Origin of the sequence: Streptomyces laurentii (assembly GCF_040635425.1) — a bacterium.
Taxonomy (GTDB): Bacteria; Actinomycetota; Actinomycetes; order Streptomycetales; family Streptomycetaceae; genus Streptomyces; species Streptomyces laurentii.
In genome coordinates, this window is the sequence record NZ_JBEYHT010000002.1 from 115,006 (window position 1) to 230,348 (window position 115,343).

Annotated in this window: 89 protein-coding genes and 4 pseudogenes (2 of these 93 only partly in view); 38 read left to right on the forward strand and 55 right to left on the reverse strand. The window is 72.7% G+C overall.

Annotated features, from left to right (window positions below; translation table 11 throughout):
* Both ABZ693_RS02010 and ABZ693_RS02015 read right to left on the reverse strand, forming a co-directional pair.
* Positions 1–633, reverse strand: the 5' portion of a protein-coding gene (locus ABZ693_RS02010; protein ID WP_359872309.1) for a TIGR02678 family protein. It extends 615 nt beyond the left edge of the window; only the first 633 of its 1,248 coding nucleotides appear in the window; its start codon is at positions 631–633; its stop codon lies beyond the left edge, outside the window.
* Positions 630–2,186, reverse strand: coding sequence for a TIGR02677 family protein (locus tag ABZ693_RS02015; RefSeq protein WP_359872498.1), 1,557 nt, complete (start codon positions 2,184–2,186; stop codon positions 630–632). Before ABZ693_RS02015 ends, ABZ693_RS02010 begins: the two co-directional genes overlap by 4 nt.
* Before the next feature lie 129 nt (positions 2,187–2,315).
* Between ABZ693_RS02015 and ABZ693_RS02020 the strand changes: the two genes are divergently transcribed.
* Positions 2,316–3,014: an ISAs1 family transposase gene (locus ABZ693_RS02020; protein WP_359872500.1), complete on the forward strand. Its 699-nt coding sequence runs from the start codon at positions 2,316–2,318 to the stop codon at positions 3,012–3,014.
* A gap of 75 nt (positions 3,015–3,089) precedes the next feature.
* Here the strand turns inward: ABZ693_RS02020 and ABZ693_RS02025 are convergent, their stop codons facing one another.
* On the reverse strand, positions 3,090–3,440 hold the full coding sequence (locus ABZ693_RS02025) for an acyl carrier protein (protein ID WP_359872311.1): 351 nt from the start codon (positions 3,438–3,440) through the stop codon (positions 3,090–3,092).
* Positions 3,441–3,685: 245 nt separating this feature from the next.
* Here ABZ693_RS02025 and ABZ693_RS02030 point away from each other — a divergent pair, with 245 nt between their 5' ends.
* From ABZ693_RS02030 to ABZ693_RS02040, 3 genes are read left to right on the forward strand one after another with little or no spacing between them, the layout of a single operon-like run.
* Positions 3,686–4,447 (forward strand): thioesterase II family protein, encoded by a 762-nt coding sequence (locus tag ABZ693_RS02030; RefSeq protein WP_359872313.1) that lies wholly within the window; start codon positions 3,686–3,688, stop codon positions 4,445–4,447.
* A 36-nt stretch (positions 4,448–4,483) separates the two neighbouring features.
* Positions 4,484–5,059, forward strand: coding sequence for a hypothetical protein (locus ABZ693_RS02035; RefSeq protein WP_359872315.1), 576 nt, complete (start codon positions 4,484–4,486; stop codon positions 5,057–5,059).
* The gene (locus ABZ693_RS02040; protein WP_359872317.1) at positions 5,059–5,775 is read left to right on the forward strand and encodes a 4'-phosphopantetheinyl transferase family protein; all 717 of its coding nucleotides are present in this window, start codon (positions 5,059–5,061) and stop codon (positions 5,773–5,775) included. Before ABZ693_RS02035 ends, ABZ693_RS02040 begins: the two co-directional genes overlap by 1 nt.
* A gap of 141 nt (positions 5,776–5,916) precedes the next feature.
* Here the strand turns inward: ABZ693_RS02040 and ABZ693_RS02045 are convergent, their stop codons facing one another.
* The 6 genes from ABZ693_RS02045 to ABZ693_RS02070 all read right to left on the reverse strand — a co-directional run bounded on the left by ABZ693_RS02045 (position 5,917) and on the right by ABZ693_RS02070 (position 22,282).
* Positions 5,917–7,161, reverse strand: coding sequence for a cytochrome P450 (locus tag ABZ693_RS02045; RefSeq protein ID WP_359872319.1), 1,245 nt, complete (start codon positions 7,159–7,161; stop codon positions 5,917–5,919).
* A 69-nt stretch (positions 7,162–7,230) separates the two neighbouring features.
* Positions 7,231–7,977 carry an SDR family NAD(P)-dependent oxidoreductase gene (locus ABZ693_RS02050; protein ID WP_359872321.1) on the reverse strand — a complete coding sequence of 249 codons (747 nt, stop codon included), beginning with the start codon at positions 7,975–7,977 and terminating at the stop codon, positions 7,231–7,233.
* Positions 7,974–8,996: a guanitoxin biosynthesis L-enduracididine beta-hydroxylase GntD gene (gntD, locus tag ABZ693_RS02055; RefSeq protein ID WP_359872323.1), complete on the reverse strand. Its 1,023-nt coding sequence runs from the start codon at positions 8,994–8,996 to the stop codon at positions 7,974–7,976. The genes ABZ693_RS02050 and gntD overlap by 4 nt, the downstream gene beginning before the upstream one ends.
* Positions 8,996–9,211 carry an MbtH family protein gene (locus tag ABZ693_RS02060; RefSeq protein ID WP_359872324.1) on the reverse strand — a complete coding sequence of 72 codons (216 nt, stop codon included), beginning with the start codon at positions 9,209–9,211 and terminating at the stop codon, positions 8,996–8,998. Before ABZ693_RS02060 ends, gntD begins: the two co-directional genes overlap by 1 nt.
* 160 nt (positions 9,212–9,371) lie before the next feature.
* Positions 9,372–15,842 carry a non-ribosomal peptide synthetase gene (locus ABZ693_RS02065; protein ID WP_359872326.1) on the reverse strand — a complete coding sequence of 2,157 codons (6,471 nt, stop codon included), beginning with the start codon at positions 15,840–15,842 and terminating at the stop codon, positions 9,372–9,374.
* Complete coding sequence (locus ABZ693_RS02070) at positions 15,839–22,282, reverse strand: non-ribosomal peptide synthetase (RefSeq protein ID WP_359872328.1); 6,444 nt, start codon at positions 22,280–22,282, stop codon at positions 15,839–15,841. Before ABZ693_RS02070 ends, ABZ693_RS02065 begins: the two co-directional genes overlap by 4 nt.
* A gap of 352 nt (positions 22,283–22,634) precedes the next feature.
* Here ABZ693_RS02070 and ABZ693_RS02075 point away from each other — a divergent pair, with 352 nt between their 5' ends.
* Entirely contained in the window at positions 22,635–24,266 is a 1,632-nt protein-coding gene (locus ABZ693_RS02075; protein WP_359872330.1) for an AMP-binding protein, read from the forward strand.
* Positions 24,267–24,327: 61 nt separating this feature from the next.
* Here ABZ693_RS02075 and ABZ693_RS02080 read toward each other — a convergent pair whose 3' ends face one another.
* Together ABZ693_RS02080 and ABZ693_RS02085 are read right to left on the reverse strand one after the other, a co-directional pair.
* On the reverse strand, positions 24,328–25,590 hold the full coding sequence (locus ABZ693_RS02080) for a beta-ketoacyl-[acyl-carrier-protein] synthase family protein (protein WP_359872332.1): 1,263 nt from the start codon (positions 25,588–25,590) through the stop codon (positions 24,328–24,330).
* A 41-nt stretch (positions 25,591–25,631) separates the two neighbouring features.
* Positions 25,632–26,681, reverse strand: coding sequence for a ferritin-like domain-containing protein (locus ABZ693_RS02085; protein WP_359872334.1), 1,050 nt, complete (start codon positions 26,679–26,681; stop codon positions 25,632–25,634).
* Between the two features lie 213 nt (positions 26,682–26,894).
* On the opposite strand from ABZ693_RS02085, the gene ABZ693_RS02090 reads away from it, so the two are divergent.
* A complete protein-coding gene (locus ABZ693_RS02090; RefSeq protein ID WP_359872336.1) occupies positions 26,895–28,619 on the forward strand; it encodes an acyl-CoA dehydrogenase family protein in 1,725 nt (574 codons plus the stop codon).
* A gap of 196 nt (positions 28,620–28,815) precedes the next feature.
* Complete coding sequence (locus ABZ693_RS02095; protein WP_359872338.1) at positions 28,816–29,793, forward strand: LuxR C-terminal-related transcriptional regulator; 978 nt, start codon at positions 28,816–28,818, stop codon at positions 29,791–29,793.
* A gap of 453 nt (positions 29,794–30,246) precedes the next feature.
* Here ABZ693_RS02095 and ABZ693_RS02100 read toward each other — a convergent pair whose 3' ends face one another.
* Positions 30,247–30,447 carry a hypothetical protein gene (locus ABZ693_RS02100; protein WP_359872340.1) on the reverse strand — a complete coding sequence of 67 codons (201 nt, stop codon included), beginning with the start codon at positions 30,445–30,447 and terminating at the stop codon, positions 30,247–30,249.
* A gap of 441 nt (positions 30,448–30,888) precedes the next feature.
* Between ABZ693_RS02100 and panD the strand changes: the two genes are divergently transcribed.
* Both panD and ABZ693_RS02110 read left to right on the forward strand, forming a co-directional pair.
* Positions 30,889–31,368 carry an aspartate 1-decarboxylase gene (panD, locus tag ABZ693_RS02105; protein ID WP_359872342.1) on the forward strand — a complete coding sequence of 160 codons (480 nt, stop codon included), beginning with the start codon at positions 30,889–30,891 and terminating at the stop codon, positions 31,366–31,368.
* Positions 31,365–32,762, forward strand: a complete 1,398-nt coding sequence (locus ABZ693_RS02110; protein WP_359872345.1) for an ATP-binding protein — start codon at positions 31,365–31,367, stop codon at positions 32,760–32,762. The genes panD and ABZ693_RS02110 overlap by 4 nt, the downstream gene beginning before the upstream one ends.
* A gap of 21 nt (positions 32,763–32,783) precedes the next feature.
* Here the strand turns inward: ABZ693_RS02110 and ABZ693_RS02115 are convergent, their stop codons facing one another.
* The 6 genes from ABZ693_RS02115 to ABZ693_RS02140 are packed head-to-tail and all read right to left on the reverse strand — an operon-like array spanning position 32,784 to position 43,252.
* A complete protein-coding gene (locus ABZ693_RS02115; RefSeq protein ID WP_359872347.1) occupies positions 32,784–34,040 on the reverse strand; it encodes a beta-ketoacyl-[acyl-carrier-protein] synthase family protein in 1,257 nt (418 codons plus the stop codon).
* Between the two features lie 43 nt (positions 34,041–34,083).
* Positions 34,084–34,290 carry an MbtH family protein gene (locus ABZ693_RS02120; RefSeq protein ID WP_359872349.1) on the reverse strand — a complete coding sequence of 69 codons (207 nt, stop codon included), beginning with the start codon at positions 34,288–34,290 and terminating at the stop codon, positions 34,084–34,086.
* Positions 34,290–40,520, reverse strand: coding sequence for a non-ribosomal peptide synthetase (locus ABZ693_RS02125; RefSeq protein WP_359872351.1), 6,231 nt, complete (start codon positions 40,518–40,520; stop codon positions 34,290–34,292). The genes ABZ693_RS02120 and ABZ693_RS02125 overlap by 1 nt, the downstream gene beginning before the upstream one ends.
* A 35-nt stretch (positions 40,521–40,555) precedes the next feature.
* Positions 40,556–40,819, reverse strand: a complete 264-nt coding sequence (locus ABZ693_RS02130) for an acyl carrier protein (RefSeq protein WP_359872353.1) — start codon at positions 40,817–40,819, stop codon at positions 40,556–40,558.
* A complete protein-coding gene (locus ABZ693_RS02135; RefSeq protein ID WP_359872355.1) occupies positions 40,816–41,598 on the reverse strand; it encodes a thioesterase II family protein in 783 nt (260 codons plus the stop codon). The genes ABZ693_RS02130 and ABZ693_RS02135 overlap by 4 nt, the downstream gene beginning before the upstream one ends.
* A 4-nt stretch (positions 41,599–41,602) precedes the next feature.
* Complete coding sequence (locus ABZ693_RS02140; protein WP_359872357.1) at positions 41,603–43,252, reverse strand: condensation domain-containing protein; 1,650 nt, start codon at positions 43,250–43,252, stop codon at positions 41,603–41,605.
* A gap of 207 nt (positions 43,253–43,459) precedes the next feature.
* On the opposite strand from ABZ693_RS02140, the gene ABZ693_RS02145 reads away from it, so the two are divergent.
* Both ABZ693_RS02145 and ABZ693_RS36140 read left to right on the forward strand, forming a co-directional pair.
* Entirely contained in the window at positions 43,460–44,776 is a 1,317-nt protein-coding gene (locus ABZ693_RS02145; RefSeq protein ID WP_359872359.1) for an MFS transporter, read from the forward strand.
* Positions 44,777–45,598: 822 nt separating this feature from the next.
* A pseudogene (locus tag ABZ693_RS36140) lies at positions 45,599–45,794 on the forward strand (ISL3 family transposase); the annotation flags it as partial.
* Between the two features lie 136 nt (positions 45,795–45,930).
* On the opposite strand, the pseudogene ABZ693_RS02150 reads toward ABZ693_RS36140, so the two are convergent.
* Positions 45,931–46,275 (reverse strand): annotated as a pseudogene (locus ABZ693_RS02150) (cation transporter); the annotation flags it as partial.
* Between ABZ693_RS02150 and ABZ693_RS02155 the strand changes: the two are divergent.
* The 6 genes and pseudogenes from ABZ693_RS02155 to ABZ693_RS02180 form a co-directional block, all read left to right on the forward strand.
* Positions 46,276–46,407: pseudogene (locus ABZ693_RS02155) on the forward strand (hypothetical protein); the annotation flags it as partial.
* An 11-nt stretch (positions 46,408–46,418) separates the two neighbouring features.
* A pseudogene (locus ABZ693_RS02160) lies at positions 46,419–47,913 on the forward strand (cryptochrome/photolyase family protein).
* A 136-nt stretch (positions 47,914–48,049) separates the two neighbouring features.
* Positions 48,050–49,192, forward strand: coding sequence for a polyprenyl synthetase family protein (locus tag ABZ693_RS02165; protein ID WP_359872361.1), 1,143 nt, complete (start codon positions 48,050–48,052; stop codon positions 49,190–49,192).
* A complete protein-coding gene (crtI, locus tag ABZ693_RS02170) occupies positions 49,189–50,760 on the forward strand; it encodes a phytoene desaturase family protein (RefSeq protein ID WP_359872363.1) in 1,572 nt (523 codons plus the stop codon). Before ABZ693_RS02165 ends, crtI begins: the two co-directional genes overlap by 4 nt.
* Positions 50,747–51,742 carry a phytoene/squalene synthase family protein gene (locus tag ABZ693_RS02175; RefSeq protein ID WP_359872365.1) on the forward strand — a complete coding sequence of 332 codons (996 nt, stop codon included), beginning with the start codon at positions 50,747–50,749 and terminating at the stop codon, positions 51,740–51,742. Before crtI ends, ABZ693_RS02175 begins: the two co-directional genes overlap by 14 nt.
* A complete protein-coding gene (locus tag ABZ693_RS02180) occupies positions 51,739–52,749 on the forward strand; it encodes a Rieske (2Fe-2S) protein (protein ID WP_359872367.1) in 1,011 nt (336 codons plus the stop codon). The genes ABZ693_RS02175 and ABZ693_RS02180 overlap by 4 nt, the downstream gene beginning before the upstream one ends.
* 11 nt (positions 52,750–52,760) lie before the next feature.
* Here the strand turns inward: ABZ693_RS02180 and ABZ693_RS02185 are convergent, their stop codons facing one another.
* The 6 genes from ABZ693_RS02185 to ABZ693_RS02210 form a co-directional block, all read right to left on the reverse strand.
* Positions 52,761–54,329, reverse strand: coding sequence for an FAD-dependent oxidoreductase (locus tag ABZ693_RS02185; RefSeq protein WP_359872369.1), 1,569 nt, complete (start codon positions 54,327–54,329; stop codon positions 52,761–52,763).
* Positions 54,326–55,072 (reverse strand): class I SAM-dependent methyltransferase, encoded by a 747-nt coding sequence (locus ABZ693_RS02190; RefSeq protein WP_359872371.1) that lies wholly within the window; start codon positions 55,070–55,072, stop codon positions 54,326–54,328. Before ABZ693_RS02190 ends, ABZ693_RS02185 begins: the two co-directional genes overlap by 4 nt.
* The gene (locus tag ABZ693_RS02195; RefSeq protein WP_359872373.1) at positions 55,069–56,283 is read right to left on the reverse strand and encodes a lycopene cyclase family protein; all 1,215 of its coding nucleotides are present in this window, start codon (positions 56,281–56,283) and stop codon (positions 55,069–55,071) included. Before ABZ693_RS02195 ends, ABZ693_RS02190 begins: the two co-directional genes overlap by 4 nt.
* Positions 56,280–56,987, reverse strand: a complete 708-nt coding sequence (locus ABZ693_RS02200) for an SDR family NAD(P)-dependent oxidoreductase (protein WP_359872375.1) — start codon at positions 56,985–56,987, stop codon at positions 56,280–56,282. The genes ABZ693_RS02195 and ABZ693_RS02200 overlap by 4 nt, the downstream gene beginning before the upstream one ends.
* An 86-nt stretch (positions 56,988–57,073) precedes the next feature.
* Positions 57,074–58,336, reverse strand: coding sequence for an NAD(P)/FAD-dependent oxidoreductase (locus tag ABZ693_RS02205; protein WP_359872377.1), 1,263 nt, complete (start codon positions 58,334–58,336; stop codon positions 57,074–57,076).
* A 223-nt stretch (positions 58,337–58,559) separates the two neighbouring features.
* Positions 58,560–59,576, reverse strand: a complete 1,017-nt coding sequence (locus tag ABZ693_RS02210) for a MerR family transcriptional regulator (protein ID WP_435842322.1) — start codon at positions 59,574–59,576, stop codon at positions 58,560–58,562.
* Between the two features lie 147 nt (positions 59,577–59,723).
* On the opposite strand from ABZ693_RS02210, the gene ABZ693_RS02215 reads away from it, so the two are divergent.
* Positions 59,724–60,332 (forward strand): RNA polymerase sigma factor, encoded by a 609-nt coding sequence (locus ABZ693_RS02215; protein WP_359872378.1) that lies wholly within the window; start codon positions 59,724–59,726, stop codon positions 60,330–60,332.
* A gap of 640 nt (positions 60,333–60,972) precedes the next feature.
* The gene (locus tag ABZ693_RS02220; protein WP_359872380.1) at positions 60,973–61,482 is read left to right on the forward strand and encodes a hypothetical protein; all 510 of its coding nucleotides are present in this window, start codon (positions 60,973–60,975) and stop codon (positions 61,480–61,482) included.
* 128 nt (positions 61,483–61,610) lie between these two features.
* Here the strand turns inward: ABZ693_RS02220 and ABZ693_RS02225 are convergent, their stop codons facing one another.
* From ABZ693_RS02225 to ABZ693_RS02240, 4 genes are all read right to left on the reverse strand, one after another.
* Positions 61,611–65,873, reverse strand: a complete 4,263-nt coding sequence (locus tag ABZ693_RS02225) for a tetratricopeptide repeat protein (protein WP_359872382.1) — start codon at positions 65,871–65,873, stop codon at positions 61,611–61,613.
* Positions 65,874–66,490: 617 nt separating this feature from the next.
* Positions 66,491–66,640 carry a hypothetical protein gene (locus tag ABZ693_RS02230; RefSeq protein WP_359872384.1) on the reverse strand — a complete coding sequence of 50 codons (150 nt, stop codon included), beginning with the start codon at positions 66,638–66,640 and terminating at the stop codon, positions 66,491–66,493.
* Positions 66,641–66,801: 161 nt separating this feature from the next.
* Positions 66,802–67,008: a helix-turn-helix domain-containing protein gene (locus ABZ693_RS02235; protein WP_359872386.1), complete on the reverse strand. Its 207-nt coding sequence runs from the start codon at positions 67,006–67,008 to the stop codon at positions 66,802–66,804.
* Positions 67,009–67,280: 272 nt separating this feature from the next.
* Positions 67,281–67,595, reverse strand: coding sequence for a helix-turn-helix domain-containing protein (locus ABZ693_RS02240; RefSeq protein WP_359872388.1), 315 nt, complete (start codon positions 67,593–67,595; stop codon positions 67,281–67,283).
* A gap of 280 nt (positions 67,596–67,875) precedes the next feature.
* Here ABZ693_RS02240 and ABZ693_RS02245 point away from each other — a divergent pair, with 280 nt between their 5' ends.
* The 4 genes from ABZ693_RS02245 (at position 67,876) to ABZ693_RS02260 (ending at position 72,626) form a co-directional block, all read left to right on the forward strand.
* Positions 67,876–69,090 carry a DUF3631 domain-containing protein gene (locus ABZ693_RS02245; protein ID WP_435842323.1) on the forward strand — a complete coding sequence of 405 codons (1,215 nt, stop codon included), beginning with the start codon at positions 67,876–67,878 and terminating at the stop codon, positions 69,088–69,090.
* Positions 69,091–69,284: 194 nt separating this feature from the next.
* Positions 69,285–70,130, forward strand: coding sequence for a DUF2637 domain-containing protein (locus ABZ693_RS02250; protein WP_359872390.1), 846 nt, complete (start codon positions 69,285–69,287; stop codon positions 70,128–70,130).
* A 608-nt stretch (positions 70,131–70,738) separates the two neighbouring features.
* Entirely contained in the window at positions 70,739–70,915 is a 177-nt protein-coding gene (gene mobC, locus ABZ693_RS02255; RefSeq protein WP_359872392.1) for a plasmid mobilization relaxosome protein MobC, read from the forward strand.
* 4 nt (positions 70,916–70,919) lie between these two features.
* Entirely contained in the window at positions 70,920–72,626 is a 1,707-nt protein-coding gene (locus tag ABZ693_RS02260) for a relaxase/mobilization nuclease domain-containing protein (RefSeq protein WP_359872394.1), read from the forward strand.
* A 73-nt stretch (positions 72,627–72,699) separates the two neighbouring features.
* Here the strand turns inward: ABZ693_RS02260 and ABZ693_RS02265 are convergent, their stop codons facing one another.
* Genes ABZ693_RS02265 through ABZ693_RS02275 form a run of 3 tightly spaced genes read right to left on the reverse strand, consistent with a single transcriptional unit; the run spans position 72,700 to position 74,764 of the window.
* Positions 72,700–73,254, reverse strand: a complete 555-nt coding sequence (locus ABZ693_RS02265) for a GNAT family N-acetyltransferase (RefSeq protein ID WP_359872396.1) — start codon at positions 73,252–73,254, stop codon at positions 72,700–72,702.
* The gene (locus ABZ693_RS02270) at positions 73,251–73,817 is read right to left on the reverse strand and encodes a peptide deformylase (protein WP_359872398.1); all 567 of its coding nucleotides are present in this window, start codon (positions 73,815–73,817) and stop codon (positions 73,251–73,253) included. The genes ABZ693_RS02265 and ABZ693_RS02270 overlap by 4 nt, the downstream gene beginning before the upstream one ends.
* Entirely contained in the window at positions 73,814–74,764 is a 951-nt protein-coding gene (locus ABZ693_RS02275; RefSeq protein ID WP_359872400.1) for a helix-turn-helix domain-containing protein, read from the reverse strand. Before ABZ693_RS02275 ends, ABZ693_RS02270 begins: the two co-directional genes overlap by 4 nt.
* Before the next feature lie 164 nt (positions 74,765–74,928).
* Between ABZ693_RS02275 and ABZ693_RS02280 the strand changes: the two genes are divergently transcribed.
* From ABZ693_RS02280 to ABZ693_RS02295, 4 genes are read left to right on the forward strand one after another with little or no spacing between them, the layout of a single operon-like run.
* Complete coding sequence (locus ABZ693_RS02280) at positions 74,929–76,089, forward strand: glycosyltransferase family protein (RefSeq protein WP_359872402.1); 1,161 nt, start codon at positions 74,929–74,931, stop codon at positions 76,087–76,089.
* Entirely contained in the window at positions 76,086–76,787 is a 702-nt protein-coding gene (locus ABZ693_RS02285) for a hypothetical protein (protein WP_359872404.1), read from the forward strand. The genes ABZ693_RS02280 and ABZ693_RS02285 overlap by 4 nt, the downstream gene beginning before the upstream one ends.
* Positions 76,784–78,025, forward strand: a complete 1,242-nt coding sequence (locus tag ABZ693_RS02290; RefSeq protein WP_359872406.1) for a glycosyltransferase family protein — start codon at positions 76,784–76,786, stop codon at positions 78,023–78,025. The genes ABZ693_RS02285 and ABZ693_RS02290 overlap by 4 nt, the downstream gene beginning before the upstream one ends.
* Positions 78,025–78,915 carry a hypothetical protein gene (locus ABZ693_RS02295; RefSeq protein WP_359872408.1) on the forward strand — a complete coding sequence of 297 codons (891 nt, stop codon included), beginning with the start codon at positions 78,025–78,027 and terminating at the stop codon, positions 78,913–78,915. Before ABZ693_RS02290 ends, ABZ693_RS02295 begins: the two co-directional genes overlap by 1 nt.
* On the opposite strand, the gene ABZ693_RS02300 is transcribed toward ABZ693_RS02295, so the two are convergent.
* The gene (locus ABZ693_RS02300) at positions 78,873–79,376 is read right to left on the reverse strand and encodes a P-loop nucleotide/nucleoside kinase family protein (protein ID WP_359872410.1); all 504 of its coding nucleotides are present in this window, start codon (positions 79,374–79,376) and stop codon (positions 78,873–78,875) included. The genes ABZ693_RS02295 and ABZ693_RS02300 overlap by 43 nt on opposite strands.
* A gap of 99 nt (positions 79,377–79,475) precedes the next feature.
* Here ABZ693_RS02300 and ABZ693_RS02305 point away from each other — a divergent pair, with 99 nt between their 5' ends.
* Both ABZ693_RS02305 and ABZ693_RS02310 read left to right on the forward strand, forming a co-directional pair.
* Positions 79,476–80,393 carry an FkbM family methyltransferase gene (locus ABZ693_RS02305; RefSeq protein ID WP_359872412.1) on the forward strand — a complete coding sequence of 306 codons (918 nt, stop codon included), beginning with the start codon at positions 79,476–79,478 and terminating at the stop codon, positions 80,391–80,393.
* A 108-nt stretch (positions 80,394–80,501) separates the two neighbouring features.
* Positions 80,502–80,975: an NUDIX domain-containing protein gene (locus ABZ693_RS02310; RefSeq protein WP_359872414.1), complete on the forward strand. Its 474-nt coding sequence runs from the start codon at positions 80,502–80,504 to the stop codon at positions 80,973–80,975.
* 257 nt (positions 80,976–81,232) lie between these two features.
* On the opposite strand, the gene ABZ693_RS02315 is transcribed toward ABZ693_RS02310, so the two are convergent.
* Positions 81,233–82,561, reverse strand: coding sequence for a class I SAM-dependent RNA methyltransferase (locus ABZ693_RS02315; protein WP_359872416.1), 1,329 nt, complete (start codon positions 82,559–82,561; stop codon positions 81,233–81,235).
* Positions 82,562–82,628: 67 nt separating this feature from the next.
* Positions 82,629–84,680: an APC family permease gene (locus ABZ693_RS02320; protein WP_359872418.1), complete on the reverse strand. Its 2,052-nt coding sequence runs from the start codon at positions 84,678–84,680 to the stop codon at positions 82,629–82,631.
* 235 nt (positions 84,681–84,915) lie between these two features.
* Between ABZ693_RS02320 and ABZ693_RS02325 the strand changes: the two genes are divergently transcribed.
* Together ABZ693_RS02325 and ABZ693_RS02330 are read left to right on the forward strand one after the other, a co-directional pair.
* Positions 84,916–85,584: a potassium channel family protein gene (locus ABZ693_RS02325; RefSeq protein ID WP_359872420.1), complete on the forward strand. Its 669-nt coding sequence runs from the start codon at positions 84,916–84,918 to the stop codon at positions 85,582–85,584.
* The gene (locus tag ABZ693_RS02330; RefSeq protein WP_359872422.1) at positions 85,584–86,261 is read left to right on the forward strand and encodes a potassium channel family protein; all 678 of its coding nucleotides are present in this window, start codon (positions 85,584–85,586) and stop codon (positions 86,259–86,261) included. Before ABZ693_RS02325 ends, ABZ693_RS02330 begins: the two co-directional genes overlap by 1 nt.
* A gap of 102 nt (positions 86,262–86,363) precedes the next feature.
* Here the strand turns inward: ABZ693_RS02330 and ABZ693_RS02335 are convergent, their stop codons facing one another.
* The 8 genes from ABZ693_RS02335 to ABZ693_RS02370 form a co-directional block, all read right to left on the reverse strand.
* Complete coding sequence (locus tag ABZ693_RS02335; protein ID WP_435842324.1) at positions 86,364–87,197, reverse strand: DUF3159 domain-containing protein; 834 nt, start codon at positions 87,195–87,197, stop codon at positions 86,364–86,366.
* 3 nt (positions 87,198–87,200) lie between these two features.
* Positions 87,201–87,599, reverse strand: coding sequence for an OB-fold nucleic acid binding domain-containing protein (locus ABZ693_RS02340; protein ID WP_359872424.1), 399 nt, complete (start codon positions 87,597–87,599; stop codon positions 87,201–87,203).
* 46 nt (positions 87,600–87,645) lie between these two features.
* The gene (locus tag ABZ693_RS02345) at positions 87,646–88,332 is read right to left on the reverse strand and encodes a response regulator (protein WP_359872426.1); all 687 of its coding nucleotides are present in this window, start codon (positions 88,330–88,332) and stop codon (positions 87,646–87,648) included.
* 184 nt (positions 88,333–88,516) lie between these two features.
* Positions 88,517–91,108, reverse strand: a complete 2,592-nt coding sequence (locus ABZ693_RS02350) for a DUF4118 domain-containing protein (protein WP_359872428.1) — start codon at positions 91,106–91,108, stop codon at positions 88,517–88,519.
* A gap of 121 nt (positions 91,109–91,229) precedes the next feature.
* Positions 91,230–91,922 carry an ABC transporter ATP-binding protein gene (locus ABZ693_RS02355; protein WP_381674092.1) on the reverse strand — a complete coding sequence of 231 codons (693 nt, stop codon included), beginning with the start codon at positions 91,920–91,922 and terminating at the stop codon, positions 91,230–91,232.
* A 221-nt stretch (positions 91,923–92,143) separates the two neighbouring features.
* Positions 92,144–92,923: a DUF3710 domain-containing protein gene (locus ABZ693_RS02360; RefSeq protein ID WP_359872432.1), complete on the reverse strand. Its 780-nt coding sequence runs from the start codon at positions 92,921–92,923 to the stop codon at positions 92,144–92,146.
* A 1-nt stretch (position 92,924) separates the two neighbouring features.
* A complete protein-coding gene (dut, locus tag ABZ693_RS02365; protein ID WP_359872434.1) occupies positions 92,925–93,437 on the reverse strand; it encodes a dUTP diphosphatase in 513 nt (170 codons plus the stop codon).
* Positions 93,437–94,021: a PaaI family thioesterase gene (locus ABZ693_RS02370; protein ID WP_359872436.1), complete on the reverse strand. Its 585-nt coding sequence runs from the start codon at positions 94,019–94,021 to the stop codon at positions 93,437–93,439. Before ABZ693_RS02370 ends, dut begins: the two co-directional genes overlap by 1 nt.
* A 58-nt stretch (positions 94,022–94,079) precedes the next feature.
* On the opposite strand from ABZ693_RS02370, the gene ABZ693_RS02375 reads away from it, so the two are divergent.
* Positions 94,080–94,595 carry a DUF3093 domain-containing protein gene (locus tag ABZ693_RS02375; RefSeq protein ID WP_359872438.1) on the forward strand — a complete coding sequence of 172 codons (516 nt, stop codon included), beginning with the start codon at positions 94,080–94,082 and terminating at the stop codon, positions 94,593–94,595.
* An 89-nt stretch (positions 94,596–94,684) separates the two neighbouring features.
* Here the strand turns inward: ABZ693_RS02375 and ABZ693_RS02380 are convergent, their stop codons facing one another.
* From ABZ693_RS02380 to ABZ693_RS02395, 4 genes are all read right to left on the reverse strand, one after another.
* Positions 94,685–95,680 carry a hypothetical protein gene (locus tag ABZ693_RS02380; RefSeq protein WP_359872440.1) on the reverse strand — a complete coding sequence of 332 codons (996 nt, stop codon included), beginning with the start codon at positions 95,678–95,680 and terminating at the stop codon, positions 94,685–94,687.
* Between the two features lie 291 nt (positions 95,681–95,971).
* Positions 95,972–96,268, reverse strand: coding sequence for a DUF4193 domain-containing protein (locus tag ABZ693_RS02385; protein ID WP_003955561.1), 297 nt, complete (start codon positions 96,266–96,268; stop codon positions 95,972–95,974).
* Between the two features lie 396 nt (positions 96,269–96,664).
* A complete protein-coding gene (locus ABZ693_RS02390) occupies positions 96,665–97,897 on the reverse strand; it encodes a sensor histidine kinase (RefSeq protein ID WP_359872442.1) in 1,233 nt (410 codons plus the stop codon).
* Between the two features lie 4 nt (positions 97,898–97,901).
* On the reverse strand, positions 97,902–98,555 hold the full coding sequence (locus ABZ693_RS02395) for a response regulator transcription factor (protein WP_359872444.1): 654 nt from the start codon (positions 98,553–98,555) through the stop codon (positions 97,902–97,904).
* Positions 98,556–98,973: 418 nt separating this feature from the next.
* On the opposite strand from ABZ693_RS02395, the gene ABZ693_RS02400 reads away from it, so the two are divergent.
* A complete protein-coding gene (locus ABZ693_RS02400; RefSeq protein WP_359872446.1) occupies positions 98,974–99,147 on the forward strand; it encodes a hypothetical protein in 174 nt (57 codons plus the stop codon).
* A 161-nt stretch (positions 99,148–99,308) separates the two neighbouring features.
* Here ABZ693_RS02400 and ABZ693_RS02405 read toward each other — a convergent pair whose 3' ends face one another.
* Positions 99,309–100,109: an inositol monophosphatase family protein gene (locus ABZ693_RS02405; protein WP_359872448.1), complete on the reverse strand. Its 801-nt coding sequence runs from the start codon at positions 100,107–100,109 to the stop codon at positions 99,309–99,311.
* 123 nt (positions 100,110–100,232) lie between these two features.
* Positions 100,233–101,360 (reverse strand): ferrochelatase, encoded by a 1,128-nt coding sequence (locus ABZ693_RS02410; RefSeq protein ID WP_359872450.1) that lies wholly within the window; start codon positions 101,358–101,360, stop codon positions 100,233–100,235.
* 220 nt (positions 101,361–101,580) lie between these two features.
* On the opposite strand from ABZ693_RS02410, the gene ABZ693_RS02415 reads away from it, so the two are divergent.
* Both ABZ693_RS02415 and ABZ693_RS02420 read left to right on the forward strand, forming a co-directional pair.
* On the forward strand, positions 101,581–102,855 hold the full coding sequence (locus ABZ693_RS02415) for an MFS transporter (RefSeq protein ID WP_359872452.1): 1,275 nt from the start codon (positions 101,581–101,583) through the stop codon (positions 102,853–102,855).
* Positions 102,788–104,134 carry a D-arabinono-1,4-lactone oxidase gene (locus tag ABZ693_RS02420; protein WP_359872454.1) on the forward strand — a complete coding sequence of 449 codons (1,347 nt, stop codon included), beginning with the start codon at positions 102,788–102,790 and terminating at the stop codon, positions 104,132–104,134. The genes ABZ693_RS02415 and ABZ693_RS02420 overlap by 68 nt, the downstream gene beginning before the upstream one ends.
* A 7-nt stretch (positions 104,135–104,141) precedes the next feature.
* On the opposite strand, the gene ABZ693_RS02425 is transcribed toward ABZ693_RS02420, so the two are convergent.
* Entirely contained in the window at positions 104,142–105,113 is a 972-nt protein-coding gene (locus ABZ693_RS02425; protein WP_359872456.1) for a hypothetical protein, read from the reverse strand.
* Positions 105,114–105,535: 422 nt separating this feature from the next.
* Between ABZ693_RS02425 and sepH the strand changes: the two genes are divergently transcribed.
* A complete protein-coding gene (gene sepH / locus ABZ693_RS02430; protein WP_359872458.1) occupies positions 105,536–106,591 on the forward strand; it encodes a septation protein SepH in 1,056 nt (351 codons plus the stop codon).
* 139 nt (positions 106,592–106,730) lie between these two features.
* On the opposite strand, the gene ABZ693_RS02435 is transcribed toward sepH, so the two are convergent.
* The gene (locus tag ABZ693_RS02435) at positions 106,731–107,558 is read right to left on the reverse strand and encodes a sulfurtransferase (RefSeq protein ID WP_359872460.1); all 828 of its coding nucleotides are present in this window, start codon (positions 107,556–107,558) and stop codon (positions 106,731–106,733) included.
* A gap of 256 nt (positions 107,559–107,814) precedes the next feature.
* Here ABZ693_RS02435 and ABZ693_RS02440 point away from each other — a divergent pair, with 256 nt between their 5' ends.
* The gene (locus ABZ693_RS02440) at positions 107,815–108,600 is read left to right on the forward strand and encodes a VOC family protein (protein ID WP_359872462.1); all 786 of its coding nucleotides are present in this window, start codon (positions 107,815–107,817) and stop codon (positions 108,598–108,600) included.
* Between the two features lie 15 nt (positions 108,601–108,615).
* Here ABZ693_RS02440 and ABZ693_RS02445 read toward each other — a convergent pair whose 3' ends face one another.
* The 4 genes from ABZ693_RS02445 to ABZ693_RS02460 all read right to left on the reverse strand — a co-directional run bounded on the left by ABZ693_RS02445 (position 108,616) and on the right by ABZ693_RS02460 (position 115,082).
* Complete coding sequence (locus ABZ693_RS02445; RefSeq protein WP_359872464.1) at positions 108,616–109,932, reverse strand: polysialyltransferase family glycosyltransferase; 1,317 nt, start codon at positions 109,930–109,932, stop codon at positions 108,616–108,618.
* A gap of 3 nt (positions 109,933–109,935) precedes the next feature.
* Positions 109,936–110,901, reverse strand: a complete 966-nt coding sequence (locus tag ABZ693_RS02450) for a glycosyltransferase family 2 protein (protein ID WP_359872466.1) — start codon at positions 110,899–110,901, stop codon at positions 109,936–109,938.
* A gap of 91 nt (positions 110,902–110,992) precedes the next feature.
* A complete protein-coding gene (locus tag ABZ693_RS02455; protein ID WP_359872468.1) occupies positions 110,993–113,689 on the reverse strand; it encodes a YfhO family protein in 2,697 nt (898 codons plus the stop codon).
* A 187-nt stretch (positions 113,690–113,876) separates the two neighbouring features.
* Positions 113,877–115,082 (reverse strand): MFS transporter, encoded by a 1,206-nt coding sequence (locus ABZ693_RS02460; RefSeq protein WP_359872470.1) that lies wholly within the window; start codon positions 115,080–115,082, stop codon positions 113,877–113,879.
* Positions 115,083–115,177: 95 nt separating this feature from the next.
* On the opposite strand from ABZ693_RS02460, the gene ABZ693_RS02465 reads away from it, so the two are divergent.
* Positions 115,178–115,343 carry the beginning of a LysR family transcriptional regulator gene (locus ABZ693_RS02465; RefSeq protein ID WP_359872472.1) on the forward strand. Its footprint extends 755 nt past the window's final position, so the window shows 166 of its 921 coding nt (coding positions 1–166); it begins with the start codon at positions 115,178–115,180; its stop codon lies beyond the right edge, outside the window.

Below are 115,343 nucleotides of genomic sequence, written 5' to 3' on the forward strand. Positions count from 1 at the left end.
GTCCAGGGTGGCGGCCCGGATGGTGGACGGGCCGCGTCGGGTCGCGAGCAGCCCGGCGAGCACCCGCCGTTCGACGTCGTACAGGACGTCTCCGGCGCCGCTGACGTACGCCTCTTCGTCGCCGGCGACGCGCCGCAGCACTCCGAGGCCGAGCAGGAGGCGTACGACGGCGGCGAGGTCGAGGCGCTCGTCGCGGCGGTCAAGGGTGAACTGGATGCCCGTCGCGGCCAGCTGCGGATCAGCGGCGTCGAGGACGACCTGGTCGGCGAGGCGGCCGAGCGCGATCTGCGCCTCGCCGCGTTCGAGGGCGGCGAGGGCGAGGCAGAGCAGGACGTACCGGCGGCGGGTGAAGGGGGCGGCGCTGCGCGTGGCCTCGCGGGCGGGGTGGGTGGCATCGGCGAGGTGGGCCGGGATCTTGCCCAGCCGGGCGGTCTCGGCGTCGACCTGGAGAGACCAGCCGGTGTTGCGGTCGAACCACTCGCGCAGGTCGGAGGCGTGCCGCCGGACGAGACGGAACTCGTCGGCGTACGCGCCACCGGCGAGCAGCAGAGGCTGCTTCAGCAGAGCGCGGGCGGCCTTGCGCAGTTCTGCGGCGTGCTGCCCGTCCAGCACTTCGGCGAGCGGAGTACTCACAGTCCGTCGTCTCCTTCCGCCAGATCGATGATCTCGATGGTGTGGTCAGGGCCTCGGAAGATGCCGCCCGGAGTGAGGACCTCCGCCGCGGATCCATCGGCCAAGGCGGTGAGTCGGATCTCCATGGACCCGTCGTTGCTGGTGGCCACCGTGTGCGTCATACCGGGCCGCCAGGTGGCCAGGGCGTCCCCGAGGAGCTGGAGGAAGAGCCGGAAGCTGACGGGGTCGAGCTCCCCGAGCCCGGACAGCCGGGTGACGCCGTCGGTGACGAGCCGGGCCCGCGCGGCCGCGATCTCCGCGGCCTGCTTGACGGCCACCTCGGCGAGCCTGCGGCGCGCTTCCTGCCGGTCCTCCACCTTGCGGGGCTTGCCGCGCCGCTCGTAGCTGCCGGTGCGGCGCAGCTGCGGGCTGATGCGCAGCGGCTCGGCGTCGGCCCATGGTGTGGACGCGGGATCGGGGCGCGCGGCACGGGCGGCCAGGGTCTCGGCGTCCACCGTGAGGTGCCGGGCCGGGTACAGCCCGAAGGCGGTGCGCCACAGCCGGTGCCGGGACTCGTCGTCGGGGGCCTCGGCGAACCAGCGGGCGAGCGTACGGAAGTCGGCGGACCGGTCGGAACGCCCTGCCCGCCGCTCGTTCAGCGACCGTACGACGGCCAGCAGCTGGGGTACGGCCCCGAGCGCGCGGCCGCGCAGCAGCCGGGCCTGCGATTCCCGGCCGTCCCGGCTGAGGAACCAGGCCGCCAGCCCGGCCCACCGGCCGGCCCACCGCTCGTAGGCGGCCTGCTCGGCGTACGTGGCCTCCTGCGGCGTGGCGTCGGCGGCCTCGCGGGCGGCAGCGGCGCGCAGCAGGAGGTCGATCCTCCCGCCCTCCTCCAGCTCCAGGATCAGCCGGGCGATGCGGCCGCCGAGGGTGATGAGGTCCTGGATGAACCGTTCCAGGTACTGGATGAGCTGGTCCTTGTAGGCGAGGAAGACCTCCTCCCCCACGTCGTGGAGGTCGATGGTCCGCTGCAGGGACCCCATGAAGGCCCGCGCGTTGTCGGCGAGCGCCCCAAACCGACTGGCGAGCCCGTCCAGCGCGAGATGCGTCTTGGCCGGATCCGGTGCCTCCTCGGCCGCCAGCACGAGGAGGGCGCGGAGCTGGGTGACGATGTCGTGCAGCGCGACGGCCTGGAGCGCACCCCGACGCCCGAGCGCCTCGTCGTAGGCGGACAGGGCCTCCTCGGCCGCCTCACCCTCCCGGGTGAGCTGGTAGATGTAACGCTTGCGGTAGAAGTCCTCGACGGCCGTGACCCGCCCGGTGTCCGGGTCGGCGCGCAGGTTCCCCCACTCGACCAGCTTGTCCAGGGCTCCGACGACCCCCTCCAACTCACCGGGCCGTACGGCGGCGGGCAGCGCGGCGTACACGTCCTCGGGCCGCAGGTGTACGGCGAACCGCTCCTTGGCCACGAGGAAGGCGCGCATCACCGAGCGGTAGAGCAGCACGTTCGGGGCGGTGAGATGCGCGAAGGGCCCGTACCCGTCCGGCGGGCCTGCCGGGCGCGGAGAAGTCATGTCCATCGCATGCCATCCTCCCGGACCGTTCTCCGTGATCGGCAGGGACTTAAGTACTTGACCGATTCGCACCGCTCTTGATCATGCCTGCCCTGCACGCACTTCCGGCCGCTGCCGGCGCCGCTGGACCTGGCCGGCGCCGTCGTCACCTTCGACGCCCTGCACTCGGTCAGGGCGAACATCTCATGGCTGGTCGAGTCCAAGAAGGCCCACTACATCGCCGTGATCAAGACCAACCAGCCGACCGCTTACAGCCGGCTCGCGGCCCTGCCATGGCGGGACATTCCGGTCCGGCACACCGCCTCCACCTCCGCGCACGGCAGGCGGGAGTCCCGCTCGATCAAGACCTGCGCCATCGCGGACCAACTTGGCGGGACCGCCTTCCCTCACGCTCGTCCGGCCATCCGTGTCCACCGCCGCCGCAAGCCCACCGGCGAACGCGAGACCCGTGAGAGCGTCTACGCCGTCACCAGTCTCGACGCCCACCAGACCGGCCCGGCCGACCTGGCCGCCGGGATCCGCGGGCACTGGGGAGTGGAGAACTCCTCGCGCCACATCAGGGACGTCACCTTCGGCGAGGACGCCTCCACCGTTCACACCGGGACCGCACCTCGCGCCATGGCGACCCTCCGCAACCTGGCCATCGGCGTGCTGAGAACCCTCGGAGCCGACAACATCGCCAAGACCACCCGGGCGATCCGCGATGAACCCGGACGAGCGCTCCCCATCCTGGGCATCAAGATTGAGCGCCCCTCGGCGCATGACGTGGGCCCGGGCGCGCGGAGCCCGCGCGAGGTCGCGGGGTACACGAAGCCGAACACGGACTGATCCCCGGCGAAGCCGCATGCCGCGTGCGGGGGACAACACGGCATGCGGCCGTTCCGGGGGGGGTGGCGGAGCGCCTTACGCGGCCTGGGGCGCCCACTCGACGCCGTAGCGGGCGAAGATCAGCTGGATGTCGTCGTCGTTCGGCAGGTGCCCGGCGCCGCCTTCCAGTTCGGCGGCGATGAGCCCGGTGACGTCGCCGACGCTCTCCAGCGACATCGCCTTCTCCGGCGGGAGCGGGTCGAGCCCGAACAGGTCCTCCAAGGTGAAGGCGAGTTCGGCCAGGGCCAGCGAGTGGTAGCCCAGCTCGGAGATGAGGCGCTGCTCGGGCCGGCTGTCCTCGTTCTTCTGGGGGGCGACGAGCAGCACGAGCCTGCTCACCAGCTCCTCCACCGAGCCGGAGTCGATCACGGTGCTGCTGTCAGTCATGGGACTTCTCCACGTTCGGGTGCCGTGCCGGACACCGGTACGGATACGCCGGGCCCATGTTCCGGGTAGTGATCACCCGGACTCCAGGCAACAACTCCGGCAAGGGCGCGGCAACTCCGTACGGAATCCTGACTTCCGGTGGACGGCCCAGTTGCCTGCCGTGTGCCGGTGTCGTCGCCTGGAGAGGGCGTATGGGCCGCTGCCACAATGCTGTCCGATCGAGACGGACAGCAGAGGTGGACCAGATGAGTGTGACGGCACGGCCGCAGGACGAACGCTGGGTCTCCGGCCGGCTCGCCGTCGGCACCGCGCACACCCGGCTGATCTGCGTACCGCAGGCGGGCGCGGGCGCCGGGGCGTTCGCGGGGTGGCGGCGGCACATCCCGCCGGGCATCGAGCTGGCCCCCGTGGAGCTGCCGGGCCGGGGCACGCGGCAGGACGAGCCGATGCCGGACGACTTCGACGAGCTGGCCGAACGGCTGCTGGCCGGACTTGAGCCCGAATTCACCATGCCGTACGCCCTGTTCGGGCACAGCTTCGGCGGGGCGCTGGTCTACGAGCTGAGCCGCCGGATCGCGGCGCGGGGGCTGCCCGCCCCGGTCGCCACCCTCGTCTCCGGCTTCCGGGCCCCGCACACCCCGCCCCCGGCGACCATGTCCCTGGCATCCGACGAGGAGCTGCTCGACTGGCTGCTCCGCAACGGCGGGCTGCCCGAAGAGCTCCTCGCATTCCCGGAGTTCCTGGCCCAGATCATGCGCCCCATGCGCACCGACCTCCGGTTCGCGGAGAGCTATCTGCTCGCCGGGCCGGACGTGCTGCCCGGCCCGTTGCACGTGTTCGGCGGCGCCCACGACGAGGTGACGCGCGCCGACGGGCTGCCCGAGTGGCGGCACTGCGCCGGGGCCGCCTTCTCGCTCACGCTGCTGCCCGGCGGTCACCACTTCCCCCACACCGACCCCGCCACGATGGTCGCCGCCCTGACGGACGCCCTCGCTCGCACCGCGTAACCCGTATCTCACCCCCCAACTCCCAAGGGAACGCCCATGCTCAGCCTGCTGGCCCTCAGCTCCGTCGCCCCCACCGCGCAGCTCGCGGCGTTCCATGCCGACGGGAGCGGCGACTTCGCCGTGGTGTTCAACACCGTTCTCGTCGTGGGGATCACGGTGGGGGTGCTGATCACCCAGTTCACTGCGCGGGAGGTGCGGCCCCGGATGTACATCTGGTGCGCGCTGCTCGTGGCGCGGGGCTGTGTGCCGCCGGGCCCGAGCGAGGCGACGACGGGCGGGATCGGCTTCCTGGTGCTCGCGCTCGCCATCTCGGTGGTGTTCGGCGCGCTGCGCGCCCGGTCGATGCCGATGTGGCGGACCACCGCGGGCAAGGTGATCCGCAAGGGCGGCATGGGCACGATGTGGCTGTGGCTGGCGACGATCGCGGCGCGGCTCGTGGTGGGCGCGATCGCCCATGTGACGACCGGTGAACCGATCAACGTCAACGCGCTGTGGCTGGGCATGGGTGTGACGCTGCTCGTCCAGCAGTACTTCCTGGGCCTGCGGGCGAAGGACTCCGCCCTGCCGGTACGGGAGTCGGCCGCCCCGGCCGCCGGTCTCCGGACCTCGTAGTGACGACCGCCGGGCTGCTGCCCGCCGGGGTGATCCTGGTCGAGTCCTTCGGTGACACCGGGGACGCGGCCGGGATCCGCCTTTTTCCGGAGGAGGAGGCGCTGATCGCGGACGTGGTCGAGGAACGGCGGCGCGAGTTCACGACCGTACGGGGCTGCGCCCGCGAGGCCATGCGGCAGCTGGGCCGGGAGCCCGCGCCGCTGGTACGGAAGGGATGGGACGGGCCGACGTGGCCGGAGGGCCTGGTGGGCAGTCTGACGCACTGCGTGGGCTACCGGGCCGCCGCCGTCGCTCCGGCCGGGGCGTTCCGGGCGGTCGGGATCGACGCGGAGCCGGACGCGCCGCTGCCGCACGGGGTGGCCGGGCGGGTGCTCGGCGCCGGGGAGCGGGAGGCCGTCGCGGAGCTGGAGCGGGCCGGGATGCCGGTGGCGTGGGACCGGCTGGTGTTCTGCGTGAAGGAGGCCGTGTACAAGGCGTGGCATCCGCTGACCGGGCTGCCGCTGGGGTTCCTGGACGCGGAGGTGTCCCTGTCGGCGGACGGCACGTTCACCGCGCGGGTGCCGGGCGGGCCGCCGTTCCCGGAGCTGCTGCGGGGGGCCTGGGCGGCCGGGCGCGGGCTGCTGCGGGTGGGCCTCGCCGTGCCGGCCCCGGTACCGGACGGCGGTACGGGGCCGGGGGCGAAGGCTGTTCAGGCGGAGGTCAGGGCGGCGGGCTGAGAGCCTGTCGGGTGGCCTTGGGCCGGAGAGCGGACGCGGCATGGTGCGTGCGATTCCAAGGCGCCGGGATGCCCTTGTAGCGGAGCTACCAGGGTATTTCGGCAACGCCGGAAGCGTGCGTGCCAGGGCGTGGCCGCCCGATCAGAGGTCATCCGACAGGCTCTGAGGCGTCAGGGTGACGGGGAGGCTCGCGAGGCCGTTGAGGAAGTTCGAGTAGACCCGGCTCTCCTCGCCGGTGACCGCCAGCTCGGAGGCGTACTCGCGCAGGCCCTCGACCACGGCGGAGAGTTCGGCCCGGGCCAGGTAGGCGCCGATGCAGAAGTGCGCCCCGTGGGCGAAGCTCAGGTGCTTGTTCGGGGTGCGGGCCAGGTCGAAGCGGTAGGGGTCGGGGAAGACCGTCTCGTCGAAGTTGGCGGAGGCGTTCCAGACGGTGACTACGTCGCCCTCCTCGATGAACTGCCCGCCGAGGAAGGTGTCCTGGGTGGCGGTGCGGCCGCTGTGCAGGGCGGGCGTGGTCCAGCGCAGGATCTCCTCGACGGCCTGGGCCACCGGGACCTCGTCCGCGCACAGCGCCCGCCACTGCTCCGGGTGGTCGACCAGGGCGCGGAAGCCGCCGATCATGGCGAGCCGGGTGGTCTCGTGGCCGCCCATGATGATGCTGTAGCAGTTGAAGATGATCTCCTCGTGGGTCAGCGGGCGCCCGTCGACCTCCTTGCTGACGAGCAGGCTGACCACGTCGTCGTACGGCTTCTCGCGCCGTGACTGGGCCAGTTCGGAGAAGTAGAGCAGCAGGTCGTTGCGGGAGGACCAGGTGCCCTCCTGGGTGGGGGCGCCGTCGGTGGAGGAGAGCGCCGAGGAGGTCAGCTCGATGATCAGGCCGCGGTCCTTCGGCGGGACGCCGAGCAGGTCGCAGATGGCGGCGAGCGGGATGTGCGCGGCGACGTCGGTCGCGAAGTCGCAGCTGCCGCGCTCCACGGCCTGCCGGATCAGCTCGCGCGTCGAGCGCCGCACGCTGTCCACGACGACGTCCAGCGAGCGCGGTGAGAATGGCTTGCTGAGCACGCCCCGGAGCGCGGAGTGCGGGCGGCCGTCGGTGACGGCGAGCATCCGGCCCGCGGCGGAGTCCCCGCCGTGCAGGAGGGTGTCGAGCACGTTGCCGCGCTCGGAGGTGAAGGTGCGGCTGTCCTTGTAGACGGCGGCGACGTCCTCGTATCGGGTCAGCACCCAGAAGCCGTCGGTCTGTCCGGCCGGCGGGTGCCAGTGCACCGGGGACTCGGTCCGCAGGTGGCTCCACAGCTCGCGCAGGTCGTACGTGGCGTGCAGCCGGGGATCGGACAGGTCGGCCGTGTCGAGGTGCGCCGGGTCGAACACGGGGCGCTCGGTCATGATCGTTCCATTTCTGCGGTCGTGGTCGTGGGGCGCCGGGGGCGCCGGACGTGAGGGTCCGGCGCGTGGCTATCCGGTGTGGCCCGGGAAGAAGGCGGTCGTCGCGCCCGCGGTCTCGCCGCCGTCCACGACGAGTTCCTGGCCGGTGATGAACCGGGCCCCGTCGGACGCCAGATAGTGGAAGGCGGCGGCGATCTCCTCCGGCAGGGCGTGCCGCCGCGCCGGGATACGGGCGTTGACCTCGTCCAGCATGGCCGGGGTGTACTCCGCCTCCTGCATCGGTGTGAGCACCGCCCCCGGGGTGACGCACGCGGTCCGGACGACCGGGCTCAGCTCCATGGCGAAGGTCTGGCAGAGCGAGGCGACCCCGGCCTTGGAGGCGTTGTAGTCCGCGTAGAGCGGGTAACCGCGCGAGCCGTTGACGGACGCGGTGGCGAGCAGCACGCCGTGGCCCTGGCGGACCATATGCCCGGCGGCGTGCCGCCACAGCGCCAGGACGCCCATGAGGTTGACGTCGAGGGTCCTGCGCGCCTCGGCCTCGGTGAGTTCGAGGACGCCGTGGCGGATGCTGATCCCGGCGTTGGCGATGACCACGTCGAGCCGACCGGTGGACTCACGCACGGCGGCGACGGCCTCGCCCACCGCGTCCCAGTCGGCCACGTCCACGTCGATCCACCGGACGCCGGGGACCTCGCCGTCCGGCTTCGCCACGTCCAGGTTGACGACGTGGTCGCCGTCCAGCGCGAAGCGGGCGGCGACGGCGCGGCCGATGCCGCTGGACGCGCCGGAGACGACGACCGTACGGCCCCCGGTCACAGGATCACCCGGTGGCTGTCGGTGGTGGACGTGTTCAGACCGCGCCGCAGGTTGCGGCTGACCAGCTGCTTCTTCAGCCAGCGGTCGGTGCCGTCGTAGCGGGCCCGGAACGAGCGGCGGCCGTGCGCGGCCAGGTAGTTGTCCACGACGAGCAGGGAGCCCTGCTCCACGACCACGTCCTGCTGGACCCGCTCCAGCTCCTCCATGAGCCGGTCCAGGGCGGCGACGGCCCGGGGGTCGTCGTCCACGCAGCGCATGAAGGGCCGGTCGATGCGCAGGTACGGGCTGAGCCGGTCGCCGAGCAGGACGGCGCTGGGTACCGGCCGCTCCAGCATCCGGCGGGCCTCGGCGAGCGCTGGGTGGTCCGGGTCCCACGCCTCCAGCTGCCGGATGTGCTCGGTGTCGGGCAGGATGTGAAAGCTCTCGGAGGCGAGGATGTCGCGGTCCTCGTCGGAGAGCCGGATGTCGCGGACGGAGGCGACGATGGTCGGCACCCGGTCGTGGTTGCGCAGGCCGAGCAGCATCAGGTAGTCGCAGCGCTGCGGGTGGAAGCCGTCCTCGGTGTGGAACTCCAGGAGCGATTCGCTGCCGTAGCCGCTCTGGTTCTCCTCGTCGCCCGCGATCGGCAGGACGTTCTGCACGAGCCGCCCCTGCTGGAGGGTGGCCCAGGCGAAGGGCTCGCCGAGCACCATCCCGCACAGGGCGAGGGCCAATTCCTGGTCGAGGGCGTTCTTTATGGTGATCGCCTCGCTCCAGTGCGCGGGGGTCGCGCCCAGGGCCTCGTCGTCCACGGAGAAGCCGTGGACCAGGCAGGCGGCGGACTGCTCGGTGCGCCGGAAGTCCTCCAGGAAGGCGCGCAGCCCGGCCGGCAGGACCTCGACGGCCTGCCAGGAGTGGTCGTAGAAGTCGGGGAACGACGGGTCGCCCGCGCTGTCGCGCAGTGAGGTGAGCCCTTCCCCGAGCTCGGCGGCCTCGCGGCCGGTGAGGGTGTACGCGGCGACGCTCTCCAGGACGGTCATCAGGCGCTCCCCTCGGAGGCGGCGACCAGGCTCTTGGGGCGCATGTCGGTCCAGTTGGCCTCGATGTACGCGAGCGCGGAAGCCCGGTCGGAGTCGCCCAGCGCGGTCGTCCAGCCGGCCGGGACCTCGGCGAAGGACGGCCACAGCGAGTGCTGCCCCTCGTCGTTGACAAGGACCATGAAGGTCCCCTCCTCGTGGTCGAACGGATTCGCCATCGTCGTGTCCTCTCTCTGGTCGGCCGGGGCCGGTCGGGTCCGGTCCTGTTGCGGCCCCATCGGCCGCGGGTGGTGCCGCCCTCGGACCCGGCCGAGCAGGGTCCCTGCCGGGTCGTCGTCGGGCGTGGTCCCCGGCGCGCACGGGCGCGCCGGGGAGGTCTCAGGCGGAGTCGTCGTCCCACTCCGCGGTGAACTCGTCCAGCTCGTCCTGGTCCAGGGCGACCAAGGGCTCGTCGGGGGCGGCGGCGGGCTGCCTGGCCTCGGAGTCGAGCTGCTTCGCCAGCGCGGCCAGACCGGCCACGGTGCGGCCGGCGAACACATCGCGCGGGGCGATCTCGTACCCGGCCCTGCGCGCCCGGGTGACGAGCTGGATGGACGTGATGGAGTCGCCGCCCAGGTCGAAGAAGCTGCTGTCCGCGCCCGCCCGGTCGACCTGGAGCACTTCCTGGAAGAGCGCGCAGAACAGCTCCTCCGCCTCGCCGCGCGGGGCGCGCCCGGTCGCGGCGGCGCTGAAGTCCGGGGCGGGCAGGGCGTTCCGGTCGAGCTTGCCGCTCGGGGTGACCGGCCAGGCGTCCAGCTCGACCACGGCGGCCGGGACCATGTAGTCCGGCAGCACCGCGCCGACCCGCTCCCGCAGGGCCGCCGGGCTGACCCGCTCCCCCGGTGCGGCGACGACATAGCCGACGAGGCGCCGGATGCCGGGGGTGTCCTCGCGGGCGACGACGACGGACCGCTCCACGGAGGCGTCGGCGGTGAGCGCGGCCTCGACCTCGCCGGGCTCGATGCGGAAGCCGCGGACCTTGACCTGCTCGTCGCTGCGGCCCAGGTACTCCAGCTGCCCGTCGGCGGTCCACCGGGCGAGGTCGCCGGTGCGGTACATCCGGGTGCCGGGGGCGCCGTACGGGTCGGCGACGAAGCGCTGCGCGGTGAGCGCGGCGCGGCCGAGGTAGCCGCGGGCGAGCCCGACACCGGCGATGTGCAGTTCGCCGGGGACCCCGGGCGGGACCGGGCGCAGCGTCTCGTCCAGCACGTAGACGCGGCTGCCGGCGACCGGGCGGCCCATGGGCGGGGCGGTGCGCCCGGCCAGGGGTGCGCTCATGGTGGCCATGACGGTGGACTCGGTCGGCCCGTACGCGTTGACCATGCGGCGTCCGGCGGACCAGCGGGCCACCAGGTCGGGCGCGCACGCCTCGCCGCCGACGACGAGTGTGACGCCCTCGGGCAGCCCGCCCTCGGGCACCACGGCCAGCGAGGACGGCGGCAGCAGCAGGCAGTTCACCCCGTACCGGGCGACGGTGTCCACGAGCGGCTGCCCCGGCAGGAGTTCACCGGCCGGCACGACGACCGCGCAGGACCCCGTGAGCAGTGCGGTGCACAGCTCCCACACGGAGGCGTCGAAGCTGGGCGAGGCGTAGAGCAGCACCTTGCCGAGCGGCTTCACGCCGAGCCCTTCGGCCTGGGCGGCCGTCATCGAGGCGAGGCCGCCGTGCGTGACGAGGACGCCCTTCGGGGTGCCGGTGGAGCCCGAGGTGTAGATGACGTACGCGGCGGACGCCGGGCGTAGCGGGCCCGTCCGGTCGGCGTCGGTGAGGTCGGCGTCGGAGGTGGATTCGGGGACCGTCAGTTCGTCCACGTACAGCCGGGTGGGTCCGTCCTCCTGGGCGGGCAGGCCCTCGGCGGCCTCGCGGGTGGTGAGGACGAGGTGCGGGGCGGCGTCGCGGAGCATGAACGCGATCCGGTCCGCCGGGTAGCTGACGTCGAGCGGCAGGTAGGCGGCGCCCGCCTTGAGCGCGGCGACGATCGACACCACGGAGTCCGTCGAGCGCGGCATGGCGACGACGACCAGGCGTTCGGGTCCGGCGCCGTGGGAGACGAGGACGCGGGCCAGGCGGTTGGCGCGGGCGTCGAGTTCGGCGTACGAGAGGGTGCCCCCCGGTCCGGTGACGGCGGGTGCGTCCGGGCGGGCGGCGACCTGCCGGGCGAACAGCTCGGGGAAGGTGGCCGGGGTCGCGGCCCGGGCGTCGGCTTCCCGGTTGGGCTCGGCGACCAGGCGGTCGAGCTCGGGTGCGGAGAGCAGGCCGATGCGACCCGTCGGCAGGTCCGGGGTGGCGACGAGGGCGTCCAGGACGCGGCCCACCACGGCGAGCAGCCGGTCCGCCTCGTCGTGCGTGAACAGGTCTCCCCGGTAGTTCAGTTCGAGGCTCAGACACTCGCCGGGGACCACGACCAGGCTGAGCGGGTAGTGGGTCGCGCCGGGCGCCGCGGTGTCGTCCACGGAGATCCGGAGGCCGGGCACCTGCTCCTGGACGGCGGCCCGGTCGACCGGGGTGTTCTCGAACCCGAGGACGGTGTCGAAGAGTTCGCCGTGGCCGGCGCTCTGCTGCACGGCCGCCAGGGAGACGTGGTGCGCCTCACCGAGGGCGGCCTGCTCGTCCTGGAGCCGGGCCAGGACGCCGGAGAGGGGCTGCCCGGGCTCCCAGCGCACCCGGACCGCGATGGTGTTCATCAGCATGCCGACGACGGACTCGGCGCCGGGCAGCTGCGGGGCGCGCCCGGCGACGGTGGCGCCGAAGACGACGTCGCGGCGGCCGGTGAGGCGGCCGAGGGCGACCGCCCAGGCGTACTGGAGGACGGTGTTCAGGGTCAGCCCGTGGGCGCGGGCGGCGGCCGTGAGCGCACGGGTCTCGTCGGCGCCGAGGCGGTGCGCGACGAGGTCCGGGACGACGGCGGCGGCCGCGTCGGCGCCGGGGGCGACCAGGGTCGGCCCGTCGAGCCCGGCCAGCGCGTCCTTCCACAGCTGTTCGCCCGTACCGTCCAGGGAGGCGAGCCAGCCGAGGTGGTGGCGGTACGGGGTGACGGCCGGCAGGGACGCGGAGGCGCCGCCGTTCGCGTACAGCTCGAAGAGGTCGCGGAACATCAGGGGCAGCGACCAGCCGTCGAGCAGGATGTGATGGTGCGTCAGGAGGAAGAGGTGGCGGTCGTCGGCGAGCTTGACCAGGGTGACCCGCACCAGCGGCGGTTCGGCCAGGTCGAAGCGACGGACCCGGTCCTCGGCGAGCAGGGCGGCGACCCGGTCGCGCTGGGTCTCCTCGTCGAGCCCGGTGAGGTCGAGGTCCGTCCACGGCAGGGCGACGGCGGCGGGCACCACCTGCACGGCGGCCCCGCCGGCCGGGCGGACGAACGCGGCGCGCAGATTGTCGTGCCGGGCGAGCAGCGCCTCGCAGGCGGTGCGCAGCACGCCCGGGGCCAGCTCCCCGGCGAGTTGCAGGGGGCGCTGGGTGTTGTAGACGTCGACGCCGTCCTCGGCGAGCAGGGCGTGGAAGTGCATGCCCTGCTGGAGCGGGGTCAGCGGCAGGACGTCCAGGTGCCCGGGGTAGTCCCGCTCCAGCTCCGCCCGCTCCTCGGCGCCGAGGGTGACCAGCGGCCCCTCCGGTGGCACGAACGAGGGCTCGGCCTCGGCGGTCGCGGTGGCGGTGGTGGCCAGCGCGGCGACGGTGCGGTGGGTGAAGACGTCCTTCGGGGTGAGCACGAGCCCCGCCTTGCGCAACCGGGAGACCAGCTGGAGGGAGAGGATCGAGTCGCCGCCCAGGTCGAAGAAGCTGTCGTCGGCACCGACGCGTTCGACGTGCAGCACCTCGGCGAACAGCTCGCACAGCAACCGTTCCCGGTCGTCCTTCGGCGCCCGGCCGCCGGCCGTGCCCGCGAACTCCGGGGCGGGCAGGGCGCGCCGGTCCAGCTTGCCGTTGATCGTGAGCGGCAGCTCGGGCATCGTGACGACTGCGGCGGGCACCATGTGCGCGGGCAGCGCCCCGGCGAGCCGGCCGGGCAGCCCGGCGATGTCGGCGGAGGCGTCGGCGGGCACCACATAGGCGACGAGGCGCTTGACACCCGGCTGGTCCTCGCGGGCCACGACGGCCGCCCGGGCCACGGCCGGGTCGGCGGCGCAGACCGCCTCGATCTCGCCGGGCTCGACGCGGAAGCCGCGGATCTTGACCTGGTCGTCGGCGCGCCCGGCGAACACCATCGTGCCGTCGGGCAGCCGGCGGCCGAGGTCGCCGGTGCGGTACATGCGGGCGCCGGGCCCGCCGAAGGGGTCGGCGACGAAGCGTTCGGCGGAGAGCCCGGGGCGGCCGAGGTAGCCGCGGGCGAGCCCGGCCCCGGCGATGTACAGCTCGCCGTCGGTACCGGCGGGGACCAGGCGCAGCCGGTCGTCCAGAAGGTAGACGCGGGTGTTGTGCGCGGGGCGGCCGATGGCGGGGCGCTCGCTGTCGCCGGTGCGGCAGAGCATCGCGTCGACGGTGCACTCGGCGGGGCCGTACAGGTTGTAGCCGTTCAGGCCCTCGGTGGCGCGCAGTTCGTCCCACAGGTCGTCGCCGACGGCCTCGCCGCCGAGCGCGAGAGTGGTCGGGCGGTGACTCCCGGCGGCGAGGAGCCCGGCCGCGAGGAGGGTGCGGGCGAAGCTGGGCGTGGTGTCGAGGACGTCAATGCGCCGCTCGGTGACGTACGCGGTCAGCGCGTGCGGGTCCTTGCGGGTCTCGTCGTCCACCAGGTGCAGTTCGTGGCCGCCGGTCATCCACAGGAGCTGGCTCCAGGAGGCGTCGAAGACCAGCGCGTTGGTGAGCGCGACGCGCATCCGACGGCCGCCCGCCGCCTCGGACTCCGGCGCGAAGAACCGGTCCCGGTGGCTGTGGAACATGTTCACCAGGGCGCGGTGCTCGACCGCGACGGCCTTGGGCGTGCCGGTGGAGCCCGAGGTCGAGATGGTGTACGCGAGGTGCGCGGGGAGCAGCGGGGCGGTGCGGTCGGCGTCCGTGAGGTCGGCGTCGGAGGGCGCCCCGGCACCGCCGTCGAGCCGGTCGGCGAGGGCGTCGAGCGAGAGCCGGTCCGGCCCCCCGTCCGGGAGCCCGGCCGCGACGACGTCCGTGGTCACCAGGAGGACCGGATCGGTGTCGGCGAGCAGCGCGGTGATCCGGGCGGCCGGGTACTCGGGGTCGATCGGCAGGTAGGCGGCCCCGGCCTTGAGCACGGCGAGGATCGCCACCACGGTGTCGGCGGTGCGGGGCAGCGCGAGCGCGACGAGGGTGTCGGGTCCGGCGCCCCGGGCGGCGAGGAGCCGGGCGAGCCGGTTGGCGCGGGCGTTGAGGGCGCCGAAGGTGAGGGCCTGCCCGCCGCCGACGAGGGCGGTCGCTTCGGGGGTGGCCCGCACCTGCGCCTCGAAGACGTCGGGGAGCGTGGCGTCGGGGACCTCGCGGGCGGTGTCGTTCCAGGTGTAGAGGGTGCGGCGGCGCTCCTCCTCGGTGAGGAGGTCGACGCGACCGGCCGGGGTGTCCGGGGCGGAGACGAAGCCTTCGAGGAGCAGCCGGAGCCGGCCGAGGAGCGCGGTCGCCACCCCGGTGTCGAAGAGGTCCTGGCGGTGGTTGAGTTCGAGGCGCAGTTCGTCGCCCGGGTAGACGGCGAGGCTGAGCGGGTAGTGGGTGCCCTCGTGGGCGTCGTGGCCGGTGGCCTCCACGATGGAGATGGCCATGCCGGGGATCGCCTTGGACGCGGCGAGCGGGTCGATCGGGAAGCTCTCGAACGCGACGGTGGTGTCGAAGAGTTCGGTGTGCCCGGTGGTCCGGTGGATGTCGGCGAGGCCCAGGTAGTGGTAGCCGCCGAGGCGGGCCTGCTGGTCCTGGAGCCGGGCCAGCATCGCGGACAGCGGCTCGACCGGGTCGATGCGCAGCCGGGCGGGCACGGTGTTGATGAGCAGGCCGACCATGTGGTCGACGCCGGGGATCTGTGGCGGGCGGCCCGCGACGGTGGCCCCGAACACGATGTCGTCGCGCCCGGTGAGGGAGGCGAGGAGCAGCGCCCAGGCGCCCTGGACGACGGTGTTGAGGGTCAGTCCGCGCTGCCGCCCGGCCGTGCTGAGCGCGGCGGTCAGTTCGGCCGGCAGGTCCGCGATGACGCGCTGCTGGCGTCCCGGGGTGCCCGCGGCGGCCGCCGGGGCGACCAGCGTCGGTTCGGCGAGCCCCTCCAGCGCCTCGGCCCAGGCGCGTTCGGCATCGGCCCGGTCCTGGGCGCCGAGCCAGCCCAGGTAGTCGCTGAACGGGGCGACCGCCTCCAGGTCGGGCAGGCCGGCGTCGCCCCGGGCGCGCCGGTAGAGGCGGAAGACGTCGCGCAGCACGATGGGCAGGGACCAGCCGTCGACCAGGATGTGGTGGTTGGTGATGACCAGGACGTGGCGTTCGGCGCCGAGGCGGACGAGGGTGAAGCGGACGAGCGGGGGCCGGGCCAGATCGAAGCGGCGTTCGCGGTCGGCGGCGAGGAGCCGGGTGAGCCGGGCCCGCTGCTCGGACTCGCCGAAGCCGCTGAGGTCGCTCTCCTCCCAGGGCACCTCGACGGCACGGGCCACGGCCTGGACGGCCTGTCCCGATCGGCGTTGCAGGAAGCCCGCGCGCAGACCGGAGTGGCGTTCCAGGAGTTGCCCGCAGGCGCGCTTCATGGCGTGCGCGTCCAGGGCCCCGGCCAGCTCCAGGGGCGTCTGCATGTTGTAGAAGTCGACGCCCTCGGTGTCGTAGAGAGCGTGGAAGAGCATGCCCTCCTGCAAGGGGGACAGCGGCAGCACCGCTTCCAGTGAGGTCTGCTTCACTTCGAGTTCTCCCATTGGGCTTCGAGCTCTTCGAGCTCGTCCAGGTCGAGCGGGACGAGGGGCTGCTGGGCGGGGGTCCAGTCGCCCTCGCCCGCCGCGACGTCCTTGGCGTGGGGGGCGAGCGCGGCGACGGTCTTGTGCGTGAACACGTCGCGCGGGGTGAGGTCGAGCCCTTCGGTGCGGGCGCGGCCGGCCAGCCGGATCGACATGATCGAGTCGCCGCCGAGGCCGAAGAAGTCGTCGTCGATCGAGACGCGTTCCAGGCCGAGCACTTCGGCGTACAGGCCGCAGAGCAAGGTCTCGCGGGCGTCGCGCGGTTCGCGTCCGGCGGGGGCCGCCGAGAACTCCGGTACGGGCAGGGCCTTGCGGTCCAGCTTTCCGTTCGGGGTGAGCGGCAGGGCGGCGACCTCCATCAGGACGGACGGCACCATGTAGCCGGGCAGCGAGGCGGCGAGGTGTTCCCGGAGCGCGTCCGCGTCGAAGGAACCCGCGGCGGGGACGGCGTACGCGACGATGCGCGGGGCGCCCGCCCGGTCCTCCCGGACGATGGCCGCGGCGCGGGCCACCGAGGGGTCCGCGGTGAGCACGGTCTCGATCTCGCCGAGCTCGATGCGGTGGCCCCGGATCTTCGTCTGGTGGTCGGCGCGGCCCAGGTATTCCAGCTCCCCGTCGGCCCGGCGGCGGCCGAGGTCGCCGGTGCGGTACATCCGGGTGCCGGGCGCGCCGTACGGGTCGGCGACGAATCGTTCGGCGGTGAGCCCGGGCCGGCCCGCGTAGCCGAGGGTGACGCCGCGCCCCGCGATGCAGATTTCGCCGCTCACCCCCGGGGGCACCGGCCGCAGCCGGGCGTCGAGCACGTACACCCGCAAGTTGGAGGCGGGGCGGCCGACGGGCACGGCGGCGGGTTCGGCGCCCGCGATCGCCAGGTGGCTCGTGGAGTAGACGGACACCTCGGTCGGCCCGTACAGATTGTGCAGGGCGGCCCCGCTCACGGCGCGGAACCGTTCCACCAGGCCCGAGGTCATGGCCTCGCCGCCGCAGAACACCCGCCGCAGCCCGTCGCAGCGGTCCGCGCCCGGCTCCTGGACGAAGACTTCGAGGGTGGACGGGACGAACTGGGCGACGGTGACCTTCTCCCGGCGGATCAGGTCGGGGAGGTAGCCGGGCCGGGTGTGCCCGTCCGGCTCGGCGATCACGACGGCGGCGCCGGTGATCAGCGGCCAGAAGATCTCCCACACCGAGGGGTCGAAGCTCATCGAGGTGCGCTGGAGGACCCGGTCGCCGGGGCCGAGCGGGAACGCGTCCTGCATCCAGTGCAGGTAGTTGGCGACCCCGGCGTGCGCCACGACGATGCCCTTCGGGCGGCCGGTGGAGCCGGAGGTGTGGATGACGTAGGCCGGGTGCAGCGGCAGCGGGCGGTCCGGGGCGGGGCCGTCGGCGGCCGGGGCGCCCGAGACCAGCGCCGCGTAGTTCGCCGGGTCGATGACGAGGACCGGGTCGGCGTCGCTGAGCATGTTGCGGACCCGCTCCGCCGGGTACTCCGGATCGATCGGCAGGTAGGCGGCCCCGGCGCGGTGCACGGCGTGCAGGGCGACGATCAGCTCGACCGAGCGGGGCAGGCTCACCCCGACGACCCGGCCGGGCCCCGCCCCCTTCGCGACGAGCGCGGCGGCGAGGCGGCCGGCCCGTGCGTCGAGTCCGGCGTACGTGACGGTCTCGGCACCGCAGACGACGGCGACCGCGTCCGGGGTGCGGGCAGCCTGGGCCGCGAACAGCTCGGGCAGGGTGGCGTCCGGGAAGGCGCGGACCGGGCCCTCGCCCGCCGTGAGCGCCGCGGCCGTCTCCTCGACGGTGAGCAGGGAGATCCCGGCGACCGGCCGGTCCGGGTCGGCGGCGAACGCCGCGAGGGCGAGCCGGAGCCGGGTGAGGACGGCGTTCGCCTCGGCCTCGCCATACAGGTCGGCCCGGTAGGTGAGTTCCAGGCGCATCCGGTTGCCGGGGGCGGCGATCAGGCTGAGCGGGTAGTGCGTGGCGCCGGTGGCGTCGGACTCCTCGACGCTGATCCGCAGCCCCGGGACGGCCCGGCCGATGGACGCGCGGTCCACCGGGGCGTTCTCGAAGACCGTGCTGGTGTCGAAGAGTTCGGGCATCCCGGTCAGCCGCTGGAGCGCGGCCAGGCCGAGGTGGTGGTGCCCAGTCAGCGCGGCCTGCTCCGACTGCACGGTGGCGAGGAGCGCGGCGAACGGCTGCGCGGGGTCGACGCGGACCCGGACCGGGACGGTGTTCATCAGCATCCCGACCATCTCCTCGACGCCCGGGAGCAGGGGCGGCCGGCCGGAGACGGTGGTGCCGAACACGACGTCGTCGCGGCCGGTGAGCAGCGCGAGGAGCAGCGCCCAGGCACCCTGGACGACGGTGCTGGTGGTCAGGCCCCGGGTGCGGGCGGCCGCGTTCACCGCCCGGGTCAGCTCCTCGTCCAGCTCGGTGACGGCGAGGGCCGGGGTGCCGGTGGCGGCCTGGGCGCCGGGGGCGACGAGCGTCGGCTCGTCCAGGCCCGCGAGCGCGGTGCGCCAGGCGTCCTCGGAGGCCGTACGGTCCTGGGCGGCGAGCCACGCGAGGTGGTCGGAGACCGGGACGGCGGACGGCAGTGCGGACCCGGCTCCGCCGTCCGCGTACAGCAGGAACAGGTCCCGCAGCACCAGCGGCAACGACCATCCGTCGTACAGGATGTGATGGTTCGTCAGGACGAGCAGGTGCTCGTCCGGGGCGGTGCGCACGAGGCCGAAGCGGATCAGCGGCGGCGCGTCCATCCGGAAGCGGCGGGCCTTGTCCGAGGCGAGCAGCCCGCTCAGCGCGGCGGCGCGCTCCGGCTCGGCCAGGTCCGCGAGGTCGTGGAACGCCCAGTCCGGTTCGAGGCCGCCGCAGATCACCTGCACGGGCACCCCGGACCCGGCGCGGTCGAACGCGGCGCGCAGCGCGGGATGCCGGTCGAGTACGCCCCGGCAGGCGCGGCGCAGCGCCTCGGCGTCGAGCGGCCCGGCGAGCCCGAAGACCTTCTGCACGTTGTACGGGTCGGGACCGGCGTCCGCGTCGCCTTCGCGGAGGGCGGCGCCGGAGTAGAAGGCGTGGAAGAGCATGCCCTCCTGGAGTGGGGCGAGCGGGAGCAGCGCCTCCGCGTTCCGCCCGGCCCAGCGGGCGCGCAGGGCCGCGGCCTCCTCGGGGCTCACGGGTTCGGGGATCGGCGGGGCGTCGGCCCGCTCGTCGCCGGGGGCGTCGATGCCCGCCGCGTGGGCGGCCATGGCCGCGACCGTGCGGTGCGTGAAGACGTCCTGCGGGGTGAGGCCGATCCCGGCGCGGGCGGCGCGGGTGACGAACTGGACGGCCACGATCGAGTCGCCGCCCAGGTCGAAGAAGTTGTCGTCGATGCCGACGGCGGTGGCGCCGAGGAGTTCGCCGATCAGCTCGCACAGCAGCCGCTCGCGCTCGTCGCGCGGGGCGCGGCTCTCGGCGGCGCCGGTGAACTCCGGTGCGGGCAAGGCATTCCGGTCCAGCTTGCCGCTGGGGGTGAGGGGCAGCGCGTCGAGCACCACGACGGCGGCGGGCACCATGTATTCGGGCAGCCCGGCGGCGGCCAGCTCCCGCAGCGCGGCGGGCTCGGGCATCGCGTCCGGGCCCGGCACCACGTAGGCGACGAGGCGGCGCACGCCGGGGGCGTCCTCGCGGACGACGACCGTGGCGTGCCCGACGGCCGGGTCGGCCGCGAGGACCGCCTCGATCTCACCGGGCTCGATGCGGAAGCCGCGCACCTTGACCTGGTCGTCGCCGCGCCCCAGGTATTCCAGCTCGCCGTCGGACGTCCAGCGCGCGAGGTCGCCGGAGCGGTACATGCGGGCGCCGGGCTCGCCGTACGGGTCGGCGACGAACCGCCCGGCGGACAGGCCGGGGCGGCTCAGGTAGCCCCGCGCCAGGCCGGAGCCCGCGATGTAGACCTCGCCGGCCACGCCCGCCGGGACCGGGCGCAGCGCCTCGTCCAGGACGCGCACCCGGGTGCGGTGCACGGGGCGGCCCATGCGGGGCACGGTGCGCCCGGCGAGCGGGTCGCTCATGGTGGTGATGACGGTGGACTCGGTGGGCCCGTAGGCGTTGACCATGCGGCGGCCGGGCGACCAGCGCTCCACGAGGTCGGGCGGGCACGCCTCGGCGCCGACGACCAGCGTGACGCCCGGCGGGATCGAGCCCTCGGCCATCACGGACAGCGCGGAGGGCGCGAGCAGCAGGCAGCTGACGCCGGTCTCGGCGATCAGGGCGGCCAGGGCGGGCCCCGGCTGGAGGCGTTCGGCCGGGGCGACAACCGCGCAGCCGCCGGTGAGGAGCGCGGTGCACAGCTCCCACACCGAGGCGTCGAAGCTGGGCGAGGCGAACATCAGGACGCGCTCGCCGGGCCGCAGCGCGAGCCGGTCGGCCTGGGTGGAGGCGAGGGCGGCGATCCCGGTGTGCGGAACCAGCACGCCCTTGGGACGCCCGGTGGACCCGGAGGTGTAGATGACGTACGCGGTGTGACCGGGGCGCAGGGGCGCGGTCCGGTCCGCGTCGGTGAGGTCGCTGTCGTCGGAGTGCGGCGCCAGGGACGCCTCGTCCAGGACGAGCTCGTCCAGGAAGAGGCCGCCGACGAACAGCTCGTCCAGGAACAGCTGCTCGGGGAGGCCGGCGAGGCCGTCGAGCCGGGCGGCGGCCGCGCGGGTGGTGAGCATCAGGGCGGGGCGCGCGTCGTCCAGCATGTACGCGATGCGCTCGGCCGGGTACGACACGTCGACCGGAAGGTGCGCGGCGCCCGCCTTGAGGACCGCCAGGACGGCGACGACCGCGTCCGGTGAGCGGTCCATGGCGACGGCGACCCGGGTGTCGGGACCGGCGCCCATGCGGGCGAGGAGGCGGGCGAGGCGGTTGGCGCGGGCGTTGAGCCGTTCGTACGAGAGCGTGGTCTCCCCCGCCCGTACGGCGTCGGCGTGCGGGGTGGCCCGGACCTGCCGCTCGAACAGCTCGGGGAAGGTGGTCCCGGCGTCCGGCCGGCCGGTGTCGTTCCACTCCACGAGGACGCGTTCGTGCTCGTCGGGGCCGAGGAGCGGGAGGCGGCCGATCGGGAGGTCGGCGGGGGCGGTGGCCAGCGCGGTGAGGTAGCGCAGGAAGCGGTCCTGGTGGGCGGCGAGTTCGTCCTCGGTGTAGCGGTCGGCGGGGGCCTCGAAGTCGATGGCGGCGCCCTGTCCGGTGCTCTGGGAGCGGACACTGATGTTGAGGTCGGGGACCGGGCCGCCCTGGAGGGTGCGGGCGTAGGTGGGGTGGCCGTCGAAGAGCAGGTCGCCGCTGCCCGGGATGATGTTGACCTGCACCCCGAAGAGGTGACCGCCGCTGCCGACGAGCTTCAGGTCGCGCCGCAGGTCGTCGTACGGGTAGTTCTGGTGCTCCAGGAGCTCGGCCAGCCGGGACGCGACTTGGCGCAGCAGCTGGGAGCGGGTGGTGGCCGGGTCGACGGTGAGCCGCAGCGGGAGCTGGTTGGCCATCATCCCGGGGTTGTTGCGGGCGATGTCGGTGCGCCGGGCCGCGACCGGGACGCCGATGGTGAGGTCGCGCTGCCCGGTCATGCCGTGCAGATACGCGGCGACCGCGGCAAGCACCGGGACCGTCCAGGTGGTCCGGGCCTCGCGGCCGGCGGTCCGGAGGGCGGCCAGCGCGGATTCGGGCAGCTCGGCGGTGCGGGTGGGCAGCACCTCTCCGGCCCGGCCCGGCACCGTGCGGTCGGACAGGGTCGCGGTCTCCGGCTGCACCGCGAACCGGGCGAGCCAGTAGGCGCGGTCGCGCGCGAAGCGGTCGGACGCCCGGTAGGCGGCCTCTTCGGCGACCAGCTCGGCGAGGGTGTTCAGCGGGGCGCCCGCGGGCTCCTCACCGGCCGCCTCGGCGGCGTACAGCTCGGCGACCCGGCGCGTGAAGAGCACGCTGCCGAAGCCGTCGATGAGGATGTGGTGGCAGCGCTTGTACCAGATGAAGTGCGCCTCCCCGAGCTTCAGCAGCACCTCGTTGAACAGCGGGTCGCGGACGAGGTCCAGGGCGGTGTGCCGGTCCTCGGCCATCCAGCGCAGTGCCTCGGCGTGCGGGTCGGGCCGGTCCGAGAGGTCGATCTCCCGCAGCAGTTCGCCGGCCTGCGCGACGGCCGTCTGGTACGGGCCCTGCGGGCCCTCGCCGAAGGTGACGTCGAAGGTGCCGCTCTCGACCTCGGCCCTGCGGACCGCGCGCCGGAGGAGACCGGCGTCCACCGGACCCCGGATCTCCAGGTAGTCGGCCAGGTTGAACGTCGAGGTGGGCGAGGCGAGCCGGTGCGCGAACCAGACCCCGCGCTGGGCGGCGGTCAGCGGAAACGGGGTGCCTTCGGTGACGAGCGGAGTCATCGGACGACGACCACCTTCCCGGCGCGTTCCAGCGCGCCTCGGTCTGGTGCCCTGGGCCGGATCGCGGGGTGTTCAGCGCGGTCCGCAGGGCGGGACGTCCGGCGGTCGTGGGGCGCCGGGGTGACGGCGGGCGCGGCCGCCCCGGGACGTGCGGGGCGGCGACGGCAGGGTGTCGACAGGCCGGCGCCGTGGCATCGATGCTCGCCGAACGCATGTGCGGTCACCAGGAAAGCAACCGGCAACCGGCGTCGCCGGCTGCCGGGGCGAGTTACCGGATTCTTGCCTGGAAGGGGCCCGCCGCCGCTCGGCATGATGCGCAGCAATGCCCGCAGAGGCTGAGAGGACCACTGCTTTGACCCGTCCCGAGAGCTATCCCGACCGCGCCCTGCTGGAGTGGCTGACCGACGCGCCGGCCGACCGCGGGCTCTACTTCGCCGGACCCCGTGACAGCTGGGACTTCCACTCCTACCGGTCGCTCGCCCGGCTGACCCTCACCACCGCCGCCGCGCTGCGCGCGCACGGGGTGCGCCACAACGACGTGGTGGTCGTGGTGCAGCGTTCCAGCCCCGGTTTCGCGGCCAGCCTGTTCGGCGCGCTCGCGGCCGGAGCGACGCCGTCCTCGATCGCGCCGCCGTTCGCGTTCCAGCGGAGCGAGGACTACCAGCGCCACGTCGACCACCTCTTCCGCACGGCGGCCCCGGCCCTCACCATCTGCGACGAGGACTCCTTCGAGGCGGTCAGCAAGACGTGCGCCGGGCTCGGCATCCGCCGGCCGGTGCTCTTCGATGAGCTGGTGCGCGACGTGGAACCGGCCGCCGCCCCGTACCCGCTGCCGGACCACGCGCTGCTCCAGTTCACCTCCGGGTCCAGCGGCTTCTCGCGCGGGGTGCGGGTCGCGTCCGACGCGCTGCGCGCCAACATCACCGCGATGCGGCGCCGGCTGCGGTGGCGGCCCGAGGACGCCGGCATCAGCTGGATGCCCGTGCACCACGACTTCGGCCTCACCGGCTGCCTGATCAACATGGTGGTCACCGGGTGCGACGGCTGGCTGATGCAGCCCGAGCACTTCCTGCGCGACCCGGTCCGCTATCTGCGCTGCATCAGCGAGAACCGGATCGGCCTGACCGCGATGCCCAACTTCGGCCTGGCGTACATCCTGCGCCGGGTCCGCCCGGCCGCCCTGGAGGGCCTGGACTTCAGCGCCCTGCAATCGGTCAGCCTGGGCGCCGAGCGCATCGACCCGGCCGCCCTGGAGGCGATCGAGGCGCTGCTCGGCCCGTACGGCTTCCGGCGCGGCGTCTTCACCCCGGCGTACGGGGGCGCGGAGGCGACTCTCGGGGTGACCGGCCTGGCCCCGCACGAGGGCTGGACGGCCTCCGCCCCGGACAGCGAGGACGGGCGGCCCGGCACGGCCCGCATCGTGGGCTGCGGGCGCCCGATGGAGGGTGTCACGGTGTCCGTGCTGGACGCGGACGACCGGCCCGTGCCGGACGGCACCGTGGGCGAGATCGTCGTCGGCGGGACGTCGGTGCGCGGCAACAGCTATGTGGGCGAAGCGGGTTCGGCGTCCGGCACCAGCCTGGCGTCGGGCGTGCTGCGCTCGGGCGACGCCGGATTCCTGCGCGAAGGCCAGCTGTTCGTGCTGGGCCGCCTCGGCGACGGCATCAAGATGAACGGCAAGATGGTCTTCGCGGAGAACCTGGAGGGCCGACTGCACGAGCTGGGCGTCCCTGAGCGCCGGGCGGCGGTCCTGCTGGGCTTCCGCGACGGCGTCGCGACGGCCGCCGTGGTCATGGAGGGCGCGAAGCCGGAGTGGGACGCGGTCGCCCGGGAGGTCGTCACGGAGTCGCTGCCCGACGCGGAGCTGCTGCTCGTCCACGTCCGCCGCAGCGGCCTGGCGGTCACGTCGAGCGGCAAGCCGCGCCGACGGCTGATGTGGAAGCAGCTGTGCGACGGCACGCTCGCGGACACGGCGGCGGTCTGACCCGTACGCACGCACACGAAGAGGGGCCGGTCGCCGACCGGCCCCTCTTCTGTTTCAAGAACTACGAGCGGAACGCCAGCACCACGTTGTGGCCGCCGAAGCCCGCCGCGTTGGACAGGGCCGCGAGGTCACCGGCCGGCAGCGCGCGGGGCACGATGCGCACCACGTCCAGCGTGATGGCGTCGTCCTGGTCGGCCAGGTTCGCGACGGGCGGGGCCGTGCGGTCGCGCAGGGACAGCACCGCGGCGAGCGCGCCCAGCGCCCCGGAGCCGCCGATCAGGTGCCCGGCGGCCGACTTGACGGCGGAGACGGCGTAACCGGACTCCCCCAGCACATGGTTGAGCGCCCGGCTCTCCGCGATGTCGCCCTGCGGGGTCGACGTGGCGTGGGCGCTGACGTGCTTCACGTCCGCCGGGGTCAGCCCGGCGTCCGCGAGCGCCTTGCGCAGGGCGCTCGCCAAGCCGAGACCGTCCGGTTCGGGCCGCACCATGTGGTGGGCGTCCGCGCTCACCCCGGCCCCCGCCAGCACGCAGTGGACGCGGGCGCCCCGGGCGCGGGCGTGCTCGGCGGACTCCAGGACGAGGACGGCGGCGCCCTCGCCGAGGACGAACCCGTCGCGCTGCTTGTCGTAGGGGCGGGAGGCGCCCGCCGGGTCGTCGTTGCGCCGGGACACCGCGTGCATCGAGGCGAAGGCGGTGAGCGTCAGCGGGCCGATGACGGCCTCGCTGCCGCCGACCGCGACCACATCGGCCCGGCCGAGGCGGATCATGTCCAGGCCCGCCGCGACCGCCTCCGCCCCGGCCGCGCAGGCCCCCGCCGGAGAGAGGGCGGCGGCCCGGGCGTTGAGCGCGAGGCTGACCGCCCCGGCGGCGCCGTTCACCATGACCATGGGCACGGTGTACGGGGAGATGGCGCGCTCCCGTCCGGTGCGCAGCTGTTCCTGGGCGCGCAGGAGGGCGCCGACGCCCCCGATGCCGCTGCCCATGACGACGCCGACGCGCTCGGCGGGCGGCTGCCCGTGGTCACCGGCCGGGCCGCGGAAACCGGCGTCCCGCCAAGCCTCCTCGGCGGCGACGAGCGCGAACCGGGCGGCCCGGTCGAGCCGGCGCGCCCGCGTCCGGTCCAGGACGGTGTCGGGTTCGACGGCGGCCCGGGCGGCGATGCGGACGGGCAGCGCTTCGGCCCAGGGCTCGGTGAGGGCGCGGGCGGCGGACCGGCCCGCGACGATGCCCTCCCAGGTGGCGGGGGCGTCGCCGCCCAACGGGGTGGTGGCGCCGAGGCCGGTGACGACGACCTCGGGCAGGCGCGTACGGGCGACGGACATCGCCGGCCCTCTCCTTCCGATTCGGGGTGCGGGGCGCGGGCCTACGCGGCGGTGCGCAGCGCCTCGGGCCGGGCCAGGTTCTCGGCGAGGAACAGGTCGCGCAGCTTCGGGGTGAGCAGACCGAGTTGCCGCAGGACGTGGATCACCTGCTGGAACAGCAGCTGCCGGTATCCGAACATCATCGGGTCGGTACGGGCGAAGGTCAGGCCCCGTTCGATGTCGAGGTCCATCTTCTCCCAGACCTCGCGCAGCAGGAACCGGCGGGACATCAGGTGGACGGCCTCCAGCAGGAACGCCTCGCGCTCGTCGCGCTCCCGGGTCGTCATGTCGTTGTAGAGGCCGGTGAGCGAGACCACGCCGAAGCCGATGTGCCGGGCCTCGTCCTTGGCGATCATCCGGGTGATCGAGGTGATCAGCGGGTCGCCGAAGCCGCTGCTGGCGAGCCGGGTCGCGGCCAGGGCGAGCCCTTCCACGATGACCTGCATGCCGAGGTAGACGACGTCCCAGCGGGACTCGGCGAGCAGGTCGCGCAGCAGGGCCTTGAGGCCGGGGTTGATCGGGTAGGAGACGCCGATCTTCTCGTCGATGTACCGGGCGAACGCCTCGACGTGCCGGGCCTCGTCGGCGACCTGGGAGGCCGCGTACACCTTCGCCTCCAGGTCGGGAACGGTCTCCACCAGCCGGGCCGTGGTGACGAGGGCGCCCTGTTCGCCGTGCAGGAACTGGCTGACCATCCACGCCTGGTACTCCCAGCGGAAGCTGTTGAGCAGTTCGCGGGGGACGGGGCTGGTCTCGGAGACGGCGAACGAGGCGAGGCCGGCGCTCTGGCCGTCGGAGAGGGGTGCGCCGAAGCGGACGTCGTAGCTCCAGTCGATGTCCGTGTCGGCGTCCCACTGGTTCTGCTTGTTGCGCTGGTACAGCTTCCAGATGCGGCTGTCGCGCCCGTCGTAGTCCCAGGTGAGACAGGCGCGGATGGAGGCGTCGACCTCCATCAGGTCCTCGCGGGCCCGGTCGAGGGTGAAGAGCGCCGAGTCGGCGGAGCCGTCCTCGGCGCGCGGAGGGGCCGAGCCCTCAACGGAAACGTCGGTCATCGGGAACGCGATCCTTTCATCCACCGTGGCCCGTCGGCCCCGGCCCACACCCTCGCCCGCCCGGGCGCACCCGGCCAGGAAGGCCCTGGGCAATTTGCGGGCAGCAACAGCTGCCGGTCGGTTGCCTGGTGGCCCGCGCGCCCGCGCGCCGAGCATGGGTGCACCCGCCCCCGAAACCCGTGGGCACACCTCCGACCCTCATGGAGCTGTTCGATGACGCTGGAGCACGCCCGGCCCACCCTCGACATCGTCGCCTCCCTCGAACAGCTCCTCGGCGACCCGGTCGACGGCGAAGGTCCCTTCTCGTTCGCCGCGATCGTCCCGGCCGAGGAGCGCGACGAACTGCCCGTCGGCGCGAAGAAGCTGTTGTCGGACTGGGGGTTCGCCGACTTCCTGGTCCCCGAGGGCGACGGCGGACGGCTGCGGAACCTGGAGTCGGCCCTCCTGCTGACCCGCACCCTGGCCCGGCGCAACCTCACCTTCTCCGTGCTGTTCGGCTCGACCCTGCTGGGCGCCACGCCCGTGTGGCTGTGGGGCACCGACGAGCAGCGCGCCTCGGTGGCCGCGGGGCTGGCCGCCGGGGCCATGGCCTGCTTCGGCATCTCGGAGCGCGACCACGGCAGCGACCTCGCGGCGAGCGGCACGACGGCCGTCTCGGACGGCGACGAGATCGTACTCAACGGCGAGAAGTGGCCGGTCGGCAACGCGACCAGGTCGCGGTTCGTCAGCGTCCTCGCCCAGCACGACGGGCGCGGGCTCTCCCTGTTCCTGGTGGACAAGGAGCGGCTGGCGGACGGGGCGTGGACGAACACCCCGTTCGTGAAGGGCGCCGGTCTGCGCGGCCACGACCTGAGCGGGATCACGTTCCACGACGCGCGCGTCCCCCGCTCGGCGCTGGTCGGCCGGCCGTACCGGGGGCTCGCCTCGGTGCTGAAGACCCTCCAGATCACCCGGACCGCCATCGGCGCGATGTCGCTGGGCACCATGGACTCGGCGCTGCGGATCGGGATGCGGTACGCGAATGAGCGGGTGCTGTACGGGTCACCGGTCAAGGAGATCCCCGTGGTGCGGGAGCACCTGGTCGGCGCCCATCTGGATCTCCTGATCGCCGAGTGCGTGGCGCTGCCCGTGGCGCGGGCCCTGTCGGTGGTGCCGTCGCGGATGAGCCTGTGGTCCTCGGTCGTGAAGTACCTGGTCCCGGTGATGGGCGAAGAGGTGCTCGACCACATGGGCAAGGTGCTGGGGGGGCGCGGCTACCTGCGCGAGGGCGTCGCCTCGGGGGCCTTGCAGAAGCTGCGCCGCGACCACGCCATCACGACGGTCTTCGAGGGCACGACACACGTCAATCTGCACAGCATCGCCACGCAGCTGCCGACGGTCGCCGCCGTCGCGGACCGGCCGGTCGAGGACGGCCGCGAGGTGCTGCGCGCCCTGTTCGACTGGTCGCGCGAGGCGCCGGTGTGGTCCCCGTCCGGCGACGCGCTCCAGCTCACCAACGCCGCCCAGGACGAGATCACCCGGGGCTGGACGGAGGCCGTCGAGGAGGCGGCCGCCGTCGCGAAGGAGCGCCTGGACGAGGGGTCGGCGGCCGGACTCTCCCTCGTACTGGCGGAGCTGACGGCACACCGGGAGGCCCTGTACGCCGAGGTGACCGGGGCGGGCCGGACCCCGGACTCGGTGGCGGCGTCCCGCGCGGCGGCCCGGCACTGTGTGCTGCACGCGGCGGCGTCCTGCCTGTACGCGTGGCTGTACGGGGGTGACCGGGAGGGAAGCGCGGTGCGCGGCGACGGGTGGCTGATCCTGGCGCTCCAGCGCCTCGTACAGCGTCTTGAGCCCGGCCGGCTGCTGGACGGGCGACACCAGGACGAGTTTGTGAGTTGCATGGAGAGCGCGTTGGCGAAAGGTGAGGACTTTTCACTTTTCCCTACTGTCTCTTGACCATATTTTGACCGGCACTAGGCCTATGTGTCGTCAAAAGGGTAGGACACAACGTATAAACACACCTACATCCAAACCTTCACCAGAGCTACACTCCTGCGGGGCGAGGGGTCGAAGGACGGGGGCCCCATAGGGGTGCGCGCCTGTTGCCTCACCTCTCGGTATGCGTTGCAGGGGAACAACAATGTTGAGCAGATTGGGCTTCGAATCCCATGAAGAGGATGTGTACCGGCTCATCCTCGAGAACCACGGGCTGCGGCCGAGCGATGTGCGGCAGCGGCTGAACCTGACCGAGGAGCAGGTGCGGCGAGCGGTCGACCAGCTGATCGACCGCAAGCTCCTGGCCGTCCCGCACCATGACGAGCTGCGGCCCGTGGACCCGAACCTGAGCCTGTACTCCCTGTTGAGCGACCAGCTCACCGAACTGCACGACCGGCAGAAGGAGTACGAGCGCACCCGGGCGGACATTCGCGCGATGCTGGCGGAGTTCGGGCATCTGTACCCGTCGTGTTCGCAGCCGGACGCGGAGCGCCTGATCGGCATGGACTGCGTGCAGGAGCGCATGCAGGATCTGGCGGACGCGGCCCGGCAGGAGTGCATGACGTTCAATCCGGGCGGCGGCCAGTCGGCCGCGAGCCTGGCCGCCAGCAAGCCGCTCGACAGCGACGTCATCGGGCGCGGGGTGCGGATGCGCACGGTCTACCTGGACAGCGTGCGCAACGACGCGACGACCGTGGAGTACGCCGGCTGGCTGACCGGCATCGGCGGCCAGGTCCGGACCGTGCCGGTGCTGCCGATACGGATGGCGGTGATCGATCGCACGGTGGCGATCCTGCCCATGGACCCGGACCACACCCGCAGGGGGGCCGTCCAGATCAACTCGCCCGGCGTGGTGAAGGCGCTCGTGGAGCTCTTCGAACGGGTGTGGGCGGACGCGGTCCCGCTCGGCGACGCGCGCGACCGCTGCGAGGAACTGGACGAGCACGGACTCGCCCGGCGCGAACAGGAGTTGCTGCGGCTCCTCGCCCAGGGGCTCACCGACGGGGCCGCGAGCAAGAGCCTCGGCGTCTCGCTGCGTACGGTGCGCAGGATGACGGCCGACCTGAGCGAACGCCTCAACGCCCGGAGCCGGTTCGAGGCCGGTCTCCGGGCGGGGCAGCGCGGCTGGCTCTGAGCCAGGCCCCAGGGCCTTTCTTTTGGATCTTACTGGGCTCGCGCGCCCCGGCACGCGCGCTCGCCGCGTTGTCGTCAGTCGCCAACGCGTCCGCATACTGGATGTATGCGGACGTTCCGACAACGCGGCGAGGTGCCGTAGCTGTCGTCGCGCGCCCGCCAGGGATGACGGGACAGCCCTTAGGGCCTTTCTTTTGGATCTTACTGGGCTCGCGTGCCCCAGCACGCGCGCTCGCCGCGTTGTCGTCGGTCACCAACGCTCCGCGTTGTCTCCCTCCTCCGCCTTGCGATCACCCGCACCGGACCCCGCTCCCTGATCCAGCCTGACCCAAAAGAAAGGCCCTAGTCGACCCCGGCGGCAACCGTGCAGAGCGGCGCCGAGTCCCCGTCGAGGTTGCCGTCGGGCAGCTCCACGTCGAGACCGAGGTCCAGGTCCAGGCCATCCGGCACGGAGTCAGTCCCAGTTCAGGTTTTCGGACACCAGGTCCCAGTCCAGGTCCCCTTCCAGGGGCGCGCCCGCGGCCTCGCAGCGCAGGAAGACCCCGGCGTCCGCGGGACCGGGGCCGGTGTCGGCCTGGGCGGTCGCGCCCAGGGAAGCGAATGAGAAAGCAACCGCGGCGGTCGCGAAGCCCAGAATTCGACCAGCACTACTCATGTCTTTGCCCCCCAATTGTCACCCCCGCCCGCCCGGTGGTCTTGGAACCAGGTGCCAGCGGGTAACTCTGCTCTGTCCATGATCCATTCTGGGCGAAGAGGCGGCGGCGGGAAAGGTGTCCCGGTGGCAGGAAAGGACCAGCGGCAGCCTCATGCCACCTCGACTTCCAGGCCGAACGTCGCCGTAGATGGCGAGGGGCGTGGCGGGCCGGCGGCCCGGACCCGCGCCCCGTCGTTGGCACGGTGCTGCCACCGGGAAAATGCTGCCACCAATACCCCCTTCCGCGCGCGTTTTCGCATGAGCAGAATCCACCCGGCGGGGGTCACTTCCATCATGCACGGACGCCCCCCCACCCGATACGCGAACGCCAACATCTGGCTGGATTCCCTCCATCTCTCATTCGCTTCACCGGAATCCGGTCCGCTTCGAAGGAACTTCCCGATGCGCCGCACCATGCTCACGTCCAAGATCCACCGGGCGACGGTCACCGAGGCCGACCTGAACCACGTCGGCTCGCTCACCCTGGACCCTGTCCTCATGGAGGCGGCGGACCTGCTGGTCGGCGAGCAGGTGGCCATCGTGGACGTCAACAACGGCTCGCGCCTGGAGACGTACATCATCGAGGGCGAGCGCGGCTCGGGTGTCGTCCGCATCAACGGCGCCGCGGCGCGGCTGGTCACCCCGGGCGACATCGTCGTCATCATCGCCTACGAGTCGGTGGAGGAGGGCGAGATCGGCAAGCGGGAGCCGCGCGTCGTCTTCGTGGACGAGGCCGACCGCATCGCCCACGTCGGCAGCGACCCCGCCTCGTGGCCAGGTAACACCGGACGCTCCCGCGCCCCTTGTCCGCTCCCGGGCGGACAGGGGCGGGGCGTCACACCGCCACGGCCACGAGAAGCAATCAGGGGATCCGGAACATGATCGAGGCCATCGAACAGCCCATGTCCGCGACGCCGGACGTCCGCCGGCTGCGCCATCTGCTCGCCGAGCGAAGGCAGGCGCGCGGCTGGACCCAGGAGGAGCTGGCGGAGCGCTCCGGGGTCAGCGTGCGTACCATCCGCAACATCGAGACGGGCTCCAACAAGCGGCCCCGCCGCGCCTCCGTCGACCTCCTGCTGGGCGCCTTCGGGACCTCGCTCGCCGAACTCGCCGGCGCCGAGGGCCTCCACCCCGGCCACGAGGTCACCCCGCTCTTCCTGCCCCTCCAGCACGACGCCTCCGGGCACTGGCCACACCCGGTCGACCCGGACCGCTGGCGCGGCCCCCGCCCGCTCACCGAGGCCATGGCCGGGCGCGACGACGACCTGCGCCATGTCCTGCGCACCATGCGCCGGGGCAGGCTGCTCGTCCTCACCGGACCCGGCGGCGTCGGCAAGACCCGGCTCGCCCTGACCGCCGCCGCCCGCCTCCAGGAACGCTTCCGCAACGGCGTCGGCGTGGTCGAACTCGGCCCCTGCACACCCGAATCGGCGGACCCGGCCGCGGCGCGGGACGAGGTACACCGGGCCGTGGACGCGGTCCTGGCGGACGCGGTCGCCCGCGAACCGGGCCGGGAGCTGGACCTGCTGCTCGTCGTGGACACCGCGGAACACGTCGTCGCGACGGTCTCCCGGCTGGTCCTGCGGCTCGTCGTGACGCATCCCGGACTGCGGGTGCTGATCAGCTCACGGCGGCCGCTGGCCGTGCTGTCGGCCGACGTCTGGGAGGTGTCCCCGCTTCCGGCGGGCGAACCGTGCGCGGACGGGGCGGCCGACGGCTCCACGGAGGACGGGGCAGCCCTGCCGGCCGCCGTCGAGCTGTTCCTGCGCCGCGCCAGGTCCACCGTGCCCACGCTCGACCTGGACAGCCGCCTGCCCCAGGTGGCCGAGCTGTGCCGGCGCCTGGACGGGCTGCCGCGCGCGATCGAGGCGGCCGCGCACTGCATCCGGACCGTGTCGCTGGAGTCCCTGCTGTACAGCGGTCCCGCGCTGTACATGTTCGACCGGTTCGACCTGTCGGCGGTCTCGCACCACAGGACCCTCGCGGACAGCGTGCGCTGGAGCTACGACCTGCTCACCGCCGAACAGCGGGACCTGCTGCACCACTTGGCCCGGTCCTTCGACTCGTTCACCGTCGAGGACGTGGTGAGCGACCATCCGGCGGGCGCGTGGACGGCGGGCAGCGTCGTCTGCGGCCTGGCCGAGCTCGCCGACGCCTCCCTGATCCGCGTGCACCGCGGCACCCTCTACGGCTACCGGGTCTACGGCTGGATCAAGGCATACATCGACTACATCGACACGCTCGACCAGGACTCCGGCCGCACGCTCGGCGCCTGACGGTCCCGCCGCCCCCTCCCCTCACCCCGCCCGCAGGGCCAGCGCCACCTGGTGGCCGCCGAAGCCCGACGCGTTGCTCAGCACGGCCGCGGGTCCGGCGGGCAGGGGGCGGGGGGCCGCGCGGACCACGTCCAGCTCGATGGTCTCGTCCAGCTCCTCGATGTTGACGGTGGCCGGAGCCACCCGGTCCCGCAGCGCGAGCACCGCCGCCACCGCGGACAACGCCCCGGCGGCGCCCAGCAGATGTCCCGTCATCGACTTGATCGCCGACACCGGGACCCCGCCCGGCCCGAACAGCGCGCCGATCGCCCGGCTCTCGATCATGTCGCCGCCCGGGGTCGAGGTGGCGTGCGCCCCGACCTGGACCACGTCGGCGGCGGTCAGGCCGCCGTCCGCGAGGGCCCGCTCCATTGCCCGGGCCAGGGACTTCCCTGTGGGCTCGGGCCGGGCCATGTGGTGGGCGTCCGCGCTCATCCCGGCCCCGGCGACCTCGCAGTAGATCCTGGCGCCCCGGGCCCGCGCGTGCTCGGCCCGTTCCAGGATCAGCACCGCGGCCCCCTCCCCCATGACGAACCCGTCCCGCCCCGTGTCGAAGGGGCGCGAGGCCCGCTCCGGGGCCTCGTTGCGCCGGGACAGCGCGGTCATGTTCGCGAACCCGGCCATCGCCAGCGGTTGGATCGCCGCGTCGCTGCCGCCGACCGCGACCACATCGGCGCGGCCCAGCCGGATCAGGTCGAGCCCGGCCGCCACGGCCTCGGCACCCGCCGCGCACGCGGTGGCCGGGGCCTGCGCGCAGGCCCGGGCGCCGATGACCATGCTGGCCTGGGCAGCCGGGCTGTTGGCCATCAGCATCGGGACCGCGATCGGGGAGACCCGCCGGGGCCCGCCGGTCCGCAGCACCTCCTCGCCCGCGAGGGCCGTGCCGAGCCCGCCAAACGCGGTGCCGACGACCGCCGCCGTCCGGTCGGCGTCGGGGCCGCCGTCCTTCCCGGCCGGGGCGGAGAACCCGGCGTCCGCCCACGCCTCGCGGAGCGCGACGACGGCGAACTGCCCGGCCCGGTCCATCCGCCGTGCCTCGATCCGGTCCAGCACGGACGACGGCTCCACGGCGGCCCGGGCGGCGATCCGCACCGGGAGGTCCTTGGCCCAGCGCTCGGTGAGCGCGACCGCGCCACCGCGCCCGGCGAGCAGCGCCTCCCAGGTGGCCGGGGCGGTGCCGCCGAGCGGGGTGGTGGCTCCGAGGCCGGTGACCACGACGTCGTGCAGGGTGCGGGACAAGGACTCGTTCTCCTCAGCGGCGTACGAAGAAGGGGATGGGGTGTTACGCGGTGGCGTCGATGAGGCTCTTGGGCCGCATGTCGGTCCAGCCGGCCTCGATGTACGCGAGCGCGGACGCCCGGTCGGACTCCCCGTGCGCCACGGTCCAGCCCGCCGGGACCTCCGCGAAGGACGGCCACAGCGAGTGCTGCCCCTCGTCGTTGACCAGGACCACGAAGGTCCCCTCCTCGTCGTCGAACGGATTCGCCATCACTGACTTCCTTCCTGGTTTTCCTGTATGGGTACGAGCACGGCGGCCAGGGCAGCCGGAGTGCGGTGGCGGTGGATCTGTACGAGGTCGGGCTCGACGCCCAGCGCCGCCCGGGCGCGCCCGGCGAGCCGGAGCGCCCGCAGCGAGTCGCCGCCCGCGTCGAAGAAGTCCTCGTCGGCGCCGTGGTGTTCGCGCCCGAGCACCGAGGCGAACAGCGCGCACAGCGCCTCCGTCCGCGCCGAGGGCCCAGCAGCGGGCGCGGGCCGCGCGTCCGGCACGGCTCGCACGGCCGGCACGGGCAGCGCGTCCCCGGGCAGCGCCCCCGTCGGGGTCTCCGGGTCCGTGGCGAAGGCGGTGAGCAGCGCGGTGAGCCGGTCGAGCACGGCGGCGGCCTGTCCGGCGTCCACCAGCTCGGCGCGGTGGCTGACCTCCAGGTACATCCGGTCTCCGGGAACGGCCATCAGCTTGAGCGGGTAGTGGTAGGCGTCCCGGCCGTAGAAGTCGGCGACGCGCAGCCCCGCACCCGGCACGGCGGGCAGGGCGGCTGCCCTCGGGTAGTTCTCGAAGACGATCGACGTGTCGTACAGCGGCCCCGCGCCCACCAGGCGCTGTATGCCGGCCGGTCCGAGGTGGTGATGGTCCGCCAGTTCGGCCTGCGCGGCCTGTACGCGTACGAGCAGGGCGCGCAGCGGTTCGGCGGGGTCGGCCGCCTCGACGCGGACCGGCACGGTGTTGATGTACAGCCCCACCATGTCCTCGATGCCGGGCAGTTCCGGCGGCCGGACGGAGACGGTCGCGCCGAACACCACGTCCCGGCGCCCGGTCAGCTCGGCGAGGAGCAGCCCCCAGACGCCCTGGACCACGGTGTTCAAGGTCACCCCGGCCGTGCGGGCGGCGGCGGTGAGCGCGGCCGTGAGGTCCTGCGGGAGCTCGGCGGTGATCCGCTCGGGGAGTGTCGTGAGGGTTCCGGTGTCGTGGCCGGGGGCGATCAGGGAGGGCCCGGGCAGGCCCTTGAGCGCGGTGCGCCACGCCTCGCGGGCGGCCTCGCGGTCCCGGCCCGCCAGCCAGGCGGCGTACTCCCGGGCGGGGACGGGCCGGGGCAGCGCGGCGGGGTCGCCGCCGCTCAGGTACAGCGTGAACAGGTCGCGCAGCAGCACCGAGGTGGACCAGCCGTCGGTCAGGATGTGGTGGCTGGTGAAGACCAGGGCGTACCGGTCCGCCCCCGTCCTGAGCAGTGTGAAGCGCAGCAGCGGCGGTCGGTCCATGGCGAACCGGGCCCGCCGGTCGCGGGCGAGGAAGGCGTCCAGGCGGGGGCGCGGCGACGAACCGTCCGGGCGGGTCAGGTCCAGCTCGGCCCACGGGACTTCGACGCGCGCGGCGACGGCCTGGACGGGTTCGCCGGAGTCCAGGAGCAGGAAGCCGGTGCGCAGGACCTCGTGCCGGTCGGTGAGGGCCTGGCAGGCGCGGCGCAGGGCGCCGGTGTCGAGGGCGCCTTCGAGTTCCGCGACGAGCTGGACGTGGTAGACGTCGGCGGCCCCGCTGTCGTACCGGGCGTGGTGCAGCAGCCCTTCCTGGAGCGGCGTCGCGGGCAGCAGCCCGGCGGGCGGGCCCGCGGGCCACGTGGCCTCCAGGGCTTCCAGCTCGTCCTGCCCGATGTCCACCAGCGGCACGTCGGAGGGGGTGAGTCCGCCCGCTCCGGGCCGCGCGGTGTGGGCGACGAGGTCGCGCAGGGCGGCGAACCACGCCTCGCCGAGCTCCGCCGCGTCCGCCTCGGTGAGCAGGGCGCCGGGCCAGGACCAGGTCGCGGTGAGGCGGGGCCCGTCGGGCAGGTCGTGGGTGGCGGCGTTGACCTCGATGACGTGCGGCATGGGCAGCCCGTCGTCGGTCCCGGACACCACGGCGTCCGCCTCGGCCGCGATGTCCCACACGCCTTCGCCGGGTCCGGAGATCCTGCCGAGGTAGTTGAAGCCGATCTGCGGGGCCGGGTGGGTGGCGAGGGCACCGGCCGTGTCCGGGTTGAGGTGGCGCAGCAGCCCGTAGCCGATGCCGTTGCCGGGGATCGCCCGCAGTTGCTCCTTGACCCGCTTCACGGCCCGGTTCAGGTCGCCGGTCCCGGGGTCCACGCGCACGGGGTAGAGGCTGGTGAACCATCCCGCGGTACGCGACAGGTCGAGGCCGTCCGCGATCTCCTCGCGGCCGTGCCCCTCCAGGTCCACGAGCACCCCGCCCGCGCCGCCCGTCCCGCGCGCCCGGCGCCAGGATTCGACGGCCAGGGCGAGGGCGGTGAGCAGGATGTCGTTGACCCCGGTCCGGAAGGCGGCGGGCACGCCGGTCAGCAGCGGTTCGGTGTACGCGGCCGGCAGGGTCATGGTGAGCGAACGGGCGGTCCCGTACACATCCCGCGCGGGGTCGAGCGGGCGCGCGGCGAGCATCGGGTCACCGCCGGACAGGATCTCCTCCCAGAGCGACAGCCGGTCGGTGTGCCAGGGGTCGCGGGCCGCCATGTGCAGCCGCTCGGACCAGGTGCGGAAGGACGTGTGCACGGGGTCGAGTCCGGCCGTACCGCCGCCGTCGGCGGCGCCCTCCCACGCCCGGTGCAGGTCGGGGAGCAGAACGCGCCAGGAGACGCCGTCCACGGCGAGGTGGTGCACGGTGAGCAGGAGGAGGCCGTCGGCACCGGGGCCCGCGTCGAACCAGACCGCCTCGGCCATGCGGCGCGCGGCCGGGTCGAGCCGGTCGCGGGCGGCGGCGGACTCCTCGGCGACGGCCGCCCGCAGCGCGTCCGGGCCGAGGCCGCTGATGTCGCGGCGGCGCACCAGGTCCTCGGCGCGCACCGTGCCGGGCGCGGCGATGTCGAGGGCCCAGTCCCGGCCGTCCGGTCCAGTGGCGAGGCGGCGCATGCGGAGCGCGTCGTGCCGGTCCAGGACCCGCTGGACCGCCCGGGCCAGCCGGCCGGTCGTACCGAGGTGCGGGACGCGGACCAGGACCGACTGGTGGAAGCCGTCCGAGGGCCCGCCGCGCTCGCGGAGCCAGTGCATGACCGGGGTGGGTTTAAGCGGTCCGACGCCCGCGTCCGGGTGCTCGGCCGGGCGGTCGGCGGCCGTCCGGGCGACCCGGGCGAGAGCGGCGACCGTCCGGTGCGTGAACACGTCTTTCGGGGTGATCACCAGGCCCGACTTGCGTGCCCGGGCGACCAGTTGGATGGAGACGATCGAGTCGCCGCCGAGGTCGAAGAAGCTGTCGTCCACGCCCGGCCCCGCCACGCCCAGCACCTCGGCGAACAGCGCGCACAGGGTCTCCTCCGCGTGCCCCGAGGGCGCCCGCCCGCCGGAGCCGGCCGCGGCGGCCGGGGCGGGCAGCGCGCGGCGGTCCAGCTTCCCGTTCGGCGTCAGCGGCAGCCGGTCCAGCCAGACGACGGCCCCGGGCACCATGTACTCGGGCAGGGCCCCGGCGGCGTGCTCGGTGAGCGCGGCCGTACGACGCCCGGCGTCCGGGGTCCCCGCGGCCACCACGTACGCCACCAGGCGCTTCACGCCCGGCTGGTCCTCCCGGACCACGGTCGCGACCTGGGCCACGGACGCGTGCGCTGCCAGGACGGTGTCGATCTCGCCGAGCTCGACGCGCAGGCCCCGGATCTTGACCTGGTCGTCGCTGCGGCCCAGGTATTCGAGGACCCCGTCGGCCGTCCAGCGCACCACGTCACCGGTGCGGTACATGCGGGCGCCGGGCTCCCCGTACGGGTCGGCGACGAAGCGCTCGGCGGTGAGGACGGGCCGGTGCGCGTAGCCGTGGGCCAGCTGCGCGCCCGCGAGGTACAGCTCGCCGGGGACGCCGGGCGGGACGGGCAGCAGCGCCTTGTCGAGCACCAGCAGGCGAGTGTTCCACACCGGCCGGCCGATGGGCACGGACCCGGCCCCGGCGACCGGGCGGCACTGCCAGAACGTGACGTCGACGGCGGCCTCGGTCGGCCCGTACAGGTTGTGCAGCTCGGCCCCCTCCGACCCGAGCAGGTCCAGGAAGCGGTTCTGGGTGGCCACGGGCAGCGCCTCGCCGCTGGAGAAGACGCGCCGCAGCCCGGTGCAGTGCGCGGCGGCCGGTTCCTGGAGGAACACCTGGAGCATCGAGGGGACGAAGTGCGCGACGGAGACGTTCTCGCGCCGGACCAGCTCCGCCAGGTAGGCCGGGTCCTTGTGGCCGTCCGGGCGCGCCACGACCAGGGTGGCGCCGGTGTGCAGCGGCCAGAAGAACTCCCAGACCGAGACGTCGAACCCGCACGGGGTCTTCTGGAGCACCCGGTCCCCGGGCCCGATCGGATAGCGGTCCTGCATCCAGCGCAGCCGGTTGACCACGGCGGCGTGCGGCACCATGACGCCCTTGGGCCGCCCGGTCGACCCGGACGTGAAGATGACGTAGGCCGCGCTCGCCCCCTGCGGCCCTTCCGGCGCCCCGGAGACGTCCTCCACCGGCTCCCCCGGCGCGTCCAGCAGCAGCCGGGGCGCGTCCGTCTCCGGCAGCGCGGCGGCCGTCGCGGTCTCGGTGAGCAGCAGCGCGGGAGCGGCGTCCTCCAGGAGCCACCCGATCCGCTCGGCGGGCAGGTCCGGGTCGACCGGCACATAGGCGGCGCCCGCCGCCTGCACCGCGTGCAGGGCGACGACCAGGGCGGCCGACCTCGGCAGCGCGACGGCCACGGTGTCGCCGTGCCGGACCCCGTGCCCGCGCAGCCGTGCGGCCAGGGCGCGGACCAGATCGGCGGTCTCGGCGTACGTCAGGGTGGCGTCCTCGGCGACCAGGGCGACGGCGTCGGGCGTACGGGCCGCCTGCTCGGCGAACATCCGGGGCAGGGTGGTGGACGCGACCGGGTGCGCGGTGTCGTTCCAGGTGTCCAGCACTCGGTGCGCCTCATCCGGGGTGAGCAGCGCGACGCGCCCCACCGGGGTGTCCGGCGCGGTGAGCCAGGTCTCCAGGAGGTGGCGGACGCGGGCGGCGACGCTCTCCGCGTCGGCCCGCTCGTACAGGTCCTGCCGGTAGTTGACCTCCAGCCGCAGCCGCCTGCCGGGGACGGCCATCAGGCTGAGCGGGTAGTGCGTGGACCCGGCCGACCCGTCGCCCTCGACGGCGGTCAGCCGCAGCCCGCCGACCGGGGCGCGCACGTCGTCCCACTTCATCGGGGCGTTCCCGAACGCCACGGAGGTGTCGAAGAGTTCGCCGAGCCCGGCCCGCCGCTGCACATCGGCGAGGCCCACGTGGTGGTGCGGTTCCAGCGCCGACTGCTCCCGCTGGATGCGGGCGGCCAGTGCGCCCAGCGCCTCGCGCGGGTCGAGCCGCACCCGGACCGGGGCGGCGTTGATGAGCAGGCCGACGATGTCCTCCACGTCGTCCAGCCCGGCCGGGCGGCCGGACACGGTCTGCCCGAAGACCACGTCCCAGCGCCCGGTCAGCCCGCCGAGGACCAGCGACCAGGCGGCCAGCACCACGGAGTTCAGGGTGAGCCCGGCCGCGCGGGCGGCGGCGGTGAGCGCCCCGGTGGCCTCCTCGGTCAGCTCGGCTGCGGCCATGCGGGGCATCGCGGCGCCCCCGGCCGCGTCGGCGCCGGGCGCGACGAGGGTGGGCTCCCCGAGCCCGGCCAGCGTCTCGGCCCACGCGTCCTCGGACGCGGCCCGGTCCTGCCCGGCGAGCCAGGAGAGATAGCGGGCGAAGGGGACCGGGGGCGGCAGCGCCCCGCCGTCGCCCCCGGCCGCGTACAGCACCAGCAGGTCGCGCAGCACGATCTGGAACGACCATGCGTCCAGCAGGATGTGATGGTACGTCAGGATCATGACGTGCTCGTCGTCGGCGAGCCGGGCCAGGGTGAAGCGGATCAGTGGCGGGCGGCCCATGTCGAAGCCCCGGGCCCGGTCGTCGGTCCGGTAGCGGGCGAGCCGGTCCTGCTGCTCGTCCGCCGGGAGCGCGCTCAGGTCGAGGTCCGTCCACGGCGCCGCGGCCCGCCGTCGTACCAGCTGAACGGGCTCGCCTGTCTTCCGCTGCTGGAAGCCCGCCCGCAGCACCGGATGCCGCTCCAGGAGCGCCCCGCACGCGGCCCGCAGCCGGTCCGCGTCGAGCGCGCCGCCCAGCCCGAAGGCGACCTGGATGGTGTAGACGTCGACGCCCTCCTCGTCGTACAGGGCGTGGAAGAGCATCCCTTCCTGCAACGGCGACAGGGGCAGGGCCGCTTCGAGGGGCGACGGCTTCACGTGGAGCCTCCGGCAGGAGAGGGCGGGCGGGATGGTCAGGCGACGGAGCGCGCCGGCTTGGCGGCCACGAACGCGGTGATCGCGTCGACGGAGCAGAAGTGCACTTCGTCCAGCTCGTCGGTGCCGACCTGGACGCCGAAGGCGCGCTCCACGTAGGTCACGAGCTGGATCGTGAACAGCGAGTTGGCGAGGCCCGCGCCGAAGATGTTGAGGTCGTCGGCGACGGGCGTCGCCAGCTCCTCGGTCAGATAGGCCCTCACCTGGGTACGGATGGCTTCGGTCTGCTCGGTCGTGGTCACCGTGGCGGTCCTTCCTGTGATGGATGTACGGATACCGGCAGGACGCCGGCCAGTGCGGCGACGGTCGCCGCCGGTTCGGACTGCGGGAAGCCGTGTCCGCCGGGCAGCAGCGTCGTGGTGTGCTCTCCGGCCGCGCAGGCGCGCCACTCCTCGATCAGGGCGGGCGGTGCGAGCGTGTCGTCCACCCCACCGAACGCGTGGAGCGGGCAGCCGACCCGTACCGGCCCGGCCGTCACGATCCGCTCGGCCAGAGCCAGGTCGGCGCGGACCGTACGGAACACGTACGCGGCGTACGCGCCGTGCCGCAGCAGCTCCGGCGGCAGCCCGCCGATCCGGGTCAGCCAGGCGGCCAGGCCCTGATCGTCGTACTCGGCGACCGAAGCCCCGGGTGGGGTGTGCGGCGCCCGCGACCCGGACACGACGAGCGCGGCCGGTGCGGGAACACCCTCCCGGGCGGCCCGGACGGTCACCGCGTGGGCCAGCAGCGCGCCCAGGCTGTGACCGAACAGGACGTACGGCACGTCGAGTTCGGGGCGCAGCCCGTCGAGCAGCAGGCGCGTCACGGTGTCCGGGTCCGGCGGCAGCGGTTCGGCGGTCCGGGGGCCCCGGCCGGGCAGGGTCACGGTGGCGATCTCCACGCCGGGCGGCAGATGGGGCCGCCAGGCGGTGAACGCGGCGGGCCCCGCACCCGACTGCGGCAGGCAGATCACCCGCGTACGCGGCCGGTCCACGGCGCCGATCCGGCTGCCGATCCACGGGTTGTCCCTGGACGTCGTCATCGGATCAGGCCAGGTATCCGCTGAGCCGGTCGAGCATGGCCTCGGCGAGCCGGGTACAGAAGGCGCCGGAGGTCCGGTCCGGGTGGTAGCCGATCACCAGCCGTCCGTGCGTCCCGGCGGCGGGCCAGACCTCGGCGTGCACCTCGCCGGAGACACCGGGGTAGCGTGGCCGGAAGAACTGCGACGGCAGCCCCTTCAGGGCCAGTTCGCCGAGTCCGTTGTCCTGGAGCACGAACATCGTCTGGAACATCCGGTTGCGGTCCGTGGACTCCGTCTTCAGCTGGAGCCCGGCGATCTCGGAGATCGACAGGTCCTGCGCGGAGAACGCCTCCGCGACGGCCCCGGCGGTGGCGGCGATCGACGCGGCGGGCGAGGCGTCCGGGTCCGTCCTGGGCCGCAGCGGCAGGATGTCGATGAGGCATCCCGCGGCCCGGCTGAGGACGCTGTTCCCGCGCCGGTTGACGGGCGTGCCGACGCCGAAGTCGTGCTCGCCGATGAGCTCCGCCATGCCCTGCCCGTACGCGCTCAGATACACGGCGAACGGGCTGACCCCGTGGCGCTGCGCGAGCCCCCGCACCCCGTCGGCGAGCCCGGCGGGCAGCGGCAGGTCGATCATCCGGCAGGGTGTCCCGCGCGGCGCCTCCGCACCGCCCGGGTATTCCAGCGGGGTCATGCCGTTGATCGTGCGCCGCCAGTACTCGCGCTGGGCGTCGAGATCCACGTACGGCAGATGCGCCTCCAGCGCCTCGGCCACCTCGCGCGGACCGGGGGCGGGCTCCAGGCCGGGCGTCCGGCCCTCGGCGTACGCGTTGTAGGCGGCCGACAGGTCGTGCGCCAGGACCTCGGACGAGCCGCCGTCGAACGCCACGTGGTGGACGGCGTACCCGAAGAGGGTGACGTGCGCCTGGCGCACCGCCACGAAGACCGGCCGCCACACGTCGCCGCGCACCAGCCGGAAGGGCTTGGCCAGTTCGCGCGCCAGCACGTCCTTCGCCTCCTCCTCGGTGTCCGCGAGGAACGCGCCGAGTGGCGGGGCGGGCAGGTCGGCGGGGCGGACGTACGGCTGCTCCTGGAAGAGGTATTCGGCGCTGAGGTAACGGTGCCTGCGGTGCAGGTACTCCACGGCGGCGGCCAGTGCGGCCCGGTCCGGGCGGCCCTCGATGCGCCAGCAGCGCACCGAGTGCAGCGACAGGTCGTCGGGCTTGAAGACGTGCTTCATGAACATGAAGGTCTGCGTCGGCGAGAGCGGGGCCCGCGTGTCGTCACCGGCCTCCGTGCCCTCGCCGGGTGCCGCGTGCGGCCGCCCGTCCGTGGCGTGGATCCACTCCGCGAGCCCGGCGGCGGTCCGCTGCCGGTAGATCTGCGAGATCGGCACCGGCCGCCCCAGCGCGTCGCCGAGCCGTGCGCAGATGCGGCCGATCTCCAGCGAGGTCACGCCGAGCGCGGTCAGCCCGGTGTCCCACGGCACGTCGTCGGCCGGCAGCCCGGTGACCACGGCGAGCGCGGCGGCGACGGCCGCCCGGATCTCGGGCAGCCCCCGCCCCGCCACGTCCCCGCCCCGCTCCGGACGGCCGGGGTCACCGGCCGCCACCCCCTCCGCTGCGACGGCCGCCGCGAGCGGGACGACGGCGTGGGGGCCTGTGCTGGCGGGCATGGCGGGTCTCCTCTGTACGTCTGTCGGGGGGCGGGTCCCCGGCGATCCTGCCAACGCCCGGGAACGCTTTCCAGGCAGGAACCCGGCAACTGACGGCACGCGTCCAACGGCCCTGTACTGCCGGTTCGTTGCCTGGCCGGCGGTGTTTCCCACCGGCAGCATCGAATGGGACCAGTGCGCGAAACCCACCGAGAGGAACCTGCGGGCATGCGACGTGACGGTACGGAGACGGGGCCGCCCCAGGACGATCCGCCCGTCGGCCCCCGGGTCTCGCTGTGGCGCAACAGGGACTACGTCGGCTGGTGGGCGGGGCACGGCCTCTCCGCGCTCGGCACCAGCGTCTCGAACATCGCCTTCCCGCTGCTGATCCTGTACGCCACCGGATCGGTCGCCCGGGCCGGGGTGATCACCGCCGCCACGATGGTCGGCACCCTCGCGACCACGCTCCTCGGCGGCGCCCTCGCCGACCGCGTCTCCCGCCGCCTCACCCTGATCATCGGCCCCCTGGTGCAGGCGGCGGCGCTCGGCGCGGTCGCGTACGCGGTCCACCGCGGCGACGCGGCGGTGTGGCTGCTCTCCGCGCTGGCCTGCGTGGCCGGTGCCGCGTCCGGTATCACCTCGGGATCGACGATCCCCTCGCTGCGCCGGATCGTGCCGAAGGAGCAGATCGGGGAGGCCACCGCCCGCTCGATGGGCCGGGACATGGCGGCCCGCGTCATCGGCGCCCCGCTGGGCGGGCTGCTGTTCTCGGCGGCGCGCTGGGCGCCCTTCCTGGCGGACGCGGTGTCCTTCCTCTTCGCGTCCCTGGGCGCCGCGCTCATCCGCCGCCCGCTCGGCCCGGACCGGGAACCGGGGGCGGAGCGCCCCGGCATCGGCCGGGACGTGATGGCCGGTTACCGCTTCGTCCGCGACCACGCCTATCTGCGGTTCACGGTGATCTGGATGGCGCTGCTCAACGCGGTGGCCCAGGGCTTCTTCCTGCTGCTGATCGCCCTCGTGAAGCACCGCGGCGGCGACCCGCAGACCATCGGCTTCGTCAACGCGACGGCCCTGGTCGGCGGGGTCGTCGGCGCGGTGATCGGCCCGCTTCTGCTGGCCCGGATCCGCGCCCGGACCGCCCTGCTGGTTTCCGCCTGGGTCTTCGTGGAGTCCTTCGCCGTGGTCGCGCTGGTCCCCGAGCCCTGGCAGATCGGCGCGGTGCTCCTGGTGGCGACGGCCGCAATGGTCCCGCTGAACGTGATCCTGGAGTCGTACGAGGTCCGGCTCGTCCCCGACGAGTACAGCGGCCGGGTCTCCGCCGTGAGCCGCTTCGGCATGCAGGCCCTGCAATGGACGGGCCCGCTGGGCGCCGGTTTCCTGGGCGACCGGTTCGGGGTGCAGGGCGCGGTGCTGTTCCTGATGGTGCTGATGGCCGCGCTGGCAGTCGCCCTGCACCTGACCCGCTCCCTGCGGGTGCTGGACAGGCCGGTGGACGCGGTGGAGGAACTGCCGGTGCCGGGAGCACGGGAGGGGGCGGGGGTCTGAGGCGGCGGGCGTCCGGGGCGGGCCTCAGCCCCGGTCGAGCGCCCAGCTCTGAAGAGCGTACGGGCGCCCCTTCTCCTCGCCCTCGATGAGCGGTACGCCGAGAAGCCGGAAGCCGTTCGCGGTGGCAACGGCGACGCCGGCCGCGTTCTCCGCCTCCAGCGCGCCAGGCCACTCTGCGGCAGCTGTATCTGGCCCTACAGATGACGGTGACACCGTCAGCCGCCCTTGGCGACACCCGGCTCGCGGAGCTTCAACGCGAGGCCGCCGCCGCATCGAGTGGCGCGAGTACAGCAGCCCACACGACATGGTCGGCCGGATGCTGGGTCCCACCCTCCCCGACGATGTCGAGCAGCCTTGGATCGCCCCTGTGGGCCAGCCCCTCAGCGACCACACCTTGTACTTCCACCACCTCGGCGGCCCCGTCACGCCGCCCTGACATCGACATCGGCGGCACGCAGCGGATCCCTGACGCCCCATCAGAGCGAGCGTCGAATGAGCGTCACGAGCGTCATTTCAGCGTCAAGATATCGCCCATAACGCCCTCACCGCCCATCAAGCCCACCCACAAACCCCAGGTCAGGCGTCCTTCTTCACCGGCTCCAGGATCGCCACGCACTCCACGTGGTGCGTCATCGGAAAGATGTCGGCATGAGTGATCTCCAGGAAAGCGCAGGTCAGAGACCCTTTTGGGGCTGCTCACCCTGCGCGCGGGCACCCGGAGCGTCGCACGAGCGTCACGGCCGACAGTCGAAGAACCTCTGCGACAAGGCTGACCGGGGTTCGCTCCCGCAGCACCCGCTGGGCCACCGCTACCACGCCCCCGCCGAACTCCTCACCCTCCCCGCTGTCGACAACGGCGCCAAGCACACCCAACAGATCGCAGCTGTCCGCACCGGTGGCCCTGCCCACCTACATGCCTTGCGAACGGTCTCGAACTCGGCCGTTCCGCCGTCGACGCCGGCCTCACCCTCCCGCACCACAATGGCCGCGGGAAGACGTCGGCACCCGCGCCAAAAGGACGCGGTGACCAGCGAGTCCCGCTCGCCGACGTCGTCGGGGCTGACGTCCGTCCGCGTGTATGTGTCCATCCGCGGGCCGTCATCTTCGACATGGTCGCCGTCGGCTCCCGGGGCTTGGCCCGCGACGAGCCGGTGGAGTGCCATGCACAGCAGGGTCTGCTGGGAGTCGGCGACCGCGCTGGCGGAGCCGAGTTCACGCCCGGCACGTCGCTGGGCGGCGGACAGGAACGGCATCGCCGCCAGGGAGAGGGCGGCGATGACGATACCGGGGACGGGCTCAGCCCCGCCGGTGCCGGTCAGCGCGCGGACGGCGTCAACGGTGACGTAGGCGGCGAGCGCGAAGAAGGAGACAGCGATGATCCGCAGGGTGGTCTTCTCCCTCTGCTCGCGCACGGCGTGGTCGCGGGCGGAGAACTGCCAGGCGACCGCGGCCGCGGAGGAAACCTCGATGACCGAGTCCAGACCGAAGCCGATCAAAGCGTGGACGGTAAGAAGGTGCGCGAGCCCTGGCGCCTCCCGGCGGAAGAACGCGAGGTTCTCGACTACCCGGACCCGCTCATCGACCTCGCCGACGGGCTCGCGCGCTTCAAGCACGCCCGCGGCCGCGACTGAGGAGACACGTCGTGCACTGGCCCTTCGGCGACCAGCTCGGCCCCCACTTCCTCACCCCGGGCGAAGAGGGACCCGGTCTCGACACTCCCCTGCTCATGATCGAGGCGCGCTCCGTCTTCCGCAGGCGTCGCTTCCACCGGGCCAAGGCCCACCTCGTGCTGTCCGCGATGCGCCACCGCGCGGCGGAACTGGGCGACCGCGTCACGTACGTACGGGCAGACACCTACCGGGAGGGGCTGGACCGAGCGACGCGTGGGCGTCCGTTCGGCGTCCACCACCCGACCTCGCACGCGGCCCTCCGCCTCGTGCGGTCCCTCGACCAGGTGGCGGTGGGCCCTGCGCGCGGGTTTCTGGTGCCGATGCCCGACTTCACCGCCTGGACGGACGGACACGACGGCAAGCGCCTGCGGCAGGAGGACTTCTACCGCTGGGTCCGTCGCGGCCACGACCTGCTCATGGACGGCGAGCAGCCCGCGGCAGGACGGTGGAACCTCGATCACGACAACCGGGAACCCCCACCCCGCGAGACCACTTCCCTCCAGGTCGGCCGCCCTTACCGGCCCCGCGAGGACGACATCGACGACGAAGTCCGTCACGACCTCGACCGGTGGGAGCGCGACGGGGACGTCTCCTTCGTCGGACGGGACGGGCCACGCCTGTTCCCCGCGACCCGGGCGGAGGCGCGACGGGCGCTGCGGCGCTTCGTCGAGCACCGGCTCGCCACGTTCGGACCGTACGAGGACGCCATGCTCGCCGCCGACCCCGTCACGAGCCACAGCCTGCTCTCCTCGTCTGTGAACCTCGGCCTTCGACCCCGCCGAGTGCGTCGAGCAGGCCGAGCAGGCGTGGCGCGAGGGCCGGGCGCCGCTGAACAGCGTGGAGGGCTTCGTGCATCAGGTTGCCGGCTGGTGCGAGTACGTCTGGCAGCTGTACTGGTACTTCGGCGAGGACTACCGGCGCTCCAACGAGCTTCAGCACACCGCCCCGCTGCCCGACTGGTGGAAAGACCTGGACGCGGACGCCGTCCGGGCCAACTGCCTGCGCACCGTCCTGACCCAGGTGCGCGACACGGGCTGGACGCACCACATCCCCCGGCTGATGATCCTCGACAGGCACGCACTCCAGCGCGGCTGGGACCCCGCCGCCGTCACGGAGTGGTTCCACCCCCGCTTCGTGGACGGCTACGACTGGGTCATGCTCCCCAACGTCGTCGGCATGTCCCAGTACGCCGACGGCGGCCGGATGACGACCAAGCCCTACGCGTCGGGCGGCACCTACGTGAACCGCATGAGCGACCTGTGCGCCCCGTGCGTCTACCGGCCGGGCGACCGCACCGGCGAGCACGCGTGCCCGTGCACCGCCGGCTACTGGGCCTTCCTCGACCGGCACCAGGACCTGCTGGCCGGCAACCAGCGCGTCGCCCGGCCGGTGCGGCAGTCGGACCGGCTCACCGACCTCGCAGACATATGCGAACAGGAACGCGCGCGGGGCGACGCACCACCATGAGATCCCGCCCGTTGCGCCGCTGAGGTGAGTTCGGTCGGCGTCGGGTGCCGAACGGGCAAGGAATCAGTGCATCCGTAACAGGGCACCCGGCGGAAACAGTGCCGTGCGGATAACCAAGAGTGAGAAGGGGTTGCGCATGCCTGGACTGCCGCCGATGGTGGCCCCACCGGCCGAACTCGTCGACGACCCTCTCACCGCGATCGACGCAGCGGACGCCGTCGGCACAGTCCTCGAGCAGGTACTCGACGAACGACTGCGTCACTCCCGTACCGTCGACGCCGTCTTCGCCCGGGAGCTGGCCGACCACCTCGCCACGCTGGCCGTGCGGGGAGGCAAACGGCTGCGCACCGCGTTCGCCTACTGCGGCTGGCGCGCCGCGGGTGGCTCGGGAGACGCCACAGCCGTCCTGCGCGCGGGAGCCGCCCTCGAACTGCTCCAGGCATGCGCCCTCGTACACGACGACGTGATGGACGGATCCGCACAGCGACGAGGCGCACCGGCCCTGCACGTACACTTCGCGCGCGTTCACCGGGCGATGGGCATGCACGGCCAAGCGGAGCCGTTCGGCACGTCGGCCGCCGTGCTCGCCGGTGACCTGGCGCTGGCGTGGGCGGACGACCTGCTGACGGAGACGGCACTCGGCACGCCGCACGGCTCACGCCTGCACGAGGAGTGGCGGGCGATGCGCACCGAGATGGTCGCCGGACAGTACCGCGACCTGCACGCCCAGGCCGCCCGGTCCTCCGGTGTCGACGAGGCGCTGACCATCGCCACCCTGAAGAGCGCCCTGTACACCGTCGCCCGACCGCTCACGCTGGGCGCTTCGCTGGCCGACGCCGACGAACACGTACTGGACGCGCTGCGGGCGGCCGGCCGGTGCGCCGGGCTGGCCTTCCAGCTCCGTGACGACCTCCTCGGCGCCTTCGGCGACCCGGCGCTGACCGGCAAGTCGGCCTACGACGACCTGCGCTCCCGCAAGCTCACCTACCTCCTCGCCGTCGCCGTCCGGCTCGCCGACGCCGCCGGTGATCACCAGGCTGCCACGGCGCTGGCTCCGGACGCGGACCCGAAGTCCGAGAAGGCCGTACGGCAGGTGCGGTCCGCGCTGCAGCGCACCGGCGCCCGGGACCTGGTGGAGGCGAAGATCGAGGAGCTGACCAACATGAGCCTTGCGCACTTCGAGCGCGCCGGTGCACGCCCTGCCGTGCGGCACGAGTTCGCCGCGCTGGTCTCGCGCGCGACGGGTGTGGCCCAGCGCCGTGCCGAGGAGGTCGCGTGAAGAGGGTGCCGGGGCCGACCGACCATGTCGTCGTGGTGGGTGCCGGGCTGTCCGGGCTGGCCTGTGCCCTGCACCTGCTGGGTGCGGGCCGCCGGGTCACCGTCGTCGAACGGGACGCCGGTCCCGGCGGCCGGGCCGGCCGGGTGCGACTGGGCGGCTACGAGTTGGACACTGGCCCCACGGTGCTGACCATGCCGCACCTGGCCGACGAGGCGTTCGCCGCCGTCGGGGACAGCCTTTACCGCCGCGTCGGGCTGACGGCTCTGGACCCGGCCTACCGGGCGTGCTTCGCGGACGGTTCCTCGCTCGACGTGCACACCGACGGCGAGGCGATGGAGGCGGAGGTACGGCGCTTCGCCGGACCGGCGCAGGCGGCCGGATACCGCGACCTGCGGCAGTGGCTGGAACGTCTGTACCGGGTCCAGATGCGCCGTTTCATCGACACGAACTTCGACTCGCCCTTCCAACTGCTGCACCCGGATCTGGCCCGGCTGGTGGCGCTGGGCGGTTTCGGACGGCTGGACGGCCGCATCGGCCGCTTCCTCTCCGACGAGCGCCTGCGCCGGGTCTTCTCCTTCCAGGCGCTGTACGCCGGGGTGGCCCCGGCCCGAGCACTCGCGGCCTACGCCGTGATCGCTTACATGGACACCGTGGCCGGCGTCTGGTTCCCCAAGGGCGGAATGCACGCACTCCCCCGCGCCATGGCCGACGCGGCGGCGGAAGCCGGTGCCGATCTGCGCTGGACTGCCGAAGTACGCACGCTGGAGCGCTCCGCGGACCGAGTACGGGCCGTCCACCTGGCCTCCGGCGAGCGCATCCCCTGCGACGCGGTGGTGCTCACGTGCGAACTGCCCGCCGCCTACGGGCTGCTGGGGCGGGCGCCCCGGCGGCCGGCGCGGCTGCGTCACTCACCGTCCGCCGTGATCCTGCACGCGGGAACCGACCGCACCTGGCCGCACCTCGCTCACCACACCATCTCCTTCGGCGCCGCGTGGCAGCGCACCTTCGACGAGCTGACCCGCACGGGCGAGCTGATGAGCGACCCCTCTCTGCTCATCACCCGCCCCACCGCACACGATCCCGCCCTGGCACCGCCGGGACGCCACCTCCACTACGTCCTCGCCCCCTGTCCGAACACAGCGGTCGGTCCCACAGCCGCCGCGTGGCGGGGCCTCGGCCCGCGCTACCGCGACCGCCTGGTGGGTGAACTGGAGCGCCGGGGCCTGGACGGGTTCGCGGACAGCATCCAGGAAGAGCTTCTGGTGACGCCGCTCGACTGGGCGAGGCAGGGCCACGCCGCCGGCAGCCCCTTCTCCGTCTCCCACACCTTCGCCCAGACCGGACCGTTCCGCCCGCGCAACCTCGTACGGGGGCTGGACAACGTGGTGCTCGGCGGCTGCGGTACCACTCCGGGCGTCGGCGTACCGACCGTACTCATCAGCGGCAAACTCGCCGCCACGCGCGTCACCGGCGGCACCGGTACCCGGCCCGCACGGACGGCGCCGTCCTCGACCGCGACCGACGCATCCTCCGTCCCGGCCCCGGCAGGTGCTGATGACCCGTCGTGAACTGGACGCCGCCGGGATCACCGATCCCGCACTGCGCGCCGCCTACACCCAGTGCCGACGGCTCAACGCCCGCCACGGCAGGACCTACTTCCTGGCCACCCGCCTGCTGCCCCTCGAACGCCGCTCCGCCGTGCACGCCCTGTACGGCTTCGCCCGCTGGGCGGACGACATCGTGGACGACCACGACCGCCATCGCGCGCCCGAGGAGCGCGACCGGCTGCTGCGACGCCTGGAGAGCGACCTGACCGACGGGCTGCGCGCCGGAGCGGGCGACGAACCGGTGGTCCGGGCCGTCGCGGACACAGCCGACCGCTACGACATCGGTCATGCCCTCTTCGCCGACTTCCTGTCCTCGATGCGTGCCGACCTGACCGTCACCCACTACCCCACCTACGCCGATCTGCAGGGGTACGTGCACGGTTCGGCGGCGGTGATCGGCCTGCAGATGCTGCCGGTCCTCGGTACGGTCACGGCCCGGGAGGAGGCGGCACCGCACGCGGCGGCGCTCGGTGTGGCGTTCCAGCTCACCAACTTCCTGCGCGACGTGGGTGAGGATCTCGACCGGGGCCGCGTCTACCTGCCCGGCGATCTGCTGGCCGCGCACGGTGTGGACAGACCCCTGCTGGAGTGGAGCCGGCGCACCGGGCGGCGCGATTCTCGGATCCGCGCCGCTCTGGTCGCGGCGGAGGCCATGACGCGGGGCGTGTACCGGACGGCGGAGCCGGGCATCGCGATGCTCGATCCGCGGGTGCGTCCCTGTATCCGTGCCGCGTTCACCCTCTACGGCGGGATTCTCGACGCGATCGCCGAGCAGGACTACACCGTGCTGCATCGCCGTGCGGTGGTGTCGCGTCGGCGTCGGGCGGCAACGGCCGCGGCCGGTGCGCTGCGCGTGGCCGGTGCCCGGTGGCTCACTCGCGCCGCGCACCGAGCGGCCCCGGCGGGTGGTCCGGCAGTCGAGTGGAAGGGGCCGGTGCGGTGAGTAGTCGAAGGGACGGCAAGCGCTGGTCGCCGCCGTTGCGGCGGCGGAGGTCCGGCCCGGACTGGGCGGCGCAGACACCGACTTGGCGCCAGGCGCGGCCGGCGCTCGTCGCCGACGCACTCGAGCGGGCGTCCGCCCGTCCGTCCGGCAACTGGTTCGTGGTCGGTGCCTCCCGGAACGTGCGCGCGGACGATCGCCCGTACGGCCGGACGGTCGGTGGTGTGGAGGTCGTGCTGTGGCGCTCGGAGGACGGCGAGCCCCATGCCGGTTCGGGCGTCTGCCCGCACCTGGGCGCTCCCCTGCGCGACAGCCGGGTGGTGTGCGGCACGCTGGTCTGCCACTGGCACGGGCTCGCCCTGGACGGTTCTCCGTCCGCCGGCTGGCAGCCGTTTCCCGTGCACGACGACGGCGTACTCGTCTGGGTGCGGCTGGACGCGGTGGGTGGCGAGGAGCCCACCGAGCGGCCTGTCGTGCCCGCTCGACCGGCGAGGGGCCGTGGGGTGGACGCGGTGTTCACGGCGGTAGGACGGTGCGAACCGCAGGACGTGGTGGCCAACCGGCTAGATCCGTGGCACGGTTCGTGGTTCCACCCGTACTCGTTCGTCGACCTGTCGGTGGCGCGGGAGCCGCGGGGGGACAAGGACGACGCCTTCGTCGTCGATGTCTCCTTCCGGGTGGCCGGGCGGCTCGTGGTTCCGGTACGGGCCGAGTTCACGGCGCCGGAGCCGCGCACGGTCGTCATGCGCATCACCGACGGCGAGGGCGCCACGTCCGTGGTCGAGACACACGCGACGCCGCTGACCGGGCCCGACCACGAGCGTCCGCGCACCGCCGTGGTCGAGGCGGTCGTCGCCGCGTCGGACCGGCCCGGCTTCGCCCTGGCGCGGGCCGCCGCCCCCGTACTGCGCCCGCTGATGCGCCGTACGGCCGGCCGCCTGTGGCGCGACGACCTGGCCTACGCCGAACGGCGCTGGACGCTGCGCAGCACCGGACGGTTCCCCGGCTGACCGGGCACCGGTCAGCGAGACGAGTGGCGCCCTGCGACGGCTCCGAGCGCCCGGAGCAAGGGTGAACGGCCCGCCCGGGGTACCGTCCACAGGACCTGGCCGCGCACCCCCCGGTCGGCGAGCAGGGCGTTCGCGGCCAGGAAGCCCGTGGTGGCGGCCCGTTCCATGAGGGCGACGGGCAGGTTGCAGCGGATTCCGTCGCCGGCCAGGGTCAGCCACGGATGAGGGGTGCGCACGGTGGGTCGCCGGCGGTGGGAGCCGGCCTCGAAGAGCGGGCAGTCCGAGCGCCACTCGTGCCGGGCGTCGATGATGCGCGCCTCGCGGATCTCCGGGTACACCTGGTGCAGCCGGTCGACGAGCATGTCCTGCACCTCCTTCGGTTCGGCCGCCGGGTCCACGGCGTAGGCGTGCAGTTCTACGACCGAGCCCCCGGTCCGTGCGGCCCAGCGAGCGGCCTCGCCCTCGTACCGCTCCAGGACGCTGATGTTGTCGAGCCCGCCGTAGCCGCTGGTGCCGAGGAATCCGGGCCGGTCGGCGCGGACCGGCCGGTCGAGCCAGAGCCGGGAGACGAGGAACGGCGGTGCGGTGCGCAGGGCCGCGATGTCCTCGCACCAGTCGGACGTGCCCAGGCCGGGTGACGCGCCGACGATCCGGCGCAGGCTCCCGGGGTCGAGGGCGAGCACCACGGCTTGGTGGCGCCCGGCGCCGGTGTCGGTGTGCACGTGCGCCCCACCGTCGCCGAGGGGGAGCACGCCGTGGACGGGGGTGCCGGTGCGGATGTCCACCCCGAGGCGCTGGAGGTAGTCGCCAAGCGGGTCCCAGAGCGCCTGGGGGAAGGGTTCGCCCGGTACGTCGAAGAGCAGTCCCTCGGCCGATCCGAGGAAGTAGATGTGGAACATCAGCAGCAGTTCGGCGGCGGACAGTTCGCACGGGTCGGCGAAGAAGCTGCGTGAAAACACCTCGAACGCCAGGTGGTGCGCAGCTTCCGGGAAACTCACGCTGTCCAGGAAGCCGGTTGCGGTGACCTCGTCGAAGCGTTCGTACACCTCGGGCACCCGCACGTCGAGCAGAGGCAGTGCCGCCCGGGCGTCCATGGCGGCGAGGTCCCGCCAGCCGAAGCTCGGGCTGAGGGCGACGAAGCCGAGCGCGCTGAAAGGCGGCGTTCTCGGAACTCGGGCGAAGCTGTCGGTCAGGCCGCCACTGTGCCGCAGGGGGTAGTCGGGCAGCGGCGTGAGCCGCGAAAGGGCAGGGTCGGTACGACGGAGGAGCCCGCGCAGGTTGTAGTACTGGCGGAAGAAGGCGTGGAACCCGCGGGTCATGGTCACGGAGGAGCCGTCCGCCAGCCTGGCGGGCCAACCGGAGAGCCGGCCGCCCAGTGCATCCTCTTCCTCGTACAGGGTCACGCGGGCACCCCGCTCGGCCAGCAGGGTGGCCGCGGCGAGACCGGCGATCCCGCCACCGACCACCGCGACGGACGGCTCGACCCCACGCTGGAACCGGTCCCTGCCGGGTGGCGGCGCCAGAACCTCGGCCTTGCGGTCGCGGCCTCGTCGGGCGGCAGCGGTACGGCGGGCCGTCACCGGACTCGCTCCCTTGCCGTGGTCGGGCGTGCCGGGCTCGGGCCGTTGCGGGCGAGGAAGGTGTGCACGATGCCCGTCTGCCATCCGGCGACCGGGGCGACGCGCACTCCGGTCAAGCCGGCTCGCATCAGCCGGTCGGCGAAGGCGGGGGCGGTGTCGAAGGCGATGACGCTGTGCCAGAGGTGGCGGTACAGGGCCCGGTCGCCGGTGAGCGTGCCCGCCGGGATGACGACGCCGTGGCACACCGCCGTCCACAACGCCCGGTGCAGCCGCCGGCCGCTCAGGGTGTACTCGTGGGCGCTGATACGTCCGCCCGGCCGCAGCAGGCTCCGGACGCTGCCCAGGACCGCGTCCGGGTCGGTGACGTTGCGGAACAAGTGGGCGGCGAAGACCGCGTCGAAGGGGCCCTCGCCGGCCGTCGTGACCTCCTCGGCGGTCAGGTGCAGGAACCGCACGCGTGCGGGCCACGGCTTGGCCTGGGCGCGGCGCAGCATGCCCGCCGACGCGTCCACAGCCGTGATCCGGGCCCGGGGCGCGGCACTGAGCAGGGCCCGGGTGGAGGCGCCGGTACCGCAGCCGAGGTCGAGAACGTGCAGTCCGGCGCCGTCGTCAGGGAGCCGGAGCCGGCGGGCCGAGCGCAGGAGGTCGGTGTGGTGGCCGGGGTTGAGAGAGGTGAGGCTGTCGTAGGTGCAGGCGGCGTGGTCGAAGGCGCGGGCCAGGTCGTGCTCGCGCAGGAGGCTCATCGGTGATTGTCTCCGGTTCTTGCGAAGGGCTGGGAGCGTCGGGGCACAAAGGGCAGTTCGGCGGCCGTACGAAGCATCGGCAGGACAGGGGTGCGCAGCCCGATGCCCCACTCCTCCCGCAGGGAGGTGGCGCCGTCGAGGAAGCGCAACAGGCGCTCCGCCGGGATCCGGCGGAACAGGTCAGTGAAGAATCGCGGGCCGTCGATGCGCCCGGTGTCCAGGGCACGCAGCAGGACCGCGTCCATGGCCGACGCCCTCCGCCCGTGGGGTGCGGGGATGGTGGTGCGCCCGTCGCGCAGGGCGGCGGCGATGGCTCTGCTCTGTCGCTGCACCGCCGCGAAGGTGTAGCCAGTGGCCGCACGAGTGGCGCCCCCCGCGGTTCCGACACGGAAGTGGGCGGGACCGGCCCGTCGCGGAAAGCGGGCGTCGGTCATGGGAATGATCCCCTGCTCCGCCCGTTCCACGGAGAGCGCGCCGAGCCCGAGGACGTCTCGGCAGTAGTGACCGAGAGCCGATTCGTACGCCTCGGTGGTCAGCGCGTTGCCGGAGAACTCGGTGTATTCCACGAGCGCCCGGTCCGGCGCCAGCGGCAGGACGTAGCCGAAGGCGAGTCCGTGCGCCGGCTGAGGAACCCGGAAGTCCATCAAATCCGCGACCGAGGGGTCGAACCGGTCAGTGTCGGTACGTACGAACCAGCCGCGGAAGTGCTGCAGCAACCGCGTGCGCGCCGGCGGCAGGACAGGCAGCGGCCGCGAGTCGAACACCCGCCGGGCGCGCAGCGTCAGGGACCAGCCCCCGGGCAGCGTGCACCGGACCTCCGCGCCTCCGGGCACACCGCGCACCGATTCCACCGTCGCGCGCAGGAGACGCCCGCCGTCCGAGCGGGCCAGGCGGCCGTGGACCAGCCGCTCGAAGTCGGCGGAGCGCACCATGCGGTAGGTAAACGGGGCAGGTCCGACAACGACCGGCCGGCGGTCGGCGCCGTGCAGACGCAGCACGGACCAGGACGCGCTGACCGCCTCTTCCAGGCCGTCGACGCCCGCGTCCCAGTAGCACCAGGTCCGTTCCGCGGGGCGGAGCGGACCGTCCGGCGGCTCGACCACGGTCACAGTGGCGGCGCCCTTCTCCGTCAGCCGGTGGGCGAGGCTGAGACCGGCCGCACCACCACCGATGACGATCACGTCGGAGTCCTTGGCGGGGCGGGGTGTCACCGGGCTCGCCGTTCGACGACGGGGCTTTTGTCGGGGCCCGAGCGCAGCAGCTCGGCGCCGACCTCCAGCGCGTCCGCGACGGCGCCGGCGACGTGACGCGGGTCGCCGCCCTCCGGCAGGGGTGGGGCGGTGCCCGCCACGGGGCGAGTCGCGAAGCCTGTGTCGAGATGACCCGGCCGGATCTCCAGTACCGCGACACCGGCGCTCCGTGCTTCGCGGCGGACGGCGTCCAGCCATGCGGCGAGCGCGGCTTTGGAGACGCTGTAGTCGGCCATTCGGGGCTGCGGGCGCTCGGCCACCACGCCGGTGACGGCGGCGATCGCCGAACCGCGTCGCAGGATGCCGAGCGCGGCGCGGAAGAACGCGGCGGGCGCGAGGTGGTTGACCGCCATCAGGTGCTCCGCGACCTCGTCACCGATCTCCTCGGCAGCACCGAAGGCCACCGACCCGAACGCGACGACGACGTCCAGCCCTTGGAGGGCTGCCGCCGCTTCGTGCACGGCCAGAGCGCACGACCCGGGATCGTGGGCGTCGAAGCCGGCGGTCGGGGCACTGGGATACGCCCGCGCGGTGTGGGCCAGGCGGCCGCGGTCGCGTCCGGCGAGGGCCACGCGGGCGCCCCGGTCGGCCAGTTCGGCGGTGATCGCACCGCCCAGCGCTCCCGTGGCACCGGCCACCAGGACACGGGCACCGCTCAGTTCCACGCTTCACCCCTCGATACGGCCAACGGGTTCATCCGATCGTCACTGCTTCGCGTCCAGGGCTGTCCGCGGATGCGGCCGGACACCGTTCACACCCCGGCGTCACCTCCTTGCCCCCGGTCGGCGACCACCTCGCGCGCGGCGCGCGCCCCCGACGCCATGGCGCCCTGCACCGATCCGGTCGCCCGGTGGTCCCCGCACACGTACCTGCCTGGGCGAAGGCGGGTGGTGCGGCTCAGCGGCCAGGGGGGAAGCATCGCGGGCAGCGCACCCTCGACCGTGCAGGCGGCGACCTGCTGCCAGCCGCTCGTGTCGGTACCGTACAGCTCGGCCAGACGGCATAGCACCGCCTGTGCCCTGCCGGGGAGGTCGGTTCCCAGTACGGAAGTGGAGATCAGCGCAGTGCCGCGGGGCGCGTACGTGGGAGCGACCTCGCTGAGTACGCAGGTGTTCAGGATCGCTCCGGTGCTGTCCACCATCAGGGTCGGTTCGGCCATCGGTGTCCTGCCGATGGCGTGGTAGTAGGTGGTGACGGTGCGTGTGTCCGGCACGGTCAGGTCCGGCAGCAGGCGGGTGGCGGTCGCCGGGTCCGTCGCCACCACGACCGTCCGGGCCGGCACCTCGCTCCCGTCCTCCAGCAGCACTCCGGTGTCGGTGACCTCGGCGACGGGGGTGCCGAGCCGCAGCACGCCGCCGGGCAGGCCGTCGGCGAGTTGGGCCGGGACGGCGCCGATGCCCTGTGCCGGCAGGCACAGAGACCCTCGGACCATGCTCCGCCAGACCAGGTGGAAGAAGCGTGCGGAGGTCTCCAGCCGGTCCTCCAGGAAGACGCCGGACAGCAACGGCCGCAGGATGTCGGCGACCGCGGCGTCCGACACTCCCGCCCGGGCCAGGGCCGCCGAGGTGGAGCCGTCTTCGCGCCGTCTGGCGGCGGAAGCGGGCAGAACGGCGTCCCGCACGGTGAGAGCCGCCAGCGCGGCCAGGTCGCGCGGCGAGACACCCCGCCCCGTCAGCAGAGCCCCCGCCGCACTGGGCTCCCTCGTCGGGTCGGCGAGGCGGACCGGCCCCTTCGACGTATGCGCGACGACGCCCGCGGTGAACGGCCGCAGCCGCAGGCTCCTCAGATCCATGCGCCGCTTCACCTGCGGATACGAGGTGTTGAACACCTGGAAACCACGATCCAGCAGGAACCCGTCCCGCCGGTCCGTGCGCATACGCCCGCCCACGCCTTCGGACGCCTCCAGCAGAATCACCCGCCATCCCGCACGGCACAGGTCCAGCGCGCACACCAGGCCGGACAGGCCCGCACCGACGACGACCACGTCCGGTGCCCGGCGATGTTCCTCGCACATGCTTCTCCTCGGTCGATGTCGTACCCGTGGCACCCGCACATCAGGGCCGTCCGCTCGGCCCCTTCCTCGGCCGATACCCCTGAACCAGCGGGCACAGACCCGTGCCGGAACGTGGCGCGAAAGCAACGCTCGCCCGTGGACGAACGACGCGGCCGCGACCACTGGTCCAGCGGACCACGTTCCCCGGCCGCTGCCCAGGCGCCACGACCAAGACGGCAACACGTCACCAGGAGGCCGACGACTCCAGAGCGGCGACCGCCTCGGCGAGTCCCGACGGACGCGCCAGACCCGCCACCGCCTGCCCCGCCCAGCCGGGTCCCAGCGTCAGCACGACCGGCCTGCGACGGGCACCGCGCACTCCCCACTCCATGACTGCGACGTGCTGAGCCAACGGCCGGCTGGCGGTGGTACGGGACTGCGCCCACAGCCCGACCGCGGCCGGCCCGGTCCTGCGCACGGCCGCGACGAGCGACTCGACGGGCAGGGCACCGCCGAACATACGCACCGGAACGCCGCGCTCCGTCAACGCCGCGGCCAGCACTTCCAACGGCAGGGTGTGGTTCTCCCCCGGGACGCAGGCGAGCACCGTGGTGGCGCCGGCACGGGCGGCGACCGTGTGGGGCGTGGCGCGCCGCAGCGCGCCGGAGACGTGCCAGGACAGGAAGTGCTCGACCTCGACGTACTTCTCGCCCGACGTCTCCCACTTGCGGCCGACCGCCTGGAGCGTCGGCACGATCACCTCGGTCCAAGCGGCGACCAGTCCGTGCTCGGTGATCGCGGTGAGCAGCAGTTCGTCGAGCGCGGCGGCGTCGAGGCGCAGGGCGGCCCTGGCGATTCCCCTGCACTCCTGACGTACGTCACCGAGCCGCAGGCCGCTCCCCGCCCGGCTGCGGGCCTGAGCCGAAGCCCGCTGTGGCCCGGCGGTCCGTCGAGGCCGGGCCGCCACCGGTGATTCCCCGCTTCGCGCGAGCCGTGCGGCCTCGGCCGGGGGCAGCCCTGTCGCCGTCAACGCGCACATCCGCTCCAGCCGCGCCACGTCCCTGGCGGTCCAGCGCCGGTGCCGGCCGCCCGTGTGCGCGTCGGGCCCGAGGCCGTACCGGCGGTCCCACGTGCGGACCGTGGTGGGCGCCACCCCCAGGCGCCGGGCCACCTCACCGGTGGTCAGTCCGCCGTCCGGCGGACCACCCTCGCCGTACCGGCCGTCGTGGTCCTCACCGTTTTCCTCATCAGGCTCACTCACGCCTCCACTGTACGACGCACAAACGACGCACGTTGCTTGCGTCGTTTCCGCGTCCCACACTGCAAGCACGCGCACGGCGGACCGGCGGACTTGCCGTCCGGACACGCTCTTTCGTCCCCGGACGGCGCACGGCAGGAGGAACGTGCCATGAACACGACCGCGCGACCGAGTACCGCTCTGGTCCCGCCCGCGGCGGAGACGCGGCACGAGGAGGACCTCGCCCGCGGCCTCGTCGCCGCTGACGAGGAGGTGTTCGCGGCCATCTACCGGCGCTGGGGACCACTCGTCCACACCATGGCCTCCCGGTCCCTCGGCGACGCTGACGAGGCCGAAGACGTGACTCAGCAGGTCTTCATCGGCGCCTGGGGCGGGCGGCACGGCTTCCGCCCGGAGCGGGGCGCACTCGGTGCCTGGCTGGTCGGCATCGCACGCCGCAAGATCATTGACGCGCTGGCCGCCAGGACGAGGCGTCTGGCCCTCGTCGACTCGGCCGCCCACGAAGCCACGCCCACCCGGTTCGTCCAGGAGATACCGGGCGAGGTGCTCGACCGCGTGTTGCTGGTCGAGGCCCTGTCCCGGTTGCCGCACGCTCAGCGCGAGGTGCTCTGCATGGCCTTCTACGAGGACCTGACGCAGGTCCAGATCGCTCAACGCACCGGTGTGCCCCTGGGGACGGTGAAAAGTCACGCCCGCCGCGGCCTGCACCGGCTGCGTCTGGCCGTCGACCTCGGCGACGCGCACGGAACGGGCATCTGACCGAGCCGAAGAAGCGACGGCGCGGGGGCCGGGAAGCGCCCGCGGATACGACCCTGCTTGCCGAGCCGGCCACTGCTCATGCACCAAGCACACAACCACTGGTGTAGTGGGTCCAGCAGCTGCGCTGACGAGGCAGTTTGGGCAGCACTGAAGCACCTGACACCCCATCAGAAAGAGCGTCAAAATGAGCGTCACGAGCGTCATTTCAGCGTCAAGATATCGCCCGTATCGCCCACACCGCACATAATGCGTACGCACAAAACCGCAGGTCAGGAGCCCTTCGCGGCCGGTTCGAGGATGGCGACGCACTCCACGTGATGCGTCATCGGGAACACGTGCGGCTCCAAGCCACTAAAGAAAGTGCAGGTCAGGCGGTATACCGCGCGCTGTACGGGTGTCACCTCGGGCCTTGAGCGTCAAATGAGCGTCACGGGCGTCTGTCCGAACCGCCCCAGACCAGAGAGCCGACGTCGCCACAGCGAAGTCATGCAAGACGGCGGCTTGAGCGATGAGCGTCAGCCAGCTATCCCGCTCACCGACGTCGGACTGCACCCTTCTCGTCGTCCTCGATAACTTTGAGCAGGTACACGGATGACTCGTGAGAGGTGTCCTGCGACCTCCGGCCACGAATGGGGCGAACATGCTGTTTGAAGAACTGACGGCACTAGCGGCAGAAGGTGGACAGGCACTGGTCCGATCAGTGGGTACCGGATTCTGGCCCGTGACGCAGCGCCGTACCGCAGAGTTGGTCGGGCGCGGTGACGCCGAGCGTGTGAGGGCGGAGCTCGTGCGGCTCGATCGCACCGCGCAGGCCCTGTCGCGCCCACTATCAGGCGATGCTGCTGCGGAGCGGGCGCGACAGGAAGGGCTGTGGGCCGGACGGTTCGAAGCCCTTCTGGACCACCTCTACGGGGCCGAACAGTCGGGTGCAGCAGCAGAGCTGCGCGCACTCCTCGAATTCCTCTCTACCTCCGTCGGTGACACAGTCACCAACACCGGCAATGCGACAGCCCGTGACGGCGGCAGCGCGATCACCGGAATCCGGAACGCAGGCGGTAACCGTCCCGGCGCATCGAAGGTCGCGCACACTGGAGACGCGGAAGCCTCCGGCCCCGGCTCCAGAGCTGTCACCGGGATCGCCAACGAATAGGCCGATCCCGGAACGGCCAGACGCCTCGTGGATACGTTGCACACACCGCAGAACCCGACGATCGACATCGCAAACTCGCAGCGGTCCCCGACGGCATGGACAGGGCGAATCATGGCTGGGTGGTCACATCACCCTCCAGCGCTCGCCGACACCGTCTTCCCCTCCCGCCCACTGCAGCAGTGCTTGAACTTCCGCCCGCGCCGCATCATGCATGGGCACGGCGCATTCCTCCGTGGTCGCACCACCGTTAACGGCACGGCTGCGCCAACAGCCTGCCCAAGGAGGATGGCCTGATTGAGGTACGTGGGGTCGTCCGCCACCATGCCTGGAAGGTTCCGACCAGCAATGACGATCAGCGAGCCATGGTGGGCACGCTCGTACCAATGAGGAAGGAAGTTGAGTGGCAGCCCTCCCACGAGGTCGCCGTAGGGGCTGCCGAGGGTGATTCTGTTGTCGACCAGGCGAGCCTGAAGATCCCGGTCGGAGACGGATGGTAGGTCGCGGAGGTCGAGGGGCTTGCCACCATTATCGGTGTGCAGGGTGCGCAGGTCAGTGAAGCCCGACTCCAGGAAGAGCCGGAGGGCGACGTCCTCGATTCGGCGGCTGTCGTCGAGAGCTCCCCATCCGCCGTGGCAGTCGAGGACGATGCCGGCGCGGTCGCCGCCGAAGAGAATACATTCGGCGTCGAAGCGATCCGGGGAGCGATCGGGGGCCGGTCCGGCGAGTTCGATCACGTCGGAGAGGTGGCAGTGGGAGTGCGCAAGCCGGAGCATCGGGTGCTGGACGTCCGGATGGCAGAGGTAGAGGAGTTCGGCCTCGCCGGATTCGTCAATGATCAGATTGCAGACAGTGCAGTACTGCCTGGAGGTGGCGTACCGAAGCATGAGTGACTCTAGGTCGAATGCGGCCAGCGCCTGCTGCACGGTGTCGGAGATCTGCACACGGCGCAACCGGGGCAGGGCAGCGGACGGCACCGCAGCGTCGCCTTCGCGACCATCTCTTAGGGCGCGAGCGCGAAGTGATTCGAGGATGAGCTGGTCGACCGGGCTGCCGCCTACGAGCTCCTCGGGGCTGGGCAAGGTGCCGTCCGGGTCTGTCTCCTGGTGGAGTGCGCCCAAGAAGACCAGGGTCTCGCCCGCCTCGGGCCAGTTGCCGAGCGCCTGGTGAAGCATGAATGCCTGCCGGGCGCAGGAACGCGCGGCCTCCGACGCGTGGAGGGCCTTCTCGGCGCGGGCCAGGTTGAACAGACAAGTGGCTCGCAACGGGCCGTCGCCGAGACGTTCGCTGATCTGCAGGGCCGTGCGAAAGGACGCCGCTGCGGTGAGGTGGTCGCCAACCTCGGCGTGGCAGGCGCCGAGGTTGGTATGCAGGGATGTCAGCACGCTGTCCATGCCGAGTTTTTCGGCGAGCGGAATGTTCTTAGTCATCAAGGCAACGGCTTCATCCCGGTTGCCGGTCTCCAGCATGCAGGTCGCAGCCTGCGCGCGGGCTGAGAGGAGGACGTGCAGATCTTTGTGCTCGGCAGCGACTTGCGCAGTCTGTTCGTACTGGTCAGCTGCTTCGTTCCATCGCCCAGCCCGCGCGTGGATGTTGGCCAGTGCCATCCTGCAGTGCAGGACGCCATCGAAGTCGTCGTGCCGCTCGCAGTCGTTGAGTGCCGTGGTGATCGCGGACAGGGCTTCGGCGTGCAGGCCGCGTCGCGAGTGGAGGACAGCCAGCGCGCGCGTCGCCCGGGCCCGGGTGCGAGGGGAAGCGGCGTCGCTGAAGTCGGAGACTACGGACCGCAGCATGCGGGCGCCATCCCGCCACTGCCCTGCGACGACCAGGGCTTCGCCCAGCGCCGCCCGCACCTGGGCGAGCGCCCGACTCTCGTCAGTGGCGGCAAGAGACTGCTCCGCTTCCGTTAGCAGGCGGACGGCGTCTCCGATCCGCCCCCGGTGCCACAGCAACTGGGCTCGTTTCCGCAGGACATCTGCTTGAAGAACCGGGCTGCCGGACTCCTGGGCCATGTCCGACGCGACCTTGAACTGCGACTCCGCCGTGTCGTGGTGCCCAATGCCGCCGCTGTACGAGGCGAGATAGGTCAGGGCGCGCGCCGCATGCTGATGGTCGCCGATTCCGATGGCGAGCTCGGCGCACTGCGTTAGGTAGGTCGCGGCTTGGTCGAGGTCAGCGCGATGCGCGGCATCCTCACCGAGCCGGAACAACACCCGAACCTGGCCCTGTACGTCACCCGTCTCCTGATGGATGGACAGGGCTGCCTCAAGCGGCCCGACCGGAGCAGACGCCGGCCGGGCGTCGGCCGGAACCGCCGCAAGGTCCATCAGCGCCTGCGCCTCCCATTCCCGGCTGCCGATGACTCGTGCCCGCTCGATGTCTCGGACGGACTCCTCCGCCGCCTCTACCTCGCGGCCCGTGCTGCTGAGCAGTTTGGAGATCGACCGCGTAGCAAGCATCTCACCGAAGCCACTGCTCCGACTCAGGTCCCGACTGTTGCGCAGGTAGTTCTCGGCCCGACGGATCTGCCCGACTGCAAGGTACGCCTGGCCAAGATTGCCTAGGGCAAGCGCTAGTGCCTGATGATGCCCGGTGGTCCTCCAGTAGTGCAGTCCGTTTCGCAGGTACTCGATGGCGTCACGAGGTCGGCCCAGGTTGATCAGTAGTGTCCCCAGACCGAGCTGTGCCATGAAAAGATGCTCTGCTTCGTTGGCCGCGCGCCCCGTTTCAGCGCAGCGGTGGAATAGATCAGCGGCATCCTGGCTCTCGCCGAGGTGTGCGGCGACGACGGCCCGGTTGTACAGCGCGGTGGCCGTCCAGTCAGGGTGTCCAGTCAGCTCCCCGGCCTCCTGTACGCACTGGTAGACGCGGTCCAGCTCCTTCCAGTGACTGGCAACCCGCAAGTGGTCGGTGAGTGCGAAGGCGAGAAGCAATAGGTGGTCCCAGGCCTCGTACTGCCGGGCCGTCTCAACTAGAGCGACAGCGCCGGGACGGTCCGCTTCCAGCGACCGCAGCGCTGCGGGACTGCTCTCGGCAGGGACGGTCGCCTTCTCGTCCAGAAAACCGATCGCGTCGGTAGACGACCGCACGCGGACGGCCGTGACAAGACAGGCATGACGAACAACATCCGCCCGTTGCGTCCTCGGCCACGATGCGGACGTCAGTCGGGCGAAGCGGTGCTGAATCTCGTGCATCACGAATCGGTCGTCGTCGATCTGCTCGATCAGGCTGAGCTCGACCAGCGAGTCGAGAAGCGTGGCCATGTCTGTGAGATCGTCGTCGCTGATCTCGTCCAGCGGAGGCTGTGCGATGCCTGCTGCGACAACATCAATGGTGAACGACATGTGCGGCAGGACGCCGAGCGCGGAGAAGACTTGTGCCTGATCGCGGTCGAGCGCGTCGAAGCTCTGCTGAAGCACAGGCCGCAACGCGGTCTGGCCAGCGACCAGGGCCTTAACGCTGCGGTCGGGGTTAGTGATCTCGGACAGGTAGCGGTCTGCATTCACACGGGGCCGCCGGGCCAAATGCGCCGCGGCGATGTGCAGGGCGAGCGGGTGACCGGCGCATGCTGCGGACAGCACGGCCGTCTGCTCGTCGGTCAGCCGGCCGGGGCCGGCAACCGACCGTACGAGTTCCTCGCTGGGCGCGGCTGGCAGCGGGCCGAGGTCGATGAGGCGGACCAGGCCGCTAAGCCCGCTGAGCTTGAGACGGCTGGTCCCCACCAGCGCGAACGGGCCGTCGATAGAGACGATCTCAAGGAGCGCCTCTTCCGAGATGACGTCGTCGACGAGCAGTAGGACGCGCTTGTTGGCGAGCGTCGTCCGCAGCAGCGCCAGCTGCTGATCACGGCGGTCCGGCAGGGGAGGCTCGGACGGAAAGAGCGCGTGGAGTATCGATGCCACAAGGTCCGTGGAGCCGGTCGACAGCGCGAGATTGATGTGAAACTGGCCGTCCGGATACCGCTCCGCAGCCAGTCGGGACATACGCAGGGCGACGTCGCTCTTCCCAATTCCAGGAGCGCCAGTCACCACGACTGCCGCCCGTCCGCCGACGTCTGCGCGCCGCAGCACCTCAAGACCGGCTGAGATCTCCGACTCACGCCCGAACAGGTGCGGGCGCCGTTCGCCGGGCAACACGGAGTCCTGAACCGAGCGAGTCCGACGGGGCGACAACGTCACACGGACGTCGCCCGCCACATACCCAGAGATTGCCACCCCGCCGTGCGAGGCATACGCCGCTCCCGTTGCCATGACCGAAACGGAGCTGGGCTGGCCGGACGCTGTCGCCGCGTTGGCCCCAGAGATCGCGGTGCCACCGTTCGTCGCACGGGCGTCGCCACTGTCCCGTACCTCAGCGCCCGGCCCGAATTCGCCAGACTTGCTCTTGTCCTCCATCAACCCGCTCCCGGAGACTAGCTGTAGTCGATCCCAGTACCGGCGCTGCTGCCGGCCCCGTCTGCTTTGGCAGCACCAGTCCGCTCCACCCGGGTCAATCCTGTACGCACCCCGCCGGGCCTACGGATCCCGGTGTGCGCAGCCCCACCACCAGATGCCTTCGCTTGGCCAGTATCCGTGGCGGAATCCCCATACCCGGACTGCACCCACGCCCACAGCAGCGCTGCAACCCCTGTACCTGCCTGCAATGACGCTCCGACCAGCTCCCCGCTCCCCGGGCCGTTCAGCAACCACACCATCGGCGTCGCCGCAACGCAGGCCACCCCAATCACGATCAGCGTAATCTTCCACGGCCGTGTCACGCCGTCCCACCTACCTTCCTAGCCAGCCTTTCCGCAGGTATAGCAAGGACGCTCACGCCGTTGCTACGGATTCCGACGGTCTGCAGGAAATTGAGCGATCGACGTGCGATGCCGTCCAAACTCAGGTAGGCGCCTGTGGCGAGAACCTCATGTCAGCCATCAGAGCACGGAGGGGGCCCGGCCGAGGTCGGCCAGGGGTCGCGAGCCGGTCAGTCGGAAACGAAGGCCGCCTGCAATGGCCTTCGCTCGCATGCCTCAATGGTGGTTCTTGATGCTGGAGGCGTCACCGCGCAGGGTGTGCGGCTCGACTACACGAGCCTGCCACCAGCGGGCGTGCCACGCGTGGAACGCCATCTCGCCGGCCCGCGGGTCCCGTACGGTTCCGCGGGCGAACCGGGTCTCCATGTCGGTGCCCCAGGCGCGGGCCTGCGCCTTGAGGGGAAACGATTCGCTGTAGCGGTCTCCCGCCCGGTTGCGGACAGTCGCCTGCCACTTGCCGGACTTCAGTTTCCGGAGGTACGTAGTTCACTCCTGCCTCTATCGCGGGTTGACGGACTCCGATCTGGTCAGCGTCGGGGGACGGGCGGGGTGACCGCCCTGCTGCTGATGAAGTCGTCCAGTCCGGCGGCCGGGACGCGGACACGGGAGCGTCCGGGACCCGTGCGCAGATCGACGACGGGTAGCTCGCCGGCGGCAATGAAGCGGTAGACGGTGCGGCGATCGACATCCAGGGCGGCAGCGACGGCGGGTATGGAAAGCAGCCTCGGGGCCAAGACGGGTCCATTTCATGAGAAGGCGGAGGAGGAGTTGACGATTCGCGCCGGGAGTGAACCCCGGTCAGATCGGAAAGGGCGGCGAGAGAGCCTCCTTCACTGGCTGCTCCAAGCGGAAACTCCTACGTGAGAGCGCGAGACGTAATCCTTACCTCGCGGGCGCAGCGGAGTTTCCCGGATCGACATGTCGGCGACTCACTCACGGCACCTCTCGTATCTTTTGGGCAGACTTCTGGCATGGGCCGGAATATCGGGCGTTCCGGGAGCAGTAATCATCCGGAGAATCCCCGGTTTCGGAAACCGGGGATCGTCGGGTATGTTGCGCCCGCTTCCGCCTCTCCTGCGGGAGCGAGGAGTGCGTGGGGAGGGATTCCGAGGGCGGCGGCAATGGCGACGAGGTCGTCGATGTCGCAGCGGCGGACGGTGCGTTCGATGCGGGAGAGCGCGGTGAAGGTCATGGGCCGGCCGCGTCCGGTGACGCGGGCGGCGAGCCGGCGCTGGGAGTAGCCGCGGGCGGTACGGGTGCGTTCGATGGTGTGGGCGGTGGCTTGTCCGGCGGGTCCGATTTCGAGTGGGCGTGGCGGCATGGGTGGTGTTGTAGCTTGCGCGCCGGCTACTGGGGAAGGGTTTTCCTGTCTGCTGTGAGCGATGCGCCGAGGGGACGCCGAATTTCCGGATGATTTCGGCGACCGGGATTCCGGGGCTACTGTTTCGAGGCCTGCCCCAGACGACTTGTGAAGGTGTTCAGAGCCAACGCTGGACTTCGTGCGACGGGTGTGGCTGTGTTGTCCACGCAGCCCGGCCTCGCCGGAATTCTCTGCCCCCGTGATGGTCGACGGATTCGACCGCCAGTAAAGGAGCCGCCCCTTGGAATCCCCCACCTCGATAACTGGCCACGACGGCGCACAGCAGTCGCCGTGGCCGCCGGTCGCCGTCCCTGGTCAGTCGGCCACCGCGCCCGCGCCCGTCGCGGACCCCGAGGGCGAGGAGGTCCTCGACCAGCTCCGGGACACCATCCGGCGCTACGTCGTGATGCCGAGCGAAGAGGCCCTGACCGCGACCACGCTGTGGGCGGCGGCGACCCATCTGCAGACGGTGTGGCAGCACGCGCCGCGTCTGGCGGTGGTCGGACCGGCGAAGCGGTGCGGGAAGTCGCGGCTCCTGGAGGTCCTGATCGAGGCCGTCCACGAACCGCTGATCACGGTCAACGCGTCCGCCGCGGCGATCTTCCGGTCGATCGGCGAGGCCGACCCGCCCACGCTCCTCGTCGACGAGGTCGACACCATCTTCGGCAGCGCGAAGGTCGCGGAGAAGAACGAGGAGATGCGCGGCCTGCTCAACGCCGGCCACCAGCGCAACCGGCCCACCCTGCGCGTCACCGGCCCCAACCACGAGGTGGTCAAGTTCCCCACCTTCGCCATGGCCGCCCTCGCCGGCATCGGCGACCTGCCCGACACGATCATGGACCGGTCGGTCGTCATCCGGATGCTCCGCCGTGCCGAGACCGAGAAGGTCAGTGCCTGGCGCTACGGACGCGACGACCTGGCGGTACGCGAACTCCGCACCCGGCTGGCGGCCTGGCTGGCCTCCGTACGCGAAAAGGCCCTCGCCCTGGAACCGAAACTGCCGGTCGAGGACCGCGCCGCCGACACCTGGGCACCGCTGATCAGCGTCGCCGACCTCGCGGGCGGACACTGGCCCGTCCTGGCCCGCACCGCATGCACCGCCATGACCGACTACGAATCCGGACGCGACGAGGACGGCGGACTGAAGATCCGCATCCTCGCCGACATCCGACGCGCCTTCGCCTCCGAAGGCGACCCGCCGATGATCCGCACCGGCCGCCTCCTGGAGACCCTCAACGCCGACCCCGAGGCACCCTGGGCCGAGCACAGCCCCAACGGACTCACCCCGCGCGGCCTGCAGATCCTGCTCCAGGACTACGGCATCAAGTCGGCCAACCGCCGCTTCCCCGGCAACCACCAGGCCAAGGGCTTCACCCGCGCCCAGTTCACCGACGCCTGGACCCGCTACTGCCCACCCGAGGCAGCCGCCACCCTCCCCATCGAGCCCGGCGCCTGACCCTCCACGACTCGTCCCACTCGTCCCCGCGCAGGTCAGCACGGGGACGAGTCACCGGCCCGCAACGAGTCGACTCGACATCACCGCCCCACCCGTACCTGCCCTGACCAGCGGCGGGACGAGTGGGACGAGTCAACGCACCCCACAGCCGCCCACACCAAATGGCGCCCCACCCCATTCCTGGAGCACACCGTTTGACCGCGCCCACACCCGCCCACCGCACCGCCGACCGATACACCCTCCTCGCCGCCAGCGCGGTGATCCTCGCCCTGACCACCGCCGGATTCTGGCTGTCCTACGCCCACCTCGCCGAGATCGCCGGACAGCACGGCCTCGGCAACTCCCCCGCCCGCCAGTGGGCCTGGCCCGCCACCCTCGACGCCTTCATCGTCGCCGGTGAACTCCTCACGCTCCGCGCGAGCCTGCGCCGCGAGCCGGACGGCTGGGCAGTCGCCCTCACCGCCGGCGGATCCCTCGGCTCCATCGCCCTCAACGTCGCCGGCGTCACCGGCACGCGTGATCCGGCCGACGTCCCCCTCCTCGACTATGTCGTCGCCGCCGTCCCTCCGGCCGCCGCCCTCCTCGCCTTCGGCGTCCTCATGCGCCAGATCCACCAGCACCTCGCCCGACCCGACCGAGGAGACGAACCGGAGCGGCGGCGCGATGCGGCGGGCCCCTCGCCCGCCAACGACGGACATCCCCTGGACAGCGATACGCCTCGCTCCCACCCGGTCCCCGCCGAGACCGGTCCGGAACCGGCCTCCGCTCACGAGCCCCCTCGTGTCGACGGGCCGCCCGCGCAAGAAGGCCCACGGCCGTCGCCCACGCGCAAGGTCGGTCGTCCGGCGACCGGAGACCTGACCGCGTTCCTCCCGATCGTCGAGCGGATAGAGGGACCAGCGACCCGGTCGACCATCCGAAACGTCCTCCGCGAGGCCGGTCACACCATCAGCAACGAGCGGTTGACCGAACTCAAGGCGCTCCTCACGGACCAAGCGGCCAGCGCCCCGTCCGCCTCACCTATGGCCGCTGACCGGTAATCACCGCAGCTCAACGCCGCTTCGGCCGGACCGGTCCGGCTGTCCGGCCGACCGTCCATATCTCCGGCCGGTCCCACCCATGCCCCCAGCGGATGCGCAGCGGCTCTCAGCCGCGAACGCGGACCGTCCTTCTGTCACACCCTCATCCACCAGGAGCCCCGTCCGTGACATCCACCCCGCAGCACTCCCGCGATCCTTCGACGATGCCGCTGATGCCGATCGAATCTGCTTCCCCGATCAGGAAGGGCACCCTCCCTGACCTCGGCGCAGCAAGTTGTCGGGTAAGGAGTCCTTACCCGGCCTCCGCCCGAGGGGAGGCGGAGGCATCCGGCGCCGAGGGGGCGCCGGGGGCGGCCGGCCTGGGGGAGCCGGCTCGGGGAGAAGCCGCGCAGCCGCCGACGCCTCGCCGCCGTCTGCGTGAACCCGCGCTGCGTGAGAAGCGCGTCCACCCGCGCTACAGCGACGACGAGTTCGCCCTCCTCGCGAATGCCGCCCGACTCAGCCGCATGTAGGTCGGCGGCTATGTCGCCGAGACCTCGCTCGCCGCCGCCCGTTCCGACGACCCCACCGCCGCGGTCGCCGACTACCGCGCCGCGGTCAAGGCGCTGATGGCCGCCAACGGACAGCTCGCCAAGATCGGCAGCAATCTGAACCAGCTCACCCGCCACCTCAACCAGGACGGCCCCTGGCCCGGGCCCGGGATCGTGATGCGGCTGCTGCACCATGTCGAGGCGTCGATCGCCGACGTGGACACGGCCGTCGCCCAAACGGCCTCCGGGCGGTGACCGCGTGATACCGAAGATCATCCTGGGCAAGGGCGCCCGCGCCACCCGCCGCCTCATCGGCTACCTCTACGGACCGGGCCGCGCCAACGAGCACACCGACCCGCACCTGGTGGCGTCATGGAACGGCTTCGCCCCCGACCCCGGCCGCAGCCCTCACCGCAGCCCGAAGTCCGTCGAGGACCAGCTCGCCGCACAGCTCGACCAGCCCGTGAAAATGCTCGGTGACAAGGCCCCGGCGACCACCGTGTGGCACTGCCCGGTCCGGGCCGCGCCCGAGGACCCGATCCTGACTGACGCCCAGTGGGCGGACATCGCCCGACGGATCGTGGCCGCTGCCGGCATCGCTCCCGAGGGCGACGAGGAAGCCTGCCGCTGGGTGGCCGTCCGCCACGCCGACGACCACATCCACATCGCCGCCACCCTCGTACGCCAGGACGGCCGCCGCCCGCACCGCGACCACGACATCCGCGCCGTCCAGCGTGAAGCCCGCACGATCGAAGTCGACCTCGGCCTGCGCCGGCTCAACGCCGGTGACGGCACCGCCGCCAAACGCCCCACCAGCAAGGAGCACTTCAAGGCCAAGCGCCAGGCCCGAAGCGTCACGACCCGAGAGATCCTGCGCATGCGGGTCCGCCAGGCGGTGGCCGCCGCCTCCAGCGAGACCGAGTTCTTCGCCCTGCTGGAAGCGACCGGCGTGAACGTGCGTCCCAAAACCGGACCGTCAGGCGACATCCTCGGCTTCAGCGTCGCTCTTCCCGGCGACGTCAACAAGCACGGCGAGCCGGTCTGGTTCTCCGGCTCCACCCTCGCCGGCGACCTCTCCCTGCCCAAGATCCGCCACCGCCTCACCACCACCAGCCCCGAGCACATCACCGCGCGGCCGGCCGACCCCTGGCACCAGGCCACCGCCGCCACCGAACGCATCCCCGACCACCTCACCCGCAGCAACGACCACATCGCCCAGGGCCAGCTCGTCGCCCTCGGCGGAGTCCTCGACCTGCTGCCACTCACCGCACCGGCCGCGGTGAGGGCCGAACTCGAACGGGCCGCCGCACTCTTCGAACGCGCCACCCGCTCACGCATCACCGCCGACCTCGACAGTGCCCGCGCCCTGCGCGGCAGCATCCAGACAATCCTGCGTACCCCCACGGCAAGGGGCGACGGGGCCGGGCTGGCCATGCTCCTTGACGCCGCCCTCATCGCGGTGGCGTTCGCACGACACTGGCACCGCACGCGCCGGCACGCCCAGCAGGAAGCGGCTGCCGAACAGGCCCTCGTCCACCTCCAGACCGCGTACGCGCAGATCGCCGTCCCGGCCTTGGACGACCTCGCCCGCCGCGCCCCCGGCATCCCGACCAAGCACCGCTACGCCCGTCACCTCCAGCAGACCGTCCCCGAGCACACCGAACGCATCCTCCGGGACCCGGCCTGGGATGCCCTCGCCACCGTCCTCGCCGACGCGGAAGCAGCCGGCCACAACCCGACCACACTCCTCGACCAGGCGCTCCGCCAACGCACCCTCGACGACGCCCGCAACCCCGCCCGCACCCTGACCTGGCGCATCCACCGCCTCGGCCAACGCCGCGCACCCAGCCCCCATACCCAGGCGGCCATGGCCCGCAGCACCACGCGCCGCCCCATCGCCCCGGCCAACCTCACGGCAAGCGCGCCGGACCTCGCCCCGCAGTCGGCCAGATCCCGGCGAAGGTGATCTTCCCTGCACCGGGATGCCGGGAGAACGCCTACCTCACAGGTCGCGTTCTCCCGGGCGGGCTCGGCTGCGCTCACGAACCGATGCCGTCAAGCGGCTCCCACTCGTGCTCCAGGATCGAGTAGATGATCGAGTCGCGCCACGCTCCATGGACGAAGACGTGGTCGCGGATCCGGCCGTCCTCGGTCATGCCCGCTCGCAGCAGGGTCCGCGCAGACGCTTCATTGAGTGGTGAGCGGGCCGCCCATATGCGGTGAAGGCCGAGCGTGCGGAAGCCCAGCGCACACAGCAGGTGGACGGTCTCCGTACCCAGGCCCTTGCCCCACGCGCCGGGGTGCAGGGCGAAGCCGATGGTGGCCGCCTGCTGCGGTTCGGTCGCCAGACGGGCGTAGCCGATCAGCCGGGGGTCGCCGAGCCGGGTGACGGCGAGGCCGTACTCGGTCCTGGGGTCGTCCGTGGCCGAGGCGAGGGAGCGGTCGACGATCGCCTGGACCTGTTCACGGGTACGGGGCTCGAAGCTGAGGTGCCGGGTGGCCTCGGGGTCGCCGTAGATGGCCAGGAGGTCGGCGGTGTCCCCGGGCTCGATTTCACGCAGGGCCAGACCGGGGCCGGTCAGGTGGACTGTCACTGCTCGTAAGCCCACGCGCTGCCTGTCTGGCGGTACTGCTCGACGGGGATGGGGGCGACGCCGACCCGCATCCGCGCGGTGTAAAGCAGGCCGTCCAAGTGGTCGATCTCGTGGTGGATCAGCCGGGCGAGTCCGCGTTCGTAGGTGGTGGTCACCACCTGTCCGTCCAGGGTCGTGGTCTCCACCGTGATCCGAAGGGGCCGGGGGACCAGGCCGCGAACGTCGAAGAACGACAGGCAGCCTTCGTACTGCTCATCCGCCTCGCTGGAGCGGTCGGTGATGCGGGGGTTCAGCAGCACGATCGCAGGGGCGTCGCCGGGAGGCTGAACCACGGCGGCGGCCCTGCCGATCCCGATCTGAGGCGCCGCGAGGCCCATGCCCTTGGCGAACGGGTGGACCTGCCCGATCCGCTCCATTGCCGTGAACATCTGCTCGACGGCCTGCCCGGCCGCCTCGCGCTCGGCCGGCAGGTCGAAGGCGCGGGCAGGTTCGGCGAGGACCGGAGCCCCGTCCTGCACGACGCCGAGGTCCCGCATCTGCTCGCTGGGCCGCGCCTGGTTCACGTGAACTCCCCTTGATTCATGTCCCGTTCGGTTCGGCCTCGGAACCGCCATTCCAGACGGTACCGGGCGTGGAGTGCGGGTGTGGAGGTGCTCCAGGAGAAGATCCGCATTCCGTCCTCCTCGCGCTGTATCGGGGCCGTCCGCAGCGGTACGGCCTCGGCGGTCATGGAGGTTTCGGTGCCCCACACGGCGGGGTCGAGGGCGGTGGGGAAGGCGAGTTCGACCGTCAGGTGCTCGGTGGGCAGGCGGACGGCGCGCTGGAACCAGCGGCCCCACTTCTCGTGGCCCACCGAGTAGGCGTACTCGATCCAGACCGACTCGCCGGGGTAGAGGGGGAAGCGGCCCTCGCTGTTCTCGAACGCCAGCCACACCTCCTTGAAGGCGTCGCGGTCGTGCTTGGTCTGCCAGTTCATCGCCTCGCCGCGGCAGGTCGCGGTCAGGGCGAGTTCGTCCCAGGTCAACGGGTGTTCGCGGTAGTGGGCGTTGGAGCGTTCGGGCTCGCCGGGGTAGCGGTCGACGCTGATACGGATCAGGTAGCGGCTGATCGGTTCGCTGCCGGTGTTCCGCAGCAGGCGGCGCATCGTGAGCCGGTAGTGGCTGCCGTCGTAGTCCAGGCGGGCCGCGTCGTGTTCGACGACGATCGCCGAGCCGGTCGCGTACGGCTGTTCGGCCCTGCGGGGAGTCGGCGTCGGTGTCGCCGGGGCGGTGCGGGCCTTGGCCGCCTCGTAGTCCAGCCATCGCTTCCAGATGGCCTTGCCCGCGTTCAGGGACTCCTCCGCGCGCAGCGCGAAGTCCTCCGTCGGCTTGTGTCGGCCCGACTCGACATGGCTGACGTAGGACGGGTCGAAGCCCATCCGTCTGGCTAACTCCCGTTTGGCGAGGCCGCGTACCTCGCGCCAGTGGGCCACATCCGCCGCGAACGCCTCGGCCGCTTGCTCGACCGTCAAGGCATCGTCCCGCGCGTCCATCAAAGCCCCCGCCCTGGCTGCCGGATGAGATGAATGAACCGTGAGTGATCTCGATTCACCATTCTGTCACGGTCGCGGTCGCCGGTTTCCTTCCTCCACCGGGCCGGGTCGATTCCCGGCCCCGAAGAAGGAGGGTCACAGCGATGCGCGTGCTGTATCTGCTCAATGTCTCCAACTCCAGTCAGCTGGCCGCTGATTCCGGCTTCACCTTCGCCGATCTGCTCGCCCCGGCCCTGACCGACGCCGGGGCGGAGGTGACCGTGGCCTCCCCCGTCCCGGTCGGCGACCCCCGCGTGCACTTCGCGCTCACCACCTCGCCGTCCACCAAGTACCGGGCCCGCTTCGAGCCCGGTATGGACGCCCTGGTCGCCCTGTTCCGCGAGCGGCGGCCGGAGGTGGTGGTGGCCAACCAGGTCGAGGCCGCTCCCGCGATCCGGGCCGCGCTTCTGGAAGCCGGGGTGGACGCGCTGGTCGCGGGCTACTGCCACTACCTGCCGTTCTCCTTCACCGACGCCGACGACGGCAACCTGGAGCTGGACCCGGCGATGGACGACGGCGGCCTCGGCCGGAGCGTGCTGCTGGCGTTCGCCGCCGGCCTCGCGGCCTGTGACCGCGTCCTGGTCCACTCCTCCACCGCCGCCTCCTGGACCACGGCGGCAGCCGCCCGCTCCGGCGTCGACCTCGGCGACAAGCTGCACATCGTCCCCGCCCCCAGGGACGTACGGCTGGTACGCGACCCGGCCGACATCACCCCGCCCGAGGGCCGGGCCACCGGCATCTACAACCACCGCCTGTACGCGCACTACGGCACCGCCCGCTTCACCGGGCTCGCCCGCCGGCTCGTCGCCGACGCCCCGGTGCGACTCACGGTGATGGACCTGTTCGGCACCCGCAGTCCCGAACGCGTCCGCCTCGACCCCAGCCCCGAGCGGCACCTGGAAGAGCTCGCGACCACCGACGGCGTCGCCATCGCCTCCGACCGGGGCGACCGCGTCCGCTACCGCGACCTGCTGGCCGGCGCCCACTTCGGCATCGCCCCCTTCCGGCCCGGCTGCCCCTGGTCCATGTCGGTGATCGACTGCCAGGCCATGGGCCTGCCCGTGATCGGCCCGCGCACCGGCTGGCTGGCCGAGCACATCGACACCGAGCTGCTGTTCGACACCGACGAGCAGGCCGTCCGGATCGCCACGCGCCTCGCCACGGACCCCGAGTTCTACCTCCTGCACGCCAAGCGCGCCCACGCCTCCACCACCGACCTCGCGCCCGCCACGGTGGCCGCCCGCTACCTGGAGGCGATCCGATGACCGGCTTCGACGCGGTCCAGCTGTCATACGACGAACCTCGGGCGGCGACCCTGCACACCCGGCTCGAACGCGCGCTGGACCGGAGGGTCAAACGGCTGCACGGGGTCCACGGGATGCGCCGGGCCTACCAGCTCACCGCCGAACTCGTGGACACCGAGATGTTCTTCCTCGCCGACGGCGACTTCGAGATCGACCTGCGGTTCGACGCCACCGTGGAGCCGCTCGCCGACGGGGTGGCGATGCGGGTGTGGCAGGCGGTCAATCCGGTCAACGGCCTGACCTACGGCTATGGCGGCCTCAAGCTGATCCGCCGTACGACCCTGCGGGAGATGGGCGAGGCCGTCGACATCCTCGCCGCCCTGCCCGGCCGCGTGGAGTTCTGCCCGCGCCCGGCCGGGGTGACCCGGTTCAACCAGAGCCCGTACCTGGCGTGGAAAGCAGGCTTTCGCGAGTGCGCGATGCTCGCGCACGGCAGCGAGTACGGCATGAACGACCAGAGCGCACAGGCCCGGATCAACGCGTGGACGGCAAGCAGCGGCGGCAAGTTCGCCGCGCAGGCCGCAGCCGGCGCCCGCGACGGCATCGCCTTCGCACGCGAGGCAGCCCGCAGTCCGGAAGAGTTCGAGCTGCTCAACGACCCGGTCCGGCTGCGCGCCCACCACGCCCGCCTGTACCCGTTCGAGGCGGTCACCTCGTGACCGGCTCCCCGCTCGTCCTGATCGAGCCGTACGCGCACCAGGGCGGCGGACACCATCAGCGCACGCTGACCGCGCTCGCCGCCGCGCGACCGAAGAGCCTGGTCGTAGCCCCTGCCGGGATGGGCGAGGACCTGGGCCCGCTGGCGCGGTCCGGGGCCCGGCTCGCTGCCGGGCCGGCCGGGCCGGCGGCGAGCCTCCTGCTGGCCGCCGCGCGGGCGGCGGAGCGTGTCTCGGCCGCCGGTCAGCGTGCGTTCGCTTCCCGGAGCTGGCCGCGGGGAGTGCGCAGGTTCCCGCACCAGGTCACGCTCCTCGCCCGGTGTCTGACCGAGGCCGCGTGTCTTCGCACCGCGCGCCGTCTCGCCCCGCGTGCGGCGGCCGTGGTGATCCTCAGCGCGAGCGAGGCCCTGCACGGTGCCGCTGCCCTGCTCGGCGGGGTGCCACACCTGCGATTCGTCCACGAGGTGGTCACCACCGAGGACCGTCCGGTGCGGTGGCTGGGCCGACTCGCTCGCCGCGGCGAGAAGCGGGTGACCGTGCTGTGCCCGACCGCCGACGTCCGCGACCAGGTCGCAGCGCGCTTTCCCCGCCTGCGCGGTGAGGTGCGGCCGTTCGCGGTCGACGACGGACGACGACTGGCCGACGCCGAGCGCGACAGTGCCCGCGCCGCCTTCACCATCCCGACCGACGCGAGGGCGGTGTGCCTGGTCGGCGGCTGGTGGCCGTACAAGGACATCGCCACCGTGGACGCGGCCCTCGCCCGCCTCACCAGCCCGCTGCATGTTCTGGTGTGCGGCACCCCGCTGGACAACGCCGTCCTCGACCGCTGGCACCGGCTGCCCCACGTCCGCCTTCACACGGTGCCCGGCCCTGTGGCCGACGAGGTTCTGCGGCTCGTCTACGCCGCCGCCGACGCGGCCCTCGTCGCCCGCAAGCCCGGGGTGGGCAAGGAGTCGGGGCTGGTCATGGACGCCGTACGACTCGGGGTCCCGCTGATCGTCTCCGCACACGACCACGAGCTGTCCGCCCGGCTGACCGGTCAGCCGTGGGCCCGGCTCTTCCCGGCCGAAGCCCCGGACGCCCTCGCCGAATCGCTGGACAAGCTCACGGCCGAGGCACCCGCCCGACCGGGACCGACGGCGCCCGCAGTCCTGGACATGCACCCGGCGCCCGAGCAGGCCGCCTTCCTCACCGACACCTACACCCGCCTCTGCCGCCCCCTGGCCAAGGAGCGCTGCTGATGTTCGTCCCTCCCGCCCTGGTCGCGGTCATCGGCCCGGTCGAGCCGGCCCTGCTGGCCGCTTGGACCGCTCACTACCGCCGGATCGGCATCGAGCGGTTCCACCTCGCCTTCCACTTCCCCGACCACGTCCCGGACGCCTGGCGGCACCAGCTGATCGCGACCTGCCGCGACCTCGGCATCGCCCCCGGCCAGATCAGCACCGGCCCCTGGCACGAGCACACCAACACCCAGCTCCGCGACTCCGTGCGGAAGCAGGCCGGGACCGGCTGGCACCTGCTCGCCGACTCCGACGAGTTCCAGACCTACCCCGCTCCGCTCGCCGACGTGCTCGCTCAGGCCGAGGACACCGGGCGGAAGGTGGTCGGCGGGCTGATGCTCGACCGCGTCACGAACGACGGCCGCCTGGCCATGTGGCGCCCGGAAACCGGCCTCGACCGGGCCTTCCCACTCGGCGGACACCTCACCCGGCGCCTCCTCCAGGGTGACCCGCGCAAGATCGTCCTCGCCCACTCCTCGGTGACTGTCGCGTCCGGCAACCACCGGGCGCCGGGCCACAAGCCCGACCCGAACGCGCTCGCGTGCGTGCACCACTTCAAGTGGCGCGCCGGCGTCCTGGACGACCTGCGCCGACGGGTCGAGCGGTTCGCCTCCGGCGAGTGGGCCGAGCACACCCCGGCCGTCCGCAGCGAGTCATCCCGCCTGCTCCAGCACATCGACCGCCACCACGGCCGGATCGACGTCTCCGACCCCCGCCTGGCCTTCCGCCGCGTCACCCTTGACCGACTGCCGGACGGCTGGGCCGCCGAAGCCGCCCAGCTCGCCACCACCTGGCGGCCCCCGGCACCTCAGAACCAGCCGGGTTCCACGATCTCTTCGCCCTCGCCCTGAGGCACCTCGAAGCGGGCGAAGAAGTCGTCCAGGGCCTCCGGGGTCACGAGCAGCGCGTTCGCGTCTCCGCGCGCGTTGCGCTCCGCCAGCCTGCGCAGCAGCTCGTCGCGCTCCACCGGGAAGTACAGCAGCCGCCACCGGCCGCCGGCGGCCTGGACCAGTTCCTTCATCTTCCCGCGGTCCTTGCGCGGCCACAGCCCGTGGTCCCAGACCACGTCCCGGCCCTCCGCGACCAGCTCGGCAAGCCGCTGGTGCAGCTCGGCGATGACCGGAGTCTCCTTCTCGAAGTACGTGTTCTCCGGGTAGTCGACGCCGTACCGGCCGTGCCGCTCGTAGACGACCTCGTCCACCGAAAGGCGCACCGCCCCCTGGGGCTCCAGCACCCGCTGGGCGTAGGTCGTCTTCCCCGAGCCGGTGAGCCCGACCAGCAGGTACACCACCGCAGCGTCGCTCACAGCCACGACCAACTCCCTTCAGCACCACCAGCGTTCTCTCGCCAGTCTGTCACCACCGGCCGGCCCAGGACCGTGTTCCCGGGCCGCCGTACGAAGGAGTCGCCCATGTCCGCCTCCGCCCTCGCCCGCGCACTACGGGCCTACGTCCGCCACGCCCCCGGCACCCTCGGCAAGGCCCGGCTCGTCGGCCACTTCCTCGACGAGCACCTGCGCACCCACCCCCTCCACACCACCTCCCGGCTGCGTACCGGCGACACGGTCACCGTCACCACCAGCGACGTCATCCAGCGCTACCAGTACCTGTTCGGCGAGTGGGAGCCGAACCTGAGCACCTTCCTCCGCGACCGGCTCCGCCCCGGGGACACGTTCATCGACGTCGGAGCCCACCGCGGCGCGTTCACCCTCCTGGCCTCCCGCGCCGTCGGCCCCCACGGCCGCGTCGTCGCCATCGAGCCCCACCCCCGCTTCCACGACGACCTGACCACCTCCGCCACCACCAACCGCCGCACCAACATCCGGGCCATCCGCTCCGCCGCCTCCGACACCCACGGCACCCTGACCCTCTACCTGGAGGACCCGGCCAACCTCGGGCACACCACCGCCATCCGTCCCCGCCACGTCCACGAGACCGTGGAGGTGCCCACCGCGCCCCTGGCCGACCTGATCAGCCGGGCCGAACTCGCCGCCGCCCGGGTCATCAAGATCGACGTCGAAGGCGCCGAAGCAGCCGCGATCCGCGGACTCCTGCCCGCGCTCCCGCACCTGCGCGACGACGCGGAAATCGTCGTGGAAGTCACCCCGAGGCTCCTGGCCAAGCAGGGTGAGAGCGCCGCCGGCATCCTCGACACCCTGCGCGCACACGGCTTCCACGCGTACACGCTCGCCAACGACTACGCCCCGGCCACCTACCCCCGGGCCATGCGCCGGCCGCAGCCGCCCGTTCGGTGCACCGAGACCCCGAGGGACATGACGGACCTGGTCTTCTCCCGCGCCGACGCCGACCGCCTCACGGCCGGGCGCTGAACACCGTCCCCGCATTCCGGGCGGCAGGTCCGGTCGAACCCCGAGCCTGCCGCCCGGACCACCGACCGGCACCACCTTCCGGCACGTCCCCACGGATTGGGCACCGCGATGAACAACAGCGTGATGAACAGCCGCAACGCCGTCTGCGTGATCGTCCACGACAAGGACAGCGACACGATCGCCGCCGTGCACTACGCCGCCCCCAACTGGTCCCCGCAGCCGGCCTGGACCCTCCCCGGCGGCAAGGCCGAACCCGTCGAAGCCCTCGACGAGGCCGCCGCCCGCGAACTCAAGGAGGAGACCGGCCTGCTCGTCGACCCGGCCGACCTCGCCCTCGTCCACGTCGTCCACGTCGAACAGGGCTGGGACCAGGCCGGCCAGCTCATCGTCTTCGTCTTCGCCACCGACACCTGGACCGGCGAACTGACCAACACCGAGCCGGACAAGCACCTGGCGGCCCGCTGGGTCGCCGCGAACCACCTGCCCGAGCCGGCGTTCCCGACCACCGTGCAGGCCCTGGCGGCGTACCGGGGCGGAGGGCTCTCATTCTCCCGCTACGGCGGGCCGGTCACCGCGGGGTGACGAGCGAGCACCACGGCGACGGCGGAAACGGCAGCCGCCGGCGGGGATCAGTACCCCACCGGCGGCAAAACCTCATGAACACGCAAATACTCGGCGGCTCCGTCACGCCGACCCGACATCGACATCGGCGGCACACAACGGATCCCTGACGCCTCATCAGAACGAGCGTCAAATGAGCGTCACGAGCGTCATTTCAGCGTCAAGACATCGCCCATAACGCCCGCGCCGCCCATCAAGCCCACCCATAAAACCGCAGGTCAGGCGTCCTTCTTCACCGGCTCCAGGATCGCCACACACTCCACGTGGTGCGTCATCGGGAAGAGGTCGAAGGCGCGGAGCGTGCGGACGCGGTAGCCGTTCGTGCGGAAGTAGCCGAGGTCGCGGGCCAGGGCCGCCGGGTCGCAGGCCACGTAGGCGATGCGGCGGGCGCCGAGGCCGGCGAGGTGCTGGACCGTCTGCTTGCCGGCGCCGGCGCGCGGGGGGTCGAGGACGATCAGGTCGACGTCCGTGATGCCGGTGCGCGGCAGGACCGACTCGACCTTGCCCTGCTCGATGCGGACGCGCGGGTAGTCGGCCAGGTTGTGGCGGGCGTCCTCCACCGCGCGCTTGCCCGACTCGATGCCGAGGACCGCGCCCGCGTCGCCCAGGCGGTCGGCGAGGGCGCCCGCGAAGAGGCCGACGCCGCAGTAGAGGTCGAGGGCCATCTCGCCCTTGCGCGGCAGGAGGCCCTGCATGACGGCGCGGACGAGGGTGTCGGCGGCCTTCGGGTGGACCTGCCAGAAGCCGCCGCTGCCGACGCGGTAGGTGCGGTCGTCGGAGCGCTCGCGCACGAAGGGGCGGCCGTGGACGCGGTGGACGCCGCCGTCCTTCTCGTCGACGCGCATGACCGAGACGGGCTTGTCGAGCTCGACGATCGGCAGCCGGGCGCCGGGGCGCGGGGTCAGGATGACCTGGCGGTCCTGCGAGCCCGTCGCGGCGATGGCCTCGATCGACGCCATGCCCTCCCAGCCGCGGCTCTCGATGCCGAGTTCCGTGACGCCCGGGGCGGCGATCATGCAGTGGTCGATCACCTCGACGTCGTGCGAGCGGTGCTTGCGCAGGCCCGCGTGGCCCTCGGCGTCGACCGCGTACTGGACGCGGGTGCGCCACTGCGGGACCTCGCCGGCCGGCAGCTTGTCGCCTTCGGCCGGGACGACGGTGCCGTCCCAGCCGGCCTCCTCCGGGGAGAGGCCCGCGAGCCGCTGCAGCTGCTCGGCGATGACCTCGCCCTTGAGCCGGCGCTGGGCGCCCGGCTTGGCGTGCTGCCAGTCGCAGCCGCCGCACTTGCCGGGGCCGGCGAAGGGGCACGGCGCCGCGATGCGGTCCTTCGACGCGTCGAGGATCTCGACGGCGTCGGCGCGCAGGAAGCGGGAGGTCTCCTCGCCCTCGGTCACGCGGGCACGGACGCGCTCGCCCGGCAGCGCGTGGCGGACGAAGAGGACCCGGCCCTCCTCGGTGCGGGCGATGCAGTGACCGCCGTGGGCCACGGGGCCGACCTCGACCTCGTACTCCTCCCCGACCAACGACGCAACAGGGGTGTTCTGCATGACCAGGGGCTCCAGAAGGAAGGGGAGGAAGAGAAGTGGGCCGCCGTTTGCACGGCAGCCCACCAGTCTAGTTGTTCTTCCCTGCCGTTTCCCGCCGGCCCTTCTCCACCGGGCCGCGGCGCACCGAGCCCGGCGCGTTCCATTCCTGGCGCCTGCGGGCCCGCTTCCGCGCGGCCTCGGAGGACTGGAGCTGGTACGGCACGGAGGTCACCATCACGCCCGGCGTGAACAGCAGCCGCCCCTTGAGGCGCAGCGCGCTCTGGTTGTGCAGCAGGTGCTCGTACCAGTGGCCGACCACGTACTCCGGGATGTAGACGGCGACGGCGTCGCGCGGGCTCTGCTGGCGCAGGTTCTTGACGTACTCGACGACCGGCCGGGTGATCTCGCGGTACGGCGAGTCGAGGATCTTGAGCGGGACGTTGATGCCGCGCCGCTCCCACTCGGCCTTCAGTTCCTTGGTGTCGGCCGGGTCGACGTTGACGGTGAGCGCCTCCAGCTCGCTCGCGTGCATGAGCTTGGCGTACGCGAGGGCCCGCAGGGTGGGCTTGTGGAGCTTGGAGACGAGGACGATGGAACGGACCCGGGAGGGGCGTACGTACTCGTCGGGGCGTTCCTCGGCCGCCGCGATCTCCTGGCCCACCGAGTCGTAGTGGCGGCGGATCGCGGTCATCGTCACGTAGAAGATGACCATGCCGAGCAGCGCGACCCAGGCACCGTGGGTGAACTTGGTGGCGAGGACGACGACCAGGACGAGGCCGGTGAAGAAGGCGCCGAACGCGTTGATCGCGCGGGAGCGCTTCATGTGGCGGCGCTTGGCCGGGTCGCGTTCGGCGGCCAGGTGGCGGTTCCAGTGCCGGACCATGCCGATCTGGCTCAGCGTGAAGGAGACGAAGACGCCGACGATGTAGAGCTGGATCAGGCGGGTGGAGTCCGCGCCGTAGATCCAGACGAGGAGCGCGGCGGCGCCGGCGAGCAGCACGATGCCGTTGGAGAAGGCGAGGCGGTCGCCGCGGGTGTGCAGCTGGCGCGGCAGGTAGCGGTCCTGGGCGAGGATCGAGCCGAGGAGCGGGAAGCCGTTGTACGCCGTGTTGGCGGCCAGGAAGAGGACCAGCGCGGTGGCGGCGGCGAGCAGGATGAAGAAGAACGTTCCGTCACCGAAGACGGCGGCGGCGACCTGCGAGATGACCGGGTCCTGGACGTAGCCCTCGCCGACCGGGACACCGTTCTTCAACAGGTCGTGGGCCGGGTTCTCGGCCATCCGGACCTTGGTGGCCATGGCCAGGAAGATGATGCCGCAGAACATGGTGACGGCGAGGCCGCCCATGAGCGCGAGCGTGCTGGCGGCGTTCTTCGACTTCGGCTTGCGGAAGGCCGGCACACCGTTGGAGATGGCCTCGACGCCGGTGAGCGCCGCACAGCCGGAGGAGAAGGCCCGCAGCAGCAGGAAGACCATCGCGAATCCGGCGAGTCCGCCCTGTTCGGGCTTGATCTCGAAGTCGGCGGTGGGCGCGCGCATGGTGTCGCCGAGGACGACGCCGCGGAAGGCGCCCCAGAGGATCATCACGAAGACGCCGAAGACGAAGACGTACGTCGGGATGGCGAAGAGGCTGCCGGACTCCTTGACGCCCCGGAGGTTCATCAGGGTCAGCAGCACGATGACCACGACCGCCGAGATCGTCTTGTGTTCGACGATGAACGGCACGGCGGAACCGAGGTTCTCGATGCCGGAGGAGATCGACACGGCGACGGTCAGGACGTAGTCGACGAGCAGGGCGCTCGCCACGGTCAGTCCGGCCTTCGGGCCGAGGTTGGTGGTGGCGACCTCGTAGTCGCCGCCGCCGCTCGGGTACGCGTGCACGTTCTGCCGGTACGAGGCGACGACCGTGAACATCAGGACCACGACCGCCAACGCGATCCACGGGCTGAAGTGGTAGGCCGACAGACCCGCGACGGACAGGACGAGGAGCACCTCGCCGGGCGCGTACGCCACCGAGGAAAGCGGGTCGGAGGCGAAGACGGGTAGGGCGATCCGCTTGGGGAGCAGGGTCTCCCCGAGCTTGTCGCTGCGCAGGGCCCGCCCGATCAGGATCCGTTTGGGCACGTCGGTCAGTTTGGACACAACAGAGGATCGTAAGCGTTCGAAATGAGCCCCGGCGACCATTGCCGCCGATCCGCACGGAATCTCCCATGGCCACCCCGTGGATGAGGTCCCCTCCGACCCGCACGCTTAAGCTCGGACCGGACAGCACGCGTGCGCGTGGTCCGCCACAGCCCGGGCGATTCGGGACGAGAAAGTTGTGAACAGGGTGTTTTCGCAGGTCAGCAGGACGATCAGGAGTGCGGGGTAAGGGGACGTGCACATCGTCATCATGGGCTGCGGGCGAGTGGGAGCCGCTCTCGCGCAGACCCTGGAGCAGCAGGGGCACACGGTCGCGGTCGTCGACCAGGACCCGACGGCTTTCCGCCGTCTGGGCTCGGGATTCGGCGGGCGCCGGGTCACCGGTGTGGGCTTCGACCAGGACACGCTCCGCGAGGCGGGCATCGAGGAGGCCGGCGCCTTCGCCGCCGTGAGCAGCGGCGACAACTCCAACATCATTGCGGCGCGGGTCGCCCGTGAGATGTTCGGCATCGAGAACGTGGCCGCCCGGATCTACGACCCGCGGCGCGCCGAGGTCTACCAGCGGCTGGGCATCCCCACCGTGGCGACCGTGCGCTGGACGGCCGACCAGATGCTGCGCCGGCTGCTGCCGTCGGGCGCCGAGCCGCTGTGGCGCGACCCGAGCGGCGGTGTGCAGCTCGCCGAGGTGCACACCTCGCCGTCGTGGATCGGTCACAAGATCAGCCGGCTCCAGGAGGAGACCGGGGTGCGCGTGGCATTTCTCACCCGGGTGGGCGAGGCGATTCTGCCGACCTCGCAGACGGTGCTGCAGGAGGGCGACCTCGTGCACGTGATGATGCGGACGGACGAGATCGACACGGTCGAGGCGGCCTTCGCCGAGGGTCCCGAGGAGGGTGGTCACTGATGCGTGTCGCCATTGCCGGCGCCGGCGCGGTGGGCCGTTCCATCGCGGGCGAGCTCCTGGAGAACGGGCACGAGGTCCTGCTCATCGACAAGGCGCCGACCGCCATCTCGGTGGAGCGGGTGCCGCAGGCGGAGTGGCTGCTGGCCGACGCCTGCGAGATCACCTCGCTGGACGAGGCCGCGCTGCAGCGCTGCAACGTCGTGATCGCGGCCACCGGTGACGACAAGGTGAACCTGGTCGTCTCGCTGCTCGCCAAGACCGAGTACGGGGTGCCCCGGGTGGTCGCCCGGGTGAACAACCCGAAGAACGAGTGGCTGTTCAACGAGGCGTGGGGCGTGGACGTCGCCGTCTCGACGCCGCGCCTGATGTCGGCCCTGGTGGAGGAGGCGGTGAGCGTCGGCGACCTGGTCCGGCTGCTGCGCTTCAGCCACGGCGACGCCAACCTGGTGGAGCTGACGCTGCCGCCCGAGTCGGCGGTCACCGGGACCCAGGTGGGCGATGTGGCCTGGCCGCAGGACACCTCCCTGGTCACCATCATCCGCGGCTCGCGGGTCCTCACCCCGAGCCCGGAGGAGACCCTGGAGGCGGGCGACGAGCTGCTGTTCGTGGCCGCGCAGGCGCGCGAGGAGCAGCTGGAGGATCTGCTGTCGGTCCGCCGGACGGACGAGAGCGCGTAGCGGCGGCCGGACGGGCACGCGTACGGAAACGGAAGGGGCCGGGAACCTGTGACAGGTTCCCGGCCCCTTCTCCGTACGGCACCGCGTCCGTACGCCTACGTCTTACGCCTCGGTACGGCCCCGAGCCTCGGCACCGGCCTCGGCCTCGGCCCGCTTCCGGGCGGCCTCCGCCTCCTCCTGGGCCTTCTCCTCGGCCTCCATCTCGGCGAACACGTCGATCGGCGGCGGCGCCTTCGCGAGGAACAGCCAGGTCAGATAGACCGCGAGCAGGAACGGCGGGATCTTCAGGGCGACCAGCACCCAGCCGAGCTGGGCGGTGTCGGCCCACCAGTACAGCGGGAAGAGGATCGCGCACTTCGCGAGCAGGATCAGACCCCAGGCCCAGCTGGCCTTCGCGTACGCCTTCTTGCGCCCCGGGTTGCGGGTGCGCCAGGAGAGGTTCTCCTTGAAGACCGGGCCGAGGATCAGGCCGATCAGCGGCACGCCGGCGATGGTCGTGACGATGTACGCGAGCGCGAGGCCGAGCGTGTAGAGCATGCCCGGCAGGTAGAAGTCCTTGGCGTTGCCGGTCATCATCGCGAAGACGACACCGAACGCGACGCCGAAGACGCCGCTGAAGGCGTGCTTGACGGTGTCGCGGCGGATCAGCCGGACGAGCACCAGGACCAGCGAGACCGCGAGGGCGGCGATGGCCGAGGAGTGCAGGTTCTTGTTGATCGTGTAGATCGTGACGAAGAGCAGGCCCGGCAGGACCGTCTCCACCATCCCGCGCACGCCGCCGAACGCCTCGAACAGGGCGGCCTCGGTCACCGCCTTGTCGGTCACCGCCTGGTCGGTCGTGCCCTGTCCGCCCGGGCCGCCGTCCTTGGTCCGGGCGTGCCTGCCCGGTCCCGCGGGGGACGGCTGGTCGGCGGTCGGCTTGTCGACTGACGTCACCGGCTACTCCTGTCCGAGCGGTCGCAGCTCGTATCGGGGGTTGAAGAGGACGCGCCGGCCGTGGCTCATGGAGATCCGGCCGGAGGCGATCAGCTTGCGGCCCGGTTCGATGCCCACGATGGACCGGCGGCCCAGCCAGACGACGTCCAGCGGTGCCGTGCCGTCGAACAGCTCGGCCTCCAGCGCGGGCACCCCCGCCCGAGGCCGCAGGGTGACCGTGCGCAACGTACCAGTCACCTTGACGATCGCGCGGTCGGAACAGTCGGAGATGCGTGTGCACCCCGACGCCGCCGCGTCCTCCTGGAGTTCCTCGGACTCCAGTTCCTCCTGCGAGGTGGAAAGGCGGTCGAGCATACGACGGAAGCGCCCGGTGGGCTTCTCGGTACGCGGTGCAGCACTCATACAGAAAGCGTACCGGCCCCCGCCGGGGCGGGGGCCGGGGCCGGGCTCAGTGTTCGAAGCGGTACCCCATGCCCGGTTCGGTGACGAAGTGCCGCGGGTGCGAGGGGTCGCGCTCCAGCTTCCGCCGCAGCTGCGCCATGTACACGCGCAGGTAGTTGGTCTCGGTGCCGTACGAGGGGCCCCAGACCTCCTGGAGCAGCTGCTTCTGGCTGACCAGCCGGCCGCTGTTGCGGACCAGGACTTCGAGCAGGTGCCACTCGGTGGGGGTGAGCCGGACGTCCTTGCCGTCGCGCTGGACCTTCTTGGCGGCCAGGTCGACGGTGAAACCGCCGGTCTCGACGACCACGGCGCCGTCCTCGGGGCCGCCGACCGGCTCGGCCCGGCGGACCGCGGCGCGCAGCCGGGCCAGCAGCTCGTCCATGCCGAACGGCTTGGTGACGTAGTCGTCGGCGCCCGCGTCCAGGGCCTCGACCTTCTCGTCGGAGGTCTGCCGGGCGGACAGCACGAGGATCGGCACGCGGGTCCAGCCGCGCAGCCCCTTGATGACGTCGACGCCGTCCATGTCGGGCAGGCCGAGGTCGAGGACGACGACATCGGGGTGGCGCTCGGCGGCGAGCCGGAGGGCGGTGGCGCCGTCGGGCGCCGCGTCGACCTCGTACTTCCGTGCCTTGAGGTTGATCACCAGGGCGCGGACGATCTGAGGCTCGTCGTCGACCACGAGGACCCGGGTCATGGAGGGCCTTCCTGTTCGGGGTTCAGGGGGCGGAGGGGCGGGAGCGGGGGGCGGGAGCGGGGGGGGCGGGAGCGGGGGGCGGGAGCGGGGGGGGCGGGAGCGGGGGGCGGGAGCGGGGGGCGGAGATCCAGGACTACGGGGACGGTGTCACGGAGTCACGCGTCGTACGGACGCGGGGCCCGGGTCACGTGAGGGTGCGCGCGGACGTCGGGCGCTCGGCCGCCGCTCCGGGCGGGGGCGGCGCGGGGCTCTGCGGCGCGGTCCGCAGGGTGAGGACCATGGTGAGGCCGCCGCCCGGGGTGTCCTCGGCGTTCAGGGTGCCGCCCATGGCCTCGACGAAGCCGCGGGCGACCGGGAGCCCGAGGCCGACGCCGGAGCCGCGCGGGGCGTCGCCGAAGCGCTGGAAGGGCTCGAAGATGCCGTCCTTGCCCTCGTCGGGGACGCCGGGGCCGCGGTCGGTCACCCGCAGTTCGAGGCGTTCGCCGAGCACGCTGGCGGCGACGAGGACGGGGACGCCCTCGGGGCTGTACTTGACGGCGTTCTCGACGATGTTGGCGACGGACCGCTCCAGGAGGCCGCGGTCGACGGCGACCATGGGCAGGGTCTCGGGGATGTCGAGTTCGACGCTGCCGTCGGGGACGCCGCCGAGGGCCATCGGCACGACCTCGTCGAGGTCGGTGGGGCGGATCAGCGGGGTGACGGTGCCGGTCTGGAGCCGGGACATGTCGAGCAGGTTGCCCACAAGGTGGTCGAGCCGGTCCGCGCCCTCCTCGATGCCTTCGAGGAGGACGGCCTTGTCCTCCTCGGACCACTCGACGTCGTCGGAGCGCAGCGAGGTGACCGAGGCCTTGATGCCGGCGAGCGGGGTGCGCAGGTCGTGGCTGACGGCGGCGAGCAGCGAGGTGCGGATCTTGTTGCCCTCGGCGAGCTTGCGGGCCTCCTCGGCCTCGTCGACGAGCCGCTGGCGGTCGAGGAAGACGGCGGCCTGGGCGGCGAAGGCGCCGAGGACGCGGCGGTCCTCGGCGGGCAGCACCCGGCCGCTCAGGGCGAGCGCGAGATGGTCGCCGACGGGCATGTCCACGTCGGCGTCCTCGGGACGTTCGACCGGGTGGGCGCCGACACTGGCGGCGCAGGTCCACGGTTCGAGGTCGCCGGAGCGTTCCAGGAGGGCGACGGACTCCATGGAGAAGGTCTCCCGGACCCGTTCGAGCAGCGCCTCCAGACCGGTCTCGCCCTCGGGCTGGGCCGCGGGGATCCCGAGGCGCAGCACGCTGCCCGCCAGATAGGACAGGACCTCGGCCTCGGCGCGCAGCCGGGCGGCCTGGTGCGTGCGGCGGGCGGCCAGGTCGACGACGGAGGCCACCGACATGCCGACGCCGAAGAAGACGGCGATGGCGACGATGTTCTTGGGGTCGGCGACGGTCAGCCGGTGCAGCGGCGGGGTGAAGAACCAGTTGAGCAGGACCGAGCCGAAGGCCGCCGCCGCGAGGGCCGGCAGGAAGCCGCCGAGGAGGGCGGAGGCGACGGTCAGGGCGAGGAAGAGCAGCATGTCGTTGGCGAGACCGAGGTCCGCGTCGACATGGGTGAGCAGCAGGCTGAGCAGGATGGGGCCGGCGACGCCGACCACCCAGCCCCACAGGATCCGGGCGCGGCCGAGCCGGGCGCCGCGGGCGACGGGCAGGCCGCGGCCCTTGGCGGCCTCCTCGTGGGTGACGATGTGGACGTCGAGGTCGGGGCCGGAGTCGCGGGCGACGGTCTGGCCGACGCCGGGGCCGAAGATGTACTGCCAGGAGCGGCGGCGGCTGGAGCCGAGGACGATCTGGGTGGCGTTGACGCCGCGGGCGAACTCCAGGAGCGCGGACGGCACATCGTCGCCTATGACGTGGTGGAACGTTCCGCCGAGGTCTTCGACGAGGGTCCGCTGGTCGGCCAGCTCCTTGGGGGACGCGGAGGTCAGGCCGTCGCTGCGGGAGATGTAGACGGCGAGCACCTCGCCGCCCGCGCCCTTCTCGGCGAGGCGGGTGGCGCGGCGTATGAGCGTGCGGCCCTCGGGGCCGCCGGTGAGGCCGACGACGATCCGCTCACGGGCCTGCCAGGTGGAGCGGATGTTGTGCTCGCCGCGGTACTGGCGCAGGTACTCGTCGACCCGGTCGGCCGTCCAGAGCAGCGCCAGCTCGCGCAGGGCGGTCAGGTTGCCCGGGCGGAAGTAGTTGGACAGGGCCGCGTCGACCTTGTCGGGCTTGTAGATGTTGCCGTGCGCCATGCGCCGCCGCAGGGCCTGCGGCGACATGTCGACCAGCTCGATCTGGTCGGCGCGGCGGACGATCTCGTCCGGGACGGTCTCCTGCTGCCGTACGCCCGTGATCGACTCGACGACGTCGCCCAGCGACTCCAGGTGCTGGATGTTGACCGTCGCTATGACGTCGATGCCGGCCGCGAGCAGCTCCTCCACGTCCTGCCAGCGCTTGGGGTTGCGCGAGCCGGGCACGTTGGTGTGTGCCAGCTCGTCGACCAGCGCGACGGCCGGATGGCGGGCCAGGACGGCGTCGATGTCCATCTCGGGGAAGCTGGTCCCCCGGTACGCGATCTCCCGGCGCGGCACCGTCTCCAGACCGTGCAGCATGACCTCGGTACGGGGCCGGTCGTGGTGCTCGACGAACGCGACCACGCAGTCCGTGCCGCGCTCCACGCGCCGGTGCCCCTCGGAGAGCATCGCGTACGTCTTGCCGACGCCGGGTGCCGCCCCCAGGTAGATCCGTAGCTTGCCGCGTCCCATGGCTTGACCTTACGTCCAGCCAAACGGACATTCCGCACGGGTGTGCCCGGCCGGGGCCGTCTTGACGTGATCCTGACGCACGGCCACGCCGGGCTCCGGCCGGGGGAAGGTACGCGGGCGGTCAGTGCTCGATGATCTCTCCGTCGCTCAGTTCGAGGACGCGGTCGGCGAGGCCGAGGAGCTGGGCGTCGTGGGTGGCGACCAGGGCCGTGCAGCCCTCGCTGCGGACCACGGCCCGCAGCAGTTCCATGACGGCGAGACCGGTCTCGGCGTCGAGCTGGCCGGTCGGCTCGTCGGCGATCAGCAGCGCGGGCCGGTTGGCGAGGGCGCGGGCGATGGCGACGCGCTGCTGCTGGCCGCCGGACAGTTCCCCGGGGCGCTGGGACGTGTGGTCGGCGAGCCCCACCAGGGCGAGCAGCAGGGCGACCCGCTCCTCCCGCTCCTTGGGGTCGGCGCGGCTCAGCCGCAGCGGCACGCCGACGTTCTCGGCGGCGGACAGGATCGGTATCAGGCCGAAGGACTGGAAGATGAATCCGATCCGGTCGCGGCGCAGCTCCAGGAGCCCTTCCTCGCCGAGTCCGGCGAGGTCGACGCCGTCGATGACGATGCGGCCCTGGTCGGCGCTGTCGAGCCCGCCGACGAGGTTGAGCAGGGTGGTCTTGCCGGAGCCCGAGCGCCCCTTGAGGGCTACCAGCTCGCCGCGCGGGATGTCGAAGGAGACTCCGCGCAGGGCGTGTACGGCGGCCTCGCCCGTCCCGTACGAGCGGTGCAGGTTCTCCACCCGGACCATCGGCGCCTCCGCCGGGTCCTCCATGACGGCCGCGCCCGTGCGCGCGTTGCTCTCGGTCACCGTGATACCCCCTGGTTCGAACGTGTGCGCCGCCAGTATGGGCCGAGGTCGGCGGCCGGTGCCAGGGCTGTGGAAAACCCGATGGGCCGCTCCCGTCCCACCCGTACGGACGTACGGGCAGGCGGAGGCGGCCCATCAAGCCTTGTCCGACGGTCGACCGGGCGGATCCGCCCAGGTCAGCGCGGTCAGCGGATCTCGGAGATCTCCGGTCCGCGCTGGAGCTGGCCCATGCCGCCGGAGAACCGGGAGCCGGCCTGCTCCTCCTGCTGCACGCCGTCCGGCACCATCTGCGCGTCGTTCGGCAGCTTGAGGACGATCGGGTCGCGCGGGGCCATCGGGCCGTCGCCGCGGACGACCACGGTGTCGCGGACGATCTGCTCCAGCAGACCCGCGGCCTCGGGCTGCACCGCGCCCTGGCCGGAGATCACTCCGCGCAGGAACCAGCGGGGGCCGTCGACGCCGACGAAGCGCACCCGCTGCACGCCCCGGTTGCCGTCGGGCAGCTGCACGGGCACCTGGGCCCGCAGCTCCCAGCCCAACGGGCCCTCGAGCTCCTCGATGGCGCCACCCTGCTGGGTGATGCCCTCGGCGATCTCGTCGCGGACCTCGCCCCAGATGCCTTCCTTCTTGGGCGCGGCGAACGCCTGGAGCTGTACGGCGCTGTCGCGCAGCACGACGGTGGCCGCGACGATCGCGTCGCCCGCCACCTCCACACGCAGCTCCATGCCCTCCACGCCCGGCACGAAGATGCCGCCGAGGTCGACGCGGCCTTCCTCCGGCTTGCCGACCTCGGAGATGTCCCAGGGACCGTCGGGCCGCGGGGCCGGCGGAAGGTTCACCCGGCGGGTCCCCTTACCGGCTTCGCCCGCGTCGTCCGAGTCGACCGAGTCGACGGAATCGACGACCTGCTCGGCCTCGCCCGCCGCGTCCTCGGCGGCACCGCTCTTCTTGCGACGTCCGAACACGTCACTGTCCTTCCCGGTCGGATACGACCGAAGCGTATCGATTCCCACCCGTGGTGCCGTCCACGGCGGCATGACCGCCGGTGGACCCGAAGCCCCCCTCGGCCCGCGCGGAGCCGGGAAGTTCCGCCACCTCGTGGAAGCGCACCTTCTCGACCTGCTGGACGACGAGCTGGGCAATCCGGTCGAACCGTTCGAACCGCACGGTCTCGCGCGGATCGAGATTGACCACGATCACCTTGATCTCTCCACGGTACCCGGCATCGACCGTCCCTGGGGCATTCACGAGGGCCAGACCGCAGCGAGCGGCCAGGCCGGAGCGCGGATGCACGAAGGCGGCGTAGCCGTCGGGCAGGGCGAGGGAGATCCCGGTGGGCAGGACGGCCCGTTCCCCGGGGGCGAGCTCGGCGGCCTCGGTGGTCACGAGGTCGGCGCCGGCGTCGCCCGGATGCCCGTAGGACGGGATCGGCACCTCCGGGTCGAGGCGGCGGAGGAGTACGTCGACGGGAGGGCGCATCAGGGGTTCACCTCGAAGGCGCGAGCGCGCCGGACCTGGTCGGGGTCGGACATGGCCGCCCGGATCTCCTCCGGGCGTCCGTTGTCGATGAAGTGGTCGACCTTGACCTCGACGAAGAGGCCGTCCGCGCGGACGGCGACGGGGCCGTCGGGCCCGCCGATCCGGCCGACGGCGGTCGAGTAGATCTTGCGGCCGTGTACGGCGGTGACCTCGGCCGCGAGGTGGAGCACCGTGCCGACCGGGACGGGCCGCGCGAAGTCGGTCTCCAGGCGTCCGGTCACGGCGATGACCCGCAGCAGCCAGTTCAGGGAGCCGAGGGTCTCGTCGAGCGCGGTGGCGAGCACGCCGCCGTGCGCGAGGCCGGGGGCGCCCTGGTGGTCCGGGGTCACGGTGAACTCCGCGGTGACGTTCACGCCCTCGCCCGCGCGCGCCTCCAGATGCAGCCCGTGGGGCTGCCCGCCGCCGCACCCGAAGCAGTGCTCGTAGTGCGAACCGATGATCTCGCCGGGGGCGGGTGCGTCGGGGTGGCGTACCGGCGGTATGGCCTCGGCCGGCGGCGTCAGGGCGGGGGAAGTTCCAGTCACAGGCGCAGACCTTACCCGCGAGGTGGGGCGCGGGTCGCGCCGTGCCAAGCTTGGACGTATGCAGCAGCCTTCCGCATCGTCCTCCGGACAGCCCTCCGCTCAGCCCGCGGCACAGCCTGCGGCACCGGCCTACGACGAGCGGCTCACCGCTCCCGGTTCGTGGTGGGTGATCGTGTTCCTGTTCGGCCTGTCCGGCGGTCTGATCATGCTCCCGCTCGGCACGGTCCCGATGCTCGGCGGTCTGATCGTCGCGGCGGCGCTCGCGGCGTCGATGGTCTCCTCGTACGGCTCGGCCCGGATCCGCGTCGTGGCGGGTTCGCTGGTGGCCGGGGACGCCCGGATCCCGGTCGCGGCGCTCGGTACGCCCGAGGTGCTGGACGCCGAGGAGGCGCGGGCCTGGCGCACCCACCGGGCCGACCTGCGGGCCTTCATGGTGATGCGCGGCTACGTGCCGCGGGCGGTGCGGGTCGAGGTGACGGACCCGTCGGACCCCACGCCGTACGTCTACCTGTCCAGCCGCGACCCGGAGGCGCTGGCGGCGGCCCTGGAGGCGGCCCGCGGCGACGCCGCGTAGCCCGGAGCACCACAAGGAGCCGTCACGGGGGCCGTACGCCCGCGTGGCGGCTCGACGGTCTCAGGGGCTCGGGGACGGGGCTCGGGGACTCAGAAGTCCTCGATGTCGAAGTCGATCGCCTCGGGAAGCTCCGGGCGCTTCGACTGTTCCAGGGGCGGCAGCGCCGCGAGGCGGTCCCAGGGCACCTGCCGTTCGCGCAGGTCCTTGCGGATGCGGGCGGCGAGCTTCCTGGTGTCGCGCCGGTTCATGACGGCGCCGACGGCCGCGCCCACCAGGAACGGGGTGAGGTTCGGGACGTTGCGCACCGTCCGCCGCATGATCTGCTGGCGCAGTTCGCGCTTGAGCTGGCCGCCGAAGGCCGCGTTGACGGTGGTCAGACTGGTGGCCAGATTGCCGGGGTCGAGTCCGCGCTCCTCCGACCAGGAGGTCAGGTACGCGGTCGAGCGCTGGGTGAGCGTGCCGGGCGGCCGTACGCCGTAGAGCTCGTGCAGCTCGGCGATGAGCTTCAGCTCGATGGCGGCGACGCCGGTGATCTCGGTGGCGAGCTCGGCGGGCAGCGCGGGCGGTACGGGCAGCATGGCGGCGGCTCCGACGCCGGCGCCCACGGTGGCGCTGGCCCTGGCCGCGCCGTTGACGAGCTTGTCGGCGATCTGCTCGGGCCCGAGGCCGGGGAACTGCCGGCGCAGGGTCTGCAGGTCCCGTACGGGAACGCGCGGGGCTATGTCGATGACGCGGTCCGCGAGATAGCCGAGGCCCGCCTTGGCGCCCTGGCCGCCACGCTGGACGCCGCGCCGTACGGCCTCGATGCGGGCGCTGTCGATCCTGAGGCGGTCGAGCCGGACGCGCGCGGGGTTGGCCACCCGCTTGCGTGCGTCGCTGGTGACCCGCTGGAGGACGCCTCGCTTGCGGGCGTCGCCGGAGCGGTCGCCCTCGTCACGCTCCGCGCCGTCACGATCCGCGCTGTCACTGGGGGGGCCGTCGCGGTCGGGGCCTGGAACGTCACGCTCGGGGGCCTCGCCCCGCGGACCGGTGTCCTGGGGGTCGGCGCCCTGGGGGGCGTCTCCGTCGGGAGTGCTCCGGAACAAGGTCCGGGGAAGCTTACGGAGGGTGTTCCGGGCGGCACCGCCGCGCCGGCCCTCCTCCGGGTCGGGCCGACGAGCGGCCCCGTGCGGCGCGTCCGCTGCTTCGAGCGAGGCCTGATGGCCTCGCCCGTCGTCACGTGCGCCAGGTGCGGGCAGGTGGGCGGAGTGCTCGGCCGAGGAATCGTCGTGGACGTCCTTGGCCGGGCCTGAGCCGCCCTGGTACGCCTCCGGCCTCCCGGGGAGCCGGAGCCGTCGCTTCCGAGACGGTGTGTCGCCTGCCACGGCGGTCAGCCCTCAGTCGCAGTCGCGGCAGATCGGCTGGCCGTTCTTCTCCCGCGCCAGCTGGCTGCGGTGGTGCACGAGGAAGCAGCTCATGCAGGTGAACTCGTCGGCCTGCTTGGGCAGGACCCGGACGGCCAGTTCCTCGTTCGAGAGGTCTGCGCCCGGGAGCTCCAGGCCCTCTGCGGCCTCGAACTCGTCGACGTCGACGGTCGAGGTCGACTTGTCGTTCCGGCGGGCCTTCAGTTCTTCAAGGCTGTCCGAGTCGACGTCGTCGTCGGTCTTGCGTGGGGTGTCGTAATCCGTTGCCATGTCGCTCTCCCCCTCTGGGTGGTTGCGGTGTCTCCAGCGCACGTAACGCGTGAGAGGCCGGACTTGTGCCCGACCCGAGGCGGAGATTTTGCCTCACATCAAGGTCTGTTACTCAATCGACACCCAATCCGCCCCCTCACGAGTGAGCGGCTTTGGGTGGCGAACCGGACCGTACACGGTCCTTCGACCCTCCTTCACGGGTGCCACCCCGTGTACTTCCCGCCATTCAGGCCCTTGAAAACCCGGACTTTTCCGGGCTTTTCGGGGGAATTCTCGATCACGGAGAGTGGAGGGCCGGACACTCATTCCTGTGATCGATCACACAGGACCACCTCAGGAATGAGAACCGGAAATTCCGCGCAAGGCGAACAAATCCGTTCGGCTCGCACAGTGTAGTCAGATCGGAAGTGTGACGCGCATCACGAGCCCGCCCCCTTCCCTGGGCTCCGCGATGATACGGCCGCCGTGGGCGCGCGCGACGGATCGCGCGATCGACAGCCCGAGACCGACGCCCTTGTCGCTGCCCGTGCGCTCCTGCCGGAGCCGCCGGAATGGCTCGAAAATGTTGTCGATCTCGTACGCGGGGACCACGGGCCCGGTGTTCGTCACCACCAGCTCGGCCTGGCCGTTCGAGGTGTCCGTGGCGACCTCCACCCAGCCGTCCTCCGGCACGTTGTACCGGACGGCGTTCTGCACCAGGTTCAGGGCGATCCGCTCCAGCAGGACGCCGTTGCCCTGGACCACCGCCGGAGCCCGCTCGCCCCGGATCTCCACGCCCTTGGCCTCCGCCTCGGCGTGCGTCTGGTCGACCGCCCGCGAGGCGACCTCGGCGAGGTCCACCGGCTTGCGCTCGACGATCTCGTTGTCGCTGCGGGCCAGCAGCAGCAGGCCCTCGACCAGCTGCTCGCTGCGCTCGTTGGTGGCGAGCAGGGTCTTGCCGAGCTGCTGGAGCTCCACCGGCGCCGCCGGATCGGAGAGCTGGACCTCCAGGAGCGTGCGGTTGATCGCGAGCGGGGTGCGCAGCTCGTGCGAGGCGTTCGCGACGAAGCGCTGCTGGGCGGTGAAGGCGCGCTCCAGCCGTTCCAGCATCTCGTCGAAGGTGTCGGCCAGCTCCTTGAGCTCGTCGTCCGGGCCGTCCAGCTCGATCCGCCGGGACAGGTCGGAGCCGGCCACCTGGCGGGCGGTACGGGTGATCCGGCCCAGCGGGGAGAGCACCCGGCCGGCCATCGCGTACCCGAAGGCGAAGGCGATGATGCTGAGGCCGAGCAGCGCGAACAGGGAGCGCCGCAGCAGGTCGTCCAGGGCCAGGTCGCTCTGGTGCCGCAGACACATGCTCACGGCGTTGTTGAGCTGCTCGCCGGTGGAGTTGTCCGGCAGCCGGCACGAGTCGTTGGTCGCCGTGACGGTGCCGCTGACCACCTTGAAGGGCAGTTCGATGGCATCGCGCAGGGCCTGCGCGGTGAACAGGTAGATGATCGCCAGCAGCAGGATGCCGGCGATCAGGAACATCCCGCCGTACAGCAGGGTGAGCCTTATCCGGATCGTCGGACGCAGCAGCGGGCGGACCGGGTCCCGGGGGTCCCAGGTCGGCTTCGGGGGCGCGTGCAGGGGCGCCGGGGACTGGGCCATCGGATCAGATCCGGTATCCCGAGCCGGGGACGGTGACGATGACCGGGGGCTCGCCCAGCTTGCGGCGCAGGGTCATCACGGTGACCCGGACGACGTTGGTGAACGGGTCCGTGTTCTCGTCCCAGGCCTTCTCCAGGAGCTGCTCGGCCGAGACGACCGCGCCCTCGCTGCGCATCAGCACCTCCAGGACCGCGAATTCCTTTGGCGCCAGCTGGACCTCCTTGCCGTCGCGGAAGACCTCGCGCCGGTTGGGGTCGAGCCGGATGCCGGCGCGCTCCAGGACGGGCGGCAGCGGGACGGACGTACGGCGGCCCAGCGCGCGGACGCGCGCGATGAGCTCGCTGAAGGCGAACGGCTTCGGGAGGTAGTCGTCGGCACCCAGCTCCAGGCCCTCGACGCGGTCGCTGACGTCGCCGGAGGCGGTCAGCATCAGGATCCGGGTCGGCATGCCGATCTCGACGATCTTGCGGCAGACGTCGTCACCGTGGACCAGGGGGAGGTCGCGGTCGAGGACGACGACGTCGTAGTCGTTGACCCCGACCCGCTCCAGGGCGGCGGCGCCGTCGTACACGACATCGACCGCCATGGCCTCCCGGCGCAGTCCGGTGGCCACCGCATCCGCGAGCAGCTGCTCGTCCTCGACGACGAGTACGCGCACGTCTGTCCATCCTTTCCTGGGCCCTGATCCTGGGAACGGACGGGCGGTCTCACGCACTGACTGTGCGTGTCCATCCTGCCCCGAACGCGCGTAAACCGGCTGTAAGGCGGCGGTGCCGGGCCCCTCGGGGGCCGGCCGGCGGCAGTCCGGCGGGGCGGGCCCGCCAGGTGGGGTGGCGGGGGCCGTGGCGGATGGTGGCGCCTCCGTGGCGGGCGGCACCGCGGAGAATTCATCTGATTCTCGGCCCGGTTGAGGTTTCTCTGAGGAAACGGCTGGGGAGGACGTCTGCACACCCCGCGATCACGCCCGTAGACGGCGCCACGTCGTCGACCACTCTCTGTCCCCCAGGGGAAGCGGAGCGTGATGCGACCACCCCAGGCACTCCCCGTGCCACCGACCCACGACGAGGGGGCGCACGATGGACGCTTTCACCGCAGGACTGCTGCACCGCATCAGGACCACCCAGTCCGACCTCACGCGCGCTCGTGAGACGGGCGACGACTTCCTCGCGGACGTCGAGCAGGCCGAGCTGGACGACCTGCATCGCCTCGCCGCCGAACACGGCGTGGAGGTCGGCGCACCCCGCGCCTGACCCACCGACCTGACCGAGGCCCCCGGAGTCACCGACTCCGGGGGCCTCGGTCATGCGCGGCCGGACTCCGGCAGGGCTCCGGCCGGAGTCCACCGGAACCCGGCCGTCACTCCGGCAGGGCTCCCCTCGCACTCCGCTCGCGTGTTCTCCAGGCGGCGGGCTCAGTCGTGCCAGGCGCCCGCTTCCTCAAGGAGTTCCTGGAGCACTCCGAAGATCCCCGCCGACGCCGCCAGGGTCAGCTCGCCGGACGGCAGGTCGCCCGGACGGCCGCCGGTCAGCGCCCCGGCCTCACGGGCTATCAGGTCGCCCGCCGCATAGTCCCACGGGTTCAGACCGCGTTCGTAGTACGCGTCGAGACGGCCGGCGGCGACATCGCACAGGTCGATGGCGGCGGACCCGGCCCGCCGGATGTCCCGGACCTGCGGGATGAGGCGCTGGGCCACGTCGGCCTGGTGGGCACGGCGTTCCTGGAGGTAGCCGAAGCCTGTGGCGACCAGGGCCTGGCTCAGTTCCGGCGACGGCCGGGTGGCCAGACGCCGCTCGCCGAGCCACGCGCCACGGCCGCGGACCGCGTGGAAGGTCTCGCCGCGCGAGGGGACCTCGACGACGCCGACGACGGTCTCGCCGTCCTGTTCGGCGGCGATGGAGACGGACCAGGCCGGCAGCCCGTAGAGGTAGTTCACGGTGCCGTCGAGCGGGTCGACGATCCAGCGGATCCCGCTGGTGCCCGGGGTGGACGCGCCCTCCTCGCCGAGCACCCCGTCGTCCGGGCGGTGCTCGTCGAGGAAGTCGGTGATCAGCCGTTCCGCCGCGATGTCCATCTCGGTGACCACGTCGATGGCGCTCGACTTCGTCCGGGCCACCGCCAGGTCGTCGGGCCGCCCGTCGCGCAGCAGGGCGCCGGCCCGGCGCCCTGCCTCCAGGGCCAGGTCGAGGAGTTCGGACAGCAGGGGGTCGGTCACAGGACGTCTCCTTGGGCGTATCGGCGTTCTCGGGGGACCTGAGAGGCTCGGGCGGCTCGGGCTCGGGTGACTCGGGTGACTCGGATGGCTCGGGGGTCGCGCGGCATCGCGGTGACCAGCGCGTCAGGCGTACGGACTGTCGGCGCCGGCCGCGGCCGGCCGCTCCGCCCGGGCCGGGCAGCAGCCGATGGGGCACAGGTCGTGGGACGGCCCGAGCGTACCGAGGGCGCAGCGGGCGACCCGCTGCCCGCGCTCGGTCGCGGCCCGTTCCAGGACCAGTTCGCGCACGGCCGCGGCGAACCGCGGGTCGGCCCCGACGGTGGCCGAGCGCCGTACCGGAAGCCCCAGCTCGGCGGCCTTGGCGGTGGCCTCGGTGTCGAGGTCGTACAGGACCTCCATGTGGTCCGAGACGAAGCCGATGGGCACCATGACGGCGGCCGGGACGCCCGCGCCGTGCAGCTGCTCCAGGTGCTCGCAGATGTCCGGTTCCAGCCACGGGATGTGCGGGGCGCCGCTGCGGGACTGGTAGACGAGCCGCCAGGGGTGGTCGACGCCGGTCTCCTCGCGGACCGCGTCGGCGATCAGCCGGGCGATGTCGAGGTGCTGCTTCACATAGGCACCGCCGTCGCCGTGGTCGGCGACCGTGCCGGAGGAGTCGGCGGCGGACTCGGGGATGGAGTGGGTGGTGAAGGCGAGGTGGGCGCCCGACCGCAGCGACGGGTCGAGGTCGTCGAGCGCGGCGAGGACGCCGTCGATCATCGGGCGGACGAAGCCGGGGTGGTTGAAGTAGTGCCGGAGCTTGTCGACGCGGGGCAGCGGCAGACCCTCCGCTTCCAGCGTGGCGAGCGCGTCGGCGAGGTTCTCGCGGTACTGCCGGCAGCCGGAGTAGGAGGCGTACGCGCTGGTGGCGAGGACGGCGATATGGCGCCGCCCGTCGGTGATCATCTCGCGCAGGGTGTCGATGAGGTACGGCGCCCAGTTCCGGTTGCCCCAGTAGACCGGCAGGTCGAGGCCGGACTCGGCGAAGTCGGCGCGCAGCGCGTCGAGCAGGGCACGGTTCTGCGCGTTGATGGGGCTGACGCCGTCGAAGAGGAAGTAGTGGCGGCCCACTTCCTTCAGCCGTTCCTTGGGGATGCCGCGGCCGCGGGTCACGTTCTCCAGGAACGGGACCACGTCGTCCGGGCCCTCGGGACCACCGAAGGAGAGCAGCAACAGGGCGTCGTACGGGGCGGGATCGAGCTCGTCGGACATGCCCCGATCCTCCCACCCCTCCCCCGCCCGCGGTGGGCAGGGCCCCGCGGGACCGGTGGCGCGACCTGGCCAAAAGCAAGTGACGGCACGACTACAGGCCGTAGGCTTCGGCACGTCGTCGCATGTGCCGGGCCGACCGCGCCCTGGTCGTGCCCAGACCGCCCGGCGACAGGTCCTGCGGGGGCGGACGCGGCTGCCCGCCCGAGCCCGGAGTACCACCTTGGCCAGTCCCTATCGCCAGCTCTTCGCGACCCCCGGCACCGCGTCGTTCTCCGTCGCCGGCTTCCTCGGACGGATGCCGGTGTCCATGATGGGCGTCGGCATCGTGACCATGATCTCGCAGGTCACGGGGCGGTACGGGCTGGCGGGAGCGCTCTCCGCGACCCTGGCCATGTCCGCCGCCGCGATCGGCCCGCGGATCTCCCGGCTCGTCGACCGGCACGGGCAGCGGCGGGTGCTGCGCCCGACGGCCCTGGCCGCGCTGGCGGCGGCCACGGGCCTGCTGCTCTGCGTCCGGCTCGGGGCCCCGGACTGGACCCTGTTCCTGTTCACCGCGTGCGTGGGCTGTGTGCCGAGCCTCGGCGCGATGGTCCGGGCCCGCTGGACGAACCTCTACCGGGGCGACGCACGGCGGCTGCACACCGCGTACTCGTGGGAGTCGATCGTCGACGAGATGGTCTTCATCCTCGGCCCGATCATCTCCATCGGTCTGTCCACCACCTGGTTCCCCCAGGCGGGACCGGTCCTCGCGGGCCTCTTCCTCGCCCTCGGCGTCTTCTGGCTGACCTCGCAGCGGGCGACCGAACCGCCGCCGCACCCGCGCGGGACGGTCGCCGGCGGCTCCGCGCTGCGCTCGCCCGGCCTGCGGATCCTCGCCCTGGCCTTCGTCGCCACGGGCGCCGTCTTCGGCTCGGTGGACGTCGTGACGGTCGCCTTCGCCGAGGAGCGCGGCCACAAGGCCGCGGCCAGCCTGGTCCTCGCCGTCTACGCGCTGGGATCCTGCACCGCGGGCGTGGTCTTCGGGCTGCTCCACCTCAAGAGCGAGGCGTCGAAGCGGTGGCTCGCGGGGCTCGTCGCGATGGCCGTGAGTATTATCCCCCTCCTACTGGCCGGGAACCTGCTGTTGCTGGCCGTGGCGCTCTTTGTCGCGGGCCTGTCCATCGCACCGACGATGGTGACGACCATGGCCCTCGTCGAAGCGCACGTACCGCGCGCCAAGCTGACCGAGGGCATGACCTGGACGAGTACCGGCCTCGCGATCGGCGTGGCGCTCGGCCTGTCGGCCGGCGGCTGGGTGGTCGACGCGTCCGGGGCGCGGACGGGGTACGTGGTGCCCGTCGTGGCGGGCGCGCTCGCGGTCGTGGTGGGGTTCCTGGGCCACCGCCGGCTGCGCGGGCCGGCGACACCGACGCGGGAGGGGCAGCCGGGTGAGCACGACGAGGACGGGTACGCGGGGGTCGGGGGGCAGCGGGACGGCGAGCGGCCCCTGGCGTAACTGGGCGGGCAATGTCACCGCCCGGCCCGTACGGGAGGTGAGTCCGGCCAGTGCCGAGGAGGTCGCCGAGGCCGTGCGGCGGGCGGCCGAGGACGGACTGCGGGTCAAGACGGTCGGCACCGGCCACTCGTTCACGCCGATCGCCGCGACCGACGGGGTGCTGATCCGGCCGGGGCTGCTGACCGGCATCCGCCGGATCGACCGCGAGGCGATGACGGTGACCGTGGAGTCCGGCACCCCGCTCAAGCGGCTCAACATGGCCCTGGCCCGGGAGGGCCTGTCGCTCACCAATATGGGCGACATCATGGAGCAGACGGTGGCCGGCGCCACGGCCACCGGCACCCATGGCACCGGCCGCGACTCGGCCTCCCTCGCCGCGCAGATCCGCGCGCTCGAGCTGGTCACCGCCGACGGGCGTCTGATGACCTGCTCGAAGGACGAGAACCCCGAGGTCTTCGCCGCCGCCCGGGTCGGGCTCGGCGCGCTCGGCGTCGTCACGGCGCTCACCTTCGCCGTGGAGCCGGTCTTCCTGCTCACCGCGCGCGAGGAACCCATGTCCTTCGATCGGGTGAGTGCGGAGTTCGACGAGCTGCACGCGGAGAACGAGCACTTCGAGTTCTACTGGTTCCCCCACACGGGCAACTGCAACACCAAGCGCAACAACCGCAGCGCGGGCCCCGCCGCCCCGGTCGGCCGCCTCGCCGGCTGGTTCGAGGACGAGTTCCTGTCCAACGGGGTCTTCCAGGCCGCCTGTTCGCTGGGCCGCGCCGTGCCGCCGGTGATCCCCTCGCTCGCCCGGCTGTCCAGCCGGGCCCTGTCGGCCCGTACGTACACCGACATCCCCTACAAGGTGTTCACCTCGCCGCGCCGGGTGCGCTTCCTGGAGATGGAGTACGCGCTGCCGCGGGCGGCGGCGGTCCCGGCGCTGCGCGAGCTGAAGGCCATGCTCGAACGCTCGCCGCTGAAGGTGAGCTTCCCCGTCGAGGTGCGGACGGCGCCCGCGGACGACATCACGCTGTCCACGGCCTCGGACCGGGACACCGCGTACATCGCCGTGCACCTCTACCAGGGCACGCCGCACCGCGCGTACTTCACCGCGGTGGAACGGCTCATGACCGCGCACGGCGGCCGGCCGCACTGGGGCAAGGTGCACACCAGGGACGCGGCCGCCTTCGCGGAGCTGTATCCGCGGTTCGGCGAGTTCACGACACTGCGGGACCGGCTCGACCCGGACCGGCGCTTCGGCAACGACTATCTGCGGCGGGTCCTGGGCGACTGACGCCCCGCTACACCCCGTTCGCCGTCGTGGGGTTCACGGAGCTCGCGGGGTTCGCGGGGGCCTGGGCAGGCGGAGTGACCGGCGGCGCGGGGGTCGCGGGCGGCGTGGTGGATGGATCGCCGGTCCCCGCCGGGCCGGTGGGCCCGGTGCCGGGCGTGGTGCCGGTGTCCGGCGCGGGCGGGGGCGGCGTGCCCGGGGTGGACGTGCCGGTGCCCTGGTCCGCTCCGGGCGTGGGAGTCCCGGTGCCCGGGGTGCCGTTCCCGGACGGCTGGTCCTGGCCGGTGCCGGCCGGGGCGCTCGGGTCCTGCCGGCCGGTGCCGCCGGTGGGGGCGGGATCGCTCGGGGCGTGGTCGCCGCCGTGATCGTCCGGGGTACCGCTGTCGCCCCGGACCACGGTGCCGAAGGTGGTCCGGCCCTTGGTGCCGCCGAAGTCCTGACCGGAGGTCAGCTCGTACGCGGTGATGCCGCCCATCGCGAGCACGAAGACCGCGGCGGCGCCGAGCGCGGGCCGCCTCCAGCCGCGCACCCTGGTGCCGTGGGTGGTCGGGTCGCCGAACTCCTCGCTCGGCATCGCCGGGTACGGGGCGGTGACCGCCGGATCGGGAGCCTGGGCCGGGTCGAAGACCGGGGCCGAGCCGGAGGCCGGCGCGGCGGCCGGGTCCGGGTCGGTCGCCGGACGCGCCTTGCGCATCTGTTCGCCGGTGCGCTTGAAGACGTGCTGGAGGACCGGGCCGCCGCAGGTGGCGACCACGCTGATCACTCCGGCGCCGATGATGGTGCCGTACACCCCCAGGGTGGAGGCGAGTTTGGCGGCGAGGACGGCGGCGAGGGCACTGCCCGCGACCTGAGGGACACTCAGGTCGAACCGCTTCTTCGCTTCCTCCTCCTTCCCCTGTTCCGGCTCCGTACTCTCGGGCTCCGTGCCGGTGTCCGGCGTGTGGCGCATCTCCGACCTCTGCTTGTTCGTCCGTTCGACCATGCACCCAGAAGGGACAAATAGGAGGAGGGATTAGTTCCGCTTCTGGCGGTTCTGTGAAGAGCGCCACGCGACGCCCCAGACGCCCGAAACTCGGCACCTGAAACACCCGAGAAGTCGGGCGGCGCGCCAGTCCACCCAGGTGGGCCGAATGGAGTACTGTGGCGAGCCCTGGGTCCGGATTCCCTCATGGGTGTCCGGAAGCGACGGAAGGGGGCCGAAGGTGGCACTCGAACCAGCGGCGCCGCGGGCACCGCACGGACACCGACGACTCGGCGTGGCATCCTGTCACTCCGGGTCGCGAAACGGGTAACCGTGCCATACGGCGTTCCAGGGTCCAGGCCCGACACGCCGGGCGACTCGGCAGGGTTGTGGCAGGCTGCACCCGGGCAGGCCACACTCGACTAGCGGAAGCAGCGACGCACGTGACGTCGGCAGGCACCACCCGGGAGGTTCCCATGCCCGAACTGCGTGTCGTGGCCGTCTCGAACGACGGCACACGACTGGTGCTGAAGGCTGCGGACAGCACGGAGTACACCCTTCCGATCGACGAGCGGCTGCGCGCCGCCGTCCGTAACGACCGTGCGCGGCTCGGCCAGATCGAGATCGAGGTGGAGAGCCACCTCCGCCCCCGTGACATCCAGGCGCGTATACGAGCCGGTGCCTCCGCCGAGGAGGTCGCGCAGCTCGCGGGCATCCCCGTCGAGCGGGTACGGCGTTTCGAGGGCCCCGTCCTCGCGGAGCGCGCCTTCATGGCGGAGCGGGCCCGCAAGACCCCCGTGCGCCGGCCGGGCGAGAACACCGGACCCCAGCTCGGCGAGGCGGTGCAGGAGCGGCTGCTGCTGCGCGGCGCCGAGAAGGACACCCTGCGGTGGGACTCCTGGCGCCGCGACGACGGCACCTGGGAGGTGCTGCTCGTCTACCGGGTCGCGGGCGAGGTGCACACGGCGAGCTGGACGTACGACCCGCCGCGGCGGCTCGTCCAGGCCGTCGACGACGAGGCGCGCGCGCTGATCGGCGAGACCGACGACACGCTGGCCGCCGCGCCGGAGCCGAGCTTCCCGTTCGTGCCGCGCATCGCACGGCTGCCCCGGGACCGGCCGCTGGACCGCGCGCTCGACCGCCAGTTGGAGCGGGCGCCCGCCCCGGCGCCCGAGCCGGAGGAGGAGCGCGACTCCCTGACCAGTCTCCTGGAGGCCGTACCGAGCTTCCGCGGCGACATGGTCGTACCGGAACCGCCCACCCCGGAGCCGGCCGAGGAGCCCGAGGCCGAGGAGCCGCCGGCACCCGCGGCGTCCGCCGGAGCGGGCGCGGCCTATGCCGACGTCCTGATGCCGCGTGCCGTCTCGGGTCACCGCGACCGGCTCATCGGCACCACCGACCGGCAGGCCGAGGCGGACGGTGTCCGGCCGGGCCGTCGTGCGGCCGTCCCGAGCTGGGACGAGATCGTGTTCGGCACCCGCCGCAAAAAGCAGGAGTGACGCATGGACGGAGCGGCCCCACGGGTCCGCGTACGTCCGTGCGGCATGACGGAGGGGCCCGCGCCGGTGACGGCGGCGGGCCCCTCCGGTGTACGCGGCGGCTGATGGACGCGGGCCGCCGTGGCCGGAAACCGTTCCCCTACTGGGGGTCAGGTCCCGTCGCGACCGGGCGGGCGGGGTCGGAGGACCACTCCGACCAGGAGCCCGCGTAGAGCGCGGCGGGGATGCCGGCGACGGCGAGGGCGAGGACCTCGTGGGCGCCGGAGACGCCCGAGCCGCAGTAGACCGCCACCTCGGGGGCCTCGGCGGCGCCGAGCGCGCCGAACCGGGCGGTCAGGACGTCGACCGGAAGGAAGCGGCCGTCCGGGCCGACGTTCTCGGTCGTCGGGGCGCTGACCGCGCCCGGGATGTGGCCGCCCACCCGGTCGATCGGCTCCACGTCGCCGCGGTAGCGCTCGGCCGCCCGCGCGTCCAGGAGCAGGCCCGCGCGGGCCAGGGCCGCCGCGCCGTCCGCGTCGAGCAGGCCGGCGGCGCCGGGCCGCGGCACGAAGTCGCCCGGCTCGGGTTCCGGCGTGTCGCGCGACAGCTCACCCGTCCAGGCGGCGAGGCCGCCGTCGAGGACCCGCACGTTCGGGTGACCCGCCCAGCGCAGCAGCCACCAGGCGCGGGCCGCGGCCCAGCCGAGCCCGCCGTCGTACACGACGACCGGCGTCCCGGCCGACACGCCCGCGCGGCGCATCGCGGCGCCGAACACGTCCGGGTCCGGCAGCGGGTGCCGGCCGCCCTTTCCGGGCGGGCCCGCCAGCTCGGCGTCCAGGTCGACGTAGACGGCGCCGGGCAGATGTCCGATCTCGTACTCGGGCCGTCCGGGCGGGCCGCCGAGGCTCCAGCGGACGTCCAGCAGGACCGGGGGTGTCGGCCCGGCCGACTCGCTCACGAGTTCGCTCGTGGAGATGATGGGCTTCATGGGGGCCATCCTCGCCCAGCCCGCGTCGTGCGGCGCGGTCCCCTGTCGATTCCGCCGGGGCGCGCCGTCCACCGCCCGGAGCGGCACGGTGCGACGATCGGCGCGGAACCCGGCCCGGAAGGGTGCCCGACGGGACACCCCGGGGATCTGTCGCAGGTGTAGGAAGGGCGGACGACGGGCAAGGACCCGCCGGGGCGCGCCCCGTACGGCCCGCCGGAATTCACCTCGTACGGCCACTGGCGAGGAGAGAGTGACGATGACCGAGGCGACTCGGCGTACACCCGGCACACCCTGTTGGGTGAGCTTGATGGTGCACGGACTTGACGCGACGCAGGAGTTCTACGGCGCGCTGTTCGGCTGGGAGTTCGTGCCGGGGCCGCAGCAGCTCGGCCCGTACGTCCGCGCGTTGCTGGACGGGCGGGAGGTCGCCGGAATCGGCCGGCTGCCGCCGGACCGGCATCTGCCGGTCGCCTGGACCACCTATCTGGCCACGGACGACGCGGACAGGTCGGCGGAGACGATCCGCTGTTGCGGCGGCACGGTCGCGGTCGGCCCGCTGGACGCGGGCGACGCCGGCCGGATGGCGATCTGCGCGGACCCGGCGGGCGCCGTCTTCGGCCTCTGGCAGGCGAAGGCGCACCCGGGCACGGCGACCGCCGGACCGGCGGGGACTCCGGTCTGGAACGAGCTTCTGACGTACGAGACGCGCTCGGTCGGCAAGTTCTACCGCGCCGTCTTCGCGTACGAGGCCGAGCCGGTGGTCTCCGCCGGCGACGACTACGTGACCCTGTGCCTCGACGGGCGGCCCGTCGCCGCGCTGCACGGGGTGGGCACCGGTCTGCCGCGGGACCGGGGCGCCCACTGGATGACGTACTTCGAGGCCGGCGACGTGGCCGCGGCGGCTCAGCTGGTCGCGGAGCTGGGCGGTCGGGTGCTGCGCCCGCCGCGCGAGGACGCGGCGGGGCGGGCGGCCCTGGTGGCCGACCCGGAGGGCGCGGTCTTCGCCCTCGTGGAGCCACGGGACCGGCCGCCGACGTCCTGACCGCCCGCCCGCCGGCTACGCGCGGGCCGGGAGCGGCAGCGTGAGTTCGGCGAGCCGCTCGGCCGGGAAGTGCGGCTCGCCGGGGTGCTCCGCCACGTACCGGACGGCCTCGGCCCGCAGCCCCGGATGCGCGGCCGGGCGCATGCAGTAGCCGACGGCGCGCACCAGCGGCGCGAGGCTCGCGGGCGCGCCGTCCGGGACGGTGGGCTCCGTGCCGCTCTCCAGGTCGGTCACCAGATGGTGGACGATCGTCAACGGGACGCGGTTGCTGTTCTCGTACGGGGTGAGCCTGCCGAGCACGGTGTCGGTGCCCACGCGCGCGACGGGCACGCCGAAGTACGCGGCGGCGGTGAGCATGGCCGTGGAGAAGCAGCCGACGACGAGCCCGGGCCGGCACCGGGCGTAGAAGGTCTCGGCGAGCAGCGGCCCGTCCAGGACGGTGAGGGTGACGCCGGCGCGCTCGGCCTCCTCGTACAGGGCCGCCGTCTGGCTCGCCGGGGCCGTCGGGTGCGGCTTGAAGACGAGGGACCGGTGCCCGGCCGCGGCGGCGCCGCGCAGCATCCGGACGTGCAGTTCCTCTTCCTCCTCGGCGGTGAGGATGCCGAGGGCGGCGAGGTACTGGCCGAGGAGGAGCGCGCTGGGCGCGGCGGCGGCCACGGTGGTGAGCGCGGCGTTCTCCGCCGAGTCCTCGGAGGCCGCCGCGATCTCCCGGAGCACGGCGCGGAAGGCGTCGTCGGGGACCAGTTCGGCGCCGACGCCGTACTCGGTGAGGAGCAGCGGCCGCAGGCCGGGGACGAGGTCCAGGTGGAGCACCCGGCGGATGCGGCAGGCGATGGAGTGGGGCAGTTCGTCGCGGGTCGGCCCGTAGCTCATCAGGCCGTCGGCGTAGACGTGGACGGGGCTCTCGGCGAACACGGCGGCGAGCGCCTTGGCCGGGTTGACCTGGATGGACTCGACGATCAGCTCGACCGGCACGGTGCCGAGTCGCCACGCCATGCGCAGCACCCGCTGCCAGAGCGGCGACTCCTCGGGACGGGGCGCCCAGGTGCTGGGGTGGTACGGGTGGACGGCCTGGTTCCAGTCGACGACCTCGTCGAAGCGGGTCGCGATCCGCCCGTAGCCGGTCATGGTCTCCAGGCGGACGGCCGTCTCGGGGATCTCGGCGTTGTTCGAGACGAGCAGCACCCGGCGGGCCTCGCCGGGGGCGCCGAACCGCCCGGCGTCGAGGGCGGCGGCCACGGTGGCGGCGCCGTACAGCGTGGAGACCTGGAAGATCTGGACGGGGCGGGTGTCCGCGGGGGCGTGGGCATCGGGCCGGTGGGTGAGGGCCATGGTTCAGGCGGCCTTTCCGGTGTCGCGCAGGCTCCTCAGGAGGGTGCTGCGGGGGGTGTCCATGGTCGCGAGGGTCTCGTCGAGGACCTGCTGCGGCATCCGGCGCAGCGCGTCGGTGACGTCACGGCGCAGCCGCTTGCCGACGGCCGCCTCGTACTGGTCGGACTTCCCGAGGTGGAAGGCGATCATCGCGCAGTACGTACGGACGGCCTTGGGCAGGAAGCGGTCGGCGTCGCGGTCTCGGGAGACCTCGTCGAGCAGCAGGTCGTAGGAGGGGATGAAGTCCAGCTGGCGGTTGTCGGAGATCTGGGTGAGGGAGGTGGTGACACCGCGCCGGTAGAAGACGCCGTGCAGGGAGAGCGCCGCGTAGCTGGTGGCGGCGAGATGGAGGCGCCAGATCCAGAGCCGGTCCTCGGCGGTGCGCAGCTTCGTCTCGAAGCGGCCCGCGCCGTCCCGGAAGAGCGACGCGCTGTAGATGCCGAACGGGACGAACGGGTAGTCGACCATCGTCACCATGGAGGACGGCGCGATGCCGTCCCGGGGGTCCATGACGGTGTCGCGTTCCTTCGCCGGGGCGTAGCGGACCTGCCGCTCGCGCCCGGTCGACAGGACGTGGTCGGTGCGCGCGAAGTCGCAGCCCAGCCGGTGGATTCCGGTCACCATGGCGCGCAGGTGGCCGGGCGCGTACCAGTCGTCGCCGTCGAGGAAGGTGACGTAGTCGCCGGTGGCCGCGTCGATGCCGGTGTTGCGCGCCTGGGCGACGCCGAGGTTGGTCTCGTGGCGGATGACGGTGGCCTGGGGGATGCGGTTCTTCCAGCGGTCGAGGAGGTCCGGCGTCTCGTCGGTGGAGTGGTCGTCGACCAGCAGGAACTCGATGTCGTCGGCCGCGTTGTCGGCGAGACTGCGCAGGGTGTCGGGGGCGTAGGGCCCGACATTGTGGAGGGGCACGACGACGGACAGTTTCGGCACTCTGGCTCACCAGCTCACTGATCGGTACGGGTCGGACGGGCGGCCGGACGGATGTCCGGGCCGGCCGCCGGGTGGGGCGCTGCGCAGGGGTTCACTCCGTCGAACGAGCCGGATGTGCACGGGCGGTGAACTCCTGCCGTCCGGCGGATGGGTGGACGCGGCCGGTCCGCCGGCCCCGGTGCGGCAGGGCGGTGGCGAGCAGGCCGAGGAGGGCCGCCGCGCCGACGGCGCCGCCGAGCTTCACCCCGGGCGGGCGGAAGGAGCAGGTCACGGACGTGGCCCGGCCGTCGAGGGGGACGGCGAGCAGACCGAGACGGCTGTCCGCGGGCGCCAGGGGCGCGTCGCCCGCGGCGCAGCGCCAGCCACGGGTGCGGGGGACGGCGACGACGGCGGTGCCGGTGCTGCCCGCGGGCAGGTCGGCGGTGAGGGTGTGGCCGGTGGCGCGGACGGCGGTGGCGCCGGTGGCGGTGAGGTCGCGGACGGTGTCGGCGAGCCGCTGCCGGTCCAGGCAGCCGACGGGGTTCGCGGGCAGCTTCGGCCGGGGCCCGGCCTTCGGCTCGGGCCGCAGGTCGATCCGTACGGTCCCGTCGGCCGGGACGGTGCCGAGCCGCTGCATGGGCGCCACGACGGAGGGCAGCTTGCCGGCGAACGTGGACGTGGCGGAAGGGCTGCCCGCGAGGGCCGCCGTGCCCTGGTACTCCGGGGCCCAGAGCCAGACGTCGGAGCCGGCCGGACAGCGCGCGGTGAGGGTGGTGCCCGCGCCGTCGGGGGCGGTGGTACGGCGCGGGCCGGCGGGCACCTCGTACACCGCGCGGCCGAGCATCCGCTCCTGGCGGGCGAAGGCGGAATCGGAGGATCCGGCGGGGGCGGGGGCTCCGGCGGGATGGACGGTGACGAGCGGGGGTACGGGCGTGTCGGTGACGGTGATCGTGGCCTCGGGCAGCCGGTCGAGCGCGAGCGGGCCCCGGGGCGTCGACCGCATCCGGGTGCCGATGGAGAAGATCGCGTCGGTGACGGGGTTGTCGAGGCTCACCGGGTGGCGGCCCTTGGCGTAGTAGCCGAAGCCGAGGCCGGTGAGGGTGCGGGAGTAGGTGTCGGAGGTGAGGCTGCTGTAGTAGTCGGCGCCCTCGCCGCCGACCAGCAGCACGTCGTTGCCGCCCGGGACCTCGCCGGGGTCGGTGCGGTGGCGCGGCCAGGCGTCCTTCTCCGCGACCGCGCGGGCCATGTCGGTGTGCCAGGGCCCGACGCGGGGCGCCCAGGAGACCTCGCTCAGCTGCTGTTCCTCGATGCGCTTGCCGGTGACCAGGGTCTCGCCCGCCTGCGCGGCGAGCAGCAGGACGACGGCGAGGACGGGAAGCAGCCGGCCGACGGGGCGGGCCCGGGCGAGCAGGGCGGCCGCGGCGGCGAGCACGCCGAGGGCGACGGCTCCGGCGACGGCCGGATAGGTCCAGCGATCGATGTCGACGCTGCCGGCCGCGGCCAGCGTGAGAAGGCCGAGCGCGCCGGTGCCGCCGAGCAGCGCGCGCGGCCGGGGCGGCCCGCCGGCCACGGACAGCCAGGCGGCCATCAGCAACAGACCGCACAGCACGAAGGTCTGACGGTACGGAATCCCGTTCGGCGAGGCGCCGGCGTGCCAGAGCAGATGCGTCGGCTCCCACTGCAGGGACAGCGTGACCAGCGCGATCGCCGTGATCCAGCCGGCCCGGACACGGCCGGCGACCGCGCTGTTGAAGGGCAGGGTGAGGGCGAGCGCCAGGGCGGGCGTGCCGATGAAGAGGGCGGGCGTGGCCACGCTGGCCGTGGCCGGCAGGAAGCGGGCGGCGACGTCGGACCAGGCGGCCGCGACGAAGGCGGTCGGCGGGGTCGGGTCGGCGGCCTTCGTGCCGAGGAAGATGACGATCACGAGCGGGGCGGCGAGCCCGATGCCGAGCAGGACGGAGCGGGCGGCGCGCAGCAGCGCGAGGAAGCGGGGGCGGCCGGCGGCTTCGAACGTGGGCTTGATGCTGGTGGAGGTGGTGGCTGTGGCTGTGTCGTCGGTCGTGAGCAGCCGGACGACGAGGACGACGGCGGCGCCGATCGTGGCCATGTACGCGGTGTAGAAGTTGGCGCACCACGCGAGCGCGACGACCAGCGGCCCGAGCACCGGGCGGCGTCCCTTGCGCGCCCACTCCCCCACCAGGCAGAGCAGCGGGAAGGCGACGAGCCCGTCGAGCCACATCGGCACGGTGGCACCGTAGTTGAAGGTCCAGCCGGACAGCGCGTAGGCGGTGCCGAGGATCGCGGCGACCGGCCACGGGCCGCGCCGCAGGGTGAGGAGCAGGGCCGCCATCGCCGCGCCCGCCGTGGCGATCTTGAGCGCGGTGACGGCGTACAGGGCGAGTTCGGGCCGGTCGGCCGGGAAGAGGACGACGAGCAGGTCGAAGGGGCTGCTGAGGTACGTGCCGAAGTCGCCCAGGAAGTTGGTGCCGAACCCCGACGACCAGTTCAGGAACAGGTCGCCGTGGGTCCGGCCGAGGAGCAGGTCGCGCCAGTAGGCGTGGAACGGCAGGTACTGCTGGCCGAGGTCGACGATGTTGCGGGTCCGGGTGCCGAACGGGTAGCTGCCGGCGAGCCGTCCGGCCAGACAGAACAGCACGCCGGTGAGCAGGGCCGCCCCGGCCGCCGCCCGGAGCCGGGGCCGGGACCCGCGGGACGGCCGCGACGGCCGGGGCTCGCTCGCGGATCCGGGTGCGAGCACGGGCGTGACCTGGGGCTCGGGCGCGACCTCGGGCTCGGCTGCGGGTGGCACACGTCCTCCTGGTCGGCCGGCACGGCGCGGCACTGCTCGGCGCAGCGCGGCTCGGCACGGCTCGCGGTCTGATTGTCGTAGAAACGCATTACCTCCGAGATGTGCGACCGCCGTCCGATCAGAAGGAGGTCTCCGGGCACACCACAGGTGAACAGCAGGTGCCCGATGTCCGCCCCCCGCCTGCCCGTCAGCGGCCTGCCCCGGCAGGCCCCCGCCCCAGGGCCGTCACCGCCAGACCGCCGGCGGCGAGGGCCGCGCCCAGATACAAGACGACCTCGACACCGAACCCGTCCGCGGCCTGGCCGCCGAGCAACGCGCCCAGGGCGATCGAGCCGTTGAACACGCCGACGAACAGCGCGGACGCGGCCTCGCGCGCCTCGGGGGCCGCCGCCAGCAGCCAGGCCTGGGTGGCGACCGAGACCCCGCCGTACGACAGGCCCCAGACCGCGAGCAGCACCGCCACCGTGACCACCAAGCCGCCGACCAGCGGCATCAGGGCCACCGTCGCGGCCAGCACCAGGCCGATCGCCACGAGCGCACCGCGCGGGGAGCGCGCGGCGGCGGCGCCCGAGGCGAAGGTGCCGAGCACGCCGGCGACGCCGTACACCAGCAGCAGGGTGCCGATCACGGGAGCGCTCGCGCCCGAGATCTCCTCCAGGACGGGCCGTATGTACGTGTAGGCGGCGAAGTGGCCGGTGACCAGGAGCGCCACCACGCCGAGCCCGGTCGCCACCCGCGGCTCGCCGGCCAGCCGCAGCACGCCGCCGAGCCGGACCTCCCGCTCGGCGGGCAGCCTCGGCAGGAGCGCCGCCAAGGCCAAGAGAACGAGGAGAGCAAGTCCGGCGACGGTGAAGAACGCCGTACGCCAGCCGCCCAGTTCACCGATGTACGTGCCGGCCGGAACACCGAGCACCGAGGCCACCGCGATGCCGCTGAAGATCAGCGAGGTGGCCGGCCCGACGGACCGCCCCGGGACCAGCCGTACGGCGAGACCGGCCGCGAGGGCCCACACCCCGCCCATGCCGACGCCGACCAGGACCCGGGCCGCCATCATCACCGCGAAGTGCGGGGACCAGGCGGCCAGCAGGTTGCCGACGATCAGCACCGCCATCAGGCCGCACAGCACCGGGCGGCGGTCGAAGCGGCCGAGGGCCGGGGTGAGCAGCGGCGCGGACACCGCGGCCATCAGACCCGTGAGCGTCAGGGTCAGGCCGGCCGTCCCCTCGCTGACCCCCAGTTCCTCGCCGAGGGGCGTGAGCAGCCCCACCGGCAGCATCTCGGACGTGACCACGGTGAACGTCGCGCCGGCGACAGCCCCCACGGCGGGCCAGCCGCCGCCCCGGGGACGGGCCACCTCCGGGGATGCCTGTGCGAAATCCTCTGTCTGTGCCATGCCTTCAGCCAATCCGCCGCGACCTGCGGGAACAACGGCCGATCGCTCATGCTTCGATGAGCTGAGCTCATCGATCGACGGAGGGCGAGGCGGCCATGAGCACGAACCCGAATACGCTGCACCTCCGCGAGCTGGAGGCCTTCCTCGTGCTCGCCGAGGAACTGCACTTCGGCCGCGCGGGCGAGCGGCTGTACGTATCGCAGAGCCGGGTCAGCCAGCTGCTCCGGTCACTGGAGGGCCGGATCGGCGCACCTCTGGTGG

Excerpts from the sequence above, each read along its gene's own strand:
- ABZ693_RS02015 (WP_359872498.1), bottom strand. The coding sequence starts at position 2,186 with ATGACTTCTCCGCGCCCGGCAGGCCCGCCGGACGGGTACGGGCCCTTC.
- ABZ693_RS02025 (WP_359872311.1), bottom strand. The coding sequence starts at position 3,440 with ATGACTGACAGCAGCACCGTGATCGACTCCGGCTCGGTGGAGGAGCTG.
- ABZ693_RS02030 (WP_359872313.1), top strand. The coding sequence starts at position 3,686 with ATGAGTGTGACGGCACGGCCGCAGGACGAACGCTGGGTCTCCGGCCGG.
- ABZ693_RS02035 (WP_359872315.1), top strand. The coding sequence starts at position 4,484 with ATGCTCAGCCTGCTGGCCCTCAGCTCCGTCGCCCCCACCGCGCAGCTC.
- ABZ693_RS02045 (WP_359872319.1), bottom strand. The coding sequence starts at position 7,161 with ATGACCGAGCGCCCCGTGTTCGACCCGGCGCACCTCGACACGGCCGAC.
- gntD (WP_359872323.1), bottom strand. The coding sequence starts at position 8,996 with ATGACCGTCCTGGAGAGCGTCGCCGCGTACACCCTCACCGGCCGCGAG.
- ABZ693_RS02060 (WP_359872324.1), bottom strand. The coding sequence starts at position 9,211 with ATGGCGAATCCGTTCGACCACGAGGAGGGGACCTTCATGGTCCTTGTC.
- ABZ693_RS02070 (WP_359872328.1), bottom strand. The coding sequence starts at position 22,282 with ATGACTCCGCTCGTCACCGAAGGCACCCCGTTTCCGCTGACCGCCGCC.
- ABZ693_RS02080 (WP_359872332.1), bottom strand. The coding sequence starts at position 25,590 with ATGTCCGTCGCCCGTACGCGCCTGCCCGAGGTCGTCGTCACCGGCCTC.
- ABZ693_RS02085 (WP_359872334.1), bottom strand. The coding sequence starts at position 26,681 with ATGACCGACGTTTCCGTTGAGGGCTCGGCCCCTCCGCGCGCCGAGGAC.
- ABZ693_RS02090 (WP_359872336.1), top strand. The coding sequence starts at position 26,895 with ATGACGCTGGAGCACGCCCGGCCCACCCTCGACATCGTCGCCTCCCTC.
- ABZ693_RS02100 (WP_359872340.1), bottom strand. The coding sequence starts at position 30,447 with ATGAGTAGTGCTGGTCGAATTCTGGGCTTCGCGACCGCCGCGGTTGCT.
- panD (WP_359872342.1), top strand. The coding sequence starts at position 30,889 with ATGCGCCGCACCATGCTCACGTCCAAGATCCACCGGGCGACGGTCACC.
- ABZ693_RS02110 (WP_359872345.1), top strand. The coding sequence starts at position 31,365 with ATGATCGAGGCCATCGAACAGCCCATGTCCGCGACGCCGGACGTCCGC.
- ABZ693_RS02120 (WP_359872349.1), bottom strand. The coding sequence starts at position 34,290 with ATGGCGAATCCGTTCGACGACGAGGAGGGGACCTTCGTGGTCCTGGTC.
- ABZ693_RS02135 (WP_359872355.1), bottom strand. The coding sequence starts at position 41,598 with ATGACGACGTCCAGGGACAACCCGTGGATCGGCAGCCGGATCGGCGCC.
- ABZ693_RS02140 (WP_359872357.1), bottom strand. The coding sequence starts at position 43,252 with ATGCCCGCCAGCACAGGCCCCCACGCCGTCGTCCCGCTCGCGGCGGCC.
- ABZ693_RS02145 (WP_359872359.1), top strand. The coding sequence starts at position 43,460 with ATGCGACGTGACGGTACGGAGACGGGGCCGCCCCAGGACGATCCGCCC.
- ABZ693_RS02165 (WP_359872361.1), top strand. The coding sequence starts at position 48,050 with ATGCCTGGACTGCCGCCGATGGTGGCCCCACCGGCCGAACTCGTCGAC.
- ABZ693_RS02175 (WP_359872365.1), top strand. The coding sequence starts at position 50,747 with ATGACCCGTCGTGAACTGGACGCCGCCGGGATCACCGATCCCGCACTG.
- ABZ693_RS02190 (WP_359872371.1), bottom strand. The coding sequence starts at position 55,072 with ATGAGCCTCCTGCGCGAGCACGACCTGGCCCGCGCCTTCGACCACGCC.
- ABZ693_RS02205 (WP_359872377.1), bottom strand. The coding sequence starts at position 58,336 with ATGTGCGAGGAACATCGCCGGGCACCGGACGTGGTCGTCGTCGGTGCG.
- ABZ693_RS02215 (WP_359872378.1), top strand. The coding sequence starts at position 59,724 with ATGAACACGACCGCGCGACCGAGTACCGCTCTGGTCCCGCCCGCGGCG.
- ABZ693_RS02220 (WP_359872380.1), top strand. The coding sequence starts at position 60,973 with ATGCTGTTTGAAGAACTGACGGCACTAGCGGCAGAAGGTGGACAGGCA.
- ABZ693_RS02225 (WP_359872382.1), bottom strand. The coding sequence starts at position 65,873 with ATGGAGGACAAGAGCAAGTCTGGCGAATTCGGGCCGGGCGCTGAGGTA.
- ABZ693_RS02230 (WP_359872384.1), bottom strand. The coding sequence starts at position 66,640 with ATGGAGACCCGGTTCGCCCGCGGAACCGTACGGGACCCGCGGGCCGGC.
- ABZ693_RS02240 (WP_359872388.1), bottom strand. The coding sequence starts at position 67,595 with ATGCCGCCACGCCCACTCGAAATCGGACCCGCCGGACAAGCCACCGCC.
- mobC (WP_359872392.1), top strand. The coding sequence starts at position 70,739 with ATGGCCGCCAACGGACAGCTCGCCAAGATCGGCAGCAATCTGAACCAG.
- ABZ693_RS02280 (WP_359872402.1), top strand. The coding sequence starts at position 74,929 with ATGCGCGTGCTGTATCTGCTCAATGTCTCCAACTCCAGTCAGCTGGCC.
- ABZ693_RS02285 (WP_359872404.1), top strand. The coding sequence starts at position 76,086 with ATGACCGGCTTCGACGCGGTCCAGCTGTCATACGACGAACCTCGGGCG.
- ABZ693_RS02295 (WP_359872408.1), top strand. The coding sequence starts at position 78,025 with ATGTTCGTCCCTCCCGCCCTGGTCGCGGTCATCGGCCCGGTCGAGCCG.
- ABZ693_RS02305 (WP_359872412.1), top strand. The coding sequence starts at position 79,476 with ATGTCCGCCTCCGCCCTCGCCCGCGCACTACGGGCCTACGTCCGCCAC.
- ABZ693_RS02310 (WP_359872414.1), top strand. The coding sequence starts at position 80,502 with ATGAACAACAGCGTGATGAACAGCCGCAACGCCGTCTGCGTGATCGTC.
- ABZ693_RS02315 (WP_359872416.1), bottom strand. The coding sequence starts at position 82,561 with ATGCAGAACACCCCTGTTGCGTCGTTGGTCGGGGAGGAGTACGAGGTC.
- ABZ693_RS02330 (WP_359872422.1), top strand. The coding sequence starts at position 85,584 with ATGCGTGTCGCCATTGCCGGCGCCGGCGCGGTGGGCCGTTCCATCGCG.
- ABZ693_RS02340 (WP_359872424.1), bottom strand. The coding sequence starts at position 87,599 with ATGAGTGCTGCACCGCGTACCGAGAAGCCCACCGGGCGCTTCCGTCGT.
- ABZ693_RS02345 (WP_359872426.1), bottom strand. The coding sequence starts at position 88,332 with ATGACCCGGGTCCTCGTGGTCGACGACGAGCCTCAGATCGTCCGCGCC.
- ABZ693_RS02350 (WP_359872428.1), bottom strand. The coding sequence starts at position 91,108 with ATGGGACGCGGCAAGCTACGGATCTACCTGGGGGCGGCACCCGGCGTC.
- ABZ693_RS02355 (WP_381674092.1), bottom strand. The coding sequence starts at position 91,922 with ATGGAGGACCCGGCGGAGGCGCCGATGGTCCGGGTGGAGAACCTGCAC.
- dut (WP_359872434.1), bottom strand. The coding sequence starts at position 93,437 with ATGCGCCCTCCCGTCGACGTACTCCTCCGCCGCCTCGACCCGGAGGTG.
- ABZ693_RS02375 (WP_359872438.1), top strand. The coding sequence starts at position 94,080 with ATGCAGCAGCCTTCCGCATCGTCCTCCGGACAGCCCTCCGCTCAGCCC.
- ABZ693_RS02385 (WP_003955561.1), bottom strand. The coding sequence starts at position 96,268 with ATGGCAACGGATTACGACACCCCACGCAAGACCGACGACGACGTCGAC.
- ABZ693_RS02390 (WP_359872442.1), bottom strand. The coding sequence starts at position 97,897 with ATGGCCCAGTCCCCGGCGCCCCTGCACGCGCCCCCGAAGCCGACCTGG.
- ABZ693_RS02400 (WP_359872446.1), top strand. The coding sequence starts at position 98,974 with ATGGACGCTTTCACCGCAGGACTGCTGCACCGCATCAGGACCACCCAG.
- ABZ693_RS02410 (WP_359872450.1), bottom strand. The coding sequence starts at position 101,360 with ATGTCCGACGAGCTCGATCCCGCCCCGTACGACGCCCTGTTGCTGCTC.
- ABZ693_RS02425 (WP_359872456.1), bottom strand. The coding sequence starts at position 105,113 with ATGGTCGAACGGACGAACAAGCAGAGGTCGGAGATGCGCCACACGCCG.
- ABZ693_RS02435 (WP_359872460.1), bottom strand. The coding sequence starts at position 107,558 with ATGAAGCCCATCATCTCCACGAGCGAACTCGTGAGCGAGTCGGCCGGG.
- ABZ693_RS02440 (WP_359872462.1), top strand. The coding sequence starts at position 107,815 with ATGACCGAGGCGACTCGGCGTACACCCGGCACACCCTGTTGGGTGAGC.
- ABZ693_RS02445 (WP_359872464.1), bottom strand. The coding sequence starts at position 109,932 with ATGGCCCTCACCCACCGGCCCGATGCCCACGCCCCCGCGGACACCCGC.
- ABZ693_RS02460 (WP_359872470.1), bottom strand. The coding sequence starts at position 115,082 with ATGGCACAGACAGAGGATTTCGCACAGGCATCCCCGGAGGTGGCCCGT.